91 protein-coding genes (1 of these 91 only partly in view) are annotated in these 104,366 nt (G+C 63.5%); 30 read left to right on the top strand and 61 right to left on the bottom strand.

Going from position 1 to position 104,366, the window contains the following annotated elements; translation table 11 throughout:
• The first annotated feature begins 322 nt into the window (after positions 1-322).
• Genes ACFRJ9_RS15410 through ACFRJ9_RS15395 form a run of 4 tightly spaced genes read left to right on the top strand, consistent with a single transcriptional unit; the run spans position 323 to position 5,951 of the window.
• Entirely contained in the window at positions 323-1,678 is a 1,356-nt protein-coding gene (locus ACFRJ9_RS15410; RefSeq protein WP_377669576.1) for an MFS transporter, read from the top strand.
• Between the two features lie 49 nt (positions 1,679-1,727).
• Entirely contained in the window at positions 1,728-3,944 is a 2,217-nt protein-coding gene (locus tag ACFRJ9_RS15405) for an arylsulfatase (RefSeq protein ID WP_377669574.1), read from the top strand.
• A gap of 8 nt (positions 3,945-3,952) precedes the next feature.
• Positions 3,953-4,924 carry a nucleoside hydrolase gene (locus tag ACFRJ9_RS15400; RefSeq protein WP_377669572.1) on the top strand — a complete coding sequence of 324 codons (972 nt, stop codon included), beginning with the start codon at positions 3,953-3,955 and terminating at the stop codon, positions 4,922-4,924.
• Positions 4,911-5,951: a LacI family DNA-binding transcriptional regulator gene (locus ACFRJ9_RS15395; RefSeq protein WP_377669569.1), complete on the top strand. Its 1,041-nt coding sequence runs from the start codon at positions 4,911-4,913 to the stop codon at positions 5,949-5,951. The genes ACFRJ9_RS15400 and ACFRJ9_RS15395 overlap by 14 nt, the downstream gene beginning before the upstream one ends.
• A gap of 52 nt (positions 5,952-6,003) precedes the next feature.
• Here ACFRJ9_RS15395 and paaZ read toward each other — a convergent pair whose 3' ends face one another.
• From paaZ to ACFRJ9_RS15340, 11 genes are all read right to left on the bottom strand, one after another.
• On the bottom strand, positions 6,004-8,103 hold the full coding sequence (gene paaZ / locus ACFRJ9_RS15390; protein ID WP_377669567.1) for a phenylacetic acid degradation bifunctional protein PaaZ: 2,100 nt from the start codon (positions 8,101-8,103) through the stop codon (positions 6,004-6,006).
• A gap of 217 nt (positions 8,104-8,320) precedes the next feature.
• A complete protein-coding gene (locus ACFRJ9_RS15385) occupies positions 8,321-10,537 on the bottom strand; it encodes an S-layer homology domain-containing protein (protein WP_377669565.1) in 2,217 nt (738 codons plus the stop codon).
• Positions 10,538-10,688: 151 nt separating this feature from the next.
• On the bottom strand, positions 10,689-12,710 hold the full coding sequence (locus ACFRJ9_RS15380; protein WP_377669562.1) for an S-layer homology domain-containing protein: 2,022 nt from the start codon (positions 12,708-12,710) through the stop codon (positions 10,689-10,691).
• A 309-nt stretch (positions 12,711-13,019) separates the two neighbouring features.
• Positions 13,020-14,003 carry a glycosyltransferase family 2 protein gene (locus ACFRJ9_RS15375; RefSeq protein WP_377669560.1) on the bottom strand — a complete coding sequence of 328 codons (984 nt, stop codon included), beginning with the start codon at positions 14,001-14,003 and terminating at the stop codon, positions 13,020-13,022.
• A 29-nt stretch (positions 14,004-14,032) separates the two neighbouring features.
• Positions 14,033-14,773: a tyrosine-protein phosphatase gene (locus ACFRJ9_RS15370; protein WP_377669558.1), complete on the bottom strand. Its 741-nt coding sequence runs from the start codon at positions 14,771-14,773 to the stop codon at positions 14,033-14,035.
• Positions 14,774-14,869: 96 nt separating this feature from the next.
• On the bottom strand, positions 14,870-15,472 hold the full coding sequence (locus tag ACFRJ9_RS15365) for a GNAT family N-acetyltransferase (RefSeq protein ID WP_377669555.1): 603 nt from the start codon (positions 15,470-15,472) through the stop codon (positions 14,870-14,872).
• 26 nt (positions 15,473-15,498) lie between these two features.
• The gene (locus tag ACFRJ9_RS15360) at positions 15,499-16,362 is read right to left on the bottom strand and encodes a 3-hydroxyacyl-CoA dehydrogenase family protein (RefSeq protein ID WP_377669552.1); all 864 of its coding nucleotides are present in this window, start codon (positions 16,360-16,362) and stop codon (positions 15,499-15,501) included.
• Positions 16,359-17,153, bottom strand: a complete 795-nt coding sequence (locus ACFRJ9_RS15355) for an enoyl-CoA hydratase/isomerase family protein (protein ID WP_377669550.1) — start codon at positions 17,151-17,153, stop codon at positions 16,359-16,361. Before ACFRJ9_RS15355 ends, ACFRJ9_RS15360 begins: the two co-directional genes overlap by 4 nt.
• A complete protein-coding gene (locus ACFRJ9_RS15350) occupies positions 17,153-18,379 on the bottom strand; it encodes a thiolase family protein (RefSeq protein ID WP_377669547.1) in 1,227 nt (408 codons plus the stop codon). Before ACFRJ9_RS15350 ends, ACFRJ9_RS15355 begins: the two co-directional genes overlap by 1 nt.
• Positions 18,380-18,509: 130 nt before the next feature.
• Positions 18,510-19,166 (bottom strand): pentapeptide repeat-containing protein, encoded by a 657-nt coding sequence (locus ACFRJ9_RS15345; RefSeq protein WP_377669545.1) that lies wholly within the window; start codon positions 19,164-19,166, stop codon positions 18,510-18,512.
• The gene (locus tag ACFRJ9_RS15340) at positions 19,166-19,624 is read right to left on the bottom strand and encodes an SRPBCC family protein (protein ID WP_377669543.1); all 459 of its coding nucleotides are present in this window, start codon (positions 19,622-19,624) and stop codon (positions 19,166-19,168) included. The genes ACFRJ9_RS15345 and ACFRJ9_RS15340 overlap by 1 nt, the downstream gene beginning before the upstream one ends.
• A gap of 159 nt (positions 19,625-19,783) precedes the next feature.
• Here ACFRJ9_RS15340 and ACFRJ9_RS15335 point away from each other — a divergent pair, with 159 nt between their 5' ends.
• Positions 19,784-20,719 carry a hypothetical protein gene (locus ACFRJ9_RS15335; RefSeq protein WP_377669541.1) on the top strand — a complete coding sequence of 312 codons (936 nt, stop codon included), beginning with the start codon at positions 19,784-19,786 and terminating at the stop codon, positions 20,717-20,719.
• 67 nt (positions 20,720-20,786) lie between these two features.
• On the opposite strand, the gene ACFRJ9_RS15330 is transcribed toward ACFRJ9_RS15335, so the two are convergent.
• A complete protein-coding gene (locus ACFRJ9_RS15330) occupies positions 20,787-22,250 on the bottom strand; it encodes an amino acid permease (RefSeq protein ID WP_377669539.1) in 1,464 nt (487 codons plus the stop codon).
• Positions 22,251-22,471: 221 nt separating this feature from the next.
• On the bottom strand, positions 22,472-24,127 hold the full coding sequence (locus tag ACFRJ9_RS15325) for an ABC-F family ATP-binding cassette domain-containing protein (protein WP_377669537.1): 1,656 nt from the start codon (positions 24,125-24,127) through the stop codon (positions 22,472-22,474).
• 203 nt (positions 24,128-24,330) lie between these two features.
• Here ACFRJ9_RS15325 and ACFRJ9_RS15320 point away from each other — a divergent pair, with 203 nt between their 5' ends.
• Both ACFRJ9_RS15320 and ACFRJ9_RS15315 read left to right on the top strand, forming a co-directional pair.
• Positions 24,331-24,837 carry a histidine kinase gene (locus tag ACFRJ9_RS15320; protein ID WP_377669534.1) on the top strand — a complete coding sequence of 169 codons (507 nt, stop codon included), beginning with the start codon at positions 24,331-24,333 and terminating at the stop codon, positions 24,835-24,837.
• The gene (locus tag ACFRJ9_RS15315; protein WP_377669531.1) at positions 24,837-25,706 is read left to right on the top strand and encodes a DUF4097 domain-containing protein; all 870 of its coding nucleotides are present in this window, start codon (positions 24,837-24,839) and stop codon (positions 25,704-25,706) included. The genes ACFRJ9_RS15320 and ACFRJ9_RS15315 overlap by 1 nt, the downstream gene beginning before the upstream one ends.
• Positions 25,707-25,785: 79 nt before the next feature.
• Here ACFRJ9_RS15315 and ACFRJ9_RS15310 read toward each other — a convergent pair whose 3' ends face one another.
• Genes ACFRJ9_RS15310 through ACFRJ9_RS15300 form a run of 3 tightly spaced genes read right to left on the bottom strand, consistent with a single transcriptional unit; the run spans position 25,786 to position 28,328 of the window.
• Complete coding sequence (locus ACFRJ9_RS15310; protein WP_377669529.1) at positions 25,786-26,649, bottom strand: metal ABC transporter permease; 864 nt, start codon at positions 26,647-26,649, stop codon at positions 25,786-25,788.
• 3 nt (positions 26,650-26,652) lie between these two features.
• Positions 26,653-27,387: a metal ABC transporter ATP-binding protein gene (locus tag ACFRJ9_RS15305; RefSeq protein WP_377669527.1), complete on the bottom strand. Its 735-nt coding sequence runs from the start codon at positions 27,385-27,387 to the stop codon at positions 26,653-26,655.
• A complete protein-coding gene (locus tag ACFRJ9_RS15300) occupies positions 27,384-28,328 on the bottom strand; it encodes a metal ABC transporter substrate-binding protein (RefSeq protein WP_377669525.1) in 945 nt (314 codons plus the stop codon). Before ACFRJ9_RS15300 ends, ACFRJ9_RS15305 begins: the two co-directional genes overlap by 4 nt.
• Positions 28,329-28,380: 52 nt before the next feature.
• On the opposite strand from ACFRJ9_RS15300, the gene ACFRJ9_RS15295 reads away from it, so the two are divergent.
• From ACFRJ9_RS15295 to ACFRJ9_RS15275, 5 genes are all read left to right on the top strand, one after another.
• Positions 28,381-29,109: a CPBP family intramembrane glutamic endopeptidase gene (locus tag ACFRJ9_RS15295; RefSeq protein ID WP_377669523.1), complete on the top strand. Its 729-nt coding sequence runs from the start codon at positions 28,381-28,383 to the stop codon at positions 29,107-29,109.
• Between the two features lie 60 nt (positions 29,110-29,169).
• Positions 29,170-29,607 carry a VOC family protein gene (locus tag ACFRJ9_RS15290; protein WP_377669520.1) on the top strand — a complete coding sequence of 146 codons (438 nt, stop codon included), beginning with the start codon at positions 29,170-29,172 and terminating at the stop codon, positions 29,605-29,607.
• Between the two features lie 21 nt (positions 29,608-29,628).
• On the top strand, positions 29,629-30,579 hold the full coding sequence (locus tag ACFRJ9_RS15285) for a 1,4-dihydroxy-2-naphthoyl-CoA synthase (RefSeq protein ID WP_377669517.1): 951 nt from the start codon (positions 29,629-29,631) through the stop codon (positions 30,577-30,579).
• A gap of 8 nt (positions 30,580-30,587) precedes the next feature.
• Positions 30,588-31,721: an AMP-binding protein gene (locus tag ACFRJ9_RS15280; protein WP_377669515.1), complete on the top strand. Its 1,134-nt coding sequence runs from the start codon at positions 30,588-30,590 to the stop codon at positions 31,719-31,721.
• A gap of 62 nt (positions 31,722-31,783) precedes the next feature.
• The gene (locus ACFRJ9_RS15275; RefSeq protein ID WP_377669513.1) at positions 31,784-32,665 is read left to right on the top strand and encodes a 1,4-dihydroxy-2-naphthoate polyprenyltransferase; all 882 of its coding nucleotides are present in this window, start codon (positions 31,784-31,786) and stop codon (positions 32,663-32,665) included.
• A gap of 61 nt (positions 32,666-32,726) precedes the next feature.
• Here the strand turns inward: ACFRJ9_RS15275 and ACFRJ9_RS15270 are convergent, their stop codons facing one another.
• Entirely contained in the window at positions 32,727-33,038 is a 312-nt protein-coding gene (locus ACFRJ9_RS15270) for a DUF4229 domain-containing protein (protein ID WP_377669511.1), read from the bottom strand.
• A gap of 87 nt (positions 33,039-33,125) precedes the next feature.
• Between ACFRJ9_RS15270 and ACFRJ9_RS15265 the strand changes: the two genes are divergently transcribed.
• Positions 33,126-33,560, top strand: a complete 435-nt coding sequence (locus tag ACFRJ9_RS15265) for a PLD nuclease N-terminal domain-containing protein (protein WP_377669509.1) — start codon at positions 33,126-33,128, stop codon at positions 33,558-33,560.
• Between the two features lie 180 nt (positions 33,561-33,740).
• Positions 33,741-34,169 (top strand): hypothetical protein, encoded by a 429-nt coding sequence (locus ACFRJ9_RS15260; RefSeq protein WP_377669506.1) that lies wholly within the window; start codon positions 33,741-33,743, stop codon positions 34,167-34,169.
• Here ACFRJ9_RS15260 and ACFRJ9_RS15255 read toward each other — a convergent pair.
• The 10 genes from ACFRJ9_RS15255 to ACFRJ9_RS15210 all read right to left on the bottom strand — a co-directional run bounded on the left by ACFRJ9_RS15255 (position 34,150) and on the right by ACFRJ9_RS15210 (position 48,159).
• Positions 34,150-35,625 carry a dynamin family protein gene (locus ACFRJ9_RS15255; protein WP_377669504.1) on the bottom strand — a complete coding sequence of 492 codons (1,476 nt, stop codon included), beginning with the start codon at positions 35,623-35,625 and terminating at the stop codon, positions 34,150-34,152. The two genes, ACFRJ9_RS15260 and ACFRJ9_RS15255, sit on opposite strands and share 20 nt — an antisense overlap.
• Positions 35,622-37,565, bottom strand: coding sequence for a dynamin family protein (locus ACFRJ9_RS15250; RefSeq protein WP_377669502.1), 1,944 nt, complete (start codon positions 37,563-37,565; stop codon positions 35,622-35,624). The genes ACFRJ9_RS15255 and ACFRJ9_RS15250 overlap by 4 nt, the downstream gene beginning before the upstream one ends.
• 102 nt (positions 37,566-37,667) lie before the next feature.
• Positions 37,668-38,981, bottom strand: coding sequence for an IniB N-terminal domain-containing protein (locus tag ACFRJ9_RS15245; protein WP_377669500.1), 1,314 nt, complete (start codon positions 38,979-38,981; stop codon positions 37,668-37,670).
• 174 nt (positions 38,982-39,155) lie between these two features.
• Positions 39,156-41,189 (bottom strand): LuxR C-terminal-related transcriptional regulator, encoded by a 2,034-nt coding sequence (locus ACFRJ9_RS15240; protein WP_377669497.1) that lies wholly within the window; start codon positions 41,187-41,189, stop codon positions 39,156-39,158.
• Between the two features lie 3 nt (positions 41,190-41,192).
• The gene (locus tag ACFRJ9_RS15235) at positions 41,193-43,175 is read right to left on the bottom strand and encodes an Hsp70 family protein (RefSeq protein ID WP_377669591.1); all 1,983 of its coding nucleotides are present in this window, start codon (positions 43,173-43,175) and stop codon (positions 41,193-41,195) included.
• 173 nt (positions 43,176-43,348) lie between these two features.
• Positions 43,349-44,416, bottom strand: coding sequence for a c-type cytochrome biogenesis protein CcsB (ccsB, locus tag ACFRJ9_RS15230; RefSeq protein WP_377669495.1), 1,068 nt, complete (start codon positions 44,414-44,416; stop codon positions 43,349-43,351).
• Positions 44,416-46,125: a cytochrome c biogenesis protein ResB gene (locus ACFRJ9_RS15225; RefSeq protein WP_377669493.1), complete on the bottom strand. Its 1,710-nt coding sequence runs from the start codon at positions 46,123-46,125 to the stop codon at positions 44,416-44,418. The genes ccsB and ACFRJ9_RS15225 overlap by 1 nt, the downstream gene beginning before the upstream one ends.
• Positions 46,125-46,880 carry a cytochrome c biogenesis CcdA family protein gene (locus ACFRJ9_RS15220; protein WP_377669490.1) on the bottom strand — a complete coding sequence of 252 codons (756 nt, stop codon included), beginning with the start codon at positions 46,878-46,880 and terminating at the stop codon, positions 46,125-46,127. The genes ACFRJ9_RS15225 and ACFRJ9_RS15220 overlap by 1 nt, the downstream gene beginning before the upstream one ends.
• A gap of 4 nt (positions 46,881-46,884) precedes the next feature.
• Entirely contained in the window at positions 46,885-47,490 is a 606-nt protein-coding gene (locus ACFRJ9_RS15215) for a TlpA family protein disulfide reductase (RefSeq protein WP_377669488.1), read from the bottom strand.
• Between the two features lie 3 nt (positions 47,491-47,493).
• Positions 47,494-48,159 carry a histidine phosphatase family protein gene (locus ACFRJ9_RS15210; RefSeq protein ID WP_377669486.1) on the bottom strand — a complete coding sequence of 222 codons (666 nt, stop codon included), beginning with the start codon at positions 48,157-48,159 and terminating at the stop codon, positions 47,494-47,496.
• Between the two features lie 214 nt (positions 48,160-48,373).
• Here ACFRJ9_RS15210 and ACFRJ9_RS15205 point away from each other — a divergent pair, with 214 nt between their 5' ends.
• The 3 genes from ACFRJ9_RS15205 (at position 48,374) to ACFRJ9_RS15195 (ending at position 50,804) form a co-directional block, all read left to right on the top strand.
• Positions 48,374-48,922 (top strand): YceI family protein, encoded by a 549-nt coding sequence (locus tag ACFRJ9_RS15205; RefSeq protein WP_377669589.1) that lies wholly within the window; start codon positions 48,374-48,376, stop codon positions 48,920-48,922.
• A 166-nt stretch (positions 48,923-49,088) separates the two neighbouring features.
• Entirely contained in the window at positions 49,089-49,826 is a 738-nt protein-coding gene (locus ACFRJ9_RS15200) for a hypothetical protein (protein ID WP_377669483.1), read from the top strand.
• Positions 49,827-50,048: 222 nt separating this feature from the next.
• Positions 50,049-50,804: a hypothetical protein gene (locus ACFRJ9_RS15195; RefSeq protein WP_377669481.1), complete on the top strand. Its 756-nt coding sequence runs from the start codon at positions 50,049-50,051 to the stop codon at positions 50,802-50,804.
• Positions 50,805-50,845: 41 nt separating this feature from the next.
• Here ACFRJ9_RS15195 and ACFRJ9_RS15190 read toward each other — a convergent pair whose 3' ends face one another.
• On the bottom strand, positions 50,846-51,553 hold the full coding sequence (locus ACFRJ9_RS15190; RefSeq protein ID WP_377669479.1) for a redox-sensing transcriptional repressor Rex: 708 nt from the start codon (positions 51,551-51,553) through the stop codon (positions 50,846-50,848).
• Between the two features lie 76 nt (positions 51,554-51,629).
• Positions 51,630-51,884 (bottom strand): glutaredoxin family protein, encoded by a 255-nt coding sequence (locus tag ACFRJ9_RS15185; RefSeq protein WP_377669476.1) that lies wholly within the window; start codon positions 51,882-51,884, stop codon positions 51,630-51,632.
• Between the two features lie 166 nt (positions 51,885-52,050).
• Here ACFRJ9_RS15185 and ACFRJ9_RS15180 point away from each other — a divergent pair, with 166 nt between their 5' ends.
• Positions 52,051-52,869, top strand: a complete 819-nt coding sequence (locus ACFRJ9_RS15180; RefSeq protein WP_377669474.1) for an HAD family hydrolase — start codon at positions 52,051-52,053, stop codon at positions 52,867-52,869.
• Between the two features lie 121 nt (positions 52,870-52,990).
• A complete protein-coding gene (locus tag ACFRJ9_RS15175) occupies positions 52,991-53,974 on the top strand; it encodes a DUF559 domain-containing protein (protein WP_377669472.1) in 984 nt (327 codons plus the stop codon).
• Positions 53,975-54,154: 180 nt separating this feature from the next.
• On the opposite strand, the gene ACFRJ9_RS15170 is transcribed toward ACFRJ9_RS15175, so the two are convergent.
• From ACFRJ9_RS15170 to ACFRJ9_RS15120, 11 genes are all read right to left on the bottom strand, one after another.
• Entirely contained in the window at positions 54,155-54,253 is a 99-nt protein-coding gene (locus ACFRJ9_RS15170; RefSeq protein ID WP_003792170.1) for a 30S ribosomal protein bS22, read from the bottom strand.
• Between the two features lie 163 nt (positions 54,254-54,416).
• Entirely contained in the window at positions 54,417-54,629 is a 213-nt protein-coding gene (locus ACFRJ9_RS15165; RefSeq protein WP_377669470.1) for a helix-turn-helix domain-containing protein, read from the bottom strand.
• Between the two features lie 137 nt (positions 54,630-54,766).
• Entirely contained in the window at positions 54,767-55,924 is a 1,158-nt protein-coding gene (locus tag ACFRJ9_RS15160) for a 3-deoxy-7-phosphoheptulonate synthase (protein ID WP_377669467.1), read from the bottom strand.
• A 219-nt stretch (positions 55,925-56,143) separates the two neighbouring features.
• Positions 56,144-57,151, bottom strand: a complete 1,008-nt coding sequence (locus ACFRJ9_RS15155) for an acetylxylan esterase (protein ID WP_377669464.1) — start codon at positions 57,149-57,151, stop codon at positions 56,144-56,146.
• A 63-nt stretch (positions 57,152-57,214) separates the two neighbouring features.
• Positions 57,215-57,916 (bottom strand): DUF1961 family protein, encoded by a 702-nt coding sequence (locus tag ACFRJ9_RS15150; protein WP_377669462.1) that lies wholly within the window; start codon positions 57,914-57,916, stop codon positions 57,215-57,217.
• Positions 57,913-58,584, bottom strand: coding sequence for a rhamnogalacturonan acetylesterase (locus tag ACFRJ9_RS15145; RefSeq protein WP_377669460.1), 672 nt, complete (start codon positions 58,582-58,584; stop codon positions 57,913-57,915). The genes ACFRJ9_RS15150 and ACFRJ9_RS15145 overlap by 4 nt, the downstream gene beginning before the upstream one ends.
• Positions 58,585-58,612: 28 nt before the next feature.
• Positions 58,613-59,485 carry a carbohydrate ABC transporter permease gene (locus ACFRJ9_RS15140; RefSeq protein ID WP_377669457.1) on the bottom strand — a complete coding sequence of 291 codons (873 nt, stop codon included), beginning with the start codon at positions 59,483-59,485 and terminating at the stop codon, positions 58,613-58,615.
• On the bottom strand, positions 59,485-60,459 hold the full coding sequence (locus ACFRJ9_RS15135) for an ABC transporter permease (RefSeq protein ID WP_377669455.1): 975 nt from the start codon (positions 60,457-60,459) through the stop codon (positions 59,485-59,487). Before ACFRJ9_RS15135 ends, ACFRJ9_RS15140 begins: the two co-directional genes overlap by 1 nt.
• Positions 60,456-61,985 carry an extracellular solute-binding protein gene (locus ACFRJ9_RS15130; protein WP_377669452.1) on the bottom strand — a complete coding sequence of 510 codons (1,530 nt, stop codon included), beginning with the start codon at positions 61,983-61,985 and terminating at the stop codon, positions 60,456-60,458. Before ACFRJ9_RS15130 ends, ACFRJ9_RS15135 begins: the two co-directional genes overlap by 4 nt.
• A 4-nt stretch (positions 61,986-61,989) precedes the next feature.
• The gene (locus ACFRJ9_RS15125; RefSeq protein WP_377669450.1) at positions 61,990-62,223 is read right to left on the bottom strand and encodes a hypothetical protein; all 234 of its coding nucleotides are present in this window, start codon (positions 62,221-62,223) and stop codon (positions 61,990-61,992) included.
• Entirely contained in the window at positions 62,216-62,917 is a 702-nt protein-coding gene (locus tag ACFRJ9_RS15120) for a YesL family protein (protein WP_377669447.1), read from the bottom strand. Before ACFRJ9_RS15120 ends, ACFRJ9_RS15125 begins: the two co-directional genes overlap by 8 nt.
• 326 nt (positions 62,918-63,243) lie before the next feature.
• Between ACFRJ9_RS15120 and ACFRJ9_RS15115 the strand changes: the two genes are divergently transcribed.
• Both ACFRJ9_RS15115 and ACFRJ9_RS15110 read left to right on the top strand, forming a co-directional pair.
• Complete coding sequence (locus ACFRJ9_RS15115; RefSeq protein WP_377669445.1) at positions 63,244-65,334, top strand: DUF6807 family protein; 2,091 nt, start codon at positions 63,244-63,246, stop codon at positions 65,332-65,334.
• Entirely contained in the window at positions 65,331-68,501 is a 3,171-nt protein-coding gene (locus tag ACFRJ9_RS15110; protein WP_377669443.1) for a family 78 glycoside hydrolase catalytic domain, read from the top strand. Before ACFRJ9_RS15115 ends, ACFRJ9_RS15110 begins: the two co-directional genes overlap by 4 nt.
• Positions 68,502-68,564: 63 nt before the next feature.
• On the opposite strand, the gene ACFRJ9_RS15105 is transcribed toward ACFRJ9_RS15110, so the two are convergent.
• From ACFRJ9_RS15105 to ACFRJ9_RS15080, 6 genes are all read right to left on the bottom strand, one after another.
• A complete protein-coding gene (locus tag ACFRJ9_RS15105) occupies positions 68,565-69,857 on the bottom strand; it encodes an ABC transporter substrate-binding protein (RefSeq protein ID WP_377669441.1) in 1,293 nt (430 codons plus the stop codon).
• A 122-nt stretch (positions 69,858-69,979) separates the two neighbouring features.
• A complete protein-coding gene (locus tag ACFRJ9_RS15100; protein WP_377669439.1) occupies positions 69,980-71,305 on the bottom strand; it encodes an MFS transporter in 1,326 nt (441 codons plus the stop codon).
• Positions 71,306-71,343: 38 nt separating this feature from the next.
• Positions 71,344-72,018 (bottom strand): Poxvirus protein I5, encoded by a 675-nt coding sequence (locus ACFRJ9_RS15095; RefSeq protein WP_377669437.1) that lies wholly within the window; start codon positions 72,016-72,018, stop codon positions 71,344-71,346.
• 25 nt (positions 72,019-72,043) lie between these two features.
• Complete coding sequence (locus ACFRJ9_RS15090; protein ID WP_377669435.1) at positions 72,044-72,961, bottom strand: carbohydrate ABC transporter permease; 918 nt, start codon at positions 72,959-72,961, stop codon at positions 72,044-72,046.
• Positions 72,958-73,911 carry a carbohydrate ABC transporter permease gene (locus ACFRJ9_RS15085; protein WP_377669433.1) on the bottom strand — a complete coding sequence of 318 codons (954 nt, stop codon included), beginning with the start codon at positions 73,909-73,911 and terminating at the stop codon, positions 72,958-72,960. The genes ACFRJ9_RS15090 and ACFRJ9_RS15085 overlap by 4 nt, the downstream gene beginning before the upstream one ends.
• Positions 73,912-73,940: 29 nt before the next feature.
• Positions 73,941-75,227 carry an ABC transporter substrate-binding protein gene (locus ACFRJ9_RS15080; RefSeq protein WP_377669430.1) on the bottom strand — a complete coding sequence of 429 codons (1,287 nt, stop codon included), beginning with the start codon at positions 75,225-75,227 and terminating at the stop codon, positions 73,941-73,943.
• A 206-nt stretch (positions 75,228-75,433) separates the two neighbouring features.
• On the opposite strand from ACFRJ9_RS15080, the gene ACFRJ9_RS15075 reads away from it, so the two are divergent.
• Positions 75,434-77,464, top strand: coding sequence for a beta-galactosidase (locus tag ACFRJ9_RS15075; RefSeq protein WP_377669427.1), 2,031 nt, complete (start codon positions 75,434-75,436; stop codon positions 77,462-77,464).
• Between the two features lie 73 nt (positions 77,465-77,537).
• Here the strand turns inward: ACFRJ9_RS15075 and ACFRJ9_RS15070 are convergent, their stop codons facing one another.
• From ACFRJ9_RS15070 to ACFRJ9_RS15060, 3 genes are all read right to left on the bottom strand, one after another.
• A complete protein-coding gene (locus tag ACFRJ9_RS15070) occupies positions 77,538-78,911 on the bottom strand; it encodes an ABC transporter substrate-binding protein (RefSeq protein ID WP_377669425.1) in 1,374 nt (457 codons plus the stop codon).
• Between the two features lie 198 nt (positions 78,912-79,109).
• A complete protein-coding gene (locus ACFRJ9_RS15065; RefSeq protein WP_377669422.1) occupies positions 79,110-80,042 on the bottom strand; it encodes a carbohydrate ABC transporter permease in 933 nt (310 codons plus the stop codon).
• On the bottom strand, positions 80,035-80,979 hold the full coding sequence (locus ACFRJ9_RS15060; protein ID WP_377669420.1) for a carbohydrate ABC transporter permease: 945 nt from the start codon (positions 80,977-80,979) through the stop codon (positions 80,035-80,037). The genes ACFRJ9_RS15065 and ACFRJ9_RS15060 overlap by 8 nt, the downstream gene beginning before the upstream one ends.
• Before the next feature lie 222 nt (positions 80,980-81,201).
• On the opposite strand from ACFRJ9_RS15060, the gene ACFRJ9_RS15055 reads away from it, so the two are divergent.
• The 3 genes from ACFRJ9_RS15055 to ACFRJ9_RS15045 are packed head-to-tail and all read left to right on the top strand — an operon-like array spanning position 81,202 to position 85,777.
• Positions 81,202-82,590 carry an acetylesterase gene (locus ACFRJ9_RS15055; RefSeq protein ID WP_377669418.1) on the top strand — a complete coding sequence of 463 codons (1,389 nt, stop codon included), beginning with the start codon at positions 81,202-81,204 and terminating at the stop codon, positions 82,588-82,590.
• Positions 82,587-84,656, top strand: a complete 2,070-nt coding sequence (locus ACFRJ9_RS15050; protein ID WP_377669416.1) for a DUF6807 family protein — start codon at positions 82,587-82,589, stop codon at positions 84,654-84,656. The genes ACFRJ9_RS15055 and ACFRJ9_RS15050 overlap by 4 nt, the downstream gene beginning before the upstream one ends.
• Positions 84,653-85,777, top strand: a complete 1,125-nt coding sequence (locus tag ACFRJ9_RS15045) for a M24 family metallopeptidase (protein WP_377669413.1) — start codon at positions 84,653-84,655, stop codon at positions 85,775-85,777. The genes ACFRJ9_RS15050 and ACFRJ9_RS15045 overlap by 4 nt, the downstream gene beginning before the upstream one ends.
• Positions 85,778-85,852: 75 nt before the next feature.
• Here ACFRJ9_RS15045 and ACFRJ9_RS15040 read toward each other — a convergent pair whose 3' ends face one another.
• Genes ACFRJ9_RS15040 through ACFRJ9_RS15020 form a run of 5 tightly spaced genes read right to left on the bottom strand, consistent with a single transcriptional unit; the run spans position 85,853 to position 91,785 of the window.
• Positions 85,853-87,304, bottom strand: coding sequence for an aldehyde dehydrogenase (NADP(+)) (locus ACFRJ9_RS15040; RefSeq protein ID WP_377669411.1), 1,452 nt, complete (start codon positions 87,302-87,304; stop codon positions 85,853-85,855).
• A complete protein-coding gene (locus ACFRJ9_RS15035) occupies positions 87,285-88,433 on the bottom strand; it encodes a mandelate racemase/muconate lactonizing enzyme family protein (RefSeq protein ID WP_377669409.1) in 1,149 nt (382 codons plus the stop codon). Before ACFRJ9_RS15035 ends, ACFRJ9_RS15040 begins: the two co-directional genes overlap by 20 nt.
• Positions 88,433-89,338: a 5-dehydro-4-deoxyglucarate dehydratase gene (locus tag ACFRJ9_RS15030; RefSeq protein ID WP_377669407.1), complete on the bottom strand. Its 906-nt coding sequence runs from the start codon at positions 89,336-89,338 to the stop codon at positions 88,433-88,435. The genes ACFRJ9_RS15035 and ACFRJ9_RS15030 overlap by 1 nt, the downstream gene beginning before the upstream one ends.
• Entirely contained in the window at positions 89,335-90,333 is a 999-nt protein-coding gene (locus ACFRJ9_RS15025) for an NAD-dependent epimerase/dehydratase family protein (protein ID WP_377669405.1), read from the bottom strand. The genes ACFRJ9_RS15030 and ACFRJ9_RS15025 overlap by 4 nt, the downstream gene beginning before the upstream one ends.
• Positions 90,334-90,363: 30 nt before the next feature.
• Positions 90,364-91,785, bottom strand: a complete 1,422-nt coding sequence (locus tag ACFRJ9_RS15020; protein ID WP_377669403.1) for a Gfo/Idh/MocA family protein — start codon at positions 91,783-91,785, stop codon at positions 90,364-90,366.
• A 179-nt stretch (positions 91,786-91,964) separates the two neighbouring features.
• Between ACFRJ9_RS15020 and ACFRJ9_RS15015 the strand changes: the two genes are divergently transcribed.
• The gene (locus ACFRJ9_RS15015) at positions 91,965-92,996 is read left to right on the top strand and encodes a LacI family DNA-binding transcriptional regulator (RefSeq protein ID WP_377669401.1); all 1,032 of its coding nucleotides are present in this window, start codon (positions 91,965-91,967) and stop codon (positions 92,994-92,996) included.
• A 41-nt stretch (positions 92,997-93,037) separates the two neighbouring features.
• On the opposite strand, the gene ACFRJ9_RS15010 is transcribed toward ACFRJ9_RS15015, so the two are convergent.
• A complete protein-coding gene (locus tag ACFRJ9_RS15010) occupies positions 93,038-93,736 on the bottom strand; it encodes a FadR/GntR family transcriptional regulator (RefSeq protein WP_377669398.1) in 699 nt (232 codons plus the stop codon).
• A 90-nt stretch (positions 93,737-93,826) separates the two neighbouring features.
• On the opposite strand from ACFRJ9_RS15010, the gene ACFRJ9_RS15005 reads away from it, so the two are divergent.
• Positions 93,827-95,158, top strand: a complete 1,332-nt coding sequence (locus ACFRJ9_RS15005) for an alpha-hydroxy-acid oxidizing protein (RefSeq protein ID WP_377669396.1) — start codon at positions 93,827-93,829, stop codon at positions 95,156-95,158.
• Between the two features lie 80 nt (positions 95,159-95,238).
• On the opposite strand, the gene gdhA is transcribed toward ACFRJ9_RS15005, so the two are convergent.
• Positions 95,239-96,576, bottom strand: a complete 1,338-nt coding sequence (gdhA, locus tag ACFRJ9_RS15000) for an NADP-specific glutamate dehydrogenase (RefSeq protein WP_377669394.1) — start codon at positions 96,574-96,576, stop codon at positions 95,239-95,241.
• 210 nt (positions 96,577-96,786) lie between these two features.
• Positions 96,787-97,362, bottom strand: a complete 576-nt coding sequence (locus tag ACFRJ9_RS14995) for an ArsR/SmtB family transcription factor (RefSeq protein WP_377669391.1) — start codon at positions 97,360-97,362, stop codon at positions 96,787-96,789.
• Between the two features lie 156 nt (positions 97,363-97,518).
• Here ACFRJ9_RS14995 and ACFRJ9_RS14990 point away from each other — a divergent pair, with 156 nt between their 5' ends.
• Entirely contained in the window at positions 97,519-97,995 is a 477-nt protein-coding gene (locus ACFRJ9_RS14990; protein WP_377669389.1) for a hypothetical protein, read from the top strand.
• A 29-nt stretch (positions 97,996-98,024) separates the two neighbouring features.
• On the opposite strand, the gene ACFRJ9_RS14985 is transcribed toward ACFRJ9_RS14990, so the two are convergent.
• Entirely contained in the window at positions 98,025-99,251 is a 1,227-nt protein-coding gene (locus ACFRJ9_RS14985) for an acetoin utilization protein AcuC (protein WP_377669387.1), read from the bottom strand.
• Positions 99,252-99,353: 102 nt separating this feature from the next.
• Between ACFRJ9_RS14985 and ACFRJ9_RS14980 the strand changes: the two genes are divergently transcribed.
• Entirely contained in the window at positions 99,354-100,787 is a 1,434-nt protein-coding gene (locus ACFRJ9_RS14980; RefSeq protein WP_377669385.1) for a TrkH family potassium uptake protein, read from the top strand.
• A gap of 40 nt (positions 100,788-100,827) precedes the next feature.
• Entirely contained in the window at positions 100,828-101,466 is a 639-nt protein-coding gene (locus ACFRJ9_RS14975; RefSeq protein ID WP_011775951.1) for a TrkA family potassium uptake protein, read from the top strand.
• 10 nt (positions 101,467-101,476) lie between these two features.
• On the opposite strand, the gene proC is transcribed toward ACFRJ9_RS14975, so the two are convergent.
• The 3 genes from proC to ACFRJ9_RS14960 all read right to left on the bottom strand — a co-directional run.
• The gene (proC, locus tag ACFRJ9_RS14970) at positions 101,477-102,307 is read right to left on the bottom strand and encodes a pyrroline-5-carboxylate reductase (protein WP_377669383.1); all 831 of its coding nucleotides are present in this window, start codon (positions 102,305-102,307) and stop codon (positions 101,477-101,479) included.
• Between the two features lie 311 nt (positions 102,308-102,618).
• On the bottom strand, positions 102,619-103,452 hold the full coding sequence (locus ACFRJ9_RS14965) for a sugar phosphate isomerase/epimerase family protein (protein ID WP_377669381.1): 834 nt from the start codon (positions 103,450-103,452) through the stop codon (positions 102,619-102,621).
• Between the two features lies 1 nt (position 103,453).
• Positions 103,454-104,366, bottom strand: partial view of a Ppx/GppA phosphatase family protein gene (locus tag ACFRJ9_RS14960; protein WP_377669379.1) — the 3' portion only. It continues 191 nt past the right edge of the window; only the last 913 of its 1,104 coding nucleotides appear in the window; its start codon lies beyond the right edge, outside the window — the gene reads right to left on this strand; the stop codon is at positions 103,454-103,456.

Here is a 104,366-nt window from a genome sequence, read left to right as displayed (position 1 = left end):
GACAAAGCCCACCAGGACTACTACGAACGGAACCCAGGAAGATTCCGCCAACGACCCACCACACCGGCCCCAGCCACCCACGTCGGAATCAACCTGCCCGAAACCAAAACACCCCAAAAACTAGCCCAGTGACTCCACACAGCTTGACAATTTTCGAGGGTCGGTTTTTTTGGGGCGGGAAGTGAGGGAGGGTCGGTAGAACCCTTGACATGCCTTAGTCGCGCGCCTACGGTTGTGAGATCGATCCCATCACTGGAAGCAAATCACTTGGAGACCAAAATGAGATCGATCCCATGGCTATCGTTAAACAACGAGGATTAACATGAACCCCCCACATACACAGCACGCGTCCAAGGCTCCCGGAAAGACTTCTCCGTGGACAGCAGCGACCGCCAGCACCATCGGCTCAGTCCTGGAGTACTACGACTTTTTCGTCTATGGCCCCATGGCTGCCCTGGTCTTTGGAGCCATCTTCTTCCCCAGCGGCGATCCCGGCCTGGCTGCCGTGCTCTCCCTGAGTACCTTCGCGGTCGGCTTCCTGGCGCGGCCGCTTGGCGGCGTCGTCATCGGCCACCTCGGCGACCGCGTTGGCCGCAAGAAGATGCTCCTGTTCACCTTCTTCCTCACAGGGCTGGTCACTGTGGGCATCGGCCTGCTGCCTACGTACTCCCAAATTGGTGTCTGGGCCCCGATCATGCTCGTTTCGCTCCGTTTCCTGCAAGGAATCGGACTCGGCGGCGAGTGGGGCGGCGCAGCACTGCTCGCCGTCGAACATGCACCGGAAGCCAAACGCGGCTTCTTCGGCAGCCTTGTCCAGGCCGGGGCGCCAATCGGTGTCATCCTGTCCAGCGGCGTCGTAGCCATTCTGACCAGCACCTTGTCCCGGGAGGAACTGCTGGCCTGGGGTTGGCGCATTCCCTTCCTCCTCAGCGCCATACTGGTGGTCTTCGGATTGGTCCTGCGGATGAAAATTACCGAAACCCCTGACTTCGAAAAGGCCGCGACGAAGTCCGCAGCCAAAGAAAAGATGCCACTGGTGGTGGCACTTCGCCGGTATCCCAAGCAGATCCTTGCCATGATCGGCGTTCACGTCAGCGACACGACCCTGGGCTTCATGCAGGGCGTCTTCATCATCGGCTTCGCTACCACCACACTGGGCATCAGCCCCACGGTGGCCCTGACTGCCAACATTGCTTCCTCCATCACCAACCTGATCATCACGCCCATCGCCGGCATTATTGCGGACCGCTTCGGCCCGCGGCGGATCCTGGTCACCGCCACGGCTGCCTTGGCACTCTGGGCCTTCCCCATGTTCTGGCTCATGGAAACCAAGAGCGTCGCCGCTCTCTTCGTAGTGATGTCAGCCAACGGCATCATTGTGGGAATGCTGTTCAGCCAACAAGCCACGCTGTTCGCCGCAGTACTGGACCCGAAGGTCCGCTACACGGGCATGTCGATTGGATTCCAAGTGGCCACGGTGATCGGCGGCGGGTTCGGCCCCCTCATTGCGCAAGCACTTCAAAACAACGCAGGCGGAGCCACCTGGAGCATCTCCGGCTACCTCATGGCAGTTGCCCTCATAGCGATGGGCTGCGCGATCTACCTGACCTCGCGCAAGGTGCAGTACGTCAACACCATTCCGGCAACGCCTGAAACCGTGCCCGCACCCCAGCTCTGAACAAGCATCCCTGCACAGACCCTCACAGAACAGAATGGAAACAGCAGCAATGCAGCAGGAATTCGCCGGCCGCATCGGCACCACCGTGGCCGGTTCAGAGCCCTGGTGGCCCGAGCAGCACGGAACAAGTGAATCGACACCCAACATTGTCATGGTCATCCTGGATGACACAGGATGGTCGGACTTCGGTTGCTTTGGCTCCGAAATCAGCACCCCGGCCATCGATGGACTGGCCGGACAGGGACTCAGGTACACCAACTTCCACGTCACACCGTTGTGCTCCCCCACCCGGGCGAGCCTGCTCACGGGCCGCAACAACCACTCCGTGGGCATGCGCTTCCTGGCAGACGCAGACACGGGATTCCCCAACTCCCGCGGTTGCGTCCGTCCGGACGTGCCAATGCTCCCGGAAGTCCTTCGCAACAACGGCTACGGCACCTACCTGGCCGGCAAGTGGCATCTGGCACCCCTCAGCGAACTCACGCCCGCAGGGCCCTTCCACAATTGGCCGCTGAGCCGCGGCTTCGACCGCTTCTATGGATTCCTCGATGGCTGCACGGACCAGTACGTTCCGGAACTGGTGGCAGACAACCACAGCATCGAACCACCTGTCCGGGATGGATACCACCTCAGCGAGGACCTTGCGGAGCAATCCATCCGGTTCCTCAAGGACCATGTGACGTACCGGCCCCAGGCGCCGTTCTACTTGCAGCTTGCGCTGGGGGCCACCCACGCTCCCTTCCAGGCGCCACGGGAATACATCGAGAAGTACGTCGACGTGTTTACCAAGGGATGGGACATCACCCGCAGTGAACGACTCAAGCGGCAGGTTGAACTGGGGGTGGTGCCGGACGGCACAGCCCTCACTGAACGGCTGCAGGAGGTGCGCGCATGGGAGGACTTGGACAGCACCGAACAGGACGTCTTCACCCACTTGCAGGCTGCCTTCGCCGGTTTCCTGGAGCACGCGGATGCCCAAATCGGCCGGGTCATCCAGCAATTGAAGGCCATGGATCTCTTCGAGAACACCATCGTGCTGGTGATGTCGGACAACGGGGCTTCCCGTGAGGGCGGCCCCACGGGCGACGTCGATTGCAATGCTCCGTACTCGGGCGTCCGCAGGCCCGCCGTCGAACAGCTCAGCCTGCTGCCTGGGCTTGGCGGTCCGGCAGGCGGGGCCCACTACCCGGAGGGCTGGGCGATGGCAGGCAACACACCGTTCCGGCGCTACAAGCAGTTCGTCGATCTCGGCGGCGTGCGTTCGCCCCTGGTGGTTTCGTGGCCGTCCGGAATGCGGAAGGCCGGTGAGGTCCGCACTCAGTTCCTGCACGCAATCGACATCATGCCCACCCTGCTGGACGCGGCCGGCATTGAGTCGGACACAGCCTTCGACGGCGCGTCGGCAACGGACACCTTCGACGCCGCCGATGCGGACGAACCGCGCGACACCCAATTCTGGGAGATGCTTGGCCACCGGGCCATCCGCCATGGCGACTGGAAGGCAGTTACGGCCCACGTCCACGGGCAGGACTACAGCCAAGACGATTGGCGGCTCTACAACACCCGCCAAGACTTTGCTGAGGCCCACGACCTGGCCGAAGCCCAACCCAAAAAGCTGCAGGAGTTGCAGGAGCTGTGGTGGCAGCAGGCAGAACACGTAGGCGCTTTTCCCCTGGATGACCGCACGCTGGTGGAATTGCTGACGGCCCGGGGACCCTCGGGCCTGGTAAACCGCAAAGAGATCCTCTTCCGGGCGGGCCAAAGCCATGTGCCGCTGGCCAGCGCCATCACAGGCAGTGACCGCGCTTTGCAGTTCACCGTGAACCTCCAGGACTTCCGTCCGGGCATGGAAGGCGTCCTGGTGTCCAGCGGGAACGCCCCGGGCGGCTACGTGCTCTATGTCCGCAACGATGTCCTGATCTTCGAACACCACAGCCTTGGCACGCGGGTGGTTCTCAAATCGGACACGGCGCTACCGGCAGGGACGCACAGGGTTGGCCTGCGGCTCACGCCCTCCGCCGATCAAGGGGCACGAGTCGAGCTGCTTCACGGCGACCACGTGGTGGCGGAGACCGGCATTCCGCGCACCTCCAGCCATCTTTCCTTCTGGGGCATGGACATCGGTTCGGATCCTGTCAGCACCGTGTCCACCGAGTACGAAGCTCCGTTCGCCTTCCCAGGGGACGGCATCGAACGCGTGGTCCTTCGGTTCATGGATGCCCCTGACCTTGAGGACCTCGCCGAGCTGATCGAATCAACGGAATAGGTGCTGGGATGGGACAACTGATTCTGGACGTCGACACAGGGGTTGACGACGCCCTCGCCCTGATGGTGGCCGCTCGCCATGCGGATTGGAACCTGCGAGCCGTCACGTGCGTGGCCGGTAACACCAGCTTGGAAGGCGTGGTTCGCAATACGCTGACGGTGCTCGACGCCGTGGGAGCCACCGACGTACCGGTCGCCGCGGGTGCCGCACGGCCCCTGCTCGGCGAACCCCGCGACGCCGGACATGTGCACGGTTCGGACGGGCTGGCCGATCTTGGCTGGCCGCGGTCCGCCCGGGCACCCGAGGCGATTCACGCCGTCGAACTCCTACGCCGCGAGATCCTCGCGAGTCCGGAGCCTGTCACGCTGGTTCCGCTGGCACCGATGACAAACATCGCCTTGTTGCTGCGGACATACCCCGAGGTCGCCGCGAATATAGGGCGCATTGTGTTCATGGGCGGGTCGGCGTCCGCGGGCAACGCATCGCCGGTGGCCGAGTTCAATGTGTGGCATGACCCCGAGGCCGCCCAGATAGTAATCAGCAGCGGACTTCCCGTCACCATGTACGGCTTGGACGTGTTCTACTCCGCAGCCGTCGAGGCACCGGATATTGAGCTGCTGTTGAAGGCGGACGACGCCGGATGCCGGCTGAGCGGACAGCTTCTGTCCCATTTGGCCAGGGTGAACGGGGACGACTTCCGCTTGAAGTTGCCCGGATCGGCGGGCCTCGGCGATGCCGGTGCTGTTTGCGCAGTCATCGACCCGGAAGGCCTGGAGACCAGCGAGCTTCGAGTCGAGGTCAGCCTCTCCAGCTCGTTGACCCGCGGGCAGACAGTTGTGGACCAGCGGACTAAGGCCTCTGAGGCGACGCTCCCGCACGGCCACCTCAGCCGCGACAGCATCGACGTCGCCCTCGGTGTCGACGGACGTCGCTACGCGGCGCTGTTTCTCGATACCATCAGATCCCATGACGGTAAGTAGCGCGGCACCAGCAACCATGCTCGATGTTGCAAGGGCGGCGGGTGTCTCGCGCGCCACTGTTTCGCGTGTTTTCACTTCGCCGTCCTCTGTGGCGGAGGAGACCCGCACCAAGGTGATGGACGCCGTCGCCCAGCTCAACTATGTGTTGAACAATGCAGCCCGCAGCCTGCGCAGTGGACGCTCCAACACCATCGCGCTCCTGGTGGGCGACATCGCCCAACCATTCCACAGCCAACTTGCCAAAGCCGTGGCCCTTGCCGCTGAGGGCCGGGGATTCAGCGTTCTGCTCTGCGACCTGGACCACAGCATTACCCGTCTTGAGCGGCTCCTGGAATCCCTCCCGCTACAGGGCGTTGACGGCGTCATCCTGGCAACCGGTGACGACATCGACACCGCCGCAGTGCGTGCGGCAATCCGGGAGGCGGAGGAGCGCGACACCAAGATCCTGCTCGGCACACCCCAGCTGGCGGGGACAGGGACCCTCGTCATGACCACGGACTACGAATCCGTCGCCTACCAAGCCACCAAACACCTGCTGGACCAGGGACGGTGGCCGGTGGCGCTCTTGGGGGGAAGTGCGTCGTCGGTGCTCTCGCCGTTCCTGCGGGCGGGCTATCTACGGGCCTGCGCGGAGGCTGGCCATGCCCAAGACGAGGCCCGCATCGCCTTGACGGAGTACAGCACCGACGCGGCGCGCGCTGCCACACAGCAGTTGCTCTCAGAACCCGTGCCGCCGGAAGGGATCGTGGCCTCCAGCGTCTCCGTGGCCTTGGGTGCGATGTCCGCGCTGGCCGACGATGGGCTGGGAGCGCCGGGGCGAATCGGCTTAGTGGCCTGCGAGGAAGTTCTGCTGGCAGAACAACTGCGGCCGAGGCTCACCACCGTGGGCACCAAACTGAACCTTCAAGGCGCTGCCATGGCTGACGCCTTGATCGATGCCATCCAAGGGGTGGCAACAGAGAGCCAGGATTGGGCGCCGCAATTGAACCTCCGGGAATCCAGCGGCCAGCTTCCTCCAAATAAGTAGCAGATCAGGCCGTTTCAACGTTCAAAACGGCCTGATCTGCGGCTCAGTTGGGTTACTTCTCGACGAGCGTCAGGACGTCGTAGGTGGCTACGATCTCGTCGTCCTGGTTGGTCAGGACAGCGTCCCAGGCAACCTCACCGTATTCATCGGTCTCGCGCGGAGTGATCTTCTTCGCGGTCAGGGTCACCCGGATGGAGTCGCCCGCTGCCACAGGAGTGATGAAGCGCAGCGTTTCCAGGCCGTAGTTTGCCAGCACGGGACCCGGTGCGGGCTCAACGAACAGCCCGGCGGCCCAGCTCAGGAGCAAGTAGCCGTGGGCCACGATGCCGGGGAAGAACGGGTTGGCCTCGGCGGCTTCCTGGTTGGTGTGGGCGTAGAAGGTGTCCCCCGTGGAGTTCGCGAAGGCCGTGATGTCCTCGAGGGTCACCTGGCGCAGCTCCGAGCGCACGGCATCACCGATGCGGAGCGTGGCGAGGGACTTCCGGAAGGGGTGCTCACCTTCGGTTTCCACAGTGAAGTTGCGGTCAGCGCCGGTGTGCCACTGTCCCGTGACGGCAGTGAGCATGTTCGGCGAGCCTTGGATGGCCGTGCGCTGCATGTGGTGCAGGACCGAACGGATACCGCCCAGTTCCTCGCCGCCACCTGCACGTCCGGGACCGCCATGGACCAGGTGCGGGACGGGCGAGCCGTGTCCGGTTGACGTGCGGGCGTCTTCACGGTTGAGCATGTGGACGCGGCCATGGTGCGCGGCGATGCCGGTCACCAGCTCGCGGGCAACGTCGGGATCGTTGGTGCAGACCGAGGCCACCAGTGAACCGGCGCCGCGGGCCGCGAGGCGGATGGCGTCGGCAAGATCGGTGTAGCCAATCACGGAGGACACCGGGCCGAACGCTTCGAGGGAGTGGACTTCCTCGGTTTCGGCGTCTGCCCAGCTCAGGAGGACCGGCGACATGAACGCGCCGTCCTCCACCACGCCGACGCTGCCGCCGACGGAGGTGACCGACGGCGTATCGAGAGATCCGTACGCAAGCTCGCCACCGGCGTCGAGCATTGACTGAACCGCCGCGCGGACGTCGGCGAGCTGTTCCAGCGACGCCAAGGCGCCCATGGTGACGCCCTCGGCACGCGGGTCGCCGACCACAACGCGCTCGTTGATGCGGGCACCCACGGCGGAAGCGACGTCCGCGGTCAGCTCCTGCGGCACGATGATGCGGCGGATGGCGGTGCACTTCTGGCCCGCTTTGACGGTCATTTCGGTGACGACGGCCTTGACGAAGGCGTCGAACTCGGGTGTACCGGGTACGGCGTCGGGGCCAAGAATCGCGGCGTTCAGGGAGTCGGTCTCGGACGTGAACCGGACGCCGCCCTGGACCACGTTGCGGTGCGCCTTGAGCGAGTTGGCCGTGGAGGCCGAGCCTGTGAAGGAGAGGAGGTCGCGGTAGTCGAGTTCATCAAGGATGGTCCTTGCGGAACCGGAAATCAGCTGAAGGGAACCGGCCGGGAGGATGCCGGATTCGACGATGGCCTTGACCGCAGCAGCGGCAACGTAGCCCGTGGGCGTGGCCGGCTTGACGATTGTGGGAACGCCGGCCAGGAAGGCGGGGGCAAACTTTTCGAGCATGCCCCAGACCGGGAAGTTGAAGGCGTTGATCTGGACGGCGACGCCCGGAATCCTGGTGTAGATGTGCTCGGCGACGAACGATCCGTCCTTGTGGAGCGTCTCCATGGGACCGTCAACGACAACCTGCGAGTTGGGCAGTTCGCGGCGACCCTTGGAACCGAACGTGAAGAGCACGCCGATGCCGCCGTCGATGTCGATCATGTTGTCGATCTTGGTGGCACCGGTCTGCGAGGAGGAGTCGTACAGCTCTTGACGCCGGCTATTGAGGTACATGGCAAGCTCTTTGAGCTTGAGGGCACGCTGGTGGAACGTCAGCTTCCCGAGTTCAGTCTGGCCTGTGGTGCGTCCGTAATTGACGACGGCGGAAAGGTCCAGTCCGTCGGTGCTCACGTTCGCCAGGACTTCTCCGGTGCTGGCATCGCGAACCGGAACCTTCCTTGCGTCAGGTGCCGGGGTCCACCAGGCATCCTGGACGTAACTGGGGACGGTTGCAACGGCTGTGGTTTCCGGGGCGACTGCTGTAGTGGTCATCGTCGACGGGTCCTTCCAAGGCACGTGAAATCGGCACGGTCCATGCTGGCAGGCGCCAACATTACTGACCGGCCGTTCGGTAATATATACAGGGTACATGAACGACCGGAGGAGTACAGCAGGAATTTTCCGCAGCTTCGGACGGACACGACGAAGGGCCGGCCCCGATTGTGCAGGACCGACCCTTCGTGTGTTGGTGTTTTGGCTGGCCGTATTGCTAGTTGGCGCCGAATTTTGTGTTGTAGCGGAACATGAACGCAGCCATGGCGTCACGGTTTACCGCTTGCAACGGCTTGAAGGACTTGGTGTTGCCTGCTTCAGCCCAGCCCGTGGAGATGCCCTGAGCTGCAAGCCAGGTGATCTCCTTGTAGAACTGCGCACCGACCGGAACATCAACGAACGGCGAGACCTTCGGAGCCGTGAACTCCGGCTCCCCTGCCAGGCGGTACATGAACGCAGCCATCGCATCGCGGTTCACGGGCTGCAAGGGACGGTACGTCTTGGTCTTGTCCGCCTCTTCCCACCCTGTGGAAATGCCCTTGTCTGCCAGCCACGTGATCTCCTTGTAGAACTTGGCATCGCTCGGGAGGTCCTTGAACGGGGAGACCTTCGGCGCCGTAAACGCCGGGCTCCCGGACAAGCGGTACATGAACGCAGCCATCGCGTCACGGTTTACCGGGGTCAGCGGCTGGTACGTCCTGGACCGGTTCGCTTCCCAACCAGTCGAGATGCCCTTGGTGGCCAGCCACTGGATTTCGTCCTGGAACTGGGCACCCAAAGGAACATCATCAAATCCTCGCGTGCCCTCCGTAGCCGTGGCATAGCTCAGGGTGCCAATATCCGTGTTCTGGCCTACGAACGCAGAAACAGACCTTGCGTTGGCCTCAGTCAGGACATTGCCGGAGAAGATCGGACCGGACTCACTCCCCGGCTCAGCCGAGACAAAGTAGAGACCCGTAGTCAAGCCAGTGACTCTGAACGTTCCGTCAGCAGCGGTCCAACCAGCCCGGGTAACCAGGGAACCATCCTTCGTGAAAACGCTCACCAAGGTCTCACGAATAGCAGCACCATTGGAACCCACGAGCTTGCCCGTGAGGGTTCCACCAGTACGAACGGCGGCGTTGACGTTGGGGACCGTCTGCCCTGCGGCCACCGCCACGGACGTTGCATTGGCTGCACCCGCGGACTCAGGGAGATCCTTGTACAACTGAGCCTCGTACGTGGACATGAATCCCGCGGTCCGGTTGAACTGGATCTTGTACGAACCCGGCAACAGGTTCTTCAGCGCGTATGTTGTCTGCGATGTTTCCATCACGGTAGATGCAGCCACCGTGCCGTCCGGGGTCACGGCCGTGATGTTCATGCCGGGACCACTCATGGTGGGGCCGGGGACGGGTCCACCGGTAATGGAACCACTGATGGTCGCGGCCGCCACCGCGGAATCCTGGACCCCGCTGAGGTGCTGTCCTTCAACCACAGTGATCGCGGTCGACTTCCCAGCTTCGCTAACCCCGCCATGCCACATACTGGCCCAGCCGTTTTGCGCCTGGAACCGAAGCTTGTAAACGCCCGGCTCAAGGCCCCCTATGGTGTAGTTCCCGCTGGGATCCGTGCCTTGGAGAAATGCTGTTCCGGAAGCTCCCCCGCTTGCGAAGTCCGGACCCTTGATCGCATCGATTTGCCCGGCAAAGCCACCCGAACCGGCCGGAACCGAAATCTTGCCGGAGATCAAAGCAGCCGGCCTCAACGCCTGATTGATGCCGGTGGTGGTTTCACCCTCGGTCACGCTAACGAGAGTCCTAGTCCCATCCGGCGAAGTCGAGTAGTAACCACTCAACACAGGCGAAGGCGTGGAGAAATAGTTGAACTGAACTTCAAAGCTGCCAGTGGGTAACCCAATCACCGTGTAGCTGCCGTCAGCCGCTGCGTACGTCGTTGCACCGGACCCAACATGGACATCTACGCCCACCTTGCTGGCATCAACGCCAGCCGGAACACTGACTTTCCCCGAAATCTTGCCACCGATTTTCATCGCCTGGTTGATTCCAGCCACAGCGGCACCATCCGCCACGGAAATGATCGTTGCTTGGCTCTCCGTGTAGCTTCCGTACCAGGTAGAGACCAATTGGGGCACCAAATAGGTGCCAAAGCTCACCTTGTACTGCCCGGCTTCAAGGCCCGTCAGCGAAAAGCCGCCGTCGGCCTTCACCTGGACATTTCGGTAAGTCGGCCCTGCCATCGCCTGGACGGATATCTGGGTGAGGTCCACGCCCGCGGGCGCCGTGACCGTTCCCGAAATGCTTCCCGAAGCAGCAGCAAAGGCCGGGGATGCGAGTCCGGCGGGCAAAGCGCCCAAGATCAATGCTGCCAAAAGTGTTAGTGCGAGCCGAAATCGGCCGCGCGAATTGCCCCTCACGAGTCCCCCATATTTCATACGAACGAAGGGCCGCTGTATTAGCGGCCCTTCGTGATCCTAAGGCCTATGCAGGGGTTAGTCGAAACGCCGCATTAATGTGATCCGCGCGCCAACCAGAGAGGTTCTCTCTCTCGATCCGTAACCAACCTCTTCTGGTTGAAATGTCCGGCTAGTTGGCGCCGAATTTTGTGTTGTAGCGGAACATGAACGCAGCCATGGCGTCACGGTTTACCGCTTGCAACGGCTTGAAGGACTTGGTGTTGCCTGCTTCAGCCCAGCCTGTGGAGATGCCCTGAGCTGCGAGCCAAGTGATCTCCTTGTAGAACTGGGCACCGACCGGAACGTCAACGAACGGCGAAACCTTCGGAGCCGTGAACTCCGGTTCCCCGGCCAGGCGGTACATGAACGCAGCCATCGCATCGCGGTTCACGGGCTGCAAGGGACGGTACGTCTTGGTCTTGTCCGCCTCTTCCCACCCTGTGGAAATGCCCTTGTCTGCCAGCCACGTGATCTCCTTGTAGAACTTGGCATCGCTCGGGAGGTCCTTGAACGGGGAGACCTTCGGTGCTGTAAACGCCGGACTCCCGGACAAGCGGTACATGAACGCAGCCATCGCATCACGGTTCACCGGAGACAGCGGTTGGTAGGTCCGCGCGCCGTTGGATTCCCAGCCCGTCGAGATGCCCCTGTTGGCCAACCACTGGATCTCATCCTGGAACTGGGCACCCAGCGGGACGTCGTCAAAGCCCCGGACTCCCTCAGTAGCCGTGGCGTAGCTGAGCGTGCCGATATCCGTGTTCTGGCCCGCCGCCGTGGAAACCGAGCGAGCGTTGGCCTCGTTCAGGACGTTGCCCGAGAAGATCGGACCGGACTCGCTGCCAGGCTCAGCCGAGACAAAGTAGAGCCCTGTGGTCAGGCCAGTGACCTTGAAGGTACCGTTAGCAGCGGTCGTCGCATTGCGTGTGATGAGGAGGCCGCTCTTCGTGTATACCCGCACTGCAATATCGCTCAACGGCGAACCGTCCACTCCCAAAAGCTTGCCCGACAAGGTTCCGCCCACACGATTCACGGCATTGATATTGGTGGCAGTCTGACCAGCTGCGACGGTGACGGATGTGGCGTTCGCAAGGCCTGCGCTTTCGGGCACGTTGTTGTAGTACTGCCCTTCTTGAGGGGTGCGGTAAGTCTGATGGGTTTCCATGTTGAATTGGACCTTGTATGTTCCGGGAAAGAGGCCACCGATCCCGTAATCCCTGGATCCGTGGGCATAATCAGACTTCACAACAGTTCCATCCAAAGCCAACACCTGCACGCTGTTGGAGGCGTCCACGGTGGGGAATGAGCCGCTGATGGTGGCCGCCCTGATAGGGGCATCGGAAACCCCGGTAAGCTGCTGGCCAGTTGACACTGTAACGGTGGGTGAACCCACTTCGGTTGGCACACCGCCATGCCACATGGATGCGAGGGAATAATTGTCAGAATGGAACTGAATTTTGTAGGTTCCCGCCTCGAGACCACCGATCGTGTAGGCCCCTGCAGTCACATTGGCGCTCCCTGCTACCTTTCCAAGATCTCCTATCGGCAAGGCCGTAGCTACGCCGTAGAAACCGGGATCAGAAATGGCACCGGAAATCGTCGCGGACTTCTTGAGGACCTGATTAATACCCGTGACAACCGTCCCATGATCTACGACGATCTTGGTGGCGAGTGCAGGATCGGAGACCCCGGGAAAGTTGGTCCTGACAAACGGAGACGTCCCGAAGTGCGATGAGAAGGACACCACGTAGTTACCTGGCATCAGCGGCCCCAGATCAAATGAACCGTCCCAGCCCGTGCCGATGGTCGAGACCTCGCGGAATCCCCCCCAATCGGAGGCCTTCACAACCACGTCTCCCAAATTGGTGCCGTACGGTGCGGAGACTTTCCCTTGAATTCTCCCGCCGGGAGAAAGAGCCTGCGTGATTCCAGTGACGGCGGCGCCGGCAGTCACGTCTATACGGGTGGCTTCTTTCTCGGTATAAACGCCGCCATAGTATGTGCCGAGGACTTTATTGGGTGCACCTTCCGTGAAGAACAGCACGTATTGTCCGGGTTCGAGCCCACTCAATAGGAACTGGCCGTTTGCATTCACGTGGCCGGTCTTGAACGACTCGGCGGAGTAGGACCACGTCCAGACTGAGATCGTGGTCATGTTAAGGCCTGCTGGTCCGGTGACGGTTCCAGAAATGCTTCCCGTGGCTGCCGCAGAGGCCGGGGATGCGAGCCCGGCTGGCAGGACGCCCAAGATGACTGCCGCTAAAAGAGTAAGTACGAGCCGAAAATGGCCACGCGAGATGCCCCTCATGGGTCCCCCATGTTTCATGCGAAGGAAAGGGCCGCCGTGTTGTGAACCCCTCGCGATCCTAGTGCAGAAAACGGACAAATCTTAACGGCACGTTATGTGAATCCGGCGGGACGTGAGAGAGCGACCCGCCAAAAGCGGCGGGAAGTGAGAGAGCGACTAGGCGCGCCCGCCCAGCTTCTTGGCCAGCTTCATGGGCTTCTTCAGGAACTCCCCCACACTGGTCCGAACAACAACAGTCTGGTTCAACGCTTCGAGCCGCTCCAGGATGTGGTCGAGTTTGGCGGCGGACTCGTCCAGGCGCCGCTGCTGGGCAACGATGAGTTCTTCCTGCTCGGCGAGAATCCGGGTCAGGTAGAGCACGCTGCCAAGGCCTGTCTGGGCAACGCCGCCACGGAGGTGCTCGTCGCGGACCAGGGCGTCGTAGCGTGCATGCTCGGCGGCCTTGGCGAAAATGCTATTGCCGTCATGCCCTTCGGATTCGGGCCGCTGCGACCAGAAGGCGAGTGGTTCGCCGTCGAGGAATCCGACGCGTGAATGACTGAGCACGCGCAGGTGGAATTCCCAATCGCCCACCACGGGAAGGTCCTCGTTGTAGTAGCCCACGGCGTCGTGCAGGCTGCGCCGGTACAGGAAGGAAATGGGAACGGCTCGGTTGATCTTGAGCATGTCCGCGAGGGTTATCTGGCGCATGTCCGCCCAGAAGATCTCGCGCCGGATCGGCTGGATCCTGTCCTCCACAACTTCTTCGATGACGATCTCGGTCCGGACCATCACCCCGGTTTCCTCGGCGTGCGCAGGATCGTCCAGATAGGCCACGGTGCGTTCGAGGAAGTCAGGTGCCCAAAAGTCGTCGTCGTCATGGATCACGATAAACGTGCCGCTACCGGCCTTGATTCCAGCATTCGACGCCGCTTCCATGCCCACGGATTCCAAGTGATGGAGCGTTGTGATGCGGGCGCGGTCCGCGTCCGGGCGCTGGGAGGTGAGGCGTTCGACGTCGGCCGGGTCGCCGCCGTCGTTGACTATCACCAGCTCGAAATCCTGGAAGGTCTGGGCAAAAATGTCGTCCAGCGCGCGAGCCAGGAAGACGGGTCGGTTCTTGGTTCGGGTCACGATGGTGACGCGGGCGCCGGAAGTCATGGCTGGTCCGTTCCATTCGGGAAGAGTGATCAATCCTGCATGTTAGCAGCGCTGGCGGCACCGACCCCCAGCCTGGCCCGGACGGCAGCGATTTCCGGTCCTGAGACACCGTTGGCAGTAAGGAACCCGGTCACGTTGAGTGACTCCAGGAACGTCCGCAGGCTCTCACGCCGTTCGCTCAGCACCGCTTCGAGGTCGGGTTGGGAAAGGTAGGGATCGTGGGCATGAGGAGCCCCGTGCGTACGATGCCGCTCGTTGATGCCCCTGGCCGCGAGTTCATAGCCGCGCACCATCTCTTCGTCGCTGTCCCCCGCCAGCCGCTGCAGCATCAACGCGATCACGCCACTGCGGTCCCTGCCCGCGGAGCAATGGACCACCACTTTCCCGGGCGAGGCAGCAATGGCGTGGAACACTGCGGCGATGTGGCCGCCGAAAAGCTGCAGGTACTGGCCGTACTGTGCCGGATCCCGGAGATAGGGTCCGAAGAGCTCGCTGAAACTGCTGTGGTCCGGGTCTTCCGTGGGGCAATGTACGACGTCGATGCGCGCCTTCACTTCGTCCGGCACCTCGGGATCGGTGTCGCGTTGCCGCCGCTCGCGCGAGGTGCGGAGATCGATCACGGTGCGGACGCCGTCGTCGTACATTTGCTGCCAACCGGCCTCCGTGACCCACTCGTGCCGACCCATCCGGTACACGTCCCCGGCGATGCGCCAGGCGTTGACGGCTCCGTCCCAGTGGACGCTCAGGTACGTTGCAGCTGTCCCATCCATAAGAGCCAGCTAAGCACATCGGCTGCCCTGAGGGTGAGGATGGGCTCGCCGAGGGGTTGGCTCTCGGGACTAACGCGGGCGCTTACTGCCGAGAGCTCACCCCTCGGCGCCGTACTTGGCCAGCCGGAACTCCAGTCCGTTCCGCACCGCGGGCCACTCGTGCTCCAGGATGGAGAACACCACGGTGTCGCGGAGGGCGCCGTCGGCACTGCGGGAGTGGTTCCGCAACACGCCATCCTGCTTGGCGCCAAGCCGTGCAATGGCTTCGCGGGACTGCTGGTTCAGCCAGTGCGTGCGGAACTCCACGGCAGGGCAGCCCAGGGTTTCAAACGCGTGCCGCAGGAGCAACAGCTTGGAATCCGGGTTGGTTCCTGTGCCGTGCGCCGAGGCAGCATTCCATGTGGACCCGATCTCCACGCGCGGCGTTGCGGCGTCGATGTTCATGTACGTCGTCATGCCGATGAGCTTGCCGGTGGCATCGAGCCTTGTGGCGAACGGGAGCATGGAACCCTTGGCTTGCAGGTCCAGGCGTCGGTCGATCTCAGCGGCCATGCCCTCGGGCGTCGGGACCGAGGTGTACCAGAGCTTCCAGAGTTCGCCGTCACGGGCCGCGTCCACCAGGTCATCGTGGTGCGCCTGGGTCAACGGTTCCAGCGTCACGAACTTGCCGGTCAGGGTGATGGGTTCGATTGAAGTCACCCGGATAGCCTAACCGGCCACCGTGGTCAGTCGTTCCAGTCGAAGAAACCCTTGCCCGTCTTGCGTCCCAGCTCTCCGCGTGCCACTTTGTCCCGCAGGATCTGCGGCGGGGCAAAGCGATCGCCAAGAGTCGAGTGCAGGTATTCGGCGATGCCCAGGCGAACATCCAGGCCAACTATGTCCGTGGTCTTCAGCGGACCTGTGGGGTGCTTGTAACCGAGCACCATGGCAGCATCGATGTCCTCCGCTGAGGCCACGCCCTCTTCCACCATCCGCATCGCTTCCAAGGCAATCGCGACGCCAAGCCTGGAGGACGCAAAGCCAGGAGCGTCATTGACGACGACGGCGGTCTTGCCGAGTGCCTCGGTCCAGTTTTTCGCCGCTGCAGCGAGTTCGGGTGAGGTTCCCGAGCCCAGAACCACCTCAATGAGGGTTGAGGCCGGCACCGGGTTGAAGAAGTGCAGGCCGACGAAGTTGCCGGGCCTGCGAAGCTCGTTGGCCAGTCCGGAAACGGACAGTGAGGACGTATTGGACGCCAGGAAGGCATCCGCTGACAAGTGCTCCTCCACAGCCTTGAGGGCAGTGACCTTGAGCTCGTAATCCTCGGGCACAGCCTCCACCACGAGGCCACAGTGAATGAACGACTCGTAGTCGGTGGAAGTGCTGAAGCGGGACATCGCCTCTTCGGGGGTTTCGGTGAGTGTGCCGCGGGCCGCGGACTTGGCAACCGCCTCAGCCACGCGCCCTTGGGCTCCGGCCGCTGCTTCATGGTCACGCTCCACCACGATCACCGTGGCACCCTTGGTGAGGAAAGCGTGTGCGATGCCGGCCCCCATCCGGCCACCGCCCAGTACTCCGACGACGTGCGGGATGGCGGGAACTGCTGTCATTTCCGGGTCCTGTCTTGGGTAGGTGCATCTTCCGCCTTGGCCGATTTCTTGTCCAGAAACGCCTGCATGCGGTCGAACTTGGCCTGGGATTCAAACAGGATTCCCTGGGCGAGAGTGTCAATCAAAGGATGGGCTTCGGCCGGGGCGTGGAAGACGGACTTGGTGATGCGAACGGCCAGCGGATCCTGGCGGCCAATCCGGTCAGCAAGCTTGTGGGCCGCGTCCATGAGCTCCGGGGCTTCGTGGATCTCCGTGATCAGGTTGATCCGCAACGCTTCCTCAGCCCGCAGGACGGCACCGGCCAACAGGATTTCCTTGGCCTTCGGCTCACCCACGAGTTCCTTCAGCCGCCAGCTCGCTCCGGCCGCCGCCAGGATCCCCAGGCCGGTTTCCGGGTTTCCGATCCTTACGCTTGGCGTACCGATGCGGAAGTCGGCAGCGTACGCCAGTTCCGCGCCGCCGCCCAGGCAATAGCCATCCAAGGCAGCGATGACCGGCATGGGCAGCTTGGCAATGCGCACAAAGATGGTGGAGTTGATGCCCTGCAGTGCGTCGTCCCGCCTGCGTTCACGGAGCTGGCCGATGTCGGCACCGGAGGCGAACACGCCTTCGGTCCCTGCGATGATGAGGACTTTGGGATTCCGCTCCAACTCGGCGCAGACCTGATGGAGTTCGTCCACCATCTTCTGGTCGATCGCGTTGCGGACCTCGGGTCGGTTCAACAGAACCGTGAGGCGGTCTTCGCGTTCCTCAAGGAGGAGAGTGGTGAAGTCGTCCGGATTCAGGGCCATTACACGCCTTCCAGCAGCATCGCGGTACCTTGCCCAACGCCGATGCACATGGTCGCCAGGCCAAGCTTCGGTCCATTGTTGGAGGCGAGTTCGCGCTCCATGCGGCCCAGCAGCGTAATCGCGATACGTGAGCCACTGGAACCGAGCGGGTGCCCCAAACTGATGGCACCGCCGTCGTTGTTCACAATCTCGGGATCGAGCCCCAGGCGACGCATGCTCGCCAGCGACTGCGTGGCGAAAGCTTCGTTCAGTTCCACGGCGCCGAGCTGGCTGACGGTGAGTCCTGTGCGGGCCAGGATCTTCCGGGTTGCCGGGACCGGACCGATGCCCATGATTTCCGGTTCGCAGCCAGCGGAAGCCCCGTCAACGATCCGTGCGCGGGGCGTCAGGCCGAACTTCTTGATGGCGGCCTCGGAGGCCACGATGATGGCGGATGCGCCGTCATTAAGGGTGGAGGAGTTGCCGGCGGTCACTACTGATCCTCCCGGAACAACCGGGCGAAGGCCGGCCAGCACGTCCATGGTGGTGCCGGCACGCGGACCTTCGTCAGTGTCCACCACGGTCTCGGACTTCCGGGTTTTGACGGTCACTGGCACGATTTCGTCCTTGAAACGGCCGGCGGCAATGGCGGCCAGGGCGCGCTCGTGTGAGCGGACGGCAAAGGCATCGGCGTCTTCCCGGGAAATGCCGTCCACGCGGCCAACTTCCTCCGCCGTTTCCGGCATGGAGAACGTCATCTTGCCGTCGCGGGACAGCTCGCCCTGAGTGAAGAGCGGATTGGCGAAGCGCCATCCGATGGAGGTATCGAAGATCTGGCCGGGCTTGGCGAACGCGGTGGCGGGCTTCTCCTGGACCCAGGGGGCACGGCTCATGGACTCGACACCGCCGGCCACCACGATGTCCGCGGCACCGGATTTGATCATGTGGCTTGCCATGATGATGGCGCTCAGTCCGGAGGAACACAGCCTGTTGACGGTGATACCCGGGATGTGGAGGGGAAGTCCCGCGAGAATGGTGGCCATGCGGGCCACGTTGCGGTTTTCCTCGCCTGCACCGTTGGCGTTGCCAAGGATGACCTCGTCAATGGAGTCAGGATCGACGCCGGCACGCGCCACGGCTTCACGGACCACCAGCGCTGCCAGGTCATCCGGGCGAACCGAGGACAGGGCCCCGCCATAACGACCTACCGGCGTACGTGCGCCGCCAACAAGAAAAGCCTCGACCATGAGAACATCCTTCGCGAAGTGAAAGGGACCGGCCGGCAATAATATACCGACCGTTCGTTCTATAAAGATTACACGGCCCGGCGGGCCGGTCAACAGATGAAGCCATCACCCGGACCGGCCCCGACACGAATCAGACCACGCGGATCCCCAAATGGCCCGCCAGAAGGGGCGCCATCAAACTCAACTGGTAATCGTCGATCACAACCCCCGCGAGCCCGGCCAATCCATTGAGGGTCCGGAATTCAGAACCCCGCAGATCCACATCCTTGAACTTCGCGCCCGTGACATCCAAGGTGCCGATGGTGCAGTTCTTCAAAGCCACCCGCGTCCCTGAACAGCCGCCAAGATCGAGCTCGTTGATGATGCAGTCGGAAATCTGGACATCAATGAGCTTGGAGCCGCGCAGGTTCACGTAGTCCAGCTTGCCGCCGTCGATTCGGACCGAACGCCAGTTGCCCTCATAAAGTTCGGCGGAACCCCACCGCGGGTTGCTGATCTCCACGTCCTGCCAGGAAGTGCGCGCGGCCATGAAAACGGGAGCGTACGGCTCACCCAGGATGCACTCGCGGAACGTGGCTCCGCGCAGCTGCGCCTCGTTGAAGGACACCCCGCTGAGTTCGCATTCGATAAAGTCGGCGCCGCTGAGTTCCGCGCCCTCCGCGGAGACACGGGTAAACCTCAGGCCGTCATACCGTTCGCCACGCTGGAAGTCCGGGGCGTCGTCGTCGCGCAGTTCATCCAACCGCACGGGAGAGATCTTGGGTGCGGCAACTTTCACGGCCGCCATCAGAGCGATTCCGCCTTTGCCGCAATCTCCGCGAGGTCCTTGCTGAGGGCCTTGCGGGTCATGCTCATCCCGATTTTCCCGAAAAGAGCCATGGTGATTTTGCTGAAGGCCGTGGGATTGATGATGTCGGCGCCGAAGGTCAGCGTGAGGTCCGTGCCGCCGTCGCGCTCGCTCAGGGTGAAGCGCGAGGTGTAATCCGCGCCGCCTTGGAGCGCCTTGATGGTGGTGCTGCGGTGCGGGTCGGTCTGGGACACCCACATCTCTACGGTTTCCTGCCTGCCCATCATGGTGCGGGTTTCTTTCCAGCGGGTTCCCTCGCCGTACGGGCCTTCGCTGAGCATTTGGATGGCGTCGATGCCGGAGAGCGTGCCGGCCGAGCCTGGAATGTCCGAGATGACGGCCCAGACCTTCTCCGGAGTGGCATTGATGTGCTGCGTCAGGGTGGTGGTGTGATCCATACATCGAGCCTATCCCCGACCCCCGACACTCCCAACTGACTGGCATTAGTGGTTGTTCTGAGCGCTCAAAACAACCACTAATGCCAGTCAGTTGGGCACGGGTTCGAGGGACCTGTGGATAACCGCTCACCCGAATCAGGGATTTGCCAGCATGGGGAAATGCGTATCCCCAAGCAACTGCCCGACCACCTTGAGGCGACACCTTTCACCTGGCAGGAAGCGCTCGACGCCGGCGTCTCCCGGCAGCGGTGGAGGCACCGGGGGCTTGACTCACCGAGCCGAGGAATACGGAGCCCTGCCACCGACCAAGTACTGGAGTTATCCATGACGGTCCGGCCCTACACGGTCATTACGCCGTTTTCTGCAGCCTCACATGCCACAGCGTTCGTGCTCTGGGAGTTTCCCGGTTTCTTGCCGGGCAGCCACGAAACTGTCATCCACATCTCCCGACCCGACACCATGGCAATCCCGCGAAGGAAAGATGTGGCGGGACACACCGGGCAGTTCTTCGATGACGAAATTATCAACCACAACGGATTGCTCATCACCAGCAGGGCACGGACGTGGCTCGATTGCGCCCGGAAGATGAGCATTGACGAGATCACCGTGGTGGCTGATCACCTCCTGCGGTTTCCGAGGCCTGAATTCGAAGGGCGCAGCGCCCCTTACTGCACGCGCGAGGATCTCGAAGGCATGCTTGACCGCCACAAGGGAACGCCCGGAATCCGGAAGGCCCGATTGGCACTCGAGCAGGCCCGCGTTGGAGCCGACTCCGCGCCGGAAACGCGGCTTCGGCTGGCACTTGAGTGGGCCGGGCTGCCACAAGCGGAAGTGAACAGACCCACCGAGCTGGGTTCCGGCGTCGTGCGTCAACCCGACCTCTCCTATCCCGAACTCCGTGTGGCAGTCGAATACGAAGGGGAGGGCCACTCAGATCCTGCCCAAATTGTCCGGGACATCGAACGGGAAGAGGATTTCAGTCGCGCTGGATGGACACTTGTCCGCATTTCAAAGCGCCATATGGGAAAGGACGCCTGCCCGGCCGTGTCCAAGGTCCGGAACGCGCTCATTGATCACGGTTGGAAGCCCAACTGACTGGCATTAGTGGTTGTTCTGAGCCCTCAAAACAACCACTAATGCCAGCCAGATTGGAGCCAGAGAGTTAGCTGAACAGCTCGCTCTTCGGTTCGTTGTTCTTGACCTTCTGCCAGCCGAGCCACAGGACCAGGGCGAAGAACGGGATGGTCGCCAGGGTCCACAGACCCAGCAGGAAGACCTCCCCGGTTGCCTTGTCCGTCATAGTGTCGAAGCCGATCAGCACGGTGATGACAAGCAGGGCGACGAGGCCCAACCAGCTGGTCCACGGCGAACCGGGCATCGGCAGGCTTGAGACATTGCCGCGCTTCTTCCGAAGGGCGATCTGGCTCGCGAAGATGGAGCCCCACGTGAAGATCACGCCGATGGACGCTGTGTTGAGCGCGAGGTCGAAGGCGTGCGAGCCACCCAGCCAAATGTTGAGCAGGATGCCCACAAGGTAGACGCCACCGATGGCCAGGATCGCCGCGTACGGAACGTGGCGGGTGGACATTTTGGTGAGCCACTTCGGGGCATGGCCGTTGTTGGCCATGGTGCGGAAGATGCGGCCGATCGAGTACAGGCCCGAGTTGCAGGAGGACAGCGCGGCGGTGATGACGATCATGTTCATGACATCGCCCATCCAGCCGAGGCCCATCTGGCCGAACACGGTGACGAACGGCGAGGTGCCGGCCACATACTGGTCGGACGGCAGCAGCATCGCGAGCAGCATCACCGAACCGACGTAGAACACGACGATACGGACCACGACGGCGCGGATCGCCTTGGGCACTTCGCGCTTGGGGTTCTCCATCTCACCAGCGGTAATGCCCACCAGTTCGATGGCGTTGTAGGCGAAGATCACGGCGTTGAGGACCAGGATCATCACCAGGCCGCCCTTGGGGAACATGCCGCCTTCATCGTGGAAGAGGTTGCTCACGGAGGCGTGGCCGGTGCCCACCTTGGCATTGGTCACCACCATGAAGGTGCCGACAGCAAGGAAGATGAGGATGGCTGCGACCTTGAGGCAGGAGGCCCAGAATTCGAACTCGCCGAACGCCTTGACGCTGAACAGGTTCACGGCAACCAGCAGCACCAGCGCTGCGATCGCGGACAGTTCAACGGGCACGTTCGGGAAGAAGAACTGGAAGTACAGGCCGATGGCGATCAGCTCGGCGATGCCTGTCATGGCCCAGTTGATGAAGTACATCCACCCGGAGAGGAAGGCGCCCTTCTTGCCGAACATCTCGCCGGCGTAGCTCACGAACGAGCCCGAAGTCTGGCGGTACATGATGAGTTCGCCGAGGGCGCGCATCAGCAGGTAAGCGATGACGCCGGCAATGGCGTAGGAGAAGATCAGGGCGGGGCCCGTGGAGGCCAGGCGGCCTCCGGCGCCCATGAAAAGGCCGACGCCGATGGCGCCGCCCATGGCGATCATGGTGACGTGGCGGCGGCTCAGGGTCTTCTGGTATCCCTCAGCGCTGAGGGTGGAGTCCGAGGCCGCTGACGTGGCCTTGGAGCTCTGGAGATCTGTGGGAGTACTTTGCGGCACAGCTGTTCCTTGTGGGTTGGGGTCTTGCTGTTGGGGTTACGCCAGTGCCGGAACACGGGCGGCTTTGGCACACATAATTCGAGGTTTTCCTGTTTGAGGACCCCGTTGCAGGCCAAAGACCGCAGAACGCCGAAGGTTCGCGCAACCCGTCTATCTTACGGGATGTTGGAGCGTGCCCGTGACGCAGGCAACAATCGGGGGCCGCCAACAAGCAACACGCCCTACAGCAAGCGCCCGTCCCGCATGGCGTGGCGAACCCATTTTTGCGACGCCGACCTGTCCCCGCGGGCACAGTGATCGAACCACTCCCCCAATGCGCGGTCGTGGCTCACAATCACCACCGTCCCGGCGAATTCCGCGAGCGCAGCTTCCAACTGTTCCACCAGTACGGGGGCCAGATGGTTGGTGGGTTCGTCCACGATCATGGTTTCGTAGCCGCCCAGGAGGAGCCTGGCGAGGGCGAGCCGGCGTTGCTGCCCGGCGGACAGTCCGCCCACGGGCACATGGAACTCCGCGGGACGGAACAGGCCCAACCGCAGCAGGCCTTCGGCGTGCTCATCAATGTTTCCGCCCAGCCCTGCGGCGAAGGCAGGCAGCAATCGAAGGCCCGGGCGGGCTGGCACTGCGAGCTCCTGTTGGAGATAGCCCACCGTGCCATTGACGGCCACAGTCCCGGCGGATGGTTCCAGGGTTCCCGTCATAACGGACAAGAGCGTGGACTTGCCGGCGCCGTTGGGGCCGGTGATGAGCACCTTTTGTCCGGCGTTCACTGTGAGGTCTGCGGGGTGCAGCCGACCTGGGACGGCCACGCCCCGGGCTTCCAGCGCGGGTGCGGACACCATCTCAAGAGTGGCCGACAACGGCGCGGTCAGTTTCAGCGGAACTGGCGGACGATCCACAGGGTTCTCTTCGAGCCTGCGGAGCCTTTCCTGCGCGTTGCGGACTTTGCTGGCCGCAGCACTCTGCCAGGTGCCAGCTTTGAATCCGAAAGCCATTTTGTCGTTGTCGCGCTTGCGGCCGTACCCCATGCCGTCCGCCACCGTGGCTGCCTGGAGGCGTTCGGCGTCCATGGCATCCAGCCACTCTTCGTACTGCTGGACCCATCTGGCCCGTTCGGCGGCTTTCTCGCGGAGGTAGCCGTCGAAGCCGTTTCCGTAGCGGTTCACAGACCGACGGTCTGCGTCCACTTCGATGATCGTTGTGGCCACTTTCCTCAACAGGACACGGTCGTGCGAGACCACCACGACAGTCCCCCGATGCGCAGCCAGGCGTGATTCAAGCCAGGCAGTGCCGCTTGCGTCCAAGTGGTTGGTGGGCTCGTCCAGCAGCAAGGCTTCGGCGGGGTCGGCCAGCAGGCAAGCGAGCGCTACCCGCTCCTGCTCGCCGCCGGACAAGGATCCAAGCGTTCGACGGCGGTCCAGGCCTCCCAGCCCCAGCTTGTCCAGCGCTGCTTCCACCCGGGATTCGGCGGCGTAGCCTTCACGGAGCTGGTACTGGGTTTGAAGGTTTCCGTAGAGCTCAAGTGCCTCGGAATCAGCGTCCGCGAGATCGCGTTCGAGTTCTGCGATGCGGCTTTCCATGGTCCGCAATGCACCGAGTGAAGAGTCGATGGCATCGCCCACTGTCAGCGACTCGGTGAAGCCGTGGGTCTGCGCGAGGTAGCCCACTCGGTAACCAGCGGTGCCCAGCAAACCCGCCGTGCCGTCGTCGGGCGCTTCAACGCCTGAAAGGAGGCGGAGCAGCGTGGATTTGCCGGCCCCGTTCTCGCCCACTATGGCCACGTGTTCGCCGTGGTGGATGACGAGGTCAACGTCGTGGAGTAGTTCGCGGTCCCCGTAGCCGTGGGAAACGCCGGAAAGGTGAAGGTGGTCAGTCAAGAGGAATCCTCGCAAGTCCGCAGTGGGTGGCCAAAAGCCGTGTGGGTACTGGGGATGCAGCCGGTAAGAAGGGGCTGCGCTCAAGACTTCATCGGTCCAGCCTGCCCGGCGGTGGCGGCCGAGTCAAGCAGGGACACCACCATTGACACCACTTTTCCGAAAAATGCATTGTCATGACACCATCCTGGCGTCATAATGGTGTCATGCAACTCAACCAGTACGTCACCACGGTTCGGCACCAACTGGACACCGCCGCCGAAGCTGGCGGCCCCGAGGCCCGGCAACTCAGCGAACGCCTTACGGCCGCCCTCGAATCAACGGTCCGGCTCGTCCTTTTGGAAGCCCTCTCCGACGCCGCCAGAGAGATCACCCTGGAGCTCGCGCCAGGTTCCGTAGAGGTCAGGCTCCGCGGCCGGGACCCGGAATTCGTGGTCAGCAACCCGCCCGGCGGGGACTTCGAGGCAGTCAACGAGCGGTCGGCGACCACTGTGGCGGCTGAAGATTTCGACGGCGCCAGCACCTCACGCACCACGCTTCGGCTTCCCGACCATCTCAAGCAGCAGGTCGAAGAAGCAGCCGGCCAAGACGGCCTTTCCGTGAACTCCTGGCTGGTCCGGGCTGTCGCCGAGGCACTCAACGGCAGCCACTCAAACAAACGCAGCACGCGCCGCGAACCCGGCGAGCAGAACTTCACAGGATGGGCACGCTGATGGCAACTTTCCAGACCCCCCAGCCAATCGTCGTCGTGGTTGATGTCTCCGTCCGCGGGGATGTATGGATCGTGGCCCGCGAGCACCCCGAAACCGAAGTGACGGTCCGTCCCCGCAAGGCCAAGCGAAGCCTGGACGTCAAGATGGCCGAGCAAACCGCGGTGGACTACTCGGATGGCCGCTTGCAGGTGAGGCTTCACCCCGCATTCCGCCACACCTGGTTCAGCGACGGCGGCGCCGTGGAGATCACTGTGGAGGTTCCCATCGGCAGCAGCCTGGAGGTGAAGTCCGCAATGGGAGACCTCCGCTGTGACGGCGAATTCGGCACTGCCGACCTGAAGACCGACTTGGGCCACATCCGCATGGATCACTGCGGGGAGCTCCGGGCCCATACGGACCTTGGCGATGTCACCGTGGAGCGCGTCTCTGGCAGGTCCAGAATCAAGACCGGCTCCGGCAAGATCCGCATCCGGGACATCGACGGAGTTGCCACCATAAAGAACGGCAACGGCAGCACCTACATCTCGCACGCTTCCGGCGAACTCACCGTCAGCGCCGCCAACGGCGACGTCTCCCTGGAAAAGGCTGGCCTATCCACAACAGTCAAAACGTCCACCGGTGACATCACAGTGGGCGAAGTTGCCGCCGGCAGCCTCACGGTCCAGACCGCGGCGGGCAAACTCGCCATCGGAGTCCGTGAGGGCACCGCGGCGTGGCTGGACCTCAACACCAAGTACGGGCGTGTCCGCAACGGACTCGACGCCACCGCAGGTCCGGGAGGGGCCGAGGCGAAAGTGGAGATCCGCGCCCGCAGTGCGTATGGCGACATCGCCGTGACGCGCTCCCCCGTTTCCACCGATCAAGCGTGACACGTCGCCAACCCGCTATGCCGTTGTTGCCCAGCAACGGAACAACGGATTGGCAACGCATTAGCCGAAGAAGCCAAGCTCACGCGGTAGCCATGGCCCGCTTCCGGCGGGCTTTGGCGAGGCGGGTTCCGATGAGTCCTTGTCGGGGGCTGAACAGGTACACGGCAGCGAACACGGTGCCTTGGGTGAGTACCACCATGGCACCGGAGGCTGTGTCCAGGTAGTAGCTGAGGTAGATGCCGGTCATGGAGCACACCACGGAGATGATCGGGGCGATGAGCAGCATGCGGGAGAACCTGTCCGTGAGCAGGTAGGCGGTGGCGCCGGGGATGATCAGCATGGCTACCACCAGGACCACGCCCACGGTTTGCAGCGCGACCACGGAGGTCAGCGCGAGCAGGCCCAGGAGCAGGGCGCCGAGCCGCTTGGGTGAGAGGCCGATCGCGTGGGCGTGGGTGGGATCGAACGCGTAGAGGGTGAGGTCGCGTCGTTTGAGGATCAGGATGGCGAAGGCCACCACGCCCAGGACCACCACCTGGATCAGGTCCGGGACGCTGACGCCCAGCAGGTTCCCGAAGATGATGTGGTTCAGGTCGGTCTGGCTGGGTGTCACGGAGATCAGGACCAGTCCCAGGGCGAACAGCGAGGTGAACACGATGCCGATCGCGGCGTCTTCCTTGACCCGGCTGGTATTCCGCACCACCCCGATCAGCGTGACCGCGATCAGGGCGAACACCAGCGCACCGAGCGCGAACGGCGCACCCACGATGTAGGCCAGCACGACGCCGGGAAGCACCGCGTGCGAGACGGCATCGCCCATCAGGGACCAGCCGATCAGGACCAGCCAGCAGCTCAGGACCGCGCAGACGACCGCGGCGATCGCGGTGGTGGCCAGGGCCCGGACCATGAAGTCATAGCTGAGGGGTTCAAGCAGGAATTCCATGGTCTAGCCCCTGTTCATGACGTCCAGGCCGAAGGCCATGGCAAGGTTCTCTGGTTGCAGCACGGTCTGCGGGCTGCCGTGCATGAGCACCTTGCGCATCAGGAGCACGGCCTCATCGCACAGCTGCGGCAGGGCGTGGAGATCGTGGGTGGAGACCAGGATCGTGGCGCCGTCGGCTGCCAGTTCGCGCAAGAGCCTGGTGATGGTGGCCTCCGAACGCTTATCCACCCCGGCGAACGGCTCGTCCAGCAGCATCATGGTGGCGCCCTGGGCGATGCCGCGGGCCACGAAGGCCCGCTTCTTCTGCCCGCCGGACAATTGCCCGATCTGCCGGTCCGCGAACTCGCTCAGTTCCACCCGTTCCAGAGCATGCTCGACGGCGTCCCGGTCCGCTTTCCGCGGCCGGCGCGTGAATCCCAGGTGCCCGTACCGGCCCATCATCACCACGTCCCGGACAGACAACGGGAAGGCCCAGTCCACGTCCTCGCTCTGGGGAACATAACCGATCCCGGCGTCCTTGCGGATCTTCACCGGCGGCTCTCCATTGATCAACACCCGGCCCGTGTCCGGCTTGACCATACCCATGATCACCTTGAACAGCGTGGACTTGCCCGAGCCGTTCATGCCCACCAGCCCACAGATCCGCGAGTGTTCCAAGGTCAGTGACGCGGAGTCCAGGGCCAGGACCTCACCGTAATGGACCGTGACGTTCTCAACAACGATCCCGGGCGCGCTCATGGCGTTCCTCCGGTCAGGGCCGTGGTGATGACCTTGGCATCATGACGCATGAGGTCAAGGTAGGTGGGAACCGGCCCATCCGCCTCGGACAACGAATCGACGTACAGTGTCCCGCCGAACCTGGCACCGGTGGCACCGACCACCTGCTGCATCGGCGCATCCGAAACCGTGGACTCGCAGAACACCGCCGGCACCTGGTTGTCCTTCACGAACTCGATCGCCCGGGCAATCTGCTGCGGCGTGGCCTGCTGCTCAGCGTTCACCGCCCAAATGTAAACCTCCTTGAGCCCGGCATCACGGGCCAGGTAGGAGAACGCACCCTCACACGTGACCAACGCCCGCTGCTTCACCGACATGACCGACAGTTTGGACACCATCTCATCCTGCACACCCTGCAGCTGCGCGTTGTAGGCGCTGGCGTTGGCCTCGAACTCCGAAGCATGGGCTGGATCCAGCTTGGCGAACGCCTTGGCCATGTTGTCGGCGTAAATCTGGACGTTCCTCGGAGACATCCACGCATGCGGGTTTGGCTTGCCCTGGTAGGAATCCTCCGCGATCGGCATGACCTCCACACCATCGCTCACCACAGCATGGGGCACGTCCAAACCCTCAACGAATTGTGCGAACCACGCCTCGAGGTTGAGACCGTTGTCCAGAATCAGATCAGCCTGGGCGGCCTTGCGGATATCCCCCGGGGTGGGCTCATAGCCGTGGATTTCAGCCCCGGCCTTCGTAATGGACTCCACCCGCAGCCTGTCCCCGGCCACATTCTTGGCCACATCAGCCAACACCGTAAACGTAGTCAACACCACCGGCCTATCATCAGCACCCGCAGAAGAACTCCCCCCACACCCACACACCCCCAACACAAGGGCAATCGAGATCAGGAGAGCAGCGGAACGGTGGACATCTTTGGCGCACCGAAACAAAAAGTTAGGCATACCGAAAATTGTAGCCGGGCGTGGGCAGCCCGGCAAAAGCTACGCTGGTCATATGGGCACCGTTTCCACCACAGCAAATCTGTACCGCTTCACTGCCCTCGATGCCATCGCCGTGGCCGCCTACTTGGGTTTCACTGTTTTCTTCACCTTGGCGGGAGAAACCGTCGAACGGTTGATGCTGCAGTTGATCCCCGACCCGGCCACAGCGTCGTATGCCGTCAACGCGATCTTCTATGCCGGCGTCGGGATCTTTGCCATAGCGTCCGCCTGGCGCGTGGTGGGCCGCGACCTCAAGATTCTTGGCACCCGCCCCTGGTTCACGCTAGGCATGGTTCCGTTGGCCATAGTGGTCATGCTGATTCTCACGGCCATCCTGGTGACGGCGTTCGGCGGTGCGCAGAGCTCCGAGAACCAGGTGGGTATCCAGGGCCTGCTGCAACAAGTACCGGCTTGGCTGATGGTGCCACTCTTGGTGATCCTGGGTCCGTTCGTTGAAGAGTTCCTCTTCCGGCACCTGCTGATCGGCAAGCTGTCGCGGCACGTGAACATCTGGATTTGTTGCGTGATTTCCGTGCTCGTTTTTGCTTCCATCCACGTGATCGGCCGCGAGGGACTGGTGCTGTCCGCCTTGGCGCCGTACTTGGGAATGGCCGTGGTGCTCGTAGCCGTCTATGTGTGGACGGGGAAGAGCCTGATGTTCTCCTACTTTGTCCACGCCGCCAAGAACCTCATGGCCGTGGTGCTCATCTACGCCATTCCGCCGGAACTCCTTCCCAACTAGGACGGAACCTGACCGCAACGCCCTACCCAGCCACCCGCAGCGGTGAATAGCGTGGAGGGCATGACACTGAACATCCAAGTAGTAGTCGATTGCAAAAAGCCCCACGAACTCGCCGATTGGTGGGCCGAGACCCTCGAGTGGACCGTGGAACCCCAGGACGAAGCGTTCATCCGGTCCATGATCGAGCAAGGCTTTGCCGCCGAAGACCAGACCATCACCCACAACGGCAAGCTCGTATGGGCCGAGGGCTGCGCGATCGTGCCCGCCGAGGACTCCGATGCCAAGGCCGGCCGCCGCATCCTGTTCCAGACAGATCCCAACGATAAGACCGTCAAGAACCGGGTGCACTGGGATGTCCGGCTGGAGGGCCGCGACAAGAATCACGTGCGCAAACAGCTTGAGGATCGCGGCGCAAAGCACCTGTGGACCGCCAGCCAGGGACCTCACGAGTGGCACACCATGGCGGACCCGGAAGGCAACGAGTTCTGCATCAGCTAAGGCAATTACTAGACTCGGACTGTGAACAACGATCTCCCTGCCAAGGTTTCCGACGTCTTTGACCCCTCACGCTGGCGCACCGTTTCCGGCTTCGACGATTTCAAGGACATGACCTACCACCGGCAGGTTGAGCGTTCAACGGACGGAACCGTCAAGGACCTCCCCACAGTCCGCATCGCCTTCAACCGCCCCGAGGTCCGCAATGCGTTCCGCCCGGGAACCGTGGACGAGCTCTACCGCGCCATGGACCACGCCCGCATGACCCCGGACGTAGCTACCGTGCTGCTCACGGGTAACGGCCCCTCCGAGAAAGACGGAGGACACTCGTTCTGCTCCGGCGGCGACCAGCGGATCCGCGGCCGTGACGGCTACCGCTACGCCGAAGGCGACACGCAGGAGACCATCGATCCCGCCCGGGCCGGCCGCCTCCACATCCTGGAAGTCCAGCGCCTCATGCGGACCATGCCCAAGGTGGTCATCGCCGTCGTCAATGGCTGGGCAGCGGGCGGCGGCCACTCACTGCACGTGGTCAGCGACCTCACCATCGCCTCGCGCGAGCACGGCAAGTTCAAGCAGACAGACGCCACGGTGGGAAGTTTCGACGCCGGATACGGCTCAGCGCTGCTGGCCCGCCAGATCGGCCAAAAAGCCGCGCGGGAGATCTTCTTCCTGGCCCGCGAATACTCCGCCGATGACATGGTGCGCATGGGCGCCGTGAACGAGGCCGTGGACCACGAGCGGCTCGAGGAAGTGGCGTTGGAGTACGCCTCTGACATTGCCCGCCAGTCCCCGCAGGCCATCCGCATGCTCAAGTTCGCCTTCAATTTGGCCGACGACGGCTTGGCGGGCCAGCAGGTCTTCGCCGGCGAAGCCACCCGGCTGGCCTACATGACCGACGAGGCCGTGGAGGGCAAGGAAGCATTCCTCCAGAAGCGCGACCCCGACTGGTCCAACTTCCCCTACTACTTCTAGGACTCCCCGTGGACATCGATCCCGTACTCAAAGCACTCGCGGCCGCCCTGGAAGGTGAGGGTCCCGCCGTCGAAATCGTCCTGGATGAAAACGGCCAGCCGGAAGCGGTCCCGGTAGAGACCAGCATCGATGACGCTGCCTTGGTGGTCCGTACCTCCGGTTCCACCGGGACCCCGAAGGCAACGGTCCTCACCGTTGACGCCCTCGCCGCCTCCTCCGTGGCCACGGCAATGGCCCTGCGCGGTGAAGGCCAGTGGTTGCTGGCGCTCCCGCTGCAGTACGTGGCCGGCGTCCAGGTCCTGGTGCGCTCCCTCTACGCGGGCACGCGTCCGTGGGTGATGGACCAGACCAACGGTTTCACGCCGGAGGCTTTCACTGCCGCCGCCGAGGAACTCACGGACAAGATCCGCTTCACGTCCTTGGTGCCGACGCAGTTGCAGCGGCTCCTGGACTCGCCTTCTCCGGAGACACTCGCCGTGCTGCGCCGCTTCAACGCGATCCTTTTGGGCGGCGCACCGGCGTCGCCGGATCTGCTGGCTTCCGCCCACGCTGAGGGACTCAAGGTTGTCACCACCTACGGCTCGGCCGAGACCTGCGGCGGGTGCGTGTACGACGGCGAGCCGCTGGACGGCGTCGAGGTCCGGATCGGCGAGGGACCGCTGGAAGGCCGCGTCCTGCTGGGCGGCGACACCGTGGCGGCCGGTTACCTGGCCTCCGGTGATCCGGACGTTTTCTTCGAAGAGGACGGCGTTCGCTGGTACGTGACCGGAGATCTGGGCGAACTTTCCGCCGACGGCACGCTGACCGTGCTGGGCCGCGCCGACGACGTCATCATCACCGGCGGCGTCAAAGCCTCCGCCGCGTACATCCAAGGCAAGCTTGAAGCGCTCGACGGCGTCACGGCGGCTTTCGTGGCTGGTGTCCCCTCGCGCGAGTGGGGCCAGGCCGTGGCAGCCTATGTGGCTGTTGACGACGCAACCCCGGAGGGAATGAGAGGTTTCACTGCCAGGCGCGAAGCAGCCTTGGGCCTTTTGGCGCCCAAAACGGTCCTGGCCACCAACGAACTGATCATGCTGCCCAACGGAAAACCGGACCGGCTGGCCATGATCGACCAGCTTTCCGCGCTGCATCAGGGACAATAGACAAGTTCTCCCTGACAACGACTCTGACTCTAGATCTACGCGAAACACACGAGGTACTGCACGTGGCGACAGCTGCACAATGGATTCAAGGAGCCCGGCTCCGCACACTGCCCGCGGCGATCGCGCCCGTCCTGATCGGTTCGGCAGCGGCTTATGAGCTCCAGGCATTCCGGCTGCCCAACGCGATCCTGGCGGCTCTCGTGGCGCTGCTGCTCCAAATCGGCGTCAACTACGCCAACGATTACTCAGACGGCATCCGCGGAACGGACGAAGACCGCGTAGGTCCCCTGCGCCTGGTCGGATCCGGTGCGGCGAAGCCGGAACAGGTCAAGTGGGCCGCCTTTGCCCTTTTCGGAGCGGCGATGGTCTGCGGCCTGATCCTGGTGATCATCACGCAGACATGGTGGTTGATCCTGGTGGGAATCGGCTGCGTGCTTGCCGCGTGGGGCTACACGGGCGGCAAGAATCCCTACGGCTACATGGGACTGGGCGACGTTTTCGTGTTCGTTTTCTTCGGCCTGGTGGCGACGCTCGGCACTACCTACACCCAAGCCGGGCAGGTCAGCCTTGCTGCCGTGATCGGTGCGATCGGCACCGGGCTGATCGCTTGCGCCCTGCTGATGGCCAACAATGTGCGGGACATTCCCACGGATACAGCGGCCGGCAAGCGAACACTGGCTGTGCGCCTGGGAGACCGCCATGCGCGGGAAAGCTACGTGCTCATGCTGGCCGTCGCCATCCTGCTGGTGATCGTCCTGGCGCCGACCAAACCCTGGATGCTGATCGTGCTGCTGCTGATCCCTGCCTGCCTGATGCCGGCCTGGCTCATGGTCAACGGCAAGAAGCGCAAGAGCCTCATCCCTGTCCTCAAGCAGACAGGCCTGATCAACCTTGGCTACAGCATTTTGTTCTCACTGGGCCTGATCCTGAGCCGCGGCTTCTGAGTCTGCCTATAGCTAACGCCCTTAAGAAACATTCTTAGGGGCGTTAGCTATGAGCGGGATATTAGGAGTGGCCCGGGCGTTTGTCGTTGTTGACGGCGATGTCCGGGTTGTTGTCCACCAAGCCGTCCTCCACGGCGGCGTCTTCAACTTCGCCGGCCGTCCGGATGGGCTTGGCCCGGCCGGAGAAACGCTCCCGCATTGATGCGGTGGCGGCGTCGCGCTGTTTCTGGAAGAACAGGTAGCTGATGGCGAAGGCCATGAGCCCTGCGAAGATGGCTGCCGGCAGTAGGCCCACCTGCAAAAGAGCGAACACAATGAACAACGGCACGAAGAGTGCCAGACGGATGAGGGAATACTTCAGGAAAGCCACCATCCAAGTTTAGCCGTCCCGATGGTTGCACTCTGATCACAGCCAAGAACGGGCGTCCGGGGAACGGCTTCCGGCGACTAGACTTGATGCATGCTCCGGGTTGTAGGCGTCGTCGTGGTCCTTGTTGTCTTCGTCTACGCCTTGGTGGACGTTATCCGCACTGATAAGCACCAGACCAGGGGTATCTCCAAGACAGCCTGGATCGTGGTCATGATCCTCCTGCCCCTGCTGGGCGCTGTTCTTTGGTTCATTTTCGGCCGGCCTTACGGCAAGCCCACGTCCCAGCCGATCCGCCGCCATCCCACCGCCCCGGACGACGACCCCGAGTTCCTCCGCAACCTGGAAGTCCGCCGTCGGAAGCAGGCCGAAGACGAACGGCTGAAGAAACTCAAGGCGGACCTCGAGGCCAAGGAACGCAAGCTCGGGGGTAAGCCGTCTGCCGGCGGGAACACAGCTTCAGGATTCAACTCCGGCGATGCCAAACACGGCGAGCCGGATCCCCATGATACGGACGAGCTGAAGTAGGCGAACATGGCCCAGCAAGCTGATGGTTCACGGCAGTCACCTTCCACCACACCATCAGTCAGCGGGCCCCCAACCACTCCGGCCCCACCGCCCCGACCCGGGATGTCCGTGTCCACGCCGCCACCCATCGCTGTAGTCGTCAGGCCTCCTGGCCCCGCCCGGCTATCCAGGTCCTTATGGGTGGCGAGCTTTATCGCCGGAATCGCCGTGGTGGCCACCTTGTTCCTGGGCCGGGACACGCACTTTGAACGCCTGAAAGGCGTTATCGGGGACATGGTCCCCGACGGCGACGCCCAGGCAATCGAAGGAGCCACCGCCGTGGTCTTCCTCGGAAGCCTGGCCATGCTGGCGCTTGTGGTGGCCATGGAGGCAGTACTGTTGGCGATCACCTTCAAACGCCGCATCTGGGCACGATGGGCACTGGCACCGCTGGTCCTGCTCCACGCCGTGGTCATAGTGATCACAGCCGACTTTGTGGTGGCACCGGGCCCGGACGGATTCCTCACCATATCCCTGTCGGCGGCCCAGTACATCCTTGCCGCGGCCGGACTGATCCTGTTGTTCCTCCCGTCCACCACCGCCTGGCTGCTCAGCGAACGGCGGGCATAGCGGCCAGCATTCCTTCGCAGCTGCGCAGGACAACCCGGCAGGCTTCCACCCCCGACGACTCCGTCAGCGGGTTCTCAGCGATCATGTGCCAGCGGTTCAGGCAGTTGCGGGCGGCGTCGCTGACCTCCTCCGGACCCGCCTCCGGTGCCAGGCCCAGCCGCAGTGCCGGCAGACTGCCGCGACCACCCACCAGCCGTTCAGCTTCCGCGGCGTTTTCTGCGCCCAATGCCACTCCGCCGGTCCGCAGGGCGGCCAAGAGCTTCAGTTCCCGGAATTCATGGGCACCGGCCTGAAGGCGTTCCAAGGCTGCCTCCAGGGGTGCTGCGCGGTCCCCGGGTGAACTGCGCAGCAAGGTCTCCAAGCCGACGACGGCGGCACGGGCCTTGAGTGCGTCGGCCCGCGTCTGGAAGAGGTACGCGATGGTCTCGAGCAGTTGACCGAGGCCGCTGCGCCGCGCCAACTCGTGGGCCAGGGCTGTGGGGCCGTCCAGCCCGCCCCGGATGAGGGCGACACCCAGGCGGATCCCGAACAAGCCAAACCGCTCCACCAACGAAAGCCGGACGTCCCGGCTTAGCTCCGGTGACACGGCGCTCCCTACGAACCTGTCGGCGGACAGCATCATCCGTTCCCACTGCTTCCGGTCCATCCGGGCCAGCAACATCATGGCTTCGAAGTCGGACTGCCGCATGGTTCGCGAACTCTGCGCCAGCAGCCCCGCCACCGGGACCACTCCCAAGGCCAAGGGCTTGAGGTTCTCGTCCCGGCTGTACCGGTCGGCGATCACAGCGGCGGATATGAGCGAATCGATCCTTCCGGCACCGATCTCGTCCGCCCTGGACAGGACCGCCAGGGCGTTGACTGTCCCGGACTGCCCGGCGGAAGTGTCCTTGAAGGACTCCAGGAACCGGACATCGGAAGCGTGCAGGTGCCGCATCAGGTAAATGACCGCGTCCGCAGCCGTGGGGGCATCTTCCGGAAGCAGGAAGGCCGTAGCCCGTCCGGAGACGTCCTGCGACAACGAGGCTATTCCGGGCGTATCGATCAAGGTGAGCTCCCGGAGGCTGGCCGAGGGCCAGTCCACTACCAGCCGCTCCACGTCTTCCGCCTGGATGTCCCCCAATAAGAAAACCAGGCGGCCATCCTCACGGGTGACAGGAAGTTGCCGAGGCTCACCCATCAACGGGATGAGGGTGATCCGCGGAGTGTGTCCGTACCGGTACCAGGTGACGATCCTGGTGCACTCCCCGGCGTCGGTGGGAGCTATTTCCTCGCCGATGATCGCATTCAGGAGGGTGGATTTTCCGGCTTTGACCATTCCCGCCACTGCGATACGGAGGGGTCCGGCCAGCCGCCCCTCAAGCTCGTCGAGTACCGCGAGCGCTGCTGCGTCATCGTGGAAGACTTCCCTTGCTTGCCGGAGCAGCCCGGCCGCTCCGACGATGCCCGATTCACTCATCCGGCCGGGACCGCCGACGAGTTTTGAACGCCTTCTTGCTGCCTGGCTTGTTGGTCCGGCGGAGTACTTTTCTGCAGTTCCATTGCCGCGGCGGCCAGGGCATCAACCTTCTTCAGTTCTGCCCTGATGTCCTTGATCCGGAGTTCGCGCTCCACGGCGTAGGTGGCGGCGGCCTTCTGGGCAGCTGTCACGGAGTCAGTGAGGGACCGGTGGTGTTCTTCCGCGATTTCCGTGAAATGGTCACGGGTTGAGCGCTGCACCAGCCGCAGCCTGTCTTTGAGTTGCTTTCCTACTTGGAACACCACATCATCGACTTGCCTGCGGACCAGGGCTTTGGCTTCGGCTTGGCGGCGCTTGAGCCGGGCTTCCTTCTCTTCCCTGAACGCCTTGCGGCCCAGCATGAGCCCCGCTCCAACGGAGAGGGGGTTGATCAGGGCCATTCCGAAGATGCCGGTCAGCAGGCCGAACATGAGTACACCTCCATAGGAACCGCGCATTCCGATCAGGATCTTCTGGAGTGCCCCCATCCGGCCATCCTCCATTCCGGGCATGTCCCCCACAGGATCCAGGACGCCACCGGTATCGGCCACCGGCATCACCGGCAGGGCGACTTCAGCTTCGGAGAAGTGCTCGGCAACCTGGGCTGCGAGCCATTGCGCACGTTCGCTGGTCCACACAAAGGTGTCCGAAACGGCAGCGGCTGCGCTCTGCTCCAGCCATTGTGAGAACTGCTCCCAGGCGGGTCCCGGGTCTCCTTGGTCAATGGCAGCCTCGGCGTCGCGCTGGATCCGCCGGAGCCTGTCCCTGAGGTCATACTCCATATCGGCAATCAGGTCGCCGATGCCGTCGTTGAGTGTTGTTTGCCAGCGGGCCGACCTTTTCCGGAGCGCGTCGGCTTCCTGCTTGGCGGACTGCAGTCCCGCGATCATTTGGGGAGTGCCTTCCGGATTTTCCAGGGCCTCCAGTTCGGATTGGAGTGAGAGTCGCAGGTGTTCGGTGACGGACAGGAGGTCGTGGCTGACCGAGCGGCGCTGGTTCCGTGCAGCCGCTCCGACCACCTCGTCCCGCAGGTACGCTACCAGCGTTGGAAAGCCTGACTCGGCGTTCAGCTCCTTGTCCTGCAATCTCGCGGCCTGCAGGCGGAGTTCTGACGAGACGGGCAGGAGGGCAATGCCCGGACCCACGTCGGAGAGGTGCTTCCGGTCTAGCTCAGCGATCTGACGCCACCCGGGATAGAGGTCGGTCTTGGAGAGGATGCACATCACGTTGGGGCTCACCCGCATTGCCTGGCGGAGGAAGCGGACCTCGGGTTCGGTGTATTCCTGCGAGGCGTCGGAAACGAACACCATCGCGTGCGCCGACGGCAAGGCAGTCAGGGTAGTCAGGGTATGGGTGGAACCCAGTCCACCCACTCCGGGGGAATCGATGATCGAGAGCCCTCCGGAAAGGATCTGCCGGGGCAAGGAGACCTCAGCCGCTACGAGGTTTTTGGAGTTACCCGGGTTGCCGGACTCCGAGACGTAGGCGGCAAGCTCGTCGAGCTTGATGGGCCGGCGTTCAAGCTGAGGGTCGGCACCCGCCAACTCAGTTCCGAAAGCCGGTAGGGACTCCGTTTCTGCGCTGGACTTCGGACTGCTGTCTGCGGCAGACCCGTCTGCAGGGACCAGCACCAGGGCCGAGGCCGGATCGCCGTACTTGACCACTGTGGGCACCGACGTAGCGATGTCGTCATCAACCGGGCACACGGGCGCGTTGACAAGGGCATTAATGAGTTGACTCTTGCCTTGCTTGAATTCGCCCACGACGATGACGCGAACGCTTGGGTCCAGGAGACGACGGCGGGTGAGTTCCAGTCGTCGTCGAAGGTCGTTCCTGTCTCCGGCCCCCACCAGGTCGATGCCCTGTTCCACCAGGGTGGTTATGCGCGCCGTCTCCGCCACAGTCTGTCCTTTGCTCGGTGCCACTGGAGGGGGATTCCCGGGAAGTGCCCGGCAGAGGGTTATCCCTGCCGGGCACTGCTGGGGCTATCCGGATGGAAGCGACTACATAGGAGGTGGCGGCGGGCCGGCGGGACCGCCGTCGAGATCCACATCCACGTCGTTGTCGGCCACCACAATCGAATCGTCGATGTCGTTGAATTCGAGTTCGTTGTCCTCGATGTTGGTGTAGTCCACGTCCAGCTCGTTGTCCGCGACCACAATGCTGTCCTGGATATTGGTCAGCTCGACGTCCACGTCACCAACCGTGACATCCGTGGAGCTGTCGTTGAAGGAGTCGTTCACGGAGTTGTTGGAGTTGTCCGTGTTAGTGGTGGTGGTAGTAGTGGTTGTCGGGTTCGAGGAGTTGTCGTTGAACGAGTCAGCGATGTTCACCGAGTTGTCCGAATTGTCCGAGTGGTCGGAGTTGTCCGAATTGTCGGAGTTATCAACGGAGTTGTCGGAATTGTCCGAGTTATCGGAATTATCCGAGTTGTCGTTGAACGAATCCGAAACATTGACGGAGTGGTCCGAGTTGTCCGTCGAACTGTCCTCGTTGAACGAATCCTCGATGTCCACATCCAAGTCAACATCAGTGTTGTACGAGTCCTTGATGGTGGAGTGGTCGTCGTTGTAGGTAGTAGTGGTTGTGGTGTTGCCCGAATCCTTGACGTCATCGCCGGCAGCAATGGCACCATCGCCGGAGGCAACCACGGCATCCTGGTTGAACAGCTGGGTGACATCGCCGTCGGCCCAGATGTTCTGGTTGACCGACTGGTCGGTGATCGTGTCGCGGTCATCGATATTGGTGGTGTAGGAGTAGTTGTTCACCACGTGGATGAGCTGCTGGACTGCGTGGGCGTGGTCCTCGTGGTCTCCGCCACCGCCGCCACCGCCGCCCCAGCCGCCGTGGTCGTCGTCGTCATCGGGGCGTCCGCCACCACCGCCATGGCCGTGATCGTCATCATCGTCCCAGCCGCCGGTGTTGCCATTGCCGCCGCCGTGGCCGTGGTCGTCGTCGTCGTCATCGGGGCGTCCGCCACCACCGCCATGGCCGTGATCGTCATCATCGTCCCAGCCGCCGGTGTTGCCATTGCCGCCACCATGGGAAGGAGCGGGGTGTCCGCCGGCAGCGCCGCCGCCACCGGTGGACGCGTGGTTGCCGCCGGTGTTGTATTCGCGGTCGAACGACGAACGCGCATTGATGGGCGCGTAGTCCAGGACTACCGGGCGAACGGCGTCCACGTCGGCCGAGGAAACATCGCGAAGGCCGGCAGCGGCGAGGGCCGCCTCCGGGTCGCGCACAAACTCCTCGGCTGCATCAGGATCGTTGAACAGGCTCATCAGGAACTGCACGAGCTGTTGTGCGAGTGTTGGCATTTGAATGCTCCCTCAAATTCTGTGGTGGGTGGTAAATGGCCCGGCGCCTTTGCCGGGCTCCCCTTCAACGTATGACCGTTGCCGCGTACGGGGCATCGGGGGCGGTCCCCCTACCAGTTGCCCCACCGTTAGGGGTGCGGCGGTTTTTGGTTAGGGGGTTGAGGTAGTGGGCGGTCACGGAGGGGGGTACCCCTCCCCTAATGCCAGGCGCAGCCGCACCAGCAGTTCGGAACGGTTTTCTGCGCCGAGTCGCCGGCGCATCCGGGCCACATGGTGTTCTGCCGTGCGTGGCGAGATGTAGATGGCCTCGCCGATCTCGCGGTAGGTCTTGCCCTCCAGGAGGAGCTTTGCCACTTCACGCTCTCGGAGGCTCAGCCCGGACGGGTCCGGAGTACCCCCACCGTCCACCACCGGCTGGGTGGGTGCATCCTGGTGCTGGTTTTCGGCTCGCTCCGAACCCGGCGCGGCGGGGCCATTGGCTTGCGGGTGGATGTCCCTGGCACAGGCCAGCAGCCGCACCATGTCCCGGCGCTCGGATGCGTGCGCGGCCGCGTGGCCTGCCAGCCGCGCCCCTTCCCAGGGCATCCCGACGGCGGACAGGCCACGGGCGGCTGTTTCGACGTCGGACGCTTCAAACCTGCTGGCCAGGACGGAAACCCATGCCTTTCCTCCTGCGGCGAGGACGGATGCCAAATGGCTGTGCTCGGAGGCGCGCACCAATGCTGCCGCGTGCGGGGCGAGCTCCGCCGGGCTTTCGCCCAACAACGCTGCCTGCACGGCGGCCCAATGCAGCGGTACGGACCACAACGGCGGATTTTCCAACCGGGCAAGAAGGTCCCAGGCGCCCGCCAGGTAGTGCGAAACGCGCGGGGTTTCCCGTAGCCGGGCTGCGGCAATCATCATTTCGCCCCACGGCAGCAGGCTGTAGAGGTCCACCGCCACGTGCATCATGGCCTCGCGGGCCCGGTCCCATGCGAGCACCAGCTCGTGCACTTCGCCGCCACGGCGTGCCAGGCCGACCTCCAGTGCGGCCAGCAGGAAGCCGTCCCGGGGCGCCAGGCTCCAGTGGTTCGCCTTGACGGCCTCGTTGATGGCCAAGCGCGCGTCATCGGCGTTGTCCTGCTGCATCGAGGACCAAGCCAGCAGCAGGAAGAGCCTGGGCCGCGCTGCATCGCCTCCCTGCCCGGCAGCTATCGCGGCTTTGAGGACGGTGTCCGCCGCGGCCGGTTCCCCGCTGTGGAGGGCGCACAGGGCGGCCAAGGCTGCCGGGGTCTCTGGCAGTGGAATGGCAGCACCGGAGGCGTTCATCATGTCCGAAGCCCTGATGAGCTCCGGCAGGGCAAGTTGGGGCGTGTGCCCCAACGTCCGTCCGAGTCCCTGCTGCGTCAGGGACAAAGCCACCGCTAGAAGCGTGGGCGATCCGGACGAGGATCCGGCTTCCAGGGCTTCTTCGGCCCCGGCTCTGTTGCCCGAACCGATCATGGCAACAGCTGCCTGCGCGGCGGAGCCACCCATCCGGGCAGTACCCAGCCAGCTGTAGGTGTCCGCGGCCCGGGACAGCATTCCGCGCTGAGCCCATACCGCTGCCGCCACATCGACGCCGAGGCTAAGCCCAGGCGGGTCGGGCATGGCCAGGAGGCGGTCCACCAACCTGCCTGCTGTGTCCAGGTCCCCTGTTGCTGCGGCCGCCTGTGCACGCCGCGCGGCGCTGCTTAGCTCTCCTCCCCCGGCCTGGACGGCCTCCGCATAGAGCTCGGCGGCCAATTGTGGATCAGAATCCACCACGTTGTCCGCTGCCGCTCCCAGCTCCTCTACGACGCGAGAGTCCTGGAGCCCGCTGCGGGCCAGCTCGCGGGCGACCTCGCCCAAAAGCCGCCCCTGGCCCAGGATCGTGTCCACCAACTCTTTTTGGAGGGCATGGACATACGGCATCGGTGTGCTGCTCAGGAGGGAGAACTGCACCGTACCGGCAACTGAGCCGTCCGCCAGCAACAGTCCAGCGTTCCTCGCCGCGGCAATGACCCGCTCCAGGTCGCCACGGTCCGCAAGTCGCCCGGGGAGCGGCGACGGCAGGGCGAAACCAACGGACAACGCGAGGAGCAGCTCACGGACGGTGTCTTGGTCTGCTGCCAGATCCCGCGCGGAATCAGGGACCGGATCTTGGGCAGGAAAGAACTCGCGGAATGAGTCATGCTCATACCCCGTCATGGCCTACACCGCCAAGGACTGCGTCGGATCCGTGGGAGAACTTTCTGTCACCGTCGGCGACGGCACAGGAACAGGATCCGCAGAGGGAGTCACGGGTGCAGGCTCAATCGTTGCGGATGGTTCAGGCTGCGGAACTGTCGGCTCCGGCGACGGCGTCACCGGGTCCGCCGGAGTGGTGGGTGGTGTGGTGGCGGGTGGCGTGGTGGGTTCGGGGACCGGAGGCGGGGTTGCCGGTCCGGTAGCAGCGCCTCCTGTGGGCTGCGGGGCCGGCGTAGTGGCCGGCGTAGTGGCCGGGGGCTGGGACGGAGCCGGTGTGGAAGAGCCAGGTGTCGTCGTCGGGGTTCCAGCCGCGGGAGATGCGGGACTTGCGGCACCGCTTGTTCCTGCGGGTGCAGCACCTGTTCCACCGACGGCAGCCCCGGAACTGGATGGACCGCTCACGGCCCCTGTGCCCGTGGCCGCGGTTCCCTGCTTGGCCGGTGTCCGGCCGGTGGCCGTCCCCGCTCTCGCAACTCCTGCCCGGGCACTGGCCTCAAGTCCCGCCGTCGGTTTGCCACCTGCAGGCGATGTTGCGGCAGGGGCGCCGCCAGCGTTGGTGGCCTGCGCCGGGGCAGCCTGTGACCCGCCGTCGCGCATGACATCGGCCGCTTGGGAATCGAACATCGACGCGAGCAATCCCGTACCTTCGGGGCTCTGCGCTGCGGTAGCCGTGACAACTGTCAGCACAGTGGCGGCCGCGGCGGCCGCAGCCGTCATGCGAACGCGTGGCCGCGGCCCATGCTTGGGCTTGACTGGCCCGGCTTTAGGGGCAGGCAACGCGCGCAGTGGCCGGGCCACATGCGGCCGGGCCGCCTCCTTCGCTGCAGCAGCGGCGTCCCGCGCTTCTTTCGCATCCACGGCAGCCAGGCCGTTTGAGCGCAGGCCGGCTATGGCAGCGCCAAGGCAGATGGACGACTTCGGATCGGCGTCGACTGCGATCGGCCGGTCCAGTTCCACTGAAATCAGTTCAGCCACCAGCGGGATGCGCGACGAACCACCGATCAACAACACAGCGCTGAGGTCCTGCGGCTCAAGGCGGATGCTCCGCAGGCTGCGCTCCAGGGCATCCACGGTGCTGCGGACGGGTTCTTCTATCATCGCCTCGAATTCGGACCGCACCAGACGCACCGATTGCTGCGTGCCGGGAAGGGCAACCGCTACGCTCGCTTCGCTGTCCAGGGATAGCGCTTCCTTGGCCTCCCGGCACTCCCGCCGCAGCCTCGACAGGGCGGCCAGCGTCGCAGGTGCCTGGGGGTCGAGGTCCGTGGCGCCGGCGACGAAACCCAAGACGTGACGCAACACAGCGGCATCGAAATCAGCGCCGCCGAGCGTTTCAATGCCGTCCGGACGGCCAAGAAGTTCGAAGTTTCCGGCGCTTGCCTTTCGCAGGACCGCGGTGTCGAAAGTTCCGCCGCCGAGATCGTACACAGCGATGATGCTGCCGTCATCCACTCGGGTTTGGGACGCGTAGTGCACGGCTGCCGCAACAGGTTCGCTGATCAAGGTGACAGCCGGCAAGCCGGCAACGTTCAGCGCCGCGAGGACCACCGAGGTCCGGTGCTGACCCCATGCGGCGGGGTACGTCATCATGATCGACGACGGCGGGACTCCCTCGCGCTCTTCGGCCCGGTCCACCACCCATCGGGCCAACGTGGCATAGACGTCCTCCGGCGCCAACCATCCCTCGCCCACGGCGAGGGGCACCGAGTCTCCGATGCGGCGTTTAAACTCCCGAACCATTCGCTGGGGATCGTCTAGGCCGCGGCGCTCGGCTCCTTCCCCTACCAAAACCCGGCCGTCCGCTGCGTAGAACAACACTGAAGGCACAGCGCTGCCGTGCAGTCCCAAAGGGAGGATTTCGGGTGTAGGGGTTGGACTCTGGTCAGGCTTAACCAGGGCTGCTGCGGTAAAACTTGTCCCGACGTCAATGGCGAGAACATAGTTCATGGTTACCTCGAAAAGAACGCGCGCGTCGCTAGCGGGCTGCATCACAAGCGGGTTCTGAACAAGTTAGCACCTGCCTTGGACAGGCAAAAGGCTTAATTGCTGCACCGGATTGCCCTGATCGGGGCAGGCACCGGAGGCAGGGAGCAACGCCCCTGCTCAGGGCCGGAAAGGGCTCAGAGGCCCGAGTAGGAATGCAATCCTTGGAAGACCGTGTTCACGAGCGTGAAGTTGATGATGACGCAGGCGTAGCCAACAATCGACAACCATGCTGCGCGGGTTCCCGTCCAGCCACGCGTGGCACGCGCGTGCAGGTAGCCTGCGTAAACCACCCAGATCACGAAGGTCCAGACCTCCTTGGGATCCCAACCCCAGAACCGGCCCCAGGCCTTTTCGGCCCAAATGGCTCCGAACATGAGCGTGAACGTCCAGCCAATGAAGGCAATCGCGTTGATGCGGTAGGACAGGTTTTCCAGGCTCAGCGCGTTGGGGACCAGGCGCATGAAGCTGAGCTTGTCCGGACGGCCGGCGGTGAGGGCCTTCTGCCGGTGGGACTGCACCAGCTGCAGTGCGGACATCAGGAATGTGAGGGTGAACAAGGCCGAGGACAGCACGGCGATGGACACATGGATGATCAGCCAGTAACTCTGCAGGGCCGGAACCAGGTGGCCCACCGGGGTCCAGAAGGAAACGGAGGCCGCCACCAGCATGATGATGGCCAGGCCCAGCACGAACGTACCCAGGAACCGCAAGTCGCGGCGGATGAGCGCGACGAGGAAGACGGCAACCGCAACGAACGCGCCGGTGGTGAGGAACTCGTACATGTTGCCCCACGGCACGCGTCCGGCACCCAGTGCACGGGTCACCACGCCCGCGGCGTGGATCAGCACGCCCAGGACCGTTAAAGCCACGGCGACGCGGGCGGGAACGCGACGCTCGGCCGCGTACTTCATGTCGCCTGCTGCGGTGCCGTTCTCAACGGTGAGGCCCGACGTCGGACGCTCGGCACGGCCAGCCGGCCCACCGGCGTCGGAACTACGCTGGCCTCCGCTGACGCGACCCGCGGCAACTGTCACCTTCTCAGTAGCGGCGCTTGCCGCAGCCTTGAGGTCCACAGCGTGGAACGTCTTGCTGCTCTTGGCCAGGTCCCAGGCAAAGGCGATGAACGCCACGGTGTACGTGCCGGCGGCCAACAGCATGAACAGCTCGCTGTACTGGCCCAGGGTTTCGTTGATGACGGGCATTACTGGTCCTTCGAGGTTGAGGAAGAGACGGTGTCGGTTGTATCCGGGTCGCCGGAGATGTGCCATTCCCGGGCGAAGAGTTCTCGGAGGGCTGCGGCTTCGCCGGCCAGACGGTGGTCTTCACCGCGTGCCAGCAAGCCGTACTCCACCATGGTGCGGCCATCCTCGTGCGTTCCGGTGCGGACCCAAACACGGCGGCGGTTGACGTAAAGGGAGATCACCAGGCCGCCGACCGCCAGGAGACCGAAGATCAGGGCGTACAGCTGGCCGGGGTTGTGGTGGACGTCCACGCCAATGTACTTCTTGACGCCGTCGAAGGTGATGCTGCCTTTGCCTTCGGGCAGGGTGTAGGTGGCGCCGGGAACCAAGGTGATGCCGCCGGCCTCAAGGTCCCGGCCGTTGAGCTGCTTGAGGTTCTTGACGTCCAGTTCGAAGACGTTCTGGGGTACGCCCTTATCCAGGCCGAGGTCACCGTAGAACGAGTTCAGGCTCAACTGCGGGTTGATGAGTTCAGGATCGCCGCTGAAGGAAATGCCCTCGTCGGTCACGAATGCCGTGGGCAGGAAGAAGCCCACGAATCCGAGTTGTTCAGGCTTGCCGTCCGGAACCTTGATGACCACTGAGGAGTAGTAGTTGTCGCCCTGAACCTTGGCCGTTACCGGACCTTGCAGCGCGATGTTGCCCTCGCCGTCGCGGACCGTCACCACGGGTGCGTAGCCGTTACCGGTGAGGTAGAGGCTGGTGCCGCCCAGGCTGATGGGGTCGTTGACCTTGAGAACTTCCTTCTTCGCGGGCGAGTCCGGAGTTTCCTTGGTGGTGACGTCAGCGGTGTAATCGATGGGCTGGCCGAACTTCTTGGGCGATTCGCGGTCGAACTTGGCCTCGAACTTATCCAATTGGATGGAGTACGGCTGGAGCCAGCTGCTCTGGAAGTTAGTGCCCGGCGTGAATTGGTCGTAGCCCACCAAGGTATTGACGAACGTGTCGCCCTCCACCAGGATGCGCTGGCCGCTGTAGCCAAACAGACCGCCAATGGCCACGGAAACCAGCACGCCAATCAGCGATGTGTGGAACACCAGGTTGCCCATTTCCTTCAGGAAGCCGCGCTCGGCTCCCAGGGACGGCAGGTCGCCGTCGGCATCCCTGACCTCCACGCGGTAGCCGCGCTTCTTGAGCAGTCCAGCGGCATCGTTGATAGCCTTCGACGCCGGGATCCCGGCGTCGGCGGGCAGCGCGAGTGTGCCGTACTCCGGCAAGCGCGAAAGGCGCTTGGGCGTGCGCGGAGGCTGCGACTTCATCGCCTTGTAGTGGGCGATGGCGCGCGGAGTGACACAGCCGATCAGGGAGACGAAAAGCAGGATGTAGATGGCAGAGAACCACGCCGACGAGTAGACGTCGTAGAGCTGGAGCGCATCAAAAATCGGGCCGAAGGTCGGGTCTTCTTTGATTCGCTGGGCGACGATTGCCGGATTGGCGGACCGCTGCGGGAATGCTGGCAGAGACCCGGGGACCGCCGCAACTGCGAGGAGCACAAGCAGGAAAAGGGCCGTACGCATGCTGGTCAGCTGCGTCCAAGCCCAACGGAGCATGCCCTTGAAACCGAGTGCGGGCAGCGCGGCCTCGGACTTGGCTTGCTGGAGTTTTCCGTCCGCTGTGGTGGTGCTTTCAGCGGCTGGGGACTTCTTCTTGGCTTTCACGGACTCGCTCATCAGATCGGCAACTTCACATCGGTTTGGAACCAGTACTGCAACTCGGTCACCCAGGTTCCCCACACTCCGGTGGCCATCAGGATGCCGAGCAAAATCAGGATGCCTCCGCCGATCCGCTGAATAGCCAGGCGGTGCTTGCGGAAGAAGGACATAACGCCCATGCCCCGGCGGACAGCCAAGGCGATCAGGAGGAACGGGATGCCCAGGCCAAGGCTGTAAATGAACGCCAGCAGCGCCCCCTTGGCCGCCGACGATCCGCCGGACAAGCTCAGCAACTGTACCGCGGAGTACGTGGGCCCGATACAAGGAGCCCACCCGAGGCCGAACGTCAGCCCCAGCAGCGGAGCACCCCACAAGCCTGCGGGCGGCTTGGCATGGATTTTCGCGTCACGCTGCAGCCAGCTGAAACCGCCCATGAAGACAACGCCCATGATGATCACCACAACGCCCAGCCATTGCGTGATCCACGCGTTCTGAGGACCGGTCAGGAGCGTGCCGAGTTGACCGAAGGCGCCCCCAAGCAGGACAAAAATCACAGAGAAACCCAGGACGAACAGGCCGATGCCGGCCAGCATGCGGCCACGCCGCTGCTTCTGGAGGTCGACGCCGGTCAGTCCGGTGACGTAGCCCAGGTAACCGGGGACAAGGGGCAGCACGCACGGCGAAAGGAACGAGACGAGCCCGGCCAGCAGCGCCACCGGCACGGCCAGCAGCAGTGATCCGTTGAGGATCGTCTCGGCGAAGGGACTGTTCATGGGGTTACTCGGCCACTGCGGAGGTGATGAGGGCCTTCAGGGTGCTCTTCTCGATTTCGCCAAGCACACGGGAGGCAACCTTGCCCTCTTTATCCAGGACCAAAGTGGTGGGTACTGCGCCCGGAGGCACTATGCCGGACACGGACAAGAGCACAGCCCCGTCCTTGTCATTGAAGCTTGGGTAGGTCAGGTTGAAAGTCTTGTCGAACGCCTCGGCGGTGGCTTTCTCGTCCCGTAGGTTCACTCCGAAGAACTGCACGCCCTGGTCCTTGAAATCCAGGTGCAGGGCCTCAAGCTGCGGTGCTTCAACCCGACAGGGAGCACACGCTGCGAACCAGAAGTTCAGGACGGTCACTTTACCCAGGAGGTCCTCGGGCTTGACGGTGGAACCGTTGAAGAGCGTGCCCTTCAGTGCCACGGGAGCGGAGCGGTCGGCCTTGGCGAATTCCGTGACGGAACCGTCTCCGGCTACGTAGTTCTTGTTGTCGCCCTTCTTTGCCTGTGCGGCCAAGGAATCTTCCTGGGCACACGCGGACAACCCCATGGTCAGTCCGGCCAGCAGGACGCCGCCGGCTGTGAGTACGCCGCGCCGGGAAAGGTTGTTCTCCATCTTCTATGCCCCCGGAGTCGAGGCGGCACCGGGAAGCAGTACGGCAGCAGGCTCGCTGTAGTCGACGCGCACAATCTTGCCGTCGTCGTCGAACACCAGGGAGGTCAGCGAGGTGAGGGTGCACTCGCGTTTGCGGGGATCGTGCGCCAAACGGCGTCCTTCCGCCGTCAACCGGGTTGCCCAGATGGGCAGTTGGTGGCTGACCAAGATGGCCTCGGCGCCGTCGCCGCCCAGGTCGATGGCCTTGAGCCGGGCATCCTCCACGGCGGCAAGAACACGGGCAGCCTGTTCCTTATAAGGTTCGCCCCAGGACGGCCGCATGGGGTTGCGGAAGTAGGGCCAGTGCTTCGGCTTCAGGAACTCACTCTTGGTGGGGTGCAGCCCTTGGAAGTGGTTCTCGGCTTCGATGATCCGCGGCTCGGTGTGGATCTCAAGGTTCAGTGCCTCTGACGTGGGCATGGCTGTCTCTTGGGCGCGCGTCAGCGGCGAGGCTGCCAAGTGGACAATCTTGGCGCCCTCGTTGGCGCGGGCCACGAAGTGGTCGGCCAGCATCCGGGCCATCTCCCGGCCGCGTTCGGAGAGGTGGAATTCAGGCAGCCGACCGTAAAGGACGCCATCGGGATTGTGGACCTCGCCATGGCGAAGCAGATGGACAGTTGCTTGGGGCATGTTTACCAGTTTCTCAAAGAAGCGGGGCGATCCGAAATCTTCTACCGCTAGTAGAACTCAAAGTTTTCCGAAAATGTTCCGTGGAGTTGGAATAAAAGATGCATATGCATGTTTATACTAGACACGAAGCTCGGTTGACGCTTCAAGTAACCACCTCAGTCGTCAGCCGGGCAAGCACGCAAGACCTTCCACCAGACATAGGAGCACCACCATGATGACCATCCCCGCCAACGTCACCACCGGCACCTGGACCCTCGACGCTTCCCACAGCGAGATCGGCTTCACCGTCCGCCACGCAGGCATCAGCAAGGTCCGCGGCCAGTTCAAGGACGCCGAAGCCACCTTGGAAGTTGGCGAAGCCCTGACCGATTCCAAGGTCAGCGCCACCATCCGCACCGCCAGCTTCGACTCCGGCGATGTCAACCGCGACGGACACGTCAAGGGCGAAGACTTCTTCGATGTGGAGAAGTTCCCGGAAATCACGTTCGTTTCCCGCCACGTCAAGGCCAACGGTGACAGCTTCGACCTCGTGGGCGATCTCACAATCAAGGGCGTCACCAAGGAAGTTGCCATCGAGACCGAATTCAACGGTGTGGCCGTGGATCCGTTCGGCAACACTCGCGCTGGAATCTCCGGCGAAACCACCATCAGCCGCAAGGAATTCGGACTGACCTGGAACGCTGTCCTGGAAGCCGGAGGCGTGCTGGTCAGCGACAAGGTAGTCATCAACCTGGAACTCGCGTTCATCGCACCTGCCGCGTAATTCCCCGCAAGCAGCACGGCGTCCCCGCACAGCTTCACGCTGTTGGGGGCGCCGTTTTGCATACTCATGAGTCACCCGGCAATTATTCGGCAAACAGCCTGTATTTAGCTGCGAGTTGGCTCCGAATTTCCTATGCATCCTTCAACCTGCGGTCTAAAGTGATGCCATGAGTACCCCAGACGACGCACCACAGCCACAGCAGCCCGGCTCCCAGCCTCCGCAGCCCGGCAATGTTCCTCCTGCGGGTTACCAGCCTCCGCAGCCCGGCAACGCTCCTCCAGCGGGTTACCAGCCTCCGCAGCCCGGCAACGCTCCTCCAGCGGGTTACCAGCCTCCGCAGCCCGGCAACGCTCCTCCCTCTGGATACCCTGGACAGCAGGGCTATCAGCCACCTCCCGGATACCAGCAGCAAGGTCAACCGGCATATGGTCCTCCCGCTGGACCCAACCCGGCGCCCCCTGCGGGATTGGGGTACGCCGCACCACCCCGCAACGTTTTTGGCCTGGACAACAGAATTGCGTATAGGTTCCGGGATACAACCGGAGTGCCCCAGCCAATGGTTGTGTCCTACTGGCTCTGGATTGCAGCGGCCGTGCTTGGCGTGCTCGCCAGCATCGTGAACATCTTCCAGCTCAGGGATATCTTTGGCGGCCTGATGGTGGGAGCCGGGGTGGCCAGCCTCGTGCTCAGCTTACTGATCGCTGCGGTCTATATGTTCATGGCCATCCGCCTCAAGGAAGGCAGCCGATGGGCCAGGCTGGTTCTGACCATCCTCGGCGTCCTGGCGGCATTCTCGCTCCTTTTCCAACTCATCACCCTGAATTTCAGCCTCATAGGCTCCGCCGCTGCGGTTGCCGCGGCAGTAATGATGTGGCTACCCGAGTCCCAGAAGCATTTCGTCTAGGTGAGCAGAAGGCCGCGGCCAGGTCCCCGGGGGGCTACCGCGGCCTTCATCATGAAGGCGTAAGCCCACATGATGATTTTTAGCCCGAAGCAGGAATTCCTGCGTGTGATCGTCAGCAGCGCCGAACCCTGGCGGTACGGTGGAAGCAGAACCACGCTGGGGGCAGGGTCATTTTGCTGATCCCGGCGGCCGCACCAGCAGTCGAACAAGCAAAGGAATGCCATGAGCAACCCTCCCTACCCGCCGTCAAACCCGGGCGATGCCAACCAGCCCGAACAGCCTGGCTCGCAGCCCGCCGCCCCGCAGTACGGTCAGCAGTCACCACCGCCGCCGGCGCCGCAGTATGGCCAGCCCGCCGCCCCGCAGTACGGACAGCAGTCCCCGCCCCCGGCACCCCAGTATGGCCAGCCCGCGGCTCCGCAGTACGGACAGCAGCCCCCGGCCGCTCCGCAGTACGGACAGGGCGCCAACTGGCCGAGCCAGCAGCCGGCCCCCACCGCCGTGCCACAGATGGTCAACATCGCTTTCTGGATGATCGTAGCGGCAGGAATCCTCTCCGCCATCAGCTCACTGCTTCTGGCCACCACCGGCACGGACGCCTTCATCAACTCGATGACCCAGCAGGCTGCACAGCAGGGTACTGAATTCCCCGCAGGGTCCCTCGAAGGCATGCGCGGTGCCATCGCTGTTGGCGCCGTTGTGGGTGCCATCGTGTCGCTGGGCCTCTACGCCCTGGTCGCTTTCCCTGTCCGGAAGGGCAAGAACTGGGCCAGGATCCTTGGCACCGTTTTCGCCGCCATCTCGGTGCTCGGACTCACCGGCCTGTTCCAGTTCGGCGCCACCTACGGCATCATGCAGCTGCTGGTGATCCTTCTGGGTGTTGCCGCAATCGTCATCCTGTACCTGCCGGCGTCGGCCCCGTACTTCCGGAAGCCGCAGCCTTTCGGCAACCCGTACCAGACCCCCTACGGCCGCTAGGCCACAGGCAAACACCTAAGCGGGCGCGGACCCGGCCCTGGCTAAACAGCCTGGCCCGGTGTCTGCGCCCGTTGTGCGTGGTAGGCCAGAATCTGTAGCTCCGTTGCCATGTCCACCTTGCGGAGATTGACGTGCGGCGGGACCTGCAGGAGAACTGGCGCGAAACTGAGAATGCTGCGGATCCCGGCGGCAATGACGCGGTCGCATACCGCCTGGGCGACGGTGGCCGGCAGCGCCAGCACCACCATGTTCGTGTGGGTGCGCTCCAGGACGCGCTCAAGTTCGGCCGAGTCGCTGACGCGCAGCCAACCAACCTCGTTGCCGATCACCATGGGGTCCGCGTCGAAAATCGCAACGACGTCGAAACCCCTGGACTCGAAGCCGCCGTACCGAGCCAACGCCTTGCCGAGGTTACCGGCGCCCACAATCGCGACCTTCCAGTCATGGGTCAGGCCCAAGGCTGCGGCAATGTGGCGGCTCAGGTACTGGACCTCGTAACCCACTCCACGCGTTCCGTAGGAGCCGGCATACGACAGGTCCTTGCGGAGCGTCGAGGAGCTGACGCCCGAGGCTTCGGCCAGCGCTTCGGACGAAACCCGTTCCACGCCTTCGGCAAGGAGGGAGTTGAGCGCACGCAAATAAAGGGTCATCCGGGCCACAGCCGCGGGCGGGATCTGCTTGGCAGCAGGTTCGTTGTCCCCCGTTGTTGCTCCCGGGGACGGTTCCAGCGCAGTCACGGTTTTCTCCATTGCGTCGCTTTGTTGTTCCACTCTATGACCCCCGGCCGGACTCAACAAAAGCCATGACTTACGGGTAACCGCACCCTCAGCCCTCCAGGACTTTCTTCAGCGTGCGGGTCAGCCGTTGCTCGTCGACCTTCCAAAAATCGCGCTGGATTCCATCCACCAGCACCACGGGGATTTCCTCTGCGAAGCGCTCCTGCAGTTGGGGATCGGCGTCGATTCCTTGCTCAGTCCATTGCAAGCCCAGGCTTTTCGTGACGCGCTCGACGGCGGCACGCGCCTCCGTGCAGAGGTGGCAGTCAGCTTTGGTCAAGAGAACGACGTCGGGAATAGCCATGGGATAACGGTAACCGCCCCAACGCTCTCCCACATCCCACCCCCACCACCCCCACGCTCTCTCACATCCCACCCCCACCACCCCAACGCTCTCCCACATCCCACTCAAGGCTGGCCCTTCCGTGGGTCCTCAGCGCGGGGTACCGGCGATTGACTAGACTCAAGTCATGCTCGAGGAGAAGAACGCCGCTGTGGTCGCAGATGCCAAAGTGCAGAAGCGCACCGGCGAAGCCGCTTTCTTCGACGTCGACAACACTTTGATGAAGGGCGCAAGCCTTTTTCACGTTGCCCGGAAAATGTACGAACGCAAGGCATTCACACTGCCTCAGGCCGCAGGTTTCGCCTGGAAACAGTTCAAATTCGTCATGCGCGGCGAAAATATGGAGGACGTCCACTCGGTGCGGGACTCCGCTCTGACCCTCGCAGCCGGCATCTCCGTGGACGACATCAAGGCTTTGGGCGAAGAAGTCTATGACGAGATGATCGAGTCCCGGATCTGGCCCGGAACCAAAGCGTTGGCGGAACAGCACCTGCGGGTCGGCCGAAAGGTGTGGCTCGTGACGGCCACGCCCATTGAGGTGGCCACGGTTATTTCCACCAGGCTTGGCCTGACGGGCGCCCTTGGCACGGTAGGCGAGGTTGATGAGGGCATCTATACGGGGAAACTCGTCGGAGACATCCTGCACGGACCCGCAAAGGCAGTCGCCGTGCAGCTGGTGGCAGACCAGGAGGGACTGGACCTGGAGCATTGCTGGGCTTACAGTGACTCGGCCAATGACATCCCGCTGCTCACCATGGTGGGGCATCCGGTGGTCATCAACCCTGACTCCAAACTCCGCAGGCATGCTCGCGAAAACAACTGGCCTGTCTACGACTTCCGCTCGGGCCGCCGTGCAGCGACGCTCGGACTGAAGGCCGCCACTGTTGGCGGCGCGGTCTACGGATTGTGGCGAGGCTTCTCCAGGTTCCGCGGCCCCCGCTACTAGCAAAACGCTCTCTCACCTCCCAACACCCCCAAGCCAACCATCTCTCACATCCCCACTGGTGTGCTGGCAAGCCTGTGGATAACTTCTGCGGGCTCAAGGGCATTTGGGCAACAATGCGGGTATGCAAAAGCGATACCCCTTTCCATCGGAGCTGGCCTCCGCTCCATTCACACTGGACGAAGCCAAGGCGGCTGGCCTCCATCAGTCGCAACTCTGGCGTCGCAGCAAGATCGAAGGCGTCAGCCGGGGTCTCTACCGCCCCGCCGATTGGAATTTCGATCTCGCCGAAGCCGCCCGATCACTATCCGCAGCAAGTCCTGGCGCCTGGATTTCGCACGTTACGGCTGCCAGGCTCCACGGTTTCTGCCTCCCCCCGTGGCTGGCGGACTCCAACGAGCTACACCTAAGCAAACCAAGGCATCTGCCATCCGTGCGGCGAAAGGGGGTGGTGGGGCACACGGTTGTAGCCTCAGATGCCGAGATCGAGTTCGTCCGCGGTCTTTGGATAAGCACACGTTCACGGACTTGGCTGGACCTGGCTCGACGACTCCCGCTAAACGACCTCGTCTGCGTCGGCGACGAACTGGTTCGACTGCCCAGACCAGAATTCGAAGGGCGGGATGCGCCGTTCACAACCATTGACGCCCTCCGGTCCTTGGTAGACCAGCACAAGAACCTCCAAGGTGTTGTTCGGGCAAGGGATGCCCTCAACCTCATGCGCGTGGGAGCCGATTCGGCACCGGAGTCGCTGCTTCGGCTCGCAATGTTGGACGCCGGGATCCCGGAACCGCAGTTACAGGTTCGATTGCACGCGAGCGATCCGTTCTCTCCATCCGCTGACTTAGGTTTTTGTGATCGGAGACTCGCAATTCAGTACGACGGCGGCCATCACCTCAGCGACGAACAGATCTTTAGCGATCGGCGCCGGGACAAGGCCTTCGAAGCGGCCGGCTGGACTGTTCTCAAATTCGGGAAGAAAGACCTGGCAGACGGCTTCGCCTCGGCAACCAAGCAGATCAAGAAGGCGCTTCGAGCCGCACGGGTGGATCCCGCCGTCGAATCTGGTTTTGCCCGAGACGTCTTACGGGAGATGGTCCGCAATTAACAACCGGGACGTGAGAGAGCATCCCCAAAAACCAGCGGAACGTGAGAGAGCATCACCCAAAAACCACCGGGACGTGAGAGAGCATCACCCAAAAACCACCGGGACGTGAGAGAGGGTCGGAGATGCAAAAATGCCCGCCACCTCGAAAGGCAACGGGCATTCACGCTTGATGAAGTATCTCTACTTCTTATTGCGGCGCTGGTGGCGAGTCTTGCGAAGCAGCTTGCGGTGCTTCTTTTTGGCCATACGCTTGCGGCGCTTCTTAATAACTGAACCCACGAAAGTTCCTTACAAACTAGAAGTTCCTGTCTGTTGGAACAGATCCGCGGAAGCAGACAGTACAACTGACAGATTCTTACATTGACGTAAAACGTTCCTTAACAGAGTACCGCTTCAAAGGGGCACCCCGTGACCACGGTCCGCGGGACGGACCCCGGCAACCTCAGGCGGTCTCGGATTGACCGTCCACAACAGCACCTTTGAGGTACTGGGCAACAGCCTCTTCCGGAACCCGGAAGGAACGGCCGAACCTGACGGCAGGCATTTCCCCTGAGTGGACCAGGCGATACACGGTCATTTTGGAAACACGCAGGACGTCGGCGACTTCAGCCACCGTCATGAAGTGCGCGTTCGAGAAGTTAGTCTCCGCGGACATTTCCCATATTCCTTTGCTCTCAGACAGTAGGACACCCCCAGGAACGGTGTGCCGATGCTGAGCCATCAAACAACCATGTGCTAGATACTCTAGAGGCTGATGGGGCCAATGTGAAAGCATTTCGGGAAAGTGGGATCCTACTCGCCCGTAGCCACGCGGCGCTTCCGGGCCGAGGCTGCGAGCTGCTCCAGCACCGAGGCAGTGACATCCCATTCCATGCAGGCGTCGGTGACGCTCTGCCCGTAGACGAGTTCCTGCTCACCGGCCAGCTGCTTGGCCACGTCCAGGTTTTGGGCACCGCCCACCAGGAAGCTCTCCAGCATGATGCCGGCGATCGGCGAGGTCTCCCCTGCTTCAAGCTGCGCACCGATTTCCAGCGCAACCTCTGCCTGGCGGTGGTGGCTCTTGCCGCTGTTGGCGTGGCTGGCGTCCACGATCAGGCGCGGGTTCAGCCCCTTGGCCGCGAGCTTGGATGACGCAGCGGCCACATCGGCGGCGGAGTAGTTGGGTCCCTTTCGTCCGCCACGGAGGATCACGTGGGTGTCCGGGTTGCCGGACGTCGCTACGAGGGCTGCCCGGCCGTCGTCGTCGATTCCCAGGAAGGCTTGCTCAGCGGCAGAGGCGCCGCACGCGTCGATGGCCACCTGGAGGTCTCCGTCGGTGCCGTTCTTGAAGCCGATGGGCATGGACAGCCCGGAGGCGAGCTGGCGGTGGATCTGGCTTTCAGTGGTCCGCGCGCCGATGGCGCCCCACGAGACGAGGTCCGCCATGTATTGCGGGCTGATGGGTTCGAGGAATTCGGTGGCGGTGGGCAACCCCAAGGAAGTGACCTGCTTCAGGAAACCGCGGGCGGCGCGCAGGCCGGCGGCGATATCGTGGCTGCCGTCCAGGTGGGGATCGTTGATGAGTCCCTTCCAGCCAACGGTGGTGCGAGGCTTCTCGAAGTAGGTCCGCATGACGACCAGCAGGTCTTCCTTGTGCTTTTCCGCCTGGCTGACCAACCGGCGGGCGTATTCGAGGCCGGCTTTGGGGTCGTGGATGGAGCACGGTCCCACGATCACCAGGAGGCGGTCGTCCACGCCGTCCATGATGGCGCGCACTTGGTCGCGGCCACGCTCGACGACGGCAGCTGAGCGGGCGTCCAGCGGCAACTCTGCGATGAGGTCCTGGGGGGCCGGAAGCGGCTCGAAGCGGGCGACCCGCAGGTTGGAGGTGGCGGGCTGATCGGCGTCAACTGCGACAGGAAGTGCGTCGGAGTCGAGCGATTCGGTGGGTTCTGCGGCGATGCTGGTCATTTCTGGGTCCTGTTCCGGTTACGGAGCGGGCCCCTTTTCAGAACCCGCCGGATATGGCGAAGGGCAGAGAATGATCTCTGCCCTGTTGGCTCTGAAGGAAAGTTGGATGCGTGTCAGTTAGACGCGGGCCCCTCCAGAGCCAACGAAAAATACGCATACCAACGGTTTGTCATAGCCACACCATAACCGCGGTTCTTCAAACCGGGCAAATCGTGTCCATCAAGATGACAGCAGTTTGCGCAGGAACTGCAGCTGCTTGATCCAGTGGTGTTCCTGGCCGCCTTCGTGGTTGTTGAAGCGGTAGACCTCGATGTCCTTCTCCGGAGCACCCCCGGAAACCCCGTAACTGTTGTAGCTCGCGAATACGGTGGACGGCGGGCAGATGTCGTCCATCTGTGCGGCCGAGAACAGCGCGGGCACAGTTGCCGCCCGGCCCAGGTGGACGCCGTCGAAGTAATTCAGCACTGCCAACATGGAGTCATAGCGGTCCCGGTGCCTGCCCAGGAAACCGGCAATTTCCGGGTACGGACCGCGCGGGGTGATGTCGATGGCGCGAGGGAAGTCCTGCAGGAACGGGACGTCGGGCAGCGCGGCGATGACGCCGTCGAGCCTCCCGGCCGCCAGCCCGGCTGCCGCCACGGTAATGCCGCCGCCTTGGCTGATGCCGGCCAGCACCACCTTGGAAGGGTCGACGGCGGGATGGCCCTGTGCCGCTTCTACCGCACGGAAGGCGTCCACGTAGACCCGGCGGAAGTAGTAGTTGTCCTGGTGATCGGCGCCTCGGGTCATGAGCCCGGCGAACGCAACCCCACCAGCGGACGGGTGGGGATCGGGAGTGTCGCCGGAGACGCCGCCGTAGCCCTGGCCGCGGGTGTCCATGATGAAGTGCGCGTAGCCTGCCTGCGCCCAGCGGGTGTTTTGGTTGACCAGGCCGCGGCCGCCTGAGTAGCCGATGTACTCCACCACTACGGGAAGTTGCTGCCCGGCCTCGAGCTGCGCGGGCACGTGGAGCCAGCCCTTGATGCGATCCCCGCCGAAGCCGGAGAACGTGACATCGAAGGTGTCGATCACGCTGAGATAGTTGTCCACCGGCTCAAAGACGGCATCCAGCGGCAACGCCCTGGCCTCGGTGACGGTGCGGTCCCAGAAAGCGTCGAGGTCTGTGGGCGCCACCGCGCTTGAGGCGTAACTGCGGAGTTGTTCGAGGGGAAGGTCAAAGAGGGGCATGGTCCATTCCGGTTCGGGTTCGGGGTGACATGGAGGAAGCTGGGCTGGCAAGGACATCCTACGTCATGGACTGGTGTCCCCCGTCACAGGAAGTCTCTCGACCATCAGGTTCCGGTAGGCAGCTTTTAGCGGCGCCATCTGACGGATCCCGAAGTATCCGCCACCCAAAGGTCCAGCGCTTGGGTCAGTCCAGTCAAACAACGGCAAACCGTTGATCGAGAAGGCTACCCGCGGACCATCCTTGATGACTTCCATCCGATAGAAGCCATCGGCATCGTCCACCGGCGGAAGCGGATCCGCCCCTTGGGCAACGAGTTCGAAGCCTGCGCTCTTGCGGAGGTTGCAGGTGCGGAAGGCACGTTCTGAGGCGTACTTGTGGCGGAAGTAGGAGATGTGGAGGACATCGAGATCCCCCGAGTGGTACTGGGGATAGAAGCCGGTGCGGGGTGCCAAGGCCAGCGAGAACAGATCCTCGCCGCGGTGCCCCCGGGCGGCAAAGAACACCATGGCCAGCCCGGGTTCTTCAAGCGGCAGGAATTCCCAGGTGATGCGGACATGATCCGGGAGTTCATCCGGACACCACAGGGTCCAATGGGCGTGGTCTCCAAACTCCTCGGCGTCAACCGCGCCCGACAGAACCAGCGCTTTGGTTCCGTCTCCGCCGAGGTCCGGCCCGCCGTCGTCGTGCGTACCGAACTGAACCGGCCCCTCCGCGATCCACGAAGCAATATCCGCAGGACCGCGCAAGGGGTTGGCGTAGATCAAGCGCGCACTCCTGCGCTCATGGTGGCGGCCAGTCCGTAGCCCAGTGACTCGAGCTGTTCCGCGACATGGAGGGCGATCCGCTGGGCGCCCTTCTCGTGGAAGTGCGTGTTGTCCTCCAAGCCACCGGCCCAGTGCGCGTGCTCGCCCGGAGCGAAGTGGAAGAACAACTCCTTGGACCCGCCCTCACCCAGTTCCTGGTACAGAGCGCGGGTCCATTGATTGAGGTCCAGGACGTCCAGGCCGAGCTCGGCCCCAAGTTCACGCACGACCACTGGGTAGTCCCCCAGTGTGACCTCAAGCTGCCCGGCCGAGAAGTGCCGGCGCTCCACCGACGTGCACAGGATCGGGACACCGCCCTTGGCGCGAACCTCGGCCACCATTCGGCGGAGGTTGTCGGCGTACCCCGTGCGTGCCGCGAGGTGCCCACGCTTCTGGTCGTTGTGCCCGAACTGAATGAGCACAAGGTCGCCCTTCACGGTCTGGTTGAGCAGTTCATACCAGAGGCCCTCCGCCCGGAACGACTCCGTGGTGGCGCCGCCCTTGGCGTAGTTGTGGACGGCGGCCCACCAGTAGGTCTCGGGTGCCAGGTGGGCACCCCAACCGCTCATCGGGTATTCGTAGCCGGGGCAGGCGGCCACGGTGGAGTCGCCCGCGAGGAGGATTTTCATGGTTGTCCTTTCATCGAAAGAGCAGCGCCTAGCCCTTGACCGAGCCGATCAGCATGCCCTTGGCGAAGTGCTTCTGCAGGAACGGATAGAAGATGAGGATGGGCAAGGTGGCCACCACGATCACGGCGAACTTGATGCCTTGTTCCGGCGGGATGTAGCTGGGATCCACGTTGCCTGTGCCCAAGAGATCGGACGCCGCGGTAACCTGGCGCAGGTACATCTGCAACGTCCACATGTTGTTGTCGCTCAGATAGAGCAACGGGGACATGAAGTCGTTCCAGATGCCCACCGCGTAGAACAGTGCGAAGGTGGCCAGTACCGGCTTGGACAAGGGCAGCAGGATCCGCCAAAGGATCCCGATTTCCGTGGCGCCATCCATCTTTGCCGACTCTTCCAACTCGGCAGGGAGTTCCTGGAAGAAGTTCTTGATGATGATCAGGCTGAACGGATTAATGGCCGCAGGAAGGATCAGTGCCCAGTAACTGTTCAGCAGGCCCAGGTCCTTGACCAGGAGGAACGTGGGAATCATGCCGCCGGAGAACACCATGGCAAAGACCACCAGGGACATGATGAGCTTCCGGCCCCGCAGGTTCCTCTTAGCCAAGGGGTAGGCCATGGTGACTGTGAGGACCAACTGGATCAGGGTACCCACCAACGTGACCAGCACTGTGGTGATCAGGGCCCGGGTAAAGGCAGGCGTGGAGAAGATGTACTCATAGGCGCCCAGCGTGAATTGCTCCGGCCAAACGAAGAAGGCACGGCGGGTGATTTCCGCTTCGTTGGCGAAGGACCCGGCGATGACGTACACGAACGGCAGCAGGGTGATGACGCCCACCAGGGTCAGGAAAACGTAGTTGGCGGCGTCAAAGATCCGTCCGCCTCGCGTGTTGTGAATCTTCATTAGAACAGTCCGCTCTGGTTGAACCGCTTGGACAGCCAGTTGGTGCCGAAGATCAGGACGATCCCCACCAGGGATTTGAAGAGTCCGACGGCGGTGCTGTAGCTGTAGGCGCCCTGGGTGATGCCCACGAAGTACACGTAAGTATCAAAGACGTCGGCCACGCTGCGGTTGAGTGCGTTGGTCATGAGGTAGATCTGCTCAAAGCCGGTGTTGAGCATCTGCCCGATGGCGAGGATCAGCATCACGATGATGGTGGATCGGATGCCGGGCAGTGTGATGTGCCAGACGCGCCGGAACCTCCCGGCGCCGTCGATAATCGCTGCCTCATACTGGTCCTGGTCCACGGTAGCCAGCGCCGCGAGGAAGATGATGGTTCCCCAGCCGGTGTTCTTCCAGATCTCCTGGAGCACGATCAAGGGGCGGAACCAGTTGGGATCGGACAGGATGTCCACGTTGGTCCCAAAGAGCCCGTTGACGAACTGGAACAACGGGCCGATGTCCAGGGCGAAAAGCAGGAAGCTCAATGACGCCACGATGGTCCAGGACAGGAAGTGCGGGATGTAAACGAGTGTCTGGACCGTGCGCTTGAGTACTGACAGCCGGACCTCGTTGAGCAGCAGGGCCAGCACGATGGTCAGCGGGAACGCGATGCCCAAATTCAGGAACGCCAGGATCAGGGTGTTCCCCAGCAGTCGGGGGAAGTCCGGATTCGCGAAGAAATCGGTGAAGTTCGTGACGCCCACCCACGGGCTGCCGTTGACGCCCAGGAACGGAACATAGTCCTTGAACGCGATGCTGACACCGTACATGGGCCCGTACCGGAACACGGCGAAGTACAGGACGCCGGGCAACAGCAGGAGATATAGCCACTTGTAGTGCGCGAAGTGGACGGCGAACCCGCGCCGCCGCGCCGGGGCGGGCGGCGTGGTGGCCGCCCGCTCCGAGGCTTTGGCTTCTACGACGGGGGCTGTCACTTCTTGTTTTCCTGCCAGAGCTTATTGATTTCTTCCTTGACCTTGTCACCGCCGCTGGTGTTCCACAGCTTGATGGCGTCCTTCAGGCCCTGCTCATCGATCTGTCCTGCCAGGTACTTGATGCGTGCGTCCGCCACGATGTTGTCCAGCTGGGCACCCTTGGCCACATATGTGGGCGAAACGAAGGCCGCTGCCGGGTTGTAGACAGCGCTCTTGACGTCTTTTGCCATGACGGCGACGCGATCATCAAAGACCTTCTGCTCGTACTCGGAGGCCTGCTTGACGGGGTAGAAGTTGTTTCCCGTGACGTTGGTTCCGAGCTGCGCGAAGCTCTTGATGTCCGTGTTGACTACTTTGCCCTCGGGCGTTTCCGGTTTGATGGTTGCGGCGAGGCCCTCTTCAAGGTTGAAGTTCACGCCCTCGATGCCGTTGTTCATGAGGACAGCCACTTCTTTGCTGTTCAGCTTGTCCAGGAACGCGAGTACGTTCTTCAGGTCTGCTTCGGTCTTGACGCTTGATTTGGGGATCGCAAGGAAGCCGGAGTAGCCGTCAGTGGGATGCGCGTGAAGCTCGCCATCGGGTCCCTTCAGGCTGCCCACGAAACCGACCTTGTTCTCGAAGTCGTTGGGGTTGGCCTGCTTGAAAAGGTTGATCAACACGCTGACCCGGGAATCGACGTCGACAATGATGCCGCCCTTGCCGTTGAAGAACGGTTCGTTCCACTTGGTGCCATCAAAAGTGGCAAAGTCCGGGTTAATGAGCTTCTCGTCCACCATCTTCTTGATGAAACGGTCAGCTTCCAGGAATTCATCGGTTTCGAAGCTGGGTACCAGTTTGCCGTCCCGCTCGGTCCAGCGGTTTCCGGCGCCGTACCAGGTTTCGATCAAGTCGTAGGGGCTGTTGGTGCCCAGCGCACCCCACTTGGGAATGGTGATGCCGTAGGTGTCGTTCTGGCCGTTGCCATCCGGGTCCTGCTCGGTGAAGGCCTTGGCTACCTTGTAGAGGTCCTCGGTGGTTTCGGGCGCTTTCAGGCCCAGCTTGTCCAGCCAGTCCTGCCGGAACATGACGGCAGCGCGGATTGGGTTGCGGGCACGGAAGACGCCGTAAACCTTGCCGTTGACGCTGGCGTTCTGCTGGACCTCCGGGAAAGTGGTGTTGAGGTTCGGGTAGTCCTTGAGCTTGTCCGTCAGGTCCCAGAACGCGCCGGCTTCAGCGTTCTTCACGAAGCCCGGCGTCTTGCCCTGGACCACCAGGACGTGGGGAATGTCCGAGGACGCCAAGGTGATGTTCATCTTGTCCTCGTAGGAAGCATTCGGCGTCCACGTGATGTTGACGTCTTTGCCCGTAAGCTCCTCGAGCTTCTTCTGCACGGCGCCGTCCGCTGTGGGCGGCTGCGCCTCCAGGAACGGCGCCATGATCTTGACGGATTTAAGGTCCGACGCCGGCGCTTCGCCGCCACAGGCGGTCAGCGCCAGTGCAGCGGAAACGACGACGGCGGCCGCCAGCATTGGTTTTCTACGGATCATTTTCCTACTTCTCCACTTCTTTGGGGTTGTTGTCGTTGTCGGTCGGGACTTCGGGGGTTGGCACGCCAGGAAACCTCTTCAGGCTCCACGCGTGCCTTCCAGCCTCGTCTTGATACGTTTCATTAATGCTTGAGCCGGAGTCGCTTTGAACGAGCTCGGAATGCCCCTGGATATCAAGGGAGCGGTGAAGAATGGGGTTGCCGCCCAGCCGGGCGAGGTCCCGGCTGATGTCAGACAAGGCTTGCCTCCGTAGGTTTTGCGGGGGCCGTCACAGCTGTTGCGGCGCGGCTGTCCATGCCCGCAAGGGTGTCTGCGCCCGCCATGGCGTCGTCGTTCGCCGCGAAAAAGCGGTCACACAACCATCCGGTGACGTAGAGCCAGGCCCCGACTCCGAAAAACGGGATCAAACCCGGAACCGAACGGCACACGAAGACCGCGGCTGCCGTAACAAACAAGAGAATGGCAGTCCCGGCCAGGTGGCGCATGGCAAAACGCGAGGACATCAGGAAATACTGCGGCAGCGCGAGCTCGTAGCGTGCGAACATCGGAAAGAGGTAGCACAGGGTGCCGGCAACAAACAGCGCGCCCAACAGGATTCCCGCGGAGGCAATCTGGGAGCCAAGGTCCCATCCCGCCGAGAAGTAGCCCCAGTTCAGGGCCAGGGCCCCGCCGACTGCAAGCAAGGGCAGTCCAAGGGCGTTGCCCTTGCCGAAGTTCCTGAAGTACTCCTTTGCGAAGCGTCGCAGCAGGGGCGTGGCGTTTCCTTGCACTTTGCTGCGGACCAGGACGTGGGCCGCGGCGGTACTGGGTCCAATCCCGAAGACAATTCCGCCCAGAAGCATGAAAACAAACCACAGCACATTGAGGCACGCGATCCACAAGAGCGTGTCGAAGACCGTGTAGGCCCGAAAGCCAAATCCACCGGAGGTCACAGCGTTCCCCTTTCTCCATAGTTGCAGAACAGGCCCAAGTGTCTGGCATTAGTGGTTGTTTTCAGCCTTCAGAACAACCACTAATGCCAGTCAGTTGGGATTTATGTCACAGAGCAAGCGCTTTCCCGAAAACTTAGACGGTGGAGGGAGTGCGAGTCAAGGCCGCGCTTGAATCGTTACATTCGGGAGCGTTGCGCGCTACACTGGGCAAAGCCGGAACCGGGAAAGCGCTTGCTGGGGTATAGCCTGTATCCGCCGGACACCTACATGAATACACCTGACGACGGCGTCGCCCGCCTTCGTTGCCGCGCCTGCAGAGGAGAGCCATGGACACCCCTTCCACAGAGTCCACCGTCATTCCGTCCACCTTCGCCGCTGATCCGGCCGCAGGCACCGCTCCCGCAAACAGCACCGCTTCCGCGAGCAGCACAGCCCCGGCGCGGATAGCCCTTGTGGGAGTCCACGGATTCGGAGCGCACCACCTCCACAACCTTGAACGGCTCAGCGGCCAAGGCGCCATAGAGCTGGTTGCCGTGGCGGACCCCAATCCTCCTGCCGCGGGAACCTTGCCCCAAGGCACGGCGGTCCATGCCGATCTGGATGCACTCCTGGCCGGCAACCACCGCCCGGACGTCATCATCGTGGCCACCCCTATCCAGACCCACGCACCGTTGGCATTGTCCGTACTGGCGTCCTCGGCCGATCTCTACTTGGAGAAGCCCCCGGTGGCCTCAATGAACGACTTCCTCCAACTCCAGGACGCGGCCTCCGCTGCAGGCCGCAGCGTGCAGATTGGATTCCAAAGCCTGGGATCCCATGCACTCATCGCCCTGGAGAAGCTGGCCGGCGGGGAGTCCACGGACGAGTTGCCGGGCATCGGCCGGCTCAAAGGCATTTCCGCCACCGGCAGATGGGTCCGCGACCGCGCCTACTACAAGCGGTCACGGTGGGCAGGGAAACGCAGCCTGGATGGCGTCGATGTGGTTGACGGCGTTGCAACGAACCCGTTGGCACACGCGATAGCCACTGCGCTCCGCATCGCCGGTGCCCGCAAAGCCGAAGACCTCATTTCCGTGGAGACAGACCTCTACCGTGCCAACGACATCGAGGCCGATGACACGTCGGTGATCCGCCTGCGAACGGTCAGCGGGCTGCCCATCACGTGTGCCCTCACGCTGTGTGCCACCGAATCCGTTGAACCCTATGTCACGCTCCACGGCACGGAGGGAACGGCCGTGTTCCACTACACGCAGGATCTCGTCACGGTACACACCGACGCCGGGGAAAAGACCCACGTATTCGGTCGTGATGACCTCACGGAAAACCTGCTCCACCACCTTTCCCAGGGCACGCCGCTGCTAAGCCCGCTCGATCACAGCGGCGCGTTCATGCGCGTCCTGGAAGCCATCCGGACCGCTGTTGCACCGACGCTCATCCCCACCGAAAATGTGGACTGGGTGGGAACGGGCGAGCAAGCACATGCGGTGATTCCCCACATCGAGGACATTCTGGACCGCGCCACCCGGGCCCACGCTACCTTTTCCGAGTTGGGACTTCCGTGGGCACGGCCTGCCACTCATGGCGTTGAGCCGCTTTTCTCCCTTGCTCCGGAAAACGGCTCCCCCGTTGTGGTCCTTCGCAGCGGAAGCACGTTGGAGGCCGGGCTGTCACCCCGCCCGTACCTGCACCCGGTGTCCACCTTGGCCGGCACCCAGGTGACGGACCACCTGCCGTCGGACCACGTGTGGCACCTCGGCGCTGGGGTCGCCCTGCAGGACGTGAACGGCAGCAATTTATGGGGTGGCCGCAGCTACCGGCGCACGGCAGGCAAGTACGTCGATGTGCAGGACCATGGCCGGATTGAAACGGCAGACATCGCCCGGGAAGAAGACCACACTGTCCTTGAGCTTGACTGGCTCGGCTCCGACGGTGCGCTGCTCCTGCAAGAACGCCGTTCCTACCGCCGCATCCTCCTTGACCCGCGGACGTGGCGGCTCGACATCCAGACGGAACTCACCGCCGTCGTGGATGTTTCGCTGGGCAGTCCTGGTTCCCATGGTGCGGCGGGCAGCGGCTACGGCGGCTTCTTTTGGAGGCTGCCTGTCAACGGCACGCCCCGTGTCTTCTCCTCAACAGCCGAGGGCGAGCCTTCGGTGCACGGCTCGGTGGCGCCGTGGCTGGCGTGGACTGGAGAGTTCGACGGCGGCCCGGCCACTTTGGTGTTCGCCGCTCCTGCCGAGTCGCCGGACCCGTGGTTCGTCCGGTCGGGTCAATACCCCGCCGTCGGGTCCGCCCTCGCATGGGACGTAGCCGTCAATCTGGGGGCGGGCGCCTCCCTCACCCGCACGAACACCGTCTGGATCAGCGACGGAACCCTTGATGTTGTGGACATCGAGGCGCTGGCGGCCAGGCGGTGAACCATACTCGCGAACCGCAAGAACTGACCGCCACGGGCTTGACCGTCCAGGGCCTGGCGCATTGCCTGACCGCTCCTGCCACACCGGTTTTCCGCTGGCTGTTGAAAAGCGCTCCTGCTGCCACCGCGGGCCAATCATTCCAAAGTGCTTACCGCGTCAGGGTGCTGGACTTGTCCGGAAGTGTCGTATGGGACTCGGGTGTAGTCGTCACGGATCAGCAGCATCACCTTTCCTCCACAGGGCCGGAGCTTGCACCGGATACCGACTACCAGTGGACCGTGCAGCTCACGGATGCTGCGGGAGTGACGGGCGAGCCGAGCATTCCGGGTTTGTTCAGCACAGGGCTGGCGGAGGATCCGGCCGCGGCCGGAGGCTGGTCCGCCGAGTGGATCCACAGGATCCCGGGCGGCCGTGCGCCGTTGGAGTTGGTGGAGGGCTTCCTCCGGGTTAGCGGTTCGCCGTATCTTCCATGGCCGGTTTCCCCGGGCGGCAACGTCAAGGTCGCTGCCCGTTTTCGGCTGCGCCTTGGCACAGTCGGGATCCTCCTGCGCACTTCCGGACCCGGGACCGGCTTGCTGCTGGAGATCAAGCCCAACCACGCGGCCATCCTCCGGCCCGCGCCGGCATGGGAGATCGGCTCCATGTCGGCACCGTCCACCGAAGCCTTCGCTGAGACACCGGCGTTCCAGACGTCAGTTGGTTCGCGGGCCGGGACGCTGCCGGAAGGTGGTTGGCAGGACCTGGTGCTGACGGACGACCGCGAGCGCATTACCGTTTTTGTGGACGGTATCCCGGTTCTGGACGCCAGCGTCCCGTGGACCAGCAGCACCGGCAGCGCCACAGGCTCGGGCATCGCGTTCCATCAGGGTCCCCGCAGCCAGGCGGAGTACCTGTCGGTTGCGGTATCCAGCGACGAGAATCCCCTCCTGGCTGCGGACTTCACAGCACCGGACGCCCTCGAAGCCTGGACCACCACAACGCCCCTGCGGCAACCTGACGAGTGGACGCTCGCCAAGAGCGACATCACGCTTTCAGGCACGGTTGTCCGCGCACGCCTTTACGCAGCCGCCAGCCACCACGCCCGCCTCTCGATCAACGGGAGTGTGTGCCTGGAGACCACCAGTTTCGGCTACCGTGGGGAGCACTTCTACAACGCCGCCGACGTCACCGCCGCGCTGCAGTCCAGCGGCGCCAACGCAACCTTGTCGGCCGTCGCGCACTGGTACGGGCCCGGTCAGGGCCGGGCGGCCGGCCGCCCAGGGCTCCTTGCGCAGCTGACGGTGGAGTACGACGACGGCACGCGGGACGTGTTCGGGTCCGGACCTTCGTGGCTGCTCGCCGAAGGCCCTTACCGCCAGGCAGGCTACCGCAACGATGAAGGCGACCCGATCGAGCACTTGGACGCCACGGCCGGGCCGGAAAACTGGCACCCTGCCCGCTCGCTGGGTGCCCACCCGGTGCCGGACTTCCCGGTACTGAGCGCCAACTTCGCGAGCGTCGAACGGCACTACACCCCCGCCGTCGAACTCCTCACCGCCGACGACGGCACCCCGGTGGCGGACTTCGGCAGGGTCATTCCCGGGCGTCCGGTGGTGGAGTTCCTTCGCGGTGAGCGTGGGCGGACCGTGAGGCTGCGGGCTGGCTACACCCTGAGAACCGATGGCCGGGTGGACGCTGGAAAGACCCCTAGCCAGAACACGGATATGACCTTCCCCTACAGCCAGGCCGATGGTCCACAGCGCTACGAGGCTGCTGTGCATTTGGGTTTCCGGTACTTGGAACTTCCCGGTGTGGCGCCTGCCGAGTTGGGCCATGTGGGCGCTGTGGTCATCAATGCTGAGCATCCCGGGGAAGGCAGCTTCCGCAGTTCGGATCCCATGCTGAACCGTGTCTTCACCCTCTTGCGCGACTCGGCGTTGTTCGGTGTGCAGGAGCAGTTCGTGGATACTCCCACCCGGGAGAAGGGCCAGTTCCTGGGCGATGCCGTGAATATCTCGTACGCAACCATGGCGTTGTTCGGCGAGAGGCAGTTCACCGCCAAGGCTCTGCGGGAGTTCGCCGGATCGGCGCTGAGGTACTGGCGATCGCCGGAAGAGCGTGGCCGCTACAACGCGGTGTATCCCAACGGCGACGGCAAGCGCGACATCCCGGATTTCTCCCTCATGATGCCCGAGTGGGTCGAGGACTACCACCGGCTCAGCGGGGATGACGTTCTCCTTGCCGAGCTCCTCCCCCGGCTTCAGGAGACGGCCGAGTACGTGCTCCGGCATATCCCGGATGACGGCCCCACCGCCGGTCTCGTCACTGACCTCGGTGGAGGCGCGGGTCCTTACCTGCACGGAATCGTGGACTGGCCGGCGCCGGGCCGTTTCGGCTACGACATGGACTGCGCGGCGCGCACCACGGTCAATGCCCAGTCCTGGTCAGTGCTCGACGCCGTTGGACGGCTTTGCGGGGAAGCAGGACTTGGGCGGGAGGCGGCGCGGTACGCAGCAGCGGCGGCTTCCCTCGCCGGGCAGATCGATGCCCGGCTCCGGGTGGACGGCGTCATGGTGGACGGCCTCCATGCTGACGGACGGCCCAGCCTCAACGCCTCCCAGCATGCGACGTCCTTCCCGTTGTCGTTCGGCATCACTCCTGCTGAGCACGCGGCCAAGGACGCCGAACGGATTGCCGGGATGGGAATGCGCCAAGGACCCATGACTGTGCATCGTCTGTTCCGTGCGCTGTTGTCCCAAGGACGAGTGGACGATGTCCTCAGTCTCCTCACGGACCCAAGCCAACCCGGGTGGGCCCGCCAGCTCGACGCCGGGGCCTCCTTCACGTGGGAAGCCTGGGAGCTGGATGAGGGCACGGACTACAGCCAGTCGCACGCTTGGTCAGCTTCAGTGGTCCGGGAGATCCTGGAGCACCTCCTCGGTGTCCGCGTGACCGCGCCCGGAGCGGCCGCCGTCGTAATTCAACCGCCGGTGTGCCGGCTGGAACATGCGGAGGGCAGTGTGCCCACGCAACGCGGAGTCGTCTCCGTGGCGTGGCACAGGACTCCGGCCGGCATGGAGTTGGAGTGCACGGTTCCTGCCGGAGTCGCAGCCAAGGTGGTGCTCCCGGACCGGACTATCGACGTGGCTCCCGGTTCATGGAAGTTCGTTCCGCGAGATGACACTTAATGCCAATGTTTCACGGTAACACTGGCATTAAATGTCATCTCGGCGGGGGCTAGCGCGGGAGGGCTAGCTCAGCGCGCTCTTGGCCTCGTCGATCGCCTTCTTGGCGGCGTCGGCGGGTGACATGCGGTTGAAGTGGACTTCCATCGCGTAGCGTCCGAATGCTTCAACGGCCGAGCTCGAACCTGCCGGCGGAACAGGCACGGCATCGCCAAGCTCTGAGGAGATTTCGTCGATGAACTTGGCCGTTGCCGCGTCTTCGGGCGTCAGCTTGGGAAGCACTGCCGCCCTGACCTCGGAGTTGCCCGGGATCCCCCTGTCTGCCAGCGCAATTTCGCCTGCTTCAACACTGTTGGAGAGGAAATCGATGAACTTTTGGACCTCGGCCGGGTGCTTGGTCCGGGAACTGGCTGACCAGAACTGGGATGACTTATAGAACTGCTCCGCGCCAGCGGCGGTGCCGTCGGTGCTCGGCGGACGGTGGATTTCCAAGGCCTGGCCCGAGGCCTTGCTGAGCGCTCCCAATTGGTTTGACCAGTACCAGGCCAAAACGAACCTGTTGGTGGCAAGGCCCTGCTGATCCACGGAGGCCGTGACGTCTTCGGTCATGACGGAAGCCGGGGGCACTGCCTTCGAATCGCGAAGCTCTGCCTGGTATTCGTACCACCCTTTGAGGTCTCCCTCGTCAAAGCCGAGTTTGCCGTCAGGGGTGAACAGTGATTTGCCGTGCTGCCGGAACCAGAGGTTCATGGGTGCATCGCCACTGACGGCGCCGGAGCCGTACACGCCGCTCTTGCTCTTCTCCGTTATGGCGGCTGCGGTCTTGTTGTAGTCGTCCCAGGTCCATGATTTGTCGTCCGGGAGGGCGACTCCGCTGGCGGCAACCAGCGCGGGGTTGGACAGCACCACCTGGGCATTGACGCCTGCGGTGATGGCGTACTGCTTTCCCTCCACCTTTCCGGCATCGGCAACCGCTTGGTCGAACTTGGCCAGATCCACGTCTTTCAGCTCAAGCAGTGCGCCGCGGTCGGCATACTCTCCGAGGTAGGCGGCGTCCATCTGGATGATATCCGGGGCGTCCTGCGATGCAACCTGGGTGGCGAGCTTGTCCCAATAGCCTGACCAATCGCCGTATTCGCCTTCAATTTTGATGTTCGGGTTCTTTGCCTCAAAGGCATCGATGAGTTTCTGGGTCATCTTGTGCCGGACATCCGAACCCCACCAGCTGAAGCGAAGGGTAACCGTTCCGTCCGAGGATGCTTGCTGTGAACCACCGCTGCACCCTGTCATGGTGATAGCTACTGCGACCGCTGCTGCGGCGACTTTAGCGCCTAGGTTTTTCCGTGCTCGAATAGACATCAAACGTCCTTATCTGAGTCGTGCGCCACCGGGGAGAAAACGCTTTCTCAGCCTAGGTGTGCGCTGCGTCACCCGTCAAGGGACTTTTTGTTTGATTGAGCTATCACTTATAACAAAAGCGCTCAATTACTCCCAAGCGACCGGCTCCTCTGCCTCTTGGAGTATGTCCACAACAGAACTCCAATCACAGCCGCCGATGCCATGCCCAGCGCCCCTGTGACCACCAGGCCCGTCCGCACGCCGAACTCTTCCGTGAGCCAACCCGCGAGAAGGCCGCCCAGCGCATGTCCGCCCAGGAGCAGCGGGAAGTAGAGGGCCAGGACCCGTCCGCGCACACTTGCTCCGGCCTCCAGTTGGACGGTGGTGGCGGCACTCGTCAGGAACAGGAGGGTCATGAAGCCGACCACCACCAGCATCGCCACGAACCATTCCTGGGTGGGCATGAGCGCAGCCACCAGCTGGGAAAGCCCGAAGAGGCCGGCGCTGGCAACGATCCCCTTGCGTCCGAAGCGTTTGATCCTGGTAGCCAGCAGTGCGCCCGCCAACGCGCCCACGGCGCTGACGGTGTTGAACAGGCCGAATCCCGCAGGTCCGCTGTGCCACACCCGGTCAGCGAAGGCTGCGAGGACCACGGGTCCGTTCATGCCGAACGCTCCCAACAGGCCAGCCAGCAACATGGTCAGCAGCAGCGGAGGACGGGCGCGGACAAAACGGAATCCCGCCAGGATCTTGCCCCGGCGCGCAGCGGGACCGAGGTCATTCGGGGCATGATGAAGCTCGTTTGGCCTGATGGATACGATCATCACCAGCACCGCCACGCCAAGGCCCGCGTTGGCCGCAAACGCTGCGGCAGGACCGGCCTGCGCAATCACCACGCCGGCGAGGGCGGGGCCGGCCATGGCCCCGAGCTGGCCCACCGCACTGTTCAGCCCGATGGCTGCGGGCAGGCCGGCATCACCAACAACCTCGTTGACAAAGACCTGCCGCGCAGGGCCGTCGATGGCGCTGGTGATACCCAGGGCAATGCAGGAAGCGTAGACCACCCAGACATCTGTGCCGCCCATCGCATTCCACACTGCAAGGCCTGCAGCCAGCAGTGCGGCCACGGACTGACAGATGAGGAGAATGCGGCGCTTGGGAAACACGTCAACCAACACGCCGCTGATGGGACCCACTACCAGCATCGGCAGGAACTGGAGCGCAACAGCGACGCCCACGGCCGCAGGGCTGCCTGTGAGCTGAAGAACCAGCCAGTCCTGGGCCAGCCGTTGCATCCATACACCGCCGCTCCCAACGAGCGAGAGGGCCACGAAGATTCGGTAGTTATGGTGGCGAAGCGGGTAGTGCCAGGTCTCCGTGGAGCGGTCCCGCGGAGCGGAAGACGACTTTGGGGACTGGTCAGAAGGGCGCTGGTCAGAAGGGCGCTGTGGGAACGGGCGCGGCGACACGGGGGTGGACTGCTCGATTCAGGGGTTGAGGGTAAGTGCTAGTTTTGGGCCCTGTTGGCGGCCCTGTTGGCGGCCCTGAGCTTGACGGCCGCAGCGGCCAGGACCAACGTGCCGGGAACAATGACGAACAGCGCCTGAAGCATCCAGACGAACACAACTGTCATGAAAACGGCCGCCAGCAGCAGCAGCGAACCGCTCCAGTCACGCAGCGAGTCGGCCTTGGCGCTGGCGTACGCCGCAGCCCAGCGTTGAGGGCCCGGAACTTCGGAATGTTCCGGGCCGGCGTCGCCGTTCCACGTCACTCCGCCGCTCCAGCCTGCCGCGATCCGCAGCAGCAGCACCGCTCCGGCCGCGGCCAGAACCAAGGTGGCCGGAAGGATGGCCGCCCGGCCCGGCAGCTGACCCACCAGTGCGAGCAGGAGGTTAAGGACCATCACGACGGCGGCTACCGCCGTCGTGATTCCAATCCTCCAACTGCCCGGCAGGGCGCGTCGGAAATTCCCCCACAGGCTTCGGAGGGAATCGTCCCTTCCGCTGAGGTGCCGTTCCAGGTGGGCGACGCCGGCAGCATAGGCAGCCGGCGCCGTCACTAACGGGATGGACAGGAGGAGCACGATGACTCCCGCCAGGATGGTCTCGGAGAAGAGGGCAAAGCGGTTGACCGGAATCCCGGGCTTCGGCGACGACTTGCCTGTGGCATCCATAGTGCTCATTTTTCAGTGTTCTCTTCCGTGTCCGTCAGCCCTTGAGGCCCTGGGTCGAAACGCCTTCGACGATGTATCGCTGGAAGACCAGGAAGAACACCAGTACGGGCAGGAGTGCCAGGACGGACATGGCGATCATGGCTCCGTAGTCCGAACTCTGGGTCTGGTCCACGAAGAGGCGCAGTGCCAGTGGCAGCGGGTACTTTTCGGGGGTGTTCAGGTAGAGCAGCGGACCCAGGAAGTCGTTCCAGCTCCAGATGAAGGAGAAGATCGAGGTGGAGATCAGGGCCGGCTTCATCAACGGGAGCATGATGGACCCGAAAATCCGCACGTGCCCGGCACCGTCGATGCGGGCGGCCTCGTCCAATTCTGCGGGGAGGTTCCGCATGAACTGAACCATCAGGAACACGAAGAACGCATCGGCGGCCAGGAATTTGCCGATCAGCAACGGCACGTACGTGTCTACCAGGCCCAACTGCTGGAACACGATGTACTGCGGGATGATCACCACGTGGAAAGGCAGCAGCAAGGTAGCGATCATCATGCCGAAGAACAGTCCCCTGCCGGGGAAGTTGATCCTTGCGAAAGCGTAGGCCGAAACACTCGCTGAGAGGATGGTGCCCACCACGGCTCCGACTGCCAGGATCAGGGAGTTGGTGAAGAACGTCAGCGTGGACACCCCGCCGATTCCATCCATGGCAGTGGCGAAGTTATCAAAGCTGAAGTTGTCCGACCACAGCGCTGTGTTGGATCCGCCGATCTCGGAGTTTGGTTTGAAGGACGAGGCAATCATCCAAACGGCCGGGTAAAGGACCATCGCCACGAGGGCCAGGGCCACGATGTGGAAGATGGTGCTCTTGATGCGCTTGGACAAGCCGGACTCGGACTTCGGGTTGTAGGCCGGGGCCGGAGTGGCAGGAGTGGACTGTGTGGGGGTTGCCGTAGTTGTCATTTCGCATCACCGCTGTAGTGGACCCAGGATTTGGAGGTCTTGAAGAAAATCAGCGTGATGATGCCGACCACCACCACCAGGAGCCAGGCCATCGCCGAGGCGTAACCCATCCGGAAGTCGCTGAAGCCACGCAGGTAGAGGTAGAGCGTGTAGAAGAGGGTGGACCCGGCCGGGCCGCCTTCACCGTTGGAGATGATGTAGGCCGAGGCGAAGATCTGGAACGCGTGGATGGTTTCCATCAGCAGGTTGAAGAAAATCACCGGCGAAAGCATCGGCCACGTGATGTTGAAGAATTTACGGACCGGACCGGCGCCATCCATGGAGGCCGCTTCATAAAGGTCCGCCGGGATCTGCTTGAGGCCGGCCAGGAAGATGACCATCGGGGCACCGAACTGCCAGACGGTCAGCAGGATCATCATGCCCATGGTCATGGACGGGTTGCCCACCCAGCCGCCAAGGTTGATGCCGAAGAAGGACAGGCCCTGGTCAACGGGACCGGAGTCGCTGAACATGGCCTTCCAGACGATGGCGATGGACACGGACGCTCCGATCAGGGACGGAGCGTAGAACGCTGAGCGGTAGAAGCCCTGGCCCTTTCGCTTGCTGTTGAGCAGCATCGCGATCGCCAATGCGGCCGCAAGCTTCAGCGGGGTTCCGAAGACCACGTAGTTCAGGGTCACGCCCACGGACTGCAGGAAGCGTTCATCCTGGAAAAGCGTTGTGTAGTTATCCAGGCCGATCCACTTCGGCGCTTCGAAGAGGTTGTAGTTGGTGAAGGACAGGTACAGCGAGGAAATCATCGGGCCCACGGTCAGGGCGATGAATCCCAGCAACCAGGGCAGCAGGAAGGTGTAGCCGGCGCGGGTGTCCGCCCCTCGCCGGCGCGACTTGCGCGGCTGCGAGGGAGCGGACGTCTGGGAACGCCTGCTCAGGGATGGTATTTGAGTCACGAGTTCATCCGTCAGTTGTGAAGCCTGGATCAGGCGTTCTGCTTGATAAGGTCTTCGGCTTCCTTGAACCACGCATCTGCGGCGCCGTCGATGGTGAGCTTGCCGTAGTTGAGCTCGGAGCTGATCCGTTTGAAGGACGATTCAAGCGTGCCGAAACCGACGATAGGCGGCTCGGGAGCGTCCTTGAGGTACTTCTCAATGGACTTCTCGTAATCCACCACCAGCTTGTCCGTACCCTCGAACGTGGTGCCGTCGCGCTGGGTCTTCGAGGCCGGGACGCCGCGGGAAGTCTTGAAGATCTGGCCGACCTCGGGATCGTTGACCATGAAATCAATGAACCGTGCGGCAGCATCCTTGTACTTGGTCTTGGCGCTTGCCACCATCAGCATGGAAGGCTTCAGGAAGAGGCCCAGGTTGTCGGGATCGTCGGAGGGAACCGGTACGAGCTTGAGTTCCTTGGCGCCGCTGTCCGCGAGGTAGCCGGCCATGAAGTTGTCCCACGTGACCTCGGTTGCCGTGACGTTGGAGCCGAACGGGGACTTGGGCAGCAGCTGGGTGGTCTTGTCCTCGCCAACGATTGCGCCTGTTCCGCGCAGATCCGCGCTGAGGTTCCACCACTTCTTGAGGTCATCCTTCGAGAAACCGAGCTTGCCGTCATCGGTGAACGCCTGGATGTTGTTCTGACGCAGCCAGATGTTGAAGTTCCACCAGATACCGGTGTAGTCGGTGCCGCCGAAGAGGGTGCCGTTGCCCTTGGAGCCGACCTCCGCGAGGAAGGCGTTGAATTCCTTGTAGTTCCAGCTGCCGTCCGGCTCCGCAATGCCCAGGGAAGCGAGCTTGGCGGGGTCGTAGTAGACGGCGAAGGCGTTGGTGCTGGTGGGGATGCCGAACGTCTTGCCCTTGATCTGGCCCGAGGGAAGGAGGGATTTGTCGAAGGCGTCAGTGTTGATCTTCACGGTGCCAAGATCCAGGAGCTGGTTCCGCTGGCCGTAGTCCCGCAGGTAGGAAAGGTCCCACTGCATGACGTCCGGCAAGCCGCCGCCCGCGGCCTCGGTGGCGCGCTTCTGCCAGTACCCGGCGAAGTCGGTGAAGTTGCCGTTGACCTTGACGTCCGGGTTCTTGGACTCAAAGAGGGCGATTGCCTTGCGGGTACGTTCCGCGCGGTCATCGTTGCCCCACCAGGTGTAGTTGATGGTGACGGGGTTGTCCGCCGAACCGGTCTGCGCCGGCGACGAGGACTGTCCGCAGGCGGAGAGGAACGCGGCCGATGCCGTGCCCAGGGCCACGGTGGTGAGGAATTTCCTTCTATCGATCATGAGAGCCTCCTTGCTCAGTTGGTGCAAGCTTCCGGGATGTCTACAACGTGGCAGTGATCTCGCTTACACTCGTTCTGAATCGATACAATATCCCTATTCGGGAATCTGGGCAAGCGTTTTCCAAAGAACGCATTCTCCGGTTCACGAGGGCTGCACCTCAAGTACCAGCAGTTGCCATGTACGGCCACACCGACGAAGGAGTCTCCTTGACCTCCCCCGAAATCCCACGCATTCCGTCCGTCTGGAACAGCGTTGACGGCCTCGCTTATGGAGGCGACTACAACCCCGAACAGTGGCCGGAAGACATCCGGCTCGAAGATATCGAGCTCATGAAGGAAGCAGGCGTCAACCTGCTGAGTGTGGCCATCTTCTCCTGGGGCCTCCTGGAACCCACCGAGGGAAACTACGATTTCGGCTGGCTGGACGACGCCCTGGACAATCTCCACGGAGCCGGAATCAAGGTGGCGCTCGCTACGGCCACCGCATCGCCACCGGCTTGGCTGGCCCGCAAGTACCCCGAAATCCTGCCCGTCACGGCAGAAGGCACCCGGCTGGAACGGGGCTCGCGGCGGCACTACACGCCGTCGTCGTCCGTGTACCGCCGGTACGCCACCACCATGACGCGGGTCATCGCGGAACGGTACAAGAACCACCCCGCCTTGGCACTGTGGCATGTGGACAACGAACTTGGCTGCCACGTTGGCGAGTTCCACGGCGAAGAGGACGCCGCGGCTTTCCGCCGCTGGCTGGAAAACCGCTACGGCTCCATTGAGACACTCAACGAAGCCTGGGGTACGGCTTTCTGGTCCCAGCACTACGCGTCATTCGAGGAAATCATCCCGCCAGGCGCCGCGCCCACCACGCTCAACCCGGGACAGCAACTGGACTTTGCGCGGTTCAATTCCTGGGCCTTCATCGACTACTACCGCGAACTGCTGGCCGTGATCCGGGAGGTCACTCCCAACATTCCGGCCACAACCAACTTCATGGTTTCGAGCGCCACCAAAGCCCTGGACTACTTCCATTGGTCCAAGGACATGGACGTGATCGCCAACGACCACTACCTCGTGGCGGCCGATCCGGAACGGGAGATCGAGCTTGCCTTCAGCGCCGACCTCACCCGTGGCGTGGCGGGCGGCGAGCCGTGGATCCTCATGGAACACTCGACGTCGGCCGTCAACTGGCAGCCGCACAACCAGCCCAAGATGCCCGGCGAAATGCTCCGCAACTCGCTCACGTACGTGGCCCGCGGCGCCGATGCCGTCATGTTCTTCCAGTGGCGGCAAAGCAAGGCCGGCTCGGAGAAGTTCCACTCGGCCATGGTTCCTCACGGCGGCCGGGACACACAGGTGTGGCGCAACGTGGTGGAACTCGGCGAGGCCTTGTCCAAGCTCCGGCCGATCAAGGGCTCCCGGGTGGAATCGCGCGTTGCAATGGTGTTCGACTACGAGGCCTGGTGGGCTTCGGAACTGGACTCGCATCCGAGCCAGTCCCTGCAATACCTCGACGCGATGCGCGCCTTCCACCGCGCCCTGTACCTGCGTGGCGTGACCGCGGATTTCGTGCACCCTTCCGCCGATTTCTCAGGGTACGACCTCATCCTGGTCTGCACCCTCTACGCCGTGACCGACGCCGCGGCTGCCTCGATCGCGGCGGCCGCGGACGGTGGTGCCACAGTTTTGGTCAGCTACTTCAGCGGCATCGTTGACGAGCGGGACCACGTTCGCCTGGGCGGCTACCCCGGCGCCTTCCGTGAGCTCCTGGGGATCCGCAGCGAAGAATTCCACCCGCTCTTCCCGGGCGATTCGGTCACCCTCAGCGACGGAACCGTCGGGACCCTGTGGAGCGAGCACGTGCACGTGGCTGAGTCCGCGGGACAGGGGGCGGAGGTGCTGGCGACGTTCACCGACTACCCGCTCGACGGCGTCCCGGCCGTGACGCGTCGGCCCGTCGGTTCGGGTTCGGCCTGGTACCTCGCCACCCTTCCCGACTCCGACGGCATCGACGCGTTGACCGTCAGCCTACTGGAGGACGCGGGGGTGACGTCCGTGATTGAAGCTTCGGCCGGCGTCGAACTCACGCGTCGGCGCGCCGAGGACGGCAGCAGCTTTCTGTTCGCCATCAACCACGGCAAGGAGGACGTGACGGTTAAGTCCGACGGCGACGAACTGCTGAGCGGCGTCCGCTTCAGTGGCGTGGTTCGGGCCGGAGCTGTGGCCGTCATCGCGGAAGACTGACGCACACGCAAAAACCGCGCCCCGGGCGGATCACGAATGATTCGCCCGGGACGCGGTTTGTGGTACTTGGAACCTAGCTGATCGCGGACTTCATTTCGTCCACGGCTTTCTTGCCGGCTTCCTCAGTTGAGAGCCTGTTGAACAGGACTTCCGAGGTGTACCGCTTGACGATTTCCTGGATGGCTCCGGCACCCTTCGGGGGTGCTGCGGGGGCATCGCCAAGTTCTTCCTTGATCTGGGAAATGAAGTCGACAACCTTCACATCCGCCTTGGCGAGCTTCGGAGCGATGGCATCGCGGACGTCGGAGTTCGGGTAAACGCCGCGGTCTGCCAGGAGGGCTTCGCCGGCCTTGACGTTGTTGGTCAGGAAGTCGATGAACTTGGCGGTCTCTTCAGGGTGCTTGGTCCGCGCGGAGGCCGACCAGAACTGGGAAGCCTTGTACCAGAGCTTGGCGTCGGAAGCCTTGCCCGTCTTGGAGGGGAAACGGAGGATCTGCAGTTCGCCGCCCGCGGCCTTTTCAAGCGCCGGAAGCTGGTTGGACCACCAGAAGGCCAAGCCGTTCTTGCCTGTCGCCAGCCCGCTCTGGTCCAGCGGTGCGGCTTCGGCTTCAACAACCTCGGAAGCTGACGGAACTGCCTTCTTCTCGCTCAGTTCCTTCAGGAATGCCCACCACTGAGCAATGTCGGAGGGCTCGAAGCCGAGCTTGCCGTCCTCGGTATAGAGCGACTTGCCATTCTGGCGCAGCCAGACGCCCAGGGATGCCTCGTCGGTGCCGTAGGCAGCAGCGCCGTACGTTCCCTTGGGCGACTTTTCCGTGACCTCCGCGGAGATGCGTTCGAAGTCATCCCAAGTCCAGGTCTTGTCATCCGGGATAGCAACGCCGGCGGCCTTGAATACAGCCGGGTTGGCCAGGATCGTTGCCGCGTTGATACCGGCGGCGATGCCCGTCAGGCCCTTCTCGCCCTTACCGGCATCCAGCGCCGCTTCGTCAAGCTTGGACGTATCAATCTGATACTTCGACAGGTCCAGGAGGGCACCACGGGTGGAGTATTCGGTGATGTATTTCTCGTCCATCTGGATGATATCCGGGGCGTCGTTGGCAGCTACCTGGGTGGCCAGCTTGTCCCAGTACCCGCTCCAGTCGCCGTACTCTGCCTTGATCTTGATGTTGGGGTTTTCTGCTTCGAAAGCCGCGATGGCCGCCTGGGTCACCTGGGCACGCTTGTCGCCACCCCACCAGGAGAAGCGGAGCTCGACCTTGCCGTCGGCACTCTTCTGCTCTGCTCCCCCGCCACAAGCGCTGAGCGCCAGTACAGCTGCTGCCGTGGCCGCGATGATGGCCGTGGCGCGAAGCCTGCGAGTGGACCGCTTGGCCTTGGGTTCCGATGCGCGGGCCTCCGTGGCTCCTGCGAGGGCGACTGCTTTGCCCTTGGGAAATACCGGCACTGTTGTCTCCGATCTTCTTTGATCCTGATGCGAATGAGAAAACGTTTTCTCGGGTGGGTTTTATGCTACAAGTCACAATCTTGTATTACAAGATGCTGGCTTGTATTAGTTGTGCAAGGTGGCCGCCAAGAGGGGCCGGCGCGAACCGGCCCCTCTCAACTCAAGAAGCAGCCTCCCCATGGAGAGTGCGCCCAATGTCTACTTGATGCCGGTGGTTGCGATGCCTTTAATCAGGAACCTCTGGCCGAACAGGAAGACGAGGAACACGGGGAACAGCGACACGATGGACATCGCGAACAGCGAGCCCCAGCTGGTGGCCGACTGTGAGTCGACGAAGGCACGGAGGGCCACGGGGACCGTGAACATGTCCGGGTCCGTCAAGTAGATAAGCGCACCGAAGAAGTCGTTCCAGGTCCAGATGAACGTGAAGATCGTCGTGGTGGCCAAGGCCGGAACCATCAGTGGCAGGATGACGCGGAGGAAGATTCTGGGGTGGCCTGCACCGTCAATGCGTGCGGCCTCATCAAGTTCCTTCGGAATACCGCGGATGAACTGGACCATGAGGAAGACGAAGAACGCATCCGTGGCCAGGAGCTTGGGTACGATCAGCGGCCAGAACGTGTTCACCCAACCGATCTGTGAGAACAGGATGTACTGCGGCACGATCACCACGTGGAACGGCAGCATGATGGTCAGCAGCATGACGCCGAAGAACACTTTCTTGCCGCTGAACTGAAGGCGGGCGAAGGCGTAGGCAGCCATGGAGCAGGAGATCAGGTTGCCCACGATCGAACCAATGACCACAATCGCCGAGTTGATCATGTAATGCCCGAACGGATGGGTCAGCGCAGACCAACCGTCGGTGTAGTTGCTCATTTCCAGGTTGTTGAGCCAGAGGCCCGGTTCACGGAAGATGAGGTCGTTGGGCCGCAGGGAGGAAACCACCATCCACAGCAGCGGGTAGATCATGACGCCGCCTACGAGGATCAGGATGGCGTGCTTGACGAGCCCCTTGATGCGGGCGCTCCGACTGAAGGCCAACGATCCCCTGGATTCTCGGCGTCGCGGGCTCTTGGCAGGTTTGCCGGCCCGGGAGGATTCGGCTGCGGGGAGGGTCTGGAGTTTAGTCATCGTAGAACACCCAATACTTTGAAGCGATGAAGTTGATGGCAGTGAAGACACCGATGATGACCAGCAGGAACCAGGCCATCGCTGAGGCGTAACCCATGTCGAACTGGCCGAAGCCCTTTTGGTACAGGTACAACGTGAAGAACATGGTGGAGTCCGACGGGCCGCCGTTGCCACCGGAGACGATGAACGCCTGGGTGAACGACTGGAACGAACCGATGATCTGAAGCACCAGGTTGAAGAAGATGATGGGGCTCAGCATGGGGAGCGTGATCCGCCAGAACTTCTGCAGGGTGGTGGCGCCGTCAACTTCGGCTGCCTCGTAGTACATGTTGGGGATCTGGCGGAGACCGGCCAGGAAGATGATCATCGGGCTGCCGAAAGTCCAGACGTGCAACAGGATGATGGAGCCAAGGGCCGTGTTGGGGTCGGAAATCCACCCCGGTCCTTCAATGCCCACCATCGCCAGCACTTGGTTCACCAGACCGGTGGTGCCGAAGATCTGCTTCCAGAGGATGGCAACAGCAACGGAGCCGCCCAGGAGCGACGGCAAGTAGAAGATGGACCGGTAGAACGGCAGTCCGCGCAGTCCCTTGTCCAGGACCAAGGCAATCAGGAGGGCCACAGCCAACTGGAGGGGAACACCTACCAGCACATATGTGAAGGTGACGCGCAGGGAGTTGTGGAGGCGGGCATCGCCGAACATCCGGACGAAGTTATCCAGGCCCACCCACTCCGGAGGCTGCAGGAGGTTGTAGTCCGTGAAGGACAGGTACAACGACATCAGCATGGGTCCCACAGTGATGACTGCCAGGCCAATCAGCCACGGGAGGAGGAATACGTAGGCAGCCTTGTTGTCGCGGCCGTTCGCTTTCTTCTCTTCCTTGGTCATAGGGCCCTTGCGACGGGTCATCGTTGAGAGTTCGCCAATAGCGCTCATTGCTTCCCCCTCGCTGGCCCGCGAACGCCTTTCGGCGTCCCCGTGTGTGTAACAGCGGCCATGTGGTCTCCTTTGGTCATCGTGGCCATCCACGGAGTTCGAGTCTGGTTGGTGCATGCCGTCCGGGGACGCCGCCGGTGTTCAGGCGCTTCCCCGCGAAAAGCCAGGATTGGGGTCCCGGTGTTCAGCGGCTCCGTACCAAAGTAAACGTTTTCTTGACCCATGTACAGCCTTTTGCTAATTTTTGAGAAAGCGTTTTCTTACGGAGCCGCCTTTACCGATTTCCCCACGCTGAAGAAGCCCGGCGTGCGCTTCGGCACATCCTTCCGCATCGACAAGGCAGGACACTATTGTTTCCCACCGCCTCTGACTGCCATGACTGCGGCCGACATGGCAGATAGGCCCACCCGCCCCAGCGCAATCGGCCGTTACGAAGACTGGCCGGACTACGCCGTCCGCCATCGCTTCGTCGCGGCGTCTCCGGCCGCCAGGCAGCTTGCCGATACGCTCGGGGTGCCGGCAGTGGCGCCGGACCTCGAATACACCATTGACTCGGAAACAGAACACGACGGCGTCATCACCTCGCGACTGTCCTGGCAGCTTGGCTTCGGGCCACGGACCTCCGCCTGGTTCGTACGGCCACGTCACGCCACGGGCCCGCTCCCCGGGCTGCTCGCCCTGCACTGCCACGGCGGCATCAAGTCCCACGGCGCGGAACGGCTGGTGTCGCTCGCTCACGGCACTGACAAGCACGACGCCGATGCCTCCTGGGACGGCGGCCTCGGCCCCCTGCCACAAGGCCTGCGCGAAAAGCTCTACGGTGGCCGGCCCTTGGCCACCTGGCTGGCTCAACAAGGCTTCGCGGTCCTGGCGCATGACACCTTCATGTGGGGAAGCCGTCGCTTCGGCCTCGAACCACAGCCATGGCGGACCGCAAACGCCGTCAACGGCCAGCAGGCACTCTGGCGGGAAGCCGGCGTCGAGCCTTCCGCGGCCGACCAGTACAACGCGGCCGCAGCCGCCCACGAGGAAACCGTGGCGAAAGCGGCAACGTTGCTGGGCAGCAGTGTTGCCGGCGTTGCAGCGCACGACGACCTCGCAGCGCTGGGCATCCTGGCATCCCTGCCCGGGGTGGATGCGGAGCAACTCGGATGCCTCGGATTCTCCGGTGGCGGCGGCCGGGCGATGGTGCTCGCGGCCCTCAGTCCGCTGATCCGCAGTTATGTGGTCACGTGCATGATGACCACGTTCGCATCACTCCTGCCGTCATATCTGGATGCCCATTCATGGCTGCTGCACTCCCCCGGCCTCGCGGCGCTGGGAGACTGGCCGGACTTGGTCACACGGTCCAGTGCCAACGCCGTGCTGGTTCAATATGGCCTTGCGGACCACCTCTTTCCGGAACAGGGCATGCGCGACGCCGACGCCTACCTTTCGGAGCACTTGCCGTCCCAAGGACCCCACAGCCGCTACACCGGAAGCTTCTGGCAAGAACCCCACGCCTTCACCCCCGCCATGCAGGAAGAGGCGGCCGCATTCCTGGCCGCCACCCTGCGGGCTGCACCAGCCGACAGTTCTCCCGTTTCTGATCCCGCTAGGACAACCCCATGACTCAGCCCGCACCGGCCGCCGAAGCGGCCACCGGAACCAGCCCGGACGCTCCCGCCCGGTTGCCCCGCATCGCGTTGGTGGGCGTCCACGGATACGGGGAACGGCACCTCGAGAACCTTCACCGACTCCGATCCTCCGGCGCCCTTGAACTGGTTGCCGTGGCTGATCCGCAGCCCCCTGCCAACGGCGCCCTCGGCACTGGCGTGGATGTCTTCGCCTCCCTCGACGAGCTCCTGGCCGCAGGAACCGCACCGGATGTGGTCATCATTTCGACCCCCATCCAAACCCACGCGCCACTGGCACTCGCAGCCCTTGCCGCAGGAGCACACGTCTACCTGGAAAAGCCCCCTGTGGCCTCCATGGCCCAGTACCAGGACGTGCTGGAAGCCGCCGAACGCGCCGGGCGGCTGGTGCAGGTGGGATTCCAAAGCCTTGGTTCGCACGCGCTGGCTGCCATTGAGGACCTCGTGGCCCGCGGGACGATCGGCGAAGTACGGGGAATCAGCGCAACCGGGCTGTGGCTCCGAACCAAGGGCTACTTCACACGCTCCCGCTGGGCGGGGAAGCGGAGCCTGAACGGGACGGACGTGGTGGACGGCGTGGCGACAAATGCGTTGGCGCATGCCGTTGCCACCGGACTGCGAATCGCCGGCGCCCGCACCGTAGCGGATATCGACACCGTGGAGACCGATCTCTACCGCGCCAACGACACTGAAAGCGACGACACCTCCGTGGTGCGTGTGCGCACTGCCAGCGGCACCGTACTGACGTGCGCGCTGACCCTCTGCGCACCTGTGCAGTCCGCGCCGTCGGTCACCGTGTACGGAACGCTGGGGCAGCTCACCCTGTCCTACACGGAGGATCGGCTCGAGATCACCACGCCGAACGGAACGCGCAGCGAAGCGTTCGGCCGGACCGACCTCCTGGAAAACCTCATTTCCGCCCGCACCGAGCACGATCTCCTCAGCCCGCTCCGCAGCGCCGGTGCCTACATCACCGTTCTCGAGGCAATCCGGACTGCCGACGCACCGGAACCGATCAACCCGGATTTCGTCACCTGGCACGGCCAAGGCGACAACGCACACGCCGTTGTCCACGACATCGACTCCCTGATCCGCCGCGCTGCCCTGGGGCAAGCCACGTTCGCGGAGCTCGGAGCGCCCTGGACCAAGCCTGCGGAACTGCCCGGCTTCACGGTCAACGGGACGAGGGTCGCTTCCGTCCAGGACGGATCCCAAATCCGGCCCACGTCCTCGCCGCGGCCCTACCTCCATCCCGTCAGGACGCTGTCCGGCACCGTGGTTACCGACCACGTGCCCGAAGACCATGTATGGCATCTGGGAACCGGGGTTGCCATCCAAGACGTCGACGGGATCAACTTCTGGGGCGGCCGGACCTATACACGCGATGCCGGAGCGTACGTTTGGCGCGAGGACCACGGCCACATCGTCACCGAATCTGCCGAAGACCGGGACGGGCTAAGGCTCGAACAGCTGGCCTGGATAGGCCCCGACGGCACTGCGATACTCCGCGAGCAGCGCCAGTGGCGCTGGTCCGCCGTCGGGCATTCCGCCTGGAAACTGACGCTGGACTTCACGCTTGAGTCCGCTACCGGACAGCCGGTGCTGCTGGGCAGTCCCGGCTCCAACGGGCGGCCGCAAGGTGGTTACGGCGGCTTCTTCTGGCGCCTTCCGAAGGTTGGCGACGCCACTATCTGGACCCCTCACGCCCGCGGCGAGGACGCCGTCCACGGCGGCGTGGCGTCGTGGCTGGCGTGGTCGGGAACGTTCGACGCCGGAGCTTCCGGCGAAGGGCACGTCGCCGGCGATCCCGGGCTGGGCCACCCGGCGACGCTTGTTTTCCTTGCCTCACCGCGGGCCGCGGATCCGTGGTTCGTCCGGCACTCGGGCTACCCCGGCGTCGGGCTCTCCCTGGCGTGGGACGCTCCCGTCACCACCGAACCCGGGCTCCCAGTACAACGCTCAGTCACTGTGCTCATCGCAGACGGCTTCCTGGCCACACAAGACATAGAACAGCTCATCACTACTCTGGGGGAATCGGCATGACCACGCCTACTCAATCCACGCCCACGACCAATCCGGCATCGGGCAAATCCCGCACTGCACCCGGCAACGCCACCGATCGCGCAGTGAAGCGCCGCCGCGTGCTGGACATCCTCGATGCCGCCGGACGCGACTCGCTCCTGCTGACCTCCAACACCGCCCTCACTTGGTACCTGGACGGCAGCCGGGTGCACATCAGCCTGGCCGGCGATCCCATCGCGGCCCTCCTGGTGGACCGCAGTGGCGACCACCTGGTGACGTTCAACAACGAGGCCGGGAGGATCGCCGCCGAAGAATTGCCGGAAGGCGTCAGCTTGGACACCGTACCGTGGCACGGGCAATTGAATGCGGTGGCAGCCGGGCTGGCCGTCGATGGTGATCCCTTGGTGGAAGCTGCCGTCGCCACGGAGTTGCGTGCTGCCCGCCAGCAACTGCTGCCTGCCGAGTCAGCCCGCTACGCCGAGCTGTCCGCCGACGCAGCGGCCGCCATGACGGACGTGCTCAGCGGCGCGACGCCGGAGACCACGGAGTTCCAGCTGGTTTCAGAGCTGGCCGCGCGCATTGTGGCGGGTGGCGCCGAACCGCTGGTCCTGCTCTGCAACGGTGCTGGTCGAAGCGACTTCCGCCACCCGTTGGCCACCCACTCCCCCATCGGACGCCGCGCGATGGCCGTTGTGTGCGCCCGGCGGAACGGCTTGGTTGCCAACGTGACGCGCTGGGTAGCGTTCGACGCCGGCACTCCCCTGGAGTTGGACGCCGAGGCGCGCATTGCTGCCGTCGAGGCCGACATCTTCCGGGCAACGGTCCCCGGCGCCAAGCTCAACGACGTTTTCACCGACATTAAGGCGGCGTATGCCCGCCACGGGTTCGGCGACGACCAATGGACGCTCCACCACCAGGGTGGCCCGGCCGGCTACGCGGGCCGCGATCCCCGGGTCACCGCAGAGGTCACGGACACCATCGTCCTCAATCAGCCCTTCACCTGGAACCCTTCCGGGCCCGGTGTGAAGATCGAGGACACCGTACAGCTGACGGAGAGCGGCCTGCGCGTGCTGACCGTCGACGACCGTTGGCCGACCACCGACGTGGACGGCCGCCGTCGACCCCTGACCCTGCGCCCGTAGCTCCTGCGCCCAACACGAAAGGGGCGGGTCACCATCTCGGTGACCCGCCCCTTTCGCTTTTGCCTACTGGCGGCGTTAGCCCAGCGTCAGGACGCCGTCCACGCGCCGAGGGATGCCCAGCGGGTTGGCATCGTGCAGCGCCGGGTGCAGGACAGTCTCGGGTGCATCCTGGTAGGCCACCGGACGTTGGAAGCGGCGTACCGCGGTGGCGCCCACGGAGGTGAACAGCGACGTCGTGGCCGGGTACGGGCCGCCGTGTTGCTGGGCCCAGTTCACGGCAACGCCCGTGGGCCAGCCGTCGAACAGGACCCTTCCAGCCAAGGTGCTGAGCTGCTCCACCAGTGCGGAAACGTCCTCGCCGGGCTGTGCATGCACTGTGCCAGTGAGGCTGCCCGGTACCTTCGCGAGCGCCGCCGACAGTTCTTCCTGGTTGGCGTACTCGATGAGCAGAGTCGTGGGGCCGAAGCACTCCTCCAGCAGCTCTTCCGGGCGTTCCAGGACGTTGGCGGCGCTGGTTGAGAACACCACGGGTGCGGCACCGTCAGCCAGGCTGTCCTGCTCCACCGTGCCACTGACGACGGCGACACCCGGCTGGTCTGCGACGCTGCGGAGGCCGTGCGGGTAGGCTTCCGCGATGCGCTCGGTGAGCATGGCGGCGGTCGGCTTGTCCTTGCTTGCCTCGGCGAGGTGCGATGCAAAGTCCGTTCCCGCCGGAATGAAGACGAGCCCGGGCTTGGTGCAGAACTGTCCTGCGCCCTGGGTGAAGGAGCCGGCCAGGCCCACGGCGAGCTGCTGTCCACGCTCGGCCAAGGCGTCTGCCGTGATGACCACCGGGTTCAGGCTGCCCAGCTCTCCATAGAACGGAATGGGCTCGGGGCGGGACGAGGCGAGGTCGAACAGTGCTCGGCCGCCGGGGATGGAGCCGGTAAAGCCCACAGCCTTGATAGCGGGGTCCTGCACCAGCGCCGTGCCGGCCTCGCGGCCGCTGACCAAGGCGAAGATGCCCTCCGGGGCTCCGGCTTTTGCCAAGGCCTCGCTCACGATCTCCGCGGTCCGCTCCGACAGGCGGAGGTGTCCCGAGTGCGCTTTGACGATCACCGGGCAGCCGACAGCCAACGCAGATGCGGTGTCGCCACCGGCCACCGAGAAGGCGAACGGAAAGTTCGACGCCGAGAACACGGCCACAGGGCCGATGGGGCGAAGGATGCGGCGAAGGTCAGGCTTGGGCGGAGTGGCTGTGGGGTCGGCGTGATCGATGACGGCCTCAAGGTACGAGCCTTCAGTGATGACGTTCGCGAACAGCCGCAGCTGTCCACTGGTCCGCGCTACCTCACCGGTCAGCCGGACAGAGCCAAGGCTGGTTTCAGAGTCGGCGATTGCCACCAGTTCGGTGACATTGGCGTCCAAGGCGTCGGCGACGGCGGTCAGCCAAGCTGCCCGTTCGGCGTCGGACGCTGCTGCGGTTACCTTCGCCGCGGCAGCAGCTGCGGCGGTGACGGCAGTCAGGTCAAGAGTTGCTGTACTCAATGCGGTTTCCTTTACTCTCAGGGGCGGAGCTCTCAGTGGCGGACAACTTCAGCTGTGACGGCGTCCCGGTGAACTCGAAGCCGAGGCCAGGCCGGTCAGCGATGGTCAGCCTGCTGTTACGGATGCGGACCGGGGACGGGCCGGCGAGGATGCCGAGTTGTTCGAACGACGCATCTTCAACGTCCTCCACGCTGACCGCCTCGGCCAAGGTGAGCGCCAGCTGCCCGGAGAGCTCCGGAAGCAGGTGCGGCGCAACCCTGATGCTGTTCGCGCGGGCCAGCTCAACGATCCTGCGGAACGGCGTAATGCCGCCCACCCGGACGATGTTGGGCTGGATGATGTCCACCGCTTCTGCTTCGATGAAGTCGCGGAAGCGGTAGATCGTGTGGACGTTTTCACCCAGGGCGATGGGTACAGGAGAGTGCTTGCGCAGGCGGCGGTAGGCCCAGAGGTCGTCTGCGCGGATCGGTTCTTCCAGCCACTCCAGCCCGTATTCCCCCAACACCTCCAAGGCACGGAAGGTATGTGCGAGATCCCAGCGCTGGTTGGCGTCGATCATGAGCAGCCGGTCAGGGCCGATCACCTGGCGCACGGCAGCAACGCGCTCGGCGTCTTCCCGGAGCTCGGGCTTGCCCACCTTGATCTTCACCGCGTTGTGTCCTGCGGCAACCCAGCGCTGGGCCTGTTCCACGAGCTGCTCCAAGGAGTAGTGCAGGTTCACGCCGGAACCGTATACTTCCACGGATTCGTGGCGTTGGCCCAGGAGCCCCGTCACGGAGGTCCCTGCCCGGCGCGCGTTCAGGTCCCAGAGGGCCAGGTCCACGCCGGCCATCGCGATGGTGGTGAGGCCTCCCCCGCCGGCTTCATGCAGCCGTTTCCAGAGCTGATCCCACACCATCTCCGGGTTCGCTTCCAGTCCCAGGATGAACGGGGCGATGTCATGGTCCAACAGGGCTTTGACCGCTTGGGGACCAATGGTTGGTGTCCACGAGAAACCGTGGCCCGTGCCGCCGTCGTCCGTGGTCAGTTCGGTGACGATCACATGGTTCTCGGGAGCCTCCGCACCCCAGCTGCGGAGCAGCGGCACCGTGATCAAGCGGGTGGTGAGGCCCGTGATGCGGGCTGCCATCAGCTACCGGCCAGCTCGTGGCCCTTGGCCAGGATGGACTTGAGCTCCAGCAGTTGTTCCTCGGTGGGGTCAACCAGCGGTGGACGGACCGGACCTACGGGCAGTCCCGCGAGGCGCAAGCCCGCCTTAATGAGGGAGACCCCGAAGCCCGGAGTCTGGTCGCGGAGACGGACCAGCGGAGCATAGAAGCCCTCAAGCAAGGCGTTGCGTCGCTCCTCATCACCGAAGATGTAGGCGTCGTAGTAGGCCTTGGCGATTTCCGGGGCCATGGCGAACGCGGCCGAGGAGTAGAGCGGGATGCCCAGGCCGCGGTAGGCACCCTGGGTCAACTCTGCCGTAAGCAAGCCGTTGAAGAGCGCGAAATCGGTACGTCCGCTCGCGTTGATGGCGGAGACGATTTCCTGGGCCAGGCCCACGTCCCCGATTCCGTCCTTGAAACCCACAACCTTCGGGTTTGCCGTAAGGCGGGTCATGGCTTCGGCTGTGAACTTGGCTGTACCGCGGTGGTACACGATCACAGGCAAGCTGCTCGCAGCGGCGATGGCCTCGACATAGGCCACCACACCGTCCGTGGGGCCGGTCACCAGGTACGGCGGGAGCACCAGAAGGGCGTCCGCGCCGGCTTCCTCGGCCACTTTGGCAGCGGCAATAGCATGGCCCAGCGGGCCGCCGGCACCGGAGACCACCGGAACGGCTCCTGCAACGGCCTCGACGGCGGCCGTCACCACGGTGCGGATTTCATCGATGGACAGGGCATGGAATTCGCCGGTGCCGCACGCCGGGAAGACGCCGCCCGGGCCGAACGGCAGGCGGGAGGTGATGTGCTCCTTGAGCAGTGCTACATCTACCGTGCCGTCTTCGGCGAAGGGAGTGACGGGGAAGAACAGTACGCCGTCGAAGTTCATGGTGTCTCCTTGGTTGCTCCGGCCGGGACCAGGCCGGCGGGGATCTCGTCGTTGAGTGCTGCTTGTTCGGATGCTGCTGTGTCAGGGCCTTCAAAGGCCGGCGCGAGCTCGGTACGCCATGTGCGCTTGGGCTCCCAGCCCAGGAGTTCGCGGGCCTTGTCGATGGAAAACGCAGGGCTGGTTCCGGTCAGATGGCCGGTCAGTGGTGCACTGCCCTTCAGGAAACGCGGAAATAGTTCGGCAAGCGGCGCAGTGGCCAGCGCATCCTTGGCCCCGACGAAGAAGACCTGGCCGTTGGGGATGGAGTCCATCCGGTCCAAGAGCACGTCCAGGAAGTCAGCGACGTCCCGGGCATCAACGTAGTTGAACAGCGCAGGCGCTGACAGGGCGGGATCGGCCAGGCGTTCGCGGACCGTGTGGCCCTGCTGCGTCAGCGCACCTTCCCATTCCTCCGGAGAGATGACGTAGCACGGCCGGAAAGCTGCATACCGGATCTTGTCGCCCTGCGCCGCTGCGAACATCTGCACCGTCTGCTCGGCGATCAGCTTCGACAGCGCGTACGCGTTCCAAGGCTTGGGCGGCGTCTGCTCGTCAAGGGGGAACGACGGCGGTAGCCACCCCGCCGGTGAGCCGTAGCCCAGGGCGGTGGGGCTGCTTGCCGTGACGATCTTCGGGACACCGGCGTCGGTGGCCGCGCTGACTACCGCGTAGGCGAGCCGGGTGTTCGTGCTGAAAATGACGTCCTCAGGTGCGCTGAAAGGTACGGCAATAGCGGCGAGGTGGATGACGGCGTCGGGCGCTGTTTCGCGGATGAGCCGCTCCGCCTCACCTGGCGCCAGAAGGTCTGCGGTGTACTGCACGGCGCCGGCCGGCAACTGTTCCGCCGGGATGGCGTCCCGATCCACCGAGATAACCTGGTGGCCTGCCTCGGCGAGACCGGCCACTACGCTGCGGCCGAGTCGGCCGGAACCGCCGGTGACGAAAATCCTGCTCATGGTCTTTTCCTTGTGTGGGTGGTGAACCGGTCAGGCCTGGCCGCGGCTGAGATCGGCGCCGAGGCCAAGTTCGCTGATACGGACGGGAAGGTCGGTGTCCAGGGACTGGTTGCCGGCGATGCCGACGGAAACGGACCGCAGTCCGTCGATGTAGCCGGAGGGTCGGCCCAGCGGGTCTACGCCGGGGCCGTTGAAGAGATCCGAGAGCAGAAGGTTGTCGCCGCCGCCATGGCCGCCTTCGCCGTTGATGATCGGGACTTCGTAGGCAGCTTCCCAGTGGCGCTGGACAACCAGGCGCTCACCGTTGCGGCGAACGGCGTCTTCCTCTTCGATGGGCGTCGCGCTGGGGTCCACCACGGTTTTCTTGTCTGTACTGAACTCGACGGCGGCACGTTCCACCACTTCGAGTTCAGCGCGGCCCTCGGTACCGTTGACCGTGACCCGGTAGCCTTCCCACGGGCTGTGGGCGTTCAGCGAATAGCTCAGCGTCGGCCCGCCCTGGTAGTCCACCACGAGGGCCAGGTTGTCCTCGATGGTGATGCCTTCGGTAAAGACATCCTGGTCGCGGAGGTAGCCGTCGAACTTCTCATTGTCGTAGTACAAGGCCTTCAGGCGCTCGTCCTCGCGCATGTCCAGGCGGAACGGATCCCGCTCGAGGCCGTCCACCGTACCGCGCGCGGGACGGGCGCCCAAGCCTCGCTCGGCGGCATTCTTGTCGCCATAGAAGCGCAACCCACCGGAGGCGAACACGCGCTCCGGAACATCGTTGATCCACCAGTTGACCAGGTCGAAGTGGTGCGAGGCCTTGTGGATGAGCAGGCCGCCGGAGTTCTTCTTTTCACGGTGCCAGCGGCGGAAGTAGTCTGCGCCGTGCACGGTGTCCAGGACCCAACTGAAATCAATGGAGGTGACCTTGCCGATCACGCCGTTCTGGATGACTTCCTTGAGCGCGCTGTTGCGGGGCGAGTAGCGGTAGTTGAAAGTCACCACCACATTGCGGCCGGTCTTCGCGACAGCCTCGGTGATGCGGCGGCAGCCCTCAACGTCTATGGTCAGCGGCTTTTCAACCACGACGTCGGCACCCGCCTCGAGCGCTTCGACGATGTAGTCCGCGTGGGTGTAGTCAGGGGTGGTGACGATGACCCGTTCGATGCCGTTGGCCTGGATGAAGCTGGTGAGCTCGCCCGGCTCGAAGGAAGCCACCGGCTCCGTTCCCCCGAGTTCCTTGATGAGGTCCTGGTAGAAACCCACGCGGCCTTGGTTGACGTCAGAGAGGGCAATGAGTTCAGCGACGTCTGCATGCTGTCCGTAGATGGCCCGAATGTACATCTCGGAACGGCCGCCGGTACCGATGAGGGCAATGCGGGTCCGGTGACGGGGCGTGTCTTCGGTAGCTGACGTGGAAGAGCCGGCTGCGGCTGAGTGGGTCTCGGCGGTGTCGACGTTGACCATGGGGATGTCCCTTTCAAAAGGCAGGAGTGAACCGCTTGACGGCCCGGGCTGATCTGGGAAGAATCATGAGAAAGCGTTTTCTCAGAGCGTTATAAGCTTTGTATCAAGACTCTGGCGGTCGCGTCAACCAGTGCCCCAACGCCGGGGCAGTAGACGGGCAGCCAATGGGAAGGGGCAACATGGCACGCAGGAACACCAACAGGCGCGTTGGCATTGCCGACGTCGCGGAGAAAGCTGGCGTCTCGCACGCCACAGTGTCACGCGTCATGAACGGTAACGCCGCCGTGGATCCTGGCATCGCCGCCCGGGTCCGCGCCGCAGCCGCTGAACTGAAGTACCAGCCGAACCCCGTGGGTCGCAGCCTGGCGCTGGGCAAGACCGACACCATCGGCATCGTGGTCCCGGATCTGGCCAACCCCACATTCCAGGCCATCCTCCGTGGACTCAGCATCGCAGCGGCCCAGGACGGATATCGCGTCCTCATTGCGGACTCGTCCGAAGTCACCAGCGAAGAAGCGATCCTGGCAGGCGAGGCCCGGCGCCGCTGCGACGGCGTAGTCCTCTGCGCTCCCCGCATGGGTGATGCTGAGCTGGAAGAACTCGCTCCCTCACTGCACCCCTTGGTGCTCATCAACCGCACCACCATCGCCACCAACACGCCAAGCCTCAGCGTCGACTACGGGCAGGGCATCCAGGAACTGGCACAGCACTTGGTATCACTGGGCCACCGACGCCTGGTATTCCTGTCCGGCCCGGAGCACAGCGCCTCCAACCGCCAGCGGCTTGTCGGCTTGGAGCAGTTCCGCAACGGGCACCCGGAGATCGATCTGCAAATACTTGCCGGCGGCTCCAACTTCGACTCGGGCCACGAATCCACCGAGGCCATCATTGCCAGCGGTGCCACGGGCGTGCTGGCTTTCAATGACCTGGTTGCCATGGGGTTGCTGAGCGGCTTGCATGAACGCGGGCTGCGGGTACCGGAGGACATCTCGGTGACCGGTTTCGATGACATCCCGTTCGCCAAATACACCACCCCTCCCCTCACCACCGCGGCGGTGCCCATCAACGAGCTCGGAAGCCTTGCCTGGCGACGGATGCGTGAACAGATCCAGCAGGCAGGGGAAGCACAGGTGCAGGCGCAGGACGAGTTCCCGCCGAGGGTGGAGATCCGCAAGAGCACCGCGGCCCCCGCCCTCAAGCCCGCGAGTTGACACTTAATGGCAATGTTCGACGCGAACATTGCCATTAAGTGTCATCTCGGCGAGGGGTTGGCGCCTACTCCGGCCTCTTTGTAGAAGCCTTCGATGTGGGCAGCCACAAGCTCCGCCGCCCTGCCGCCGTCGTTATTATTCACGGCGTCGAGAATGGCGCGATGCTCCGACCGCAACCTGCCGGAACTCGCGTTCCAATCGGGCAGGTTTCCGGTCAGCTCGCCGGCATAGTTCTCGATCGCACCCCTCAGCGAGGCCATCATGGCACTGACCACAGTGTTGCCGGCCGCCTGCGCCAAAGCAACGTGGAACCGCGCATCCAAGGCCAAGAACGTATCGACGTCAGGGCTGGCATCCATCTGATCCAAAAGTGCGGCCGCTTCCTCAAGCTCCGGAGCGCCTACTTTGGCACGCTCGGCCGCCCAGGACTCGAGCAGGACGCGGGTCTCCACGATGTCGGCCACGGGGAGGTGCCGCGTGGCCACGTGCAGCCGCAGCGTCGAGCCCAGCGCGGATCCAGGTTCAGCGATCACCACCGTCCCGGCATCCTTGCCCGAGCCCACACCGGCACGGACTACACCCATGGCCTCGAGGATCCTGACGGCCTCGCGCACGGACGTCCGGGAAACCTGCAACTGCTCGGCCATGGTGCGCTCGCCAGGCAACCGGCCACCCAAGGCAAGGTGGCCATCCGACAGTTGCTTCTCGATCCATTGCAGGACCAACTCGTGGGTACGCATACCGGAATTCTAGTTGATGTGGTCCGACCACATGGATTACAGTGTGGTTAGACCACAGTGGTAAGACCACACAATTCAAGGGAGAACCGCATGACCGACACCCTCGATCCCAAGATCACGGCCGCGCCCGCCAATGCCGGCAGCGACGAAAACGTGACCCGCCCGGCCCAGCCGCGTCCCGCCGTCGTGCAGCCTCCAGCACTGAAGCGCCGCGTCCCCAAGGTCTCGGACCTGGCGCCGCTGATGCAGTTCAAGAAGCCGGAGTTCAGCAAAGCAGCGCGGCTCAAGCGCGCCAGCACCATTTGGGAACTGCGCGACATCGCCAAGCGCCGTACCCCGCAGGCACCGTTCGACTACACCGACGGCGCCGCCGAAGAAGAGATCACGCTGCGCCGGGCACGCCAGGCCTTCCAGGACATCGAATTCCGTCCCGGAATCCTGCGTGATGTCTCCAAGGTGGACCTTCGCACGGACATCCTGGGCCAGGAATCCAAGCTCCCCTTCGGCATTGCGCCCACGGGGTTCACTCGCATGATGCAGTCCGAGGGCGAATACGCCGGTTCGCAGGCCGCTGAAGCCGCAGGCATTCCCTACACCTTGTCCACCATGGGCACGGCGTCCATCGAAGATGTCGCCACCGCAGCCCCCAACGGCCGGAACTGGTTCCAGCTGTACCTCTGGACGGACCGGGCCCGCTCCCTGGAACTGATCGAGCGCGCAGCCAAGGCCGGCAACGACACCCTCATGGTGACCGTTGACACCGCCGTCGCCGGCGCCCGCCTGCGCGACGTCCGCAACGGCATGACCATTCCCCCGGCACTGACGCTGAAGACCGTCCTTGACGCGTCCTACCGCCCGGCCTGGTGGTTCAACTTCCTCACCCACGAGCCCCTGACGTTCGCATCGCTCTCGCGCTACACGGGCACCGTTGCCGATCTGATCAACTCCATGTTCGACCCCACCCTCACCTACGAGGACCTGGACTGGCTGCGTGAAACCTGGAAGGGCAAGCTGGTAGTCAAGGGCATCCAGACCGTTGAAGACGCCCGCAAGGTAGTGGACCACGGCGCCGACGGAATCGTGCTCTCCAACCACGGCGGCCGCCAGTTGGACCGTGCACCCATCCCGTTCCACCTGCTGCCGGAGGTCACCTCGGCACTGAAGGCGGACAACAGCAAGGCCGCCGTCATTCTGGACACTGGCATCATGAGCGGTGCTGACATCGTGGCCGCGTTGGCACTGGGCGCCGACTTCGCCCTGATTGGCCGCGCCTACCTCTACGGCCTGATGGCCGGTGGACGCGAAGGCGTTGACCGGACCATCCAGATCCTTGAAAAGGACATGACCCGGACCATGGCACTGCTCGGTGTCAGCAAGGTGGCCGACCTCAACCCGGACCACGTTCGGCTGATCCAGCGCTAAAGCCCCCATGTAAGAGACAGCACCTGTCGCATTGGACGTCCATTGCGACAGGTGCTGTTTCTCAGTTGGGTTTAGAAGATCTAGATGAGCCCCTGGGCCAGCATCGCGTCGGCAACCTTGACGAAGCCGCCAATGTTGGCGCCCACCACGTAGTTTCCGGGCGCACCGTATTCTTCGGCGGTCGCGGCACAGCGGTCGTGAATGCCCACCATGATCTCCGTGAGGCGCTGTTCGGTGTGCTCGAAGGACCAGGAATCGCGGCTGGCGTTCTGCTGCATCTCGAGCGCAGAGGTCGCCACGCCGCCGGCGTTGGCTGCCTTGCCCGGACCGAACAGGATGCCGGCGTCCTGGAACACCGAGACAGCCTCACGGGTGGACGGCATGTTGGCGCCCTCGGCTACGGCGATCAGGCCGTTGCTGACCAGCTTCGCGGCAGCATCGCCGTCGAGCTCGTTCTGCGTGGCGCACGGCAGCGCCACGGTACCGTTGACGTCCCACACCGAACCCCCGGCAACGTGGCTGGCACCCGGCCGGCGTGCGGCGTAGTCCGTGAGGCGACCACGCTCCACTTCCTTGATCTGGCTCAGGAGTGCGACGTCGATGCCCGCCTCGTCCACGATGTAACCTGCGGAGTCGGAACACGCCACAACGGTGGCGCCAAGCGCCTGGGCCTTGGCGATGGCGTGGATGGCCACGTTGCCCGAACCGGACACCACAACCCGCTGGCCGTCAAAGGAAGCGCCGCGCGTTTTGAGCATTTCCTGCGCAAAGATCACCGTGCCGTAGCCGGTGGCTTCGGGACGAACCAACGAGCCGCCCCAAGAGATCCCTTTGCCCGTCAGGACACCGGATTCGTAGCGGTTGGTGATGCGCTTGTACTGGCCGAAGAGGTAGCCGATTTCGCGGCCGCCCACGCCGATATCTCCCGCGGGAACGTCGGTGTACTCGCCAATGTGGCGGTACAGCTCAGTCATGAACGACTGGCAGAACCGCATGATTTCAGCGTCGGAACGGCCGCGGGGATCGAAGTCCGAGCCGCCCTTGCCGCCGCCGATCGGCATGCCCGTGAGCGCGTTCTTGAAGATCTGCTCGAAGCCGAGGAACTTCACGATGCCCAAATAAACGGACGGGTGGAAGCGGAGTCCGCCCTTGTACGGGCCGAGCGCTGAGTTGAATTCAACCCGGAAACCGCGGTTTACGTGCACGCGGCCGGCGTCGTCCGTCCACGGTACGCGGAAAATGATCTGGCGTTCAGGTTCGCACAGGCGTTCCAGAACGGCGCCTTCGAGGAATTCGGGGTGGCGGTCATGGACGGGACCAAGGCTTTCGAAGACCTCAGTGACGGCCTGGTGGAATTCCTTCTCCCCGGGGTTCCGCGCCAACACGGTGTCCCGGACAGCTTCGAGCCTTGAATCCATGCGTGTTCCTATCCTCAGTGCGCCGACCCGCGGCGAGACGATTAGTCCCGCTCATGGTTGCACCGATGGATGTAGGATCTCCATCCGAGGGGAATGTGACCCCTATCCGCGAGTTAACACAACTGTAGAAAATCCTTGAAAAATCAAGGAAACAGGAGATTAACAAAAACTCACAATGTGAGGAGGATCACGTCAATTCGCGTGATCTGACTAACGCTTGCGACCGAATTTGGGCAGGTTGGGCAAATTCGGGAGGTTGGCCAGGAGGTCGGCAGCCTTGGTAGCGGCCCGGCCTACGGTCCGGCCGATCTGCTGGGGAACGGTGTCATCCGACGCCGGATCCACAGGGACCGGAGCCCCGCTCGAATGGACCTTCACGGCCTGGCCAACTGCATCGGCGCGGGTGGCCGGCGCTGCGTCGGGCGTCGCCTCGACAGGGGCGGGAGCAACGGCTGCAGCATCCTCAGCCACCGTACTGGCGGGGGGAACCTCGCTGGAAGGCACGACGACGGCGGGAACGGCCGGGCCGACGTCGAACGTTTCCAGCCACGTGGCTACGCCGGCGAGCGGTTTGGGGTTCAGCGCGTAGAAGCGCTTCTGCCCCTGGGCACGCATGCTGACAAGGTCAGCCTCACGGAGCACCTTCAAATGCTTGGAGATAGTGGGCTGGCTTGCAGCCAGTTCTTCCACCAGTTCGCCTACAGCTTTATCCCCAGAGCGGAGGGAGACCAGGATGTCGCGCCTGGTTGCCTCAGCTATGACGGCAAATACGTCGTCAGTCACCATGCCTCCCACCCTAGCGACATATACGCCAATTGGCATCCCTATTTCGTGGCGCTACAGCCGGGATTCGTTGACCCTCCCCAAGGCCGGTGCTACAACGGAGTCACGGTCCGTCCGGGCTTAGAGGCCCCGGCCGCCAAAAGCACGGGGTGCAGGGCTATGACTGACTTTTTCCGGCGGCATATTTTCAACATCATCGCCGCGGTATTCCTCGCACTGTTCGTCTTCGTGTGGACAACGGTTCTCCTGCGCGTCGGGACGTGGGTTCCAACGGGCGGCGCAGTGGCCCCCGAGCTCAACGGTGCCTTGGTCACGGCGGCCGGAGTCCTGGCGACGTCGCTGAGCTCGCTCACGGCGTCGGCTTTGGGTTTCACCATTGCCGAGGTGAAAAGGGACAACGCCAACACCGGGGACGGCAATCCGCTGGTGAATCCGGCCGCCGTTGCCAACCGGCTATCCGGCAGGGTCATTTTCGCGATCATGGTCTACATCACCATGGGCATGCTGGTCCTGATCCTGTGGCTGTTCAAGGGGCAGGCGTCCACTGACCTTATCGGCGCGTTCGCCTTGTCCTTGCTGGGCTGGCTCGTGGGCGCCGCAGGTGTGGTGTTCCAGACGGAGAAGCAGGAACCCTGACTGGTGGCTGCGGGCCGCCGAAGCAAACGTCAGTCGAACCAGGGGTCGAGCCCGTACAGCGGGAAGATCTCCTTGCGCGTGGCGATGACAGTACGGTCTACCTCGTCCGCGGGGTCGTAGCCCACCTCCCAGGAACGCCACCAGACATCCACGTCGTCGCCCATGGACTCCGGTGCCCACACTCCGTACGTTTCCTTCACGTATGTGCGCCAGGCTTCCGGTACGGGGGCGCTGAGCGGCACGGGACGCTGGGTTACCATCCCAATCAGGTGACTCCACGAACGTGGCACGACGCCGGTGACGTCATACCCGCCTCCCCCGGTGGCGATCCAACGGTTGTCACAGTAGCGGGCGGCGAGGCCGGCGACGGCGGCAGCCGCCTCACGCTGCCCGTCAACACTGAGGTTGAGGTGCGTCAGCGGATCCAGCCGGTGTGAATCGCAGCCGTGCTGGCTGACGATGACTTCCGGCCTGAACGCTCCCACAAGCTGGGGCACCACGGCGTGGAAAGCCCTAAGCCATGCCGCGTCTGCCGTAAAGGCCGGGAGCGCGACGTTCACCACCGTCCCCAAGGCATCGGGGCCGCCGGTTTCATTGGCGAAGCCGGTTCCGGGAAAGAGGGAGAGTCCTGTCTCGTGCAAGGAAATCGTCATGACGCGGGGATCGTTCCAGAAAATGCCTTGCGTCCCGTCGCCGTGATGGGCGTCGACGTCGATGCTGACGATCCGCTGCACACCGCCGTCGAGCAGCCGCTGAATGGCAAGCGCGACGTCGTTGTAGACGCAAAAGCCGCTGGCCCGTTCACGCGCAGCGTGGTGCATTCCGCCGCTGAAGTTCACGGCACGGACAGCGTGGCCGGACAAGACAGCGTCTGCCGCCAGCAGGGAGCCACCGGCAAGGCGGGCGCTGGCCTCATGCATCCCGGCGAAGGCGGGATCGTCCTCAGTCCCCAAGCCCCTGTCTTCCTCCGGCTGTGAAGGATCCTGGCTGACCCGCCGTACGGCGTCCACATAGCCGGCACTGTGCACCGTGAGAAGTTCGACGTCGGTGGCCAAGCCGGGTGCCTCGACCGCCACATGGTTGTGCTCAAACAGCCCGAGCGATTCGGCGAGGCGGGCCGTCAGTTCCAGCCGCTGGGGCGCCATGGGATGGCCTGGACCGAAGTTGTAGGCAGTCATGGCTGGATCCCACACCACCGTCGTTGGCAGTGCGGACCGCGTAATACTGGAAGCAGTTGATCCAGGCCTGGAGTTCATCCAGAACAGGCTACCTGAGCCCGGCGAGCCCGATCGCCCGGTTACGGCGCGGGAATAGTGGTTTACTACTCAGGAAAGCTTGTTCAACCGAGGAAGAGCGCCATGTCTCAAAGCCAGTCGCGGTCCACGAGCCCGGCCAACTGGCAACCCAACCAGCAGGACCGGGAAGGCCTCTGGATCTTCACCCGCATCCGCGACTTCATCGACAACATTGCCAACACCTCACCTGCCCGTCTGGCACTGACCGTCTTCGCCGTGGTGATCCTGTTGTTCACCGGGTTGCTGTCCCTTCCCGCCGCGTCCGCAGCAGGAACGGTCACACCACTGCACCAAGCAATGTTTACGGCTGTCTCCAGCGTGTGCGTTACCGGGCTGACGGTGGTATCCACCGCCACGCACTGGACTTTTTTCGGCCAGCTGGTCATCCTCGTAGGCATCTTCGTTGGGGGGCTCGGCACCTTGACCTTGGCCTCGCTGCTGGCCCTGATGGTCAGCAAGCGGCTGGGTGTGCGCGGCAAGCTCATCGCCCAGGAAGCCATGAACAATGCGGGCCGGCTCGGCGAGGTGGGTACCCTGCTCCGGATCGTCATTGTGACTTCGGTGGTCATCGAGGCGGCCCTGGCGCTGGCACTGATTCCCCGCTTCATCATGCTCGGCGAAGACTTCTGGCAGTCCGTGTGGCACGGAGTCTTCTACTCGATCTCCGCTTTCAACAATGCCGGTTTCACACCGCACTCGGACGGAATCGTTCCCTATGAGACCGACCTCTGGATCCTCATTCCGCTGATGCTCGGCGTCTTCCTTGGCAGCCTGGGCTTCCCCGTGGTGATGGTGCTCCAGCAGAACGGGCTCAACTGGAAGAAGTGGAACCTCCATACCAAGCTCACCATCCAGGTCTCCTTCATCCTGCTCGCGGCAGGCGCGATCCTGTGGGCCCTGATGGAGTGGGACAACGTCCGCACCATCGCGCACATGGACCTGGGCGACAAGATCACCCATTCGCTCTTCGCGTCGGTCATGACCCGCTCGGGCGGCTTCAACCTGGTGGACCAGAACCACATGGAATCCACCACGATGCTGCTCACCGACGCCCTCATGTTCGCCGGCGGCGGCTCGGCCTCCACCGCGGGCGGCATCAAGGTGACCACCATCGCCGTCATGTTCCTGGCCATCATGGCTGAAGCCCGCGGCGACGCGGACGTGAAGGTCTACGGCCGCACGATTCCCCAAGGCACCATGCGTGTGGCCATCTCCGTGATCGTCGCAGGCGCCACCCTGGTGTCCGTCGCAGCGTTCATGCTCCTCTCCATCAGCGGAGCCTCGCTGGACCGGGTCCTCTTCGAATCCATTTCCGCCTTCGCCACAGTTGGACTGAGCACCAACCTCAGTGCCGAGCTGCCGCCGTCGGGCGTCTATGTCCTCACCGCACTGATGTTCGCCGGCCGCGTCGGCACCGTAACCCTGGCTGCCGGCCTGGCACTGCGCCAACGCAGCCAGCTGTACCACTACCCGGAAGAGAGGCCAATCATTGGCTAGTACCACGGGGGCTGCCAACCGCCCCGCCCACAACGCGCCAGTGCTGGTTATCGGCCTCGGCCGTTTCGGTTCCGCGACGGCCGAGCAACTGGTGAAGCAGGGCCGGGAAGTCCTTGCCATCGAACGCGACCGCACACTCGTCCAAAAATGGGCGCCCGTGCTGACGCACGTAGTGGAAGCCGACGCCACCAACATCGACGCCCTGCGCCAGCTCGGCGCCCAGGAGTTCAGCTCCGCCGTGGTGGGTGTGGGTACCTCCATCGAATCCTCGGTGCTCATCACCGTGAACCTGGTGGACCTTGGCATCCAGCATCTGTGGGTCAAGGCCATCACGCCCTCCCACGGCAAGATCCTCACCCGGATCGGCGCCAACCATGTGATCTACCCGGAGGCCGATGCCGGTGTCCGCGCAGCCCACTTGGTGTCCGGCCGCATGCTCGACTTCATCGAGTTCGACGACGACTACGCGATCGTCAAGATGTACCCGCCCAAGGAAACGGTCGGCTTCACCCTTGAAGAATCCAAGGTCCGTTCCAAATACGGCGTGACCATTGTGGGCGTGAAGACCCCGGGCGAGGACTTCACCTACGCCCGGCCGGAAACCAAAGTGTCCGGACACGACATGTTGATCGTCTCCGGACACGTGGACCTGCTGGAGCGCTTCGCAGCGCGACCGTAGGGTTGGGCTACTAACCGAGCTGCTTGGTGATCTCTGCTGCACGGGCGGCCGCAGCGCGGGCTCCGTTGGCGATGATCGCCGGGATGCCGCCGTCGTTGAAGGCTTCGATGGCGCGCTCAGTGGTTCCGTTGGGGCTGGTGACGGCGACGCGGAGTGCCGTAGGGTCCGCGCCCGGCTCGGCCAGCATGAAGCCGGCGCCTGCCACGGTTTCGCGGGCCAGCATGACGGCCAGCTCGGCATCCAAGCCGAGCTCGACACCAGCAGCGGCCATCGCCTCGGCCAAGTAGAACGCGTAGGCCGGGCCGGAGCCGCTGATGGCGGACAGGGCGTCCACCTGCTCTTCGGGGATCTCAACGATGGTGCCGGCGCCGGCTAGCGCCTTCTTGGCTTTTTCGAGCTGTTCCGGCGTGCAGTGCGTACCCGGAGAGACAGAGACGACGCCGCGTCCCAGCTTTGCGGGCGTGTTAGGCATGGTGCGGATCACCGGCTGGCCTTCCGGCAGGGCAGCTTCCAACTGGGCGATCGACACAGCCGCTGCAATGCTGACAACGATGGTGTCCTTGGCCAGAGCCGGGCTGATCTCGCGGGCAAGGTCCATGATCCCCACGGGCTTCACGCCCAGGATGACCATCCCGGAGCCCTTGGTGGCCAGCTTGTTGTTATCCGGCTCCTCCTCGCCCGCGATGGCCATGACGTGATGGCGCTGCGCCAACTCATCCGCACGTTCCGCGCGCCTGACGGTGGCGACGATGTCGGACGGGTCCGTCCCGGCGGCCAGGAGACCGCCCAGGATTGCCTCGTTCATGGATCCACAGCCAAGGAATGCGATTCGGTTGCTCATTGGTCCATCATTGCAGTTGGCCTCGGGCGGGGTCTAACGGATTCCGGATGTCAGGATTCCCAGCAAGTTCCCAAGGTTATTGCAGGCAGCACTCATGCTGCGTGCCTAACGTAGTTATTACCTCATTGAGGGTGCGAGTGATGAGGCGGGCATGGGGATGTCCGCCAGCAGCACCGGTGGCCGGGCGGGTTTTCCCCCATTTCCCGATTCGGCCGCCGGTGCTTTCGCTTTTAAGCCTCGCGTTGCAATCCTTAAACACCGCGGCTGCCGTCCTGTAGCAGGACGACAGCCGAAGGTCATTACCCTCCGCGTCAGCTATCTGCGCTGCGCACCAAGGGGACGCTGAGGTGTTGTCGGGCGAATCGCAACGTTTCTGCCAGCATCTCCTCGCGCTCCCCCGCGACCTTCGCCTTGCGGGTAGAAATCTCGGCCACCACCACGCCATCGAATCCACTCGAGGCCAGATGCTGCAGGGCGTCCGCGCATTGCTGCGTCCCGGTTCCCGGCACCAAGTGCTCGTCCTTACCGGAGCCGGAACCGTCGGTCAGGTGGACGTGCCGGAGCTTGCTGCCCAATGCCTTGATGGCTTCCAAACTGTTGGCCCCCGCAGTGGCTGCGTGCGAGAAGTCCCACGTGACGTCGTCGTAATCCTGGCCTAGCGGATCCCAGTGCGGCAGGTACGCGACTGCTTCGCGGCCACGGACGCGCCACGGGTACATGTTCTCCACGGCGATGCGCACTTGGTACATCGCCGCGATTTCGCGGACGCCCTCCACGAAGTTCTCGGCATAGTTGGACTGCCAGCGGAACGGCGGATGCACCACCACAGTGTCGCACCCAACGTCCGAAGCCATCTGGCAGGATTTCTCGATCTTGTTCCACGCGGTGCCCCACACCTGCTGCGTCAAGAGCAGGGTAGGTGCGTGGATGGAGACGATCTCCTGGTGGTAGCGGTGGCTCAGCTGGATCAGGGCGCCGGCGTTCTGGCTCACGGCATTATTGGTGACCATCACCTCAACACCCTCATAACCCAGGTCCTGGGCTACAGCGAAGGCGTCATGGACGCTCAGCGGATAGACGGAGGCGCTGGACAGCGCCACGGGAATCTGGCGGTCATTCACAACAGGTTCGACGTCGTTACTCATCTCAGGAGGCCAGCCCGCCTGCCATGGGGGCCGGGATTGGTGCGGGGGACGGGAATTCTTGGATCATGGGCCGGGGCTCGTCGGTGTCCGTCGTCTTGCCGCCTTCCTTGCCTGCCTTCTTTTTGGTCTTGTCCTTTTTCCGTTTGCCCACATGCGGCGCCGGATCAAGGGCTTCCTCGAAAACCAGTTGGTCGAGGCGACGCAGAATCAGGCCTTCGCGAAGGGCCCACGGACAGATCTCCATGGTGGGGAATTCGAAGAGCTCCAAGGCGGCCTCGGCAACCAGGGCACCAGCCAACAGCTGGCGGGCACGGGCATCGGAAACGCCTGGGAGATAAAGCCTGTCTTCAACTGTCATGGCAGAAATCCGCTGCGCCCACAGTCCCAAGTCCGCCGCGTGGAGCTCCCGCTTTACGTAGGGTCCTGCGCCGCTGGGAGCAGCACCAGCGATGCGGGCAAGGGAACGGAACGTCTTGGACGTACCAGCCACCAAGTTGGCCCTGCCGAGGTCGCGGAAGTTGCGGACCACCGGCTTCAATGTGGAACGGATGTAGCGCCTGAGTTCCTTTACGCTCTTCGCGGTGGGCGGATCGTCGTGGAGCCAGTCCCGCGTCAAACGGCTGGCACCCAAGGGAACGGACGTCGCGAACTCCGGAAGCTCATCGGTTCCGTACGCCATTTCAAACGAACCGCCACCGATGTCCAGGTCCAGGATCGGTCCTGCGCCCCACCCATACCAGCGGCGGACGGCAAAGAACGTCATGGACGCTTCTTCGCTGCCCGTCAGTTCCTGGAGGGTCACGGTGGTCTCGTGCTTGACCCTCGCCAGAACGGCCGCCCCGTTGGTTGCCTCTCGGATGGCGGACGTACAGAAAGCCAGAAGGTCTTCCGCTTTGTGGCGTGCCGCGAACTCC

Source organism: Paenarthrobacter sp. NPDC056912, from assembly GCF_042786555.1.
Lineage (GTDB): Bacteria > Actinomycetota > Actinomycetes > Actinomycetales > Micrococcaceae > Arthrobacter.
Note: the sequence above shows the minus strand (reverse complement) of the source record. Positions and strands in the feature narration are given on the sequence as shown.

What these genes read in the sequence shown, in the direction of transcription:
- ACFRJ9_RS15030 (WP_377669407.1), bottom strand. Translation starts at nt 89,338, where the DNA reads ATGAACTTCGACGGCGTACTGTTCTTCCCCGTCACTCCCTTCGCCGAA.
- ACFRJ9_RS15225 (WP_377669493.1), bottom strand. Translation starts at nt 46,125, where the DNA reads ATGAGCGAGTCCGTGAAAGCCAAGAAGAAGTCCCCAGCCGCTGAAAGC.
- ACFRJ9_RS15360 (WP_377669552.1), bottom strand. Translation starts at nt 16,362, where the DNA reads ATGACAGCAGTTCCCGCCATCCCGCACGTCGTCGGAGTACTGGGCGGT.
- ACFRJ9_RS15300 (WP_377669525.1), bottom strand. Translation starts at nt 28,328, where the DNA reads ATGCCTAACTTTTTGTTTCGGTGCGCCAAAGATGTCCACCGTTCCGCT.
- ACFRJ9_RS15090 (WP_377669435.1), bottom strand. Translation starts at nt 72,961, where the DNA reads ATGACAACTACGGCAACCCCCACACAGTCCACTCCTGCCACTCCGGCC.
- ACFRJ9_RS15165 (WP_377669470.1), bottom strand. Translation starts at nt 54,629, where the DNA reads ATGTCCGCGGAGACTAACTTCTCGAACGCGCACTTCATGACGGTGGCT.
- ACFRJ9_RS15130 (WP_377669452.1), bottom strand. Translation starts at nt 61,985, where the DNA reads ATGATCCGTAGAAAACCAATGCTGGCGGCCGCCGTCGTCGTTTCCGCT.
- ACFRJ9_RS15045 (WP_377669413.1), top strand. Translation starts at nt 84,653, where the DNA reads ATGACCACGCCTACTCAATCCACGCCCACGACCAATCCGGCATCGGGC.
- ACFRJ9_RS15400 (WP_377669572.1), top strand. Translation starts at nt 3,953, where the DNA reads ATGGGACAACTGATTCTGGACGTCGACACAGGGGTTGACGACGCCCTC.
- paaZ (WP_377669567.1), bottom strand. Translation starts at nt 8,103, where the DNA reads ATGACCACTACAGCAGTCGCCCCGGAAACCACAGCCGTTGCAACCGTC.
- ACFRJ9_RS15140 (WP_377669457.1), bottom strand. Translation starts at nt 59,485, where the DNA reads ATGAAGATTCACAACACGCGAGGCGGACGGATCTTTGACGCCGCCAAC.
- ACFRJ9_RS15370 (WP_377669558.1), bottom strand. Translation starts at nt 14,773, where the DNA reads ATGGATGGGACAGCTGCAACGTACCTGAGCGTCCACTGGGACGGAGCC.
- ACFRJ9_RS15350 (WP_377669547.1), bottom strand. Translation starts at nt 18,379, where the DNA reads ATGGTCGAGGCTTTTCTTGTTGGCGGCGCACGTACGCCGGTAGGTCGT.
- ACFRJ9_RS15035 (WP_377669409.1), bottom strand. Translation starts at nt 88,433, where the DNA reads ATGGCAGCCCGCATCACGGGCCTCACCACCCGCTTGATCACGGTGCCG.
- ACFRJ9_RS15195 (WP_377669481.1), top strand. Translation starts at nt 50,049, where the DNA reads ATGAGCAACCCTCCCTACCCGCCGTCAAACCCGGGCGATGCCAACCAG.
- ACFRJ9_RS14990 (WP_377669389.1), top strand. Translation starts at nt 97,519, where the DNA reads ATGACTGACTTTTTCCGGCGGCATATTTTCAACATCATCGCCGCGGTA.
- ACFRJ9_RS15405 (WP_377669574.1), top strand. Translation starts at nt 1,728, where the DNA reads ATGCAGCAGGAATTCGCCGGCCGCATCGGCACCACCGTGGCCGGTTCA.
- ACFRJ9_RS15180 (WP_377669474.1), top strand. Translation starts at nt 52,051, where the DNA reads ATGCTCGAGGAGAAGAACGCCGCTGTGGTCGCAGATGCCAAAGTGCAG.
- ACFRJ9_RS15025 (WP_377669405.1), bottom strand. Translation starts at nt 90,333, where the DNA reads ATGAGCAGGATTTTCGTCACCGGCGGTTCCGGCCGACTCGGCCGCAGC.
- ACFRJ9_RS15315 (WP_377669531.1), top strand. Translation starts at nt 24,837, where the DNA reads ATGGCAACTTTCCAGACCCCCCAGCCAATCGTCGTCGTGGTTGATGTC.
- ACFRJ9_RS15055 (WP_377669418.1), top strand. Translation starts at nt 81,202, where the DNA reads ATGTACAGCCTTTTGCTAATTTTTGAGAAAGCGTTTTCTTACGGAGCC.
- ACFRJ9_RS15380 (WP_377669562.1), bottom strand. Translation starts at nt 12,710, where the DNA reads ATGACCACGATCTCAGTCTGGACGTGGTCCTACTCCGCCGAGTCGTTC.
- ACFRJ9_RS15010 (WP_377669398.1), bottom strand. Translation starts at nt 93,736, where the DNA reads ATGCGTACCCACGAGTTGGTCCTGCAATGGATCGAGAAGCAACTGTCG.
- ACFRJ9_RS15115 (WP_377669445.1), top strand. Translation starts at nt 63,244, where the DNA reads ATGGACACCCCTTCCACAGAGTCCACCGTCATTCCGTCCACCTTCGCC.
- ACFRJ9_RS15020 (WP_377669403.1), bottom strand. Translation starts at nt 91,785, where the DNA reads ATGGTCAACGTCGACACCGCCGAGACCCACTCAGCCGCAGCCGGCTCT.
- ACFRJ9_RS15245 (WP_377669500.1), bottom strand. Translation starts at nt 38,981, where the DNA reads ATGCCAACACTCGCACAACAGCTCGTGCAGTTCCTGATGAGCCTGTTC.
- ccsB (WP_377669495.1), bottom strand. Translation starts at nt 44,416, where the DNA reads ATGCCCGTCATCAACGAAACCCTGGGCCAGTACAGCGAGCTGTTCATG.
- ACFRJ9_RS14995 (WP_377669391.1), bottom strand. Translation starts at nt 97,362, where the DNA reads ATGGTGACTGACGACGTATTTGCCGTCATAGCTGAGGCAACCAGGCGC.
- ACFRJ9_RS15265 (WP_377669509.1), top strand. Translation starts at nt 33,126, where the DNA reads ATGCTCCGGGTTGTAGGCGTCGTCGTGGTCCTTGTTGTCTTCGTCTAC.
- ACFRJ9_RS15080 (WP_377669430.1), bottom strand. Translation starts at nt 75,227, where the DNA reads ATGATCGATAGAAGGAAATTCCTCACCACCGTGGCCCTGGGCACGGCA.
- ACFRJ9_RS15290 (WP_377669520.1), top strand. Translation starts at nt 29,170, where the DNA reads ATGACACTGAACATCCAAGTAGTAGTCGATTGCAAAAAGCCCCACGAA.
- ACFRJ9_RS15255 (WP_377669504.1), bottom strand. Translation starts at nt 35,625, where the DNA reads ATGAGTGAATCGGGCATCGTCGGAGCGGCCGGGCTGCTCCGGCAAGCA.
- proC (WP_377669383.1), bottom strand. Translation starts at nt 102,307, where the DNA reads ATGAGCAACCGAATCGCATTCCTTGGCTGTGGATCCATGAACGAGGCA.
- ACFRJ9_RS15105 (WP_377669441.1), bottom strand. Translation starts at nt 69,857, where the DNA reads ATGTCTATTCGAGCACGGAAAAACCTAGGCGCTAAAGTCGCCGCAGCA.
- ACFRJ9_RS15335 (WP_377669541.1), top strand. Translation starts at nt 19,784, where the DNA reads ATGCGTATCCCCAAGCAACTGCCCGACCACCTTGAGGCGACACCTTTC.
- ACFRJ9_RS15345 (WP_377669545.1), bottom strand. Translation starts at nt 19,166, where the DNA reads ATGGCGGCCGTGAAAGTTGCCGCACCCAAGATCTCTCCCGTGCGGTTG.
- ACFRJ9_RS15410 (WP_377669576.1), top strand. Translation starts at nt 323, where the DNA reads ATGAACCCCCCACATACACAGCACGCGTCCAAGGCTCCCGGAAAGACT.
- ACFRJ9_RS14965 (WP_377669381.1), bottom strand. Translation starts at nt 103,452, where the DNA reads ATGAGTAACGACGTCGAACCTGTTGTGAATGACCGCCAGATTCCCGTG.
- ACFRJ9_RS15155 (WP_377669464.1), bottom strand. Translation starts at nt 57,151, where the DNA reads ATGCCCCTCTTTGACCTTCCCCTCGAACAACTCCGCAGTTACGCCTCA.
- ACFRJ9_RS15395 (WP_377669569.1), top strand. Translation starts at nt 4,911, where the DNA reads ATGACGGTAAGTAGCGCGGCACCAGCAACCATGCTCGATGTTGCAAGG.
- ACFRJ9_RS15320 (WP_377669534.1), top strand. Translation starts at nt 24,331, where the DNA reads ATGCAACTCAACCAGTACGTCACCACGGTTCGGCACCAACTGGACACC.
- ACFRJ9_RS15355 (WP_377669550.1), bottom strand. Translation starts at nt 17,153, where the DNA reads ATGGCCCTGAATCCGGACGACTTCACCACTCTCCTCCTTGAGGAACGC.
- ACFRJ9_RS15015 (WP_377669401.1), top strand. Translation starts at nt 91,965, where the DNA reads ATGGCACGCAGGAACACCAACAGGCGCGTTGGCATTGCCGACGTCGCG.
- ACFRJ9_RS15205 (WP_377669589.1), top strand. Translation starts at nt 48,374, where the DNA reads ATGACCATCCCCGCCAACGTCACCACCGGCACCTGGACCCTCGACGCT.
- ACFRJ9_RS15065 (WP_377669422.1), bottom strand. Translation starts at nt 80,042, where the DNA reads ATGACTAAACTCCAGACCCTCCCCGCAGCCGAATCCTCCCGGGCCGGC.
- ACFRJ9_RS15215 (WP_377669488.1), bottom strand. Translation starts at nt 47,490, where the DNA reads ATGGAGAACAACCTTTCCCGGCGCGGCGTACTCACAGCCGGCGGCGTC.
- ACFRJ9_RS15145 (WP_377669460.1), bottom strand. Translation starts at nt 58,584, where the DNA reads ATGAAAATCCTCCTCGCGGGCGACTCCACCGTGGCCGCCTGCCCCGGC.
- ACFRJ9_RS15060 (WP_377669420.1), bottom strand. Translation starts at nt 80,979, where the DNA reads ATGAGCGCTATTGGCGAACTCTCAACGATGACCCGTCGCAAGGGCCCT.
- ACFRJ9_RS15270 (WP_377669511.1), bottom strand. Translation starts at nt 33,038, where the DNA reads ATGGTGGCTTTCCTGAAGTATTCCCTCATCCGTCTGGCACTCTTCGTG.
- ACFRJ9_RS15050 (WP_377669416.1), top strand. Translation starts at nt 82,587, where the DNA reads ATGACTCAGCCCGCACCGGCCGCCGAAGCGGCCACCGGAACCAGCCCG.
- ACFRJ9_RS15200 (WP_377669483.1), top strand. Translation starts at nt 49,089, where the DNA reads ATGAGTACCCCAGACGACGCACCACAGCCACAGCAGCCCGGCTCCCAG.
- ACFRJ9_RS15295 (WP_377669523.1), top strand. Translation starts at nt 28,381, where the DNA reads ATGGGCACCGTTTCCACCACAGCAAATCTGTACCGCTTCACTGCCCTC.
- ACFRJ9_RS15005 (WP_377669396.1), top strand. Translation starts at nt 93,827, where the DNA reads ATGACCGACACCCTCGATCCCAAGATCACGGCCGCGCCCGCCAATGCC.
- ACFRJ9_RS15185 (WP_377669476.1), bottom strand. Translation starts at nt 51,884, where the DNA reads ATGGCTATTCCCGACGTCGTTCTCTTGACCAAAGCTGACTGCCACCTC.
- ACFRJ9_RS15375 (WP_377669560.1), bottom strand. Translation starts at nt 14,003, where the DNA reads ATGACTTCCGGCGCCCGCGTCACCATCGTGACCCGAACCAAGAACCGA.
- gdhA (WP_377669394.1), bottom strand. Translation starts at nt 96,576, where the DNA reads ATGGATTCAAGGCTCGAAGCTGTCCGGGACACCGTGTTGGCGCGGAAC.
- ACFRJ9_RS15235 (WP_377669591.1), bottom strand. Translation starts at nt 43,175, where the DNA reads ATGAACTATGTTCTCGCCATTGACGTCGGGACAAGTTTTACCGCAGCA.
- ACFRJ9_RS15340 (WP_377669543.1), bottom strand. Translation starts at nt 19,624, where the DNA reads ATGGATCACACCACCACCCTGACGCAGCACATCAATGCCACTCCGGAG.
- ACFRJ9_RS15385 (WP_377669565.1), bottom strand. Translation starts at nt 10,537, where the DNA reads ATGAAATATGGGGGACTCGTGAGGGGCAATTCGCGCGGCCGATTTCGG.
- ACFRJ9_RS15175 (WP_377669472.1), top strand. Translation starts at nt 52,991, where the DNA reads ATGCAAAAGCGATACCCCTTTCCATCGGAGCTGGCCTCCGCTCCATTC.
- ACFRJ9_RS15220 (WP_377669490.1), bottom strand. Translation starts at nt 46,880, where the DNA reads ATGAACAGTCCCTTCGCCGAGACGATCCTCAACGGATCACTGCTGCTG.
- ACFRJ9_RS15160 (WP_377669467.1), bottom strand. Translation starts at nt 55,924, where the DNA reads ATGACCAGCATCGCCGCAGAACCCACCGAATCGCTCGACTCCGACGCA.
- ACFRJ9_RS14980 (WP_377669385.1), top strand. Translation starts at nt 99,354, where the DNA reads ATGTCTCAAAGCCAGTCGCGGTCCACGAGCCCGGCCAACTGGCAACCC.
- ACFRJ9_RS15305 (WP_377669527.1), bottom strand. Translation starts at nt 27,387, where the DNA reads ATGAGCGCGCCCGGGATCGTTGTTGAGAACGTCACGGTCCATTACGGT.
- ACFRJ9_RS15095 (WP_377669437.1), bottom strand. Translation starts at nt 72,018, where the DNA reads ATGAGCACTATGGATGCCACAGGCAAGTCGTCGCCGAAGCCCGGGATT.
- ACFRJ9_RS15240 (WP_377669497.1), bottom strand. Translation starts at nt 41,189, where the DNA reads ATGACGGGGTATGAGCATGACTCATTCCGCGAGTTCTTTCCTGCCCAA.
- ACFRJ9_RS15310 (WP_377669529.1), bottom strand. Translation starts at nt 26,649, where the DNA reads ATGGAATTCCTGCTTGAACCCCTCAGCTATGACTTCATGGTCCGGGCC.
- ACFRJ9_RS15210 (WP_377669486.1), bottom strand. Translation starts at nt 48,159, where the DNA reads ATGCCCCAAGCAACTGTCCATCTGCTTCGCCATGGCGAGGTCCACAAT.
- ACFRJ9_RS14985 (WP_377669387.1), bottom strand. Translation starts at nt 99,251, where the DNA reads ATGAACTCCAGGCCTGGATCAACTGCTTCCAGTATTACGCGGTCCGCA.
- ACFRJ9_RS15190 (WP_377669479.1), bottom strand. Translation starts at nt 51,553, where the DNA reads ATGGAGAAAACCGTGACTGCGCTGGAACCGTCCCCGGGAGCAACAACG.